Source organism: Burkholderia cenocepacia, from assembly GCF_014211915.1.
GTDB lineage: Bacteria > Pseudomonadota > Gammaproteobacteria > Burkholderiales > Burkholderiaceae > Burkholderia > Burkholderia orbicola.
In genome coordinates this window covers 684,558-799,900 of the sequence record NZ_CP060041.1, presented here as the reverse complement: position 1 = coordinate 799,900, position 115,343 = coordinate 684,558, and the positions used below count along the sequence as shown (strand labels likewise).

Annotated in this window: 95 protein-coding genes and 4 pseudogenes (2 of these 99 cut by a window edge); 41 read left to right on the top strand and 58 right to left on the bottom strand. The window is 66.9% G+C overall.

What is annotated here, in order from left to right; all coding sequences use genetic code 11:
- From SY91_RS32760 to SY91_RS32745, 4 genes are all read left to right on the top strand, one after another.
- A protein-coding gene (locus SY91_RS32760; protein ID WP_043888672.1) for a xanthine dehydrogenase family protein molybdopterin-binding subunit crosses the window boundary here: on the top strand, positions 1–1,531 show its 3' portion. The gene continues 731 nt to the left of window position 1, outside the view; only the last 1,531 of its 2,262 coding nucleotides appear in the window; its start codon lies beyond the left edge, outside the window; it ends in the stop codon at positions 1,529–1,531.
- A gap of 102 nt (positions 1,532–1,633) precedes the next feature.
- On the top strand, positions 1,634–2,551 hold the full coding sequence (locus SY91_RS32755; RefSeq protein WP_006481367.1) for a LysR family transcriptional regulator: 918 nt from the start codon (positions 1,634–1,636) through the stop codon (positions 2,549–2,551).
- 180 nt (positions 2,552–2,731) lie between these two features.
- The gene (locus SY91_RS32750) at positions 2,732–3,949 is read left to right on the top strand and encodes an MFS transporter (protein WP_023478059.1); all 1,218 of its coding nucleotides are present in this window, start codon (positions 2,732–2,734) and stop codon (positions 3,947–3,949) included.
- 78 nt (positions 3,950–4,027) lie between these two features.
- The gene (locus SY91_RS32745; RefSeq protein WP_185921463.1) at positions 4,028–5,140 is read left to right on the top strand and encodes an alkene reductase; all 1,113 of its coding nucleotides are present in this window, start codon (positions 4,028–4,030) and stop codon (positions 5,138–5,140) included.
- Between the two features lie 73 nt (positions 5,141–5,213).
- Here the strand turns inward: SY91_RS32745 and SY91_RS32740 are convergent, their stop codons facing one another.
- The 3 genes from SY91_RS32740 to SY91_RS32730 all read right to left on the bottom strand — a co-directional run bounded on the left by SY91_RS32740 (position 5,214) and on the right by SY91_RS32730 (position 10,946).
- Positions 5,214–5,888 carry a hypothetical protein gene (locus SY91_RS32740; protein ID WP_023478103.1) on the bottom strand — a complete coding sequence of 225 codons (675 nt, stop codon included), beginning with the start codon at positions 5,886–5,888 and terminating at the stop codon, positions 5,214–5,216.
- Positions 5,889–5,981: 93 nt separating this feature from the next.
- The gene (locus tag SY91_RS32735) at positions 5,982–7,880 is read right to left on the bottom strand and encodes an amidohydrolase (RefSeq protein WP_043888698.1); all 1,899 of its coding nucleotides are present in this window, start codon (positions 7,878–7,880) and stop codon (positions 5,982–5,984) included.
- A 144-nt stretch (positions 7,881–8,024) separates the two neighbouring features.
- A complete protein-coding gene (locus tag SY91_RS32730) occupies positions 8,025–10,946 on the bottom strand; it encodes an ATP-binding protein (protein ID WP_105797927.1) in 2,922 nt (973 codons plus the stop codon).
- Between the two features lie 397 nt (positions 10,947–11,343).
- On the opposite strand from SY91_RS32730, the gene SY91_RS32725 reads away from it, so the two are divergent.
- Complete coding sequence (locus SY91_RS32725; RefSeq protein WP_006481372.1) at positions 11,344–12,264, top strand: helix-turn-helix domain-containing protein; 921 nt, start codon at positions 11,344–11,346, stop codon at positions 12,262–12,264.
- A 65-nt stretch (positions 12,265–12,329) separates the two neighbouring features.
- On the opposite strand, the pseudogene SY91_RS32720 reads toward SY91_RS32725, so the two are convergent.
- Both SY91_RS32720 and SY91_RS32715 read right to left on the bottom strand, forming a co-directional pair.
- Positions 12,330–13,318, bottom strand: a pseudogene (locus SY91_RS32720) (alpha/beta hydrolase fold domain-containing protein).
- Between the two features lie 178 nt (positions 13,319–13,496).
- Positions 13,497–16,058 (bottom strand): winged helix-turn-helix domain-containing protein, encoded by a 2,562-nt coding sequence (locus SY91_RS32715; RefSeq protein WP_023477857.1) that lies wholly within the window; start codon positions 16,056–16,058, stop codon positions 13,497–13,499.
- 270 nt (positions 16,059–16,328) lie between these two features.
- On the opposite strand from SY91_RS32715, the gene SY91_RS32710 reads away from it, so the two are divergent.
- Entirely contained in the window at positions 16,329–17,300 is a 972-nt protein-coding gene (locus SY91_RS32710; protein WP_006481375.1) for a LysR family transcriptional regulator, read from the top strand.
- Between the two features lie 301 nt (positions 17,301–17,601).
- On the opposite strand, the gene SY91_RS32705 is transcribed toward SY91_RS32710, so the two are convergent.
- Positions 17,602–18,648, bottom strand: a complete 1,047-nt coding sequence (locus tag SY91_RS32705) for an MBL fold metallo-hydrolase (protein WP_023477856.1) — start codon at positions 18,646–18,648, stop codon at positions 17,602–17,604.
- Positions 18,649–18,865: 217 nt separating this feature from the next.
- Here SY91_RS32705 and SY91_RS32700 point away from each other — a divergent pair, with 217 nt between their 5' ends.
- The gene (locus tag SY91_RS32700; RefSeq protein ID WP_023477855.1) at positions 18,866–19,771 is read left to right on the top strand and encodes a LysR family transcriptional regulator; all 906 of its coding nucleotides are present in this window, start codon (positions 18,866–18,868) and stop codon (positions 19,769–19,771) included.
- 28 nt (positions 19,772–19,799) lie between these two features.
- Here the strand turns inward: SY91_RS32700 and SY91_RS32695 are convergent, their stop codons facing one another.
- The 7 genes from SY91_RS32695 to SY91_RS32670 form a co-directional block, all read right to left on the bottom strand.
- Entirely contained in the window at positions 19,800–21,266 is a 1,467-nt protein-coding gene (locus SY91_RS32695; protein WP_034175615.1) for an alginate export family protein, read from the bottom strand.
- 14 nt (positions 21,267–21,280) lie between these two features.
- Positions 21,281–22,234 (bottom strand): VOC family protein, encoded by a 954-nt coding sequence (locus tag SY91_RS32690; protein ID WP_023477853.1) that lies wholly within the window; start codon positions 22,232–22,234, stop codon positions 21,281–21,283.
- Positions 22,235–22,308: 74 nt separating this feature from the next.
- Positions 22,309–22,971, bottom strand: a complete 663-nt coding sequence (locus SY91_RS35380; protein WP_260632508.1) for a hypothetical protein — start codon at positions 22,969–22,971, stop codon at positions 22,309–22,311.
- 84 nt (positions 22,972–23,055) lie between these two features.
- Positions 23,056–23,880 (bottom strand): amidohydrolase family protein, encoded by an 825-nt coding sequence (locus tag SY91_RS35375; protein WP_260632530.1) that lies wholly within the window; start codon positions 23,878–23,880, stop codon positions 23,056–23,058.
- Positions 23,774–24,265: an amidohydrolase family protein gene (locus tag SY91_RS35370; RefSeq protein WP_260632507.1), complete on the bottom strand. Its 492-nt coding sequence runs from the start codon at positions 24,263–24,265 to the stop codon at positions 23,774–23,776. Before SY91_RS35370 ends, SY91_RS35375 begins: the two co-directional genes overlap by 107 nt.
- Before the next feature lie 19 nt (positions 24,266–24,284).
- Complete coding sequence (locus SY91_RS32675; RefSeq protein ID WP_006484386.1) at positions 24,285–24,452, bottom strand: DUF1427 family protein; 168 nt, start codon at positions 24,450–24,452, stop codon at positions 24,285–24,287.
- Positions 24,453–24,620: 168 nt separating this feature from the next.
- On the bottom strand, positions 24,621–25,307 hold the full coding sequence (locus SY91_RS32670; RefSeq protein ID WP_185921462.1) for a hydrolase: 687 nt from the start codon (positions 25,305–25,307) through the stop codon (positions 24,621–24,623).
- Between the two features lie 306 nt (positions 25,308–25,613).
- On the opposite strand from SY91_RS32670, the gene SY91_RS32665 reads away from it, so the two are divergent.
- Together SY91_RS32665 and SY91_RS32660 are read left to right on the top strand one after the other, a co-directional pair.
- A complete protein-coding gene (locus SY91_RS32665; RefSeq protein WP_011545684.1) occupies positions 25,614–25,892 on the top strand; it encodes a XapX domain-containing protein in 279 nt (92 codons plus the stop codon).
- A 159-nt stretch (positions 25,893–26,051) separates the two neighbouring features.
- Complete coding sequence (locus SY91_RS32660; RefSeq protein ID WP_034175519.1) at positions 26,052–26,960, top strand: LysR family transcriptional regulator; 909 nt, start codon at positions 26,052–26,054, stop codon at positions 26,958–26,960.
- Between the two features lie 155 nt (positions 26,961–27,115).
- Here SY91_RS32660 and SY91_RS32655 read toward each other — a convergent pair whose 3' ends face one another.
- Together SY91_RS32655 and SY91_RS32650 are read right to left on the bottom strand one after the other, a co-directional pair.
- On the bottom strand, positions 27,116–27,853 hold the full coding sequence (locus SY91_RS32655; protein WP_185921461.1) for a YoaK family protein: 738 nt from the start codon (positions 27,851–27,853) through the stop codon (positions 27,116–27,118).
- Positions 27,835–28,071 (bottom strand): DUF1427 family protein, encoded by a 237-nt coding sequence (locus tag SY91_RS32650; protein ID WP_034175520.1) that lies wholly within the window; start codon positions 28,069–28,071, stop codon positions 27,835–27,837. The genes SY91_RS32655 and SY91_RS32650 overlap by 19 nt, the downstream gene beginning before the upstream one ends.
- Before the next feature lie 303 nt (positions 28,072–28,374).
- Between SY91_RS32650 and SY91_RS32645 the strand changes: the two genes are divergently transcribed.
- Positions 28,375–29,250, top strand: coding sequence for an alpha/beta fold hydrolase (locus tag SY91_RS32645; RefSeq protein WP_185921460.1), 876 nt, complete (start codon positions 28,375–28,377; stop codon positions 29,248–29,250).
- A gap of 40 nt (positions 29,251–29,290) precedes the next feature.
- The gene (locus tag SY91_RS32640) at positions 29,291–30,433 is read left to right on the top strand and encodes an FAD binding domain-containing protein (RefSeq protein WP_124478359.1); all 1,143 of its coding nucleotides are present in this window, start codon (positions 29,291–29,293) and stop codon (positions 30,431–30,433) included.
- 193 nt (positions 30,434–30,626) lie between these two features.
- On the opposite strand, the gene SY91_RS32635 is transcribed toward SY91_RS32640, so the two are convergent.
- The 5 genes from SY91_RS32635 to SY91_RS32615 all read right to left on the bottom strand — a co-directional run bounded on the left by SY91_RS32635 (position 30,627) and on the right by SY91_RS32615 (position 34,047).
- Positions 30,627–30,908, bottom strand: coding sequence for a DUF4148 domain-containing protein (locus tag SY91_RS32635; protein WP_034175616.1), 282 nt, complete (start codon positions 30,906–30,908; stop codon positions 30,627–30,629).
- A gap of 173 nt (positions 30,909–31,081) precedes the next feature.
- Positions 31,082–31,831, bottom strand: coding sequence for an amino acid ABC transporter ATP-binding protein (locus tag SY91_RS32630; RefSeq protein ID WP_006493844.1), 750 nt, complete (start codon positions 31,829–31,831; stop codon positions 31,082–31,084).
- Positions 31,818–32,468: an amino acid ABC transporter permease gene (locus tag SY91_RS32625; RefSeq protein WP_006481394.1), complete on the bottom strand. Its 651-nt coding sequence runs from the start codon at positions 32,466–32,468 to the stop codon at positions 31,818–31,820. The genes SY91_RS32630 and SY91_RS32625 overlap by 14 nt, the downstream gene beginning before the upstream one ends.
- A complete protein-coding gene (locus SY91_RS32620; protein WP_011545692.1) occupies positions 32,465–33,151 on the bottom strand; it encodes an amino acid ABC transporter permease in 687 nt (228 codons plus the stop codon). Before SY91_RS32620 ends, SY91_RS32625 begins: the two co-directional genes overlap by 4 nt.
- 89 nt (positions 33,152–33,240) lie before the next feature.
- On the bottom strand, positions 33,241–34,047 hold the full coding sequence (locus SY91_RS32615; RefSeq protein WP_011694984.1) for a transporter substrate-binding domain-containing protein: 807 nt from the start codon (positions 34,045–34,047) through the stop codon (positions 33,241–33,243).
- A gap of 472 nt (positions 34,048–34,519) precedes the next feature.
- On the opposite strand from SY91_RS32615, the gene ansP reads away from it, so the two are divergent.
- Positions 34,520–36,010: an L-asparagine permease gene (ansP, locus tag SY91_RS32610; protein WP_034175523.1), complete on the top strand. Its 1,491-nt coding sequence runs from the start codon at positions 34,520–34,522 to the stop codon at positions 36,008–36,010.
- A gap of 71 nt (positions 36,011–36,081) precedes the next feature.
- Here ansP and SY91_RS32605 read toward each other — a convergent pair whose 3' ends face one another.
- Positions 36,082–36,387, bottom strand: a complete 306-nt coding sequence (locus tag SY91_RS32605; RefSeq protein WP_034175617.1) for a DUF4148 domain-containing protein — start codon at positions 36,385–36,387, stop codon at positions 36,082–36,084.
- Positions 36,388–36,685: 298 nt separating this feature from the next.
- Between SY91_RS32605 and SY91_RS32600 the strand changes: the two genes are divergently transcribed.
- The 4 genes from SY91_RS32600 to asnB all read left to right on the top strand — a co-directional run bounded on the left by SY91_RS32600 (position 36,686) and on the right by asnB (position 45,405).
- The gene (locus SY91_RS32600; protein WP_185921459.1) at positions 36,686–39,934 is read left to right on the top strand and encodes an efflux RND transporter permease subunit; all 3,249 of its coding nucleotides are present in this window, start codon (positions 36,686–36,688) and stop codon (positions 39,932–39,934) included.
- A gap of 55 nt (positions 39,935–39,989) precedes the next feature.
- Positions 39,990–41,516 carry an efflux RND transporter periplasmic adaptor subunit gene (locus SY91_RS32595; protein WP_185921458.1) on the top strand — a complete coding sequence of 509 codons (1,527 nt, stop codon included), beginning with the start codon at positions 39,990–39,992 and terminating at the stop codon, positions 41,514–41,516.
- Between the two features lie 31 nt (positions 41,517–41,547).
- Positions 41,548–43,089 (top strand): efflux transporter outer membrane subunit, encoded by a 1,542-nt coding sequence (locus SY91_RS32590; protein WP_185921457.1) that lies wholly within the window; start codon positions 41,548–41,550, stop codon positions 43,087–43,089.
- A 495-nt stretch (positions 43,090–43,584) separates the two neighbouring features.
- Positions 43,585–45,405, top strand: a complete 1,821-nt coding sequence (asnB, locus tag SY91_RS32585; RefSeq protein ID WP_185921456.1) for an asparagine synthase (glutamine-hydrolyzing) — start codon at positions 43,585–43,587, stop codon at positions 45,403–45,405.
- 228 nt (positions 45,406–45,633) lie between these two features.
- Here asnB and SY91_RS32580 read toward each other — a convergent pair whose 3' ends face one another.
- Together SY91_RS32580 and SY91_RS32575 are read right to left on the bottom strand one after the other, a co-directional pair.
- Positions 45,634–47,094 carry a heavy metal sensor histidine kinase gene (locus SY91_RS32580; RefSeq protein ID WP_185921455.1) on the bottom strand — a complete coding sequence of 487 codons (1,461 nt, stop codon included), beginning with the start codon at positions 47,092–47,094 and terminating at the stop codon, positions 45,634–45,636.
- Positions 47,091–47,768, bottom strand: coding sequence for a heavy metal response regulator transcription factor (locus SY91_RS32575; protein WP_185921454.1), 678 nt, complete (start codon positions 47,766–47,768; stop codon positions 47,091–47,093). The genes SY91_RS32580 and SY91_RS32575 overlap by 4 nt, the downstream gene beginning before the upstream one ends.
- Positions 47,769–48,284: 516 nt before the next feature.
- Between SY91_RS32575 and rbsK the strand changes: the two genes are divergently transcribed.
- The 3 genes from rbsK to SY91_RS32560 are packed head-to-tail and all read left to right on the top strand — an operon-like array spanning position 48,285 to position 51,680.
- Positions 48,285–49,211: a ribokinase gene (gene rbsK, locus SY91_RS32570; RefSeq protein WP_185921453.1), complete on the top strand. Its 927-nt coding sequence runs from the start codon at positions 48,285–48,287 to the stop codon at positions 49,209–49,211.
- A 40-nt stretch (positions 49,212–49,251) separates the two neighbouring features.
- Positions 49,252–50,625: an L-fucose:H+ symporter permease gene (gene fucP, locus SY91_RS32565; RefSeq protein ID WP_006481430.1), complete on the top strand. Its 1,374-nt coding sequence runs from the start codon at positions 49,252–49,254 to the stop codon at positions 50,623–50,625.
- Positions 50,626–50,627: 2 nt separating this feature from the next.
- The gene (locus SY91_RS32560) at positions 50,628–51,680 is read left to right on the top strand and encodes an aldose 1-epimerase family protein (RefSeq protein WP_124478276.1); all 1,053 of its coding nucleotides are present in this window, start codon (positions 50,628–50,630) and stop codon (positions 51,678–51,680) included.
- Positions 51,681–51,726: 46 nt separating this feature from the next.
- Here SY91_RS32560 and deoR read toward each other — a convergent pair whose 3' ends face one another.
- On the bottom strand, positions 51,727–52,497 hold the full coding sequence (deoR, locus tag SY91_RS32555) for a DNA-binding transcriptional repressor DeoR (protein ID WP_185921452.1): 771 nt from the start codon (positions 52,495–52,497) through the stop codon (positions 51,727–51,729).
- A gap of 146 nt (positions 52,498–52,643) precedes the next feature.
- On the opposite strand from deoR, the gene deoC reads away from it, so the two are divergent.
- From deoC to SY91_RS32540, 3 genes are all read left to right on the top strand, one after another.
- Entirely contained in the window at positions 52,644–53,324 is a 681-nt protein-coding gene (gene deoC / locus SY91_RS32550) for a deoxyribose-phosphate aldolase (protein WP_006481432.1), read from the top strand.
- A gap of 240 nt (positions 53,325–53,564) precedes the next feature.
- Positions 53,565–54,476, top strand: a complete 912-nt coding sequence (locus SY91_RS32545; RefSeq protein WP_034175545.1) for a phytanoyl-CoA dioxygenase family protein — start codon at positions 53,565–53,567, stop codon at positions 54,474–54,476.
- 110 nt (positions 54,477–54,586) lie between these two features.
- Positions 54,587–55,453 carry a DUF2071 domain-containing protein gene (locus tag SY91_RS32540; protein WP_185921451.1) on the top strand — a complete coding sequence of 289 codons (867 nt, stop codon included), beginning with the start codon at positions 54,587–54,589 and terminating at the stop codon, positions 55,451–55,453.
- An 8-nt stretch (positions 55,454–55,461) separates the two neighbouring features.
- On the opposite strand, the gene SY91_RS32535 is transcribed toward SY91_RS32540, so the two are convergent.
- Together SY91_RS32535 and SY91_RS32530 are read right to left on the bottom strand one after the other, a co-directional pair.
- On the bottom strand, positions 55,462–56,433 hold the full coding sequence (locus SY91_RS32535; RefSeq protein WP_011545740.1) for an ATP-binding protein: 972 nt from the start codon (positions 56,431–56,433) through the stop codon (positions 55,462–55,464).
- A pseudogene (locus tag SY91_RS32530) lies at positions 56,430–57,337 on the bottom strand (DMT family transporter). Before SY91_RS32530 ends, SY91_RS32535 begins: the two are co-directional and overlap by 4 nt.
- Before the next feature lie 90 nt (positions 57,338–57,427).
- Here SY91_RS32530 and SY91_RS32525 point away from each other — a divergent pair.
- Positions 57,428–58,228 carry an AraC family transcriptional regulator gene (locus tag SY91_RS32525; RefSeq protein WP_027811579.1) on the top strand — a complete coding sequence of 267 codons (801 nt, stop codon included), beginning with the start codon at positions 57,428–57,430 and terminating at the stop codon, positions 58,226–58,228.
- A gap of 20 nt (positions 58,229–58,248) precedes the next feature.
- Here SY91_RS32525 and SY91_RS32520 read toward each other — a convergent pair whose 3' ends face one another.
- On the bottom strand, positions 58,249–58,734 hold the full coding sequence (locus tag SY91_RS32520; RefSeq protein ID WP_185921450.1) for a DUF1772 domain-containing protein: 486 nt from the start codon (positions 58,732–58,734) through the stop codon (positions 58,249–58,251).
- A 2-nt stretch (positions 58,735–58,736) separates the two neighbouring features.
- Positions 58,737–59,561 (bottom strand): NmrA family transcriptional regulator, encoded by an 825-nt coding sequence (locus SY91_RS32515; protein WP_077180558.1) that lies wholly within the window; start codon positions 59,559–59,561, stop codon positions 58,737–58,739.
- A gap of 95 nt (positions 59,562–59,656) precedes the next feature.
- Here SY91_RS32515 and SY91_RS32510 point away from each other — a divergent pair, with 95 nt between their 5' ends.
- Positions 59,657–60,322 carry a TetR/AcrR family transcriptional regulator gene (locus tag SY91_RS32510; RefSeq protein WP_124592384.1) on the top strand — a complete coding sequence of 222 codons (666 nt, stop codon included), beginning with the start codon at positions 59,657–59,659 and terminating at the stop codon, positions 60,320–60,322.
- A 71-nt stretch (positions 60,323–60,393) separates the two neighbouring features.
- Here the strand turns inward: SY91_RS32510 and SY91_RS32505 are convergent, their stop codons facing one another.
- The 6 genes from SY91_RS32505 to SY91_RS32480 all read right to left on the bottom strand — a co-directional run bounded on the left by SY91_RS32505 (position 60,394) and on the right by SY91_RS32480 (position 69,228).
- The gene (locus SY91_RS32505; protein WP_105797942.1) at positions 60,394–61,248 is read right to left on the bottom strand and encodes a 3-hydroxybutyryl-CoA dehydrogenase; all 855 of its coding nucleotides are present in this window, start codon (positions 61,246–61,248) and stop codon (positions 60,394–60,396) included.
- A gap of 38 nt (positions 61,249–61,286) precedes the next feature.
- The gene (gene bktB, locus SY91_RS32500) at positions 61,287–62,480 is read right to left on the bottom strand and encodes a beta-ketothiolase BktB (protein WP_006481441.1); all 1,194 of its coding nucleotides are present in this window, start codon (positions 62,478–62,480) and stop codon (positions 61,287–61,289) included.
- A gap of 48 nt (positions 62,481–62,528) precedes the next feature.
- On the bottom strand, positions 62,529–64,157 hold the full coding sequence (locus SY91_RS32495; RefSeq protein ID WP_409557539.1) for an electron transfer flavoprotein-ubiquinone oxidoreductase: 1,629 nt from the start codon (positions 64,155–64,157) through the stop codon (positions 62,529–62,531).
- Positions 64,158–64,238: 81 nt separating this feature from the next.
- On the bottom strand, positions 64,239–66,029 hold the full coding sequence (locus SY91_RS32490) for an acyl-CoA dehydrogenase (protein WP_023477608.1): 1,791 nt from the start codon (positions 66,027–66,029) through the stop codon (positions 64,239–64,241).
- A 404-nt stretch (positions 66,030–66,433) separates the two neighbouring features.
- A complete protein-coding gene (locus tag SY91_RS32485) occupies positions 66,434–67,594 on the bottom strand; it encodes an AraC family transcriptional regulator (protein ID WP_023477606.1) in 1,161 nt (386 codons plus the stop codon).
- Entirely contained in the window at positions 67,594–69,228 is a 1,635-nt protein-coding gene (locus SY91_RS32480; RefSeq protein WP_023477605.1) for an AMP-binding protein, read from the bottom strand. The genes SY91_RS32485 and SY91_RS32480 overlap by 1 nt, the downstream gene beginning before the upstream one ends.
- Positions 69,229–69,529: 301 nt before the next feature.
- Here SY91_RS32480 and SY91_RS32475 point away from each other — a divergent pair, with 301 nt between their 5' ends.
- On the top strand, positions 69,530–70,321 hold the full coding sequence (locus SY91_RS32475; protein ID WP_023477604.1) for an HAD-IIB family hydrolase: 792 nt from the start codon (positions 69,530–69,532) through the stop codon (positions 70,319–70,321).
- 184 nt (positions 70,322–70,505) lie between these two features.
- Positions 70,506–71,615: an AraC family transcriptional regulator gene (locus SY91_RS32470; protein ID WP_043888515.1), complete on the top strand. Its 1,110-nt coding sequence runs from the start codon at positions 70,506–70,508 to the stop codon at positions 71,613–71,615.
- A 15-nt stretch (positions 71,616–71,630) separates the two neighbouring features.
- Here the strand turns inward: SY91_RS32470 and SY91_RS32465 are convergent, their stop codons facing one another.
- Entirely contained in the window at positions 71,631–73,145 is a 1,515-nt protein-coding gene (locus SY91_RS32465) for a sensor histidine kinase (RefSeq protein WP_023477602.1), read from the bottom strand.
- On the bottom strand, positions 73,145–73,864 hold the full coding sequence (locus SY91_RS32460) for a response regulator transcription factor (RefSeq protein WP_011545754.1): 720 nt from the start codon (positions 73,862–73,864) through the stop codon (positions 73,145–73,147). Before SY91_RS32460 ends, SY91_RS32465 begins: the two co-directional genes overlap by 1 nt.
- A gap of 514 nt (positions 73,865–74,378) precedes the next feature.
- On the opposite strand from SY91_RS32460, the gene SY91_RS32455 reads away from it, so the two are divergent.
- From SY91_RS32455 to SY91_RS32445, 3 genes and pseudogenes are all read left to right on the top strand, one after another.
- Positions 74,379–74,996, top strand: coding sequence for a glutathione S-transferase family protein (locus SY91_RS32455; RefSeq protein ID WP_023477600.1), 618 nt, complete (start codon positions 74,379–74,381; stop codon positions 74,994–74,996).
- 100 nt (positions 74,997–75,096) lie between these two features.
- Entirely contained in the window at positions 75,097–77,166 is a 2,070-nt protein-coding gene (locus tag SY91_RS32450) for a pyridoxamine 5'-phosphate oxidase family protein (RefSeq protein ID WP_006481451.1), read from the top strand.
- Between the two features lie 16 nt (positions 77,167–77,182).
- Positions 77,183–77,371, top strand: a pseudogene (locus SY91_RS32445) (DUF1348 family protein); the annotation flags it as partial.
- A 77-nt stretch (positions 77,372–77,448) separates the two neighbouring features.
- On the opposite strand, the gene SY91_RS32440 reads toward SY91_RS32445, so the two are convergent.
- Positions 77,449–78,354 (bottom strand): LysR family transcriptional regulator, encoded by a 906-nt coding sequence (locus SY91_RS32440; protein ID WP_043888514.1) that lies wholly within the window; start codon positions 78,352–78,354, stop codon positions 77,449–77,451.
- Between the two features lie 287 nt (positions 78,355–78,641).
- Positions 78,642–79,622, bottom strand: a complete 981-nt coding sequence (locus tag SY91_RS32435; protein WP_034175553.1) for a cupin domain-containing protein — start codon at positions 79,620–79,622, stop codon at positions 78,642–78,644.
- A 122-nt stretch (positions 79,623–79,744) separates the two neighbouring features.
- Between SY91_RS32435 and SY91_RS32430 the strand changes: the two genes are divergently transcribed.
- Entirely contained in the window at positions 79,745–80,281 is a 537-nt protein-coding gene (locus tag SY91_RS32430; RefSeq protein WP_023477595.1) for a carboxymuconolactone decarboxylase family protein, read from the top strand.
- Positions 80,282–80,415: 134 nt separating this feature from the next.
- On the opposite strand, the gene SY91_RS32425 is transcribed toward SY91_RS32430, so the two are convergent.
- From SY91_RS32425 to SY91_RS32410, 4 genes are all read right to left on the bottom strand, one after another.
- A complete protein-coding gene (locus SY91_RS32425) occupies positions 80,416–82,497 on the bottom strand; it encodes a bifunctional diguanylate cyclase/phosphodiesterase (RefSeq protein ID WP_006481456.1) in 2,082 nt (693 codons plus the stop codon).
- A gap of 236 nt (positions 82,498–82,733) precedes the next feature.
- Positions 82,734–83,807 carry a porin gene (locus tag SY91_RS32420; RefSeq protein WP_023477594.1) on the bottom strand — a complete coding sequence of 358 codons (1,074 nt, stop codon included), beginning with the start codon at positions 83,805–83,807 and terminating at the stop codon, positions 82,734–82,736.
- A gap of 186 nt (positions 83,808–83,993) precedes the next feature.
- Positions 83,994–85,436 carry an MFS transporter gene (locus SY91_RS32415; RefSeq protein WP_023477593.1) on the bottom strand — a complete coding sequence of 481 codons (1,443 nt, stop codon included), beginning with the start codon at positions 85,434–85,436 and terminating at the stop codon, positions 83,994–83,996.
- A 234-nt stretch (positions 85,437–85,670) separates the two neighbouring features.
- A complete protein-coding gene (locus tag SY91_RS32410; protein WP_043888513.1) occupies positions 85,671–86,594 on the bottom strand; it encodes a dihydrodipicolinate synthase family protein in 924 nt (307 codons plus the stop codon).
- A gap of 182 nt (positions 86,595–86,776) precedes the next feature.
- On the opposite strand from SY91_RS32410, the gene SY91_RS35365 reads away from it, so the two are divergent.
- Together SY91_RS35365 and SY91_RS35360 are read left to right on the top strand one after the other, a co-directional pair.
- Complete coding sequence (locus SY91_RS35365; RefSeq protein ID WP_260632505.1) at positions 86,777–87,301, top strand: LysR family transcriptional regulator; 525 nt, start codon at positions 86,777–86,779, stop codon at positions 87,299–87,301.
- Positions 87,298–87,720 carry a LysR substrate-binding domain-containing protein gene (locus SY91_RS35360; RefSeq protein ID WP_260632504.1) on the top strand — a complete coding sequence of 141 codons (423 nt, stop codon included), beginning with the start codon at positions 87,298–87,300 and terminating at the stop codon, positions 87,718–87,720. Before SY91_RS35365 ends, SY91_RS35360 begins: the two co-directional genes overlap by 4 nt.
- Before the next feature lie 134 nt (positions 87,721–87,854).
- On the opposite strand, the gene SY91_RS32400 is transcribed toward SY91_RS35360, so the two are convergent.
- The 3 genes from SY91_RS32400 to SY91_RS32390 form a co-directional block, all read right to left on the bottom strand.
- Positions 87,855–88,649, bottom strand: a complete 795-nt coding sequence (locus tag SY91_RS32400; protein WP_023477590.1) for a hypothetical protein — start codon at positions 88,647–88,649, stop codon at positions 87,855–87,857.
- Positions 88,650–88,785: 136 nt separating this feature from the next.
- Positions 88,786–89,613, bottom strand: a complete 828-nt coding sequence (locus SY91_RS32395) for a hypothetical protein (protein WP_034175555.1) — start codon at positions 89,611–89,613, stop codon at positions 88,786–88,788.
- A gap of 120 nt (positions 89,614–89,733) precedes the next feature.
- The gene (locus tag SY91_RS32390) at positions 89,734–90,321 is read right to left on the bottom strand and encodes a tetratricopeptide repeat protein (protein ID WP_023477588.1); all 588 of its coding nucleotides are present in this window, start codon (positions 90,319–90,321) and stop codon (positions 89,734–89,736) included.
- A 422-nt stretch (positions 90,322–90,743) separates the two neighbouring features.
- Between SY91_RS32390 and SY91_RS32385 the strand changes: the two genes are divergently transcribed.
- From SY91_RS32385 to SY91_RS32375, 3 genes are all read left to right on the top strand, one after another.
- Positions 90,744–91,346 (top strand): TetR/AcrR family transcriptional regulator, encoded by a 603-nt coding sequence (locus tag SY91_RS32385; RefSeq protein ID WP_043887971.1) that lies wholly within the window; start codon positions 90,744–90,746, stop codon positions 91,344–91,346.
- A gap of 61 nt (positions 91,347–91,407) precedes the next feature.
- The gene (locus SY91_RS32380) at positions 91,408–91,923 is read left to right on the top strand and encodes a hypothetical protein (protein WP_023476954.1); all 516 of its coding nucleotides are present in this window, start codon (positions 91,408–91,410) and stop codon (positions 91,921–91,923) included.
- An 81-nt stretch (positions 91,924–92,004) separates the two neighbouring features.
- Positions 92,005–93,297 carry an NRAMP family divalent metal transporter gene (locus SY91_RS32375; protein WP_023476953.1) on the top strand — a complete coding sequence of 431 codons (1,293 nt, stop codon included), beginning with the start codon at positions 92,005–92,007 and terminating at the stop codon, positions 93,295–93,297.
- Positions 93,298–93,330: 33 nt separating this feature from the next.
- On the opposite strand, the gene SY91_RS35355 is transcribed toward SY91_RS32375, so the two are convergent.
- The 3 genes from SY91_RS35355 to SY91_RS32365 form a co-directional block, all read right to left on the bottom strand.
- A complete protein-coding gene (locus tag SY91_RS35355; RefSeq protein WP_260632503.1) occupies positions 93,331–93,486 on the bottom strand; it encodes a hypothetical protein in 156 nt (51 codons plus the stop codon).
- A complete protein-coding gene (locus SY91_RS32370; protein WP_260632502.1) occupies positions 93,483–94,268 on the bottom strand; it encodes a chemotaxis protein CheB in 786 nt (261 codons plus the stop codon). The genes SY91_RS35355 and SY91_RS32370 overlap by 4 nt, the downstream gene beginning before the upstream one ends.
- Before the next feature lie 232 nt (positions 94,269–94,500).
- Entirely contained in the window at positions 94,501–98,643 is a 4,143-nt protein-coding gene (locus tag SY91_RS32365; protein ID WP_023476951.1) for a CheR family methyltransferase, read from the bottom strand.
- Between the two features lie 531 nt (positions 98,644–99,174).
- Here SY91_RS32365 and SY91_RS32360 point away from each other — a divergent pair.
- Positions 99,175–99,456, top strand: coding sequence for a hypothetical protein (locus tag SY91_RS32360; RefSeq protein ID WP_034175559.1), 282 nt, complete (start codon positions 99,175–99,177; stop codon positions 99,454–99,456).
- A gap of 141 nt (positions 99,457–99,597) precedes the next feature.
- Here SY91_RS32360 and SY91_RS35350 read toward each other — a convergent pair whose 3' ends face one another.
- Positions 99,598–99,765, bottom strand: a complete 168-nt coding sequence (locus tag SY91_RS35350; protein WP_234621976.1) for a hypothetical protein — start codon at positions 99,763–99,765, stop codon at positions 99,598–99,600.
- Positions 99,766–100,023: 258 nt separating this feature from the next.
- Between SY91_RS35350 and SY91_RS32350 the strand changes: the two genes are divergently transcribed.
- A complete protein-coding gene (locus tag SY91_RS32350; protein ID WP_023476949.1) occupies positions 100,024–100,929 on the top strand; it encodes a manganese catalase family protein in 906 nt (301 codons plus the stop codon).
- A gap of 199 nt (positions 100,930–101,128) precedes the next feature.
- Here SY91_RS32350 and SY91_RS32345 read toward each other — a convergent pair whose 3' ends face one another.
- The 3 genes from SY91_RS32345 to groES all read right to left on the bottom strand — a co-directional run bounded on the left by SY91_RS32345 (position 101,129) and on the right by groES (position 103,553).
- Positions 101,129–101,416 carry a hypothetical protein gene (locus SY91_RS32345; protein WP_023476948.1) on the bottom strand — a complete coding sequence of 96 codons (288 nt, stop codon included), beginning with the start codon at positions 101,414–101,416 and terminating at the stop codon, positions 101,129–101,131.
- A gap of 116 nt (positions 101,417–101,532) precedes the next feature.
- Entirely contained in the window at positions 101,533–103,155 is a 1,623-nt protein-coding gene (gene groL / locus SY91_RS32340; RefSeq protein WP_023476947.1) for a chaperonin GroEL, read from the bottom strand.
- Positions 103,156–103,235: 80 nt separating this feature from the next.
- Complete coding sequence (gene groES / locus SY91_RS32335; protein ID WP_006482399.1) at positions 103,236–103,553, bottom strand: co-chaperone GroES; 318 nt, start codon at positions 103,551–103,553, stop codon at positions 103,236–103,238.
- Positions 103,554–103,801: 248 nt separating this feature from the next.
- Between groES and SY91_RS35345 the strand changes: the two genes are divergently transcribed.
- Positions 103,802–104,323, top strand: a complete 522-nt coding sequence (locus tag SY91_RS35345) for a hypothetical protein (RefSeq protein WP_260632501.1) — start codon at positions 103,802–103,804, stop codon at positions 104,321–104,323.
- Positions 104,317–104,595, top strand: coding sequence for a hypothetical protein (locus SY91_RS32325; protein ID WP_023476946.1), 279 nt, complete (start codon positions 104,317–104,319; stop codon positions 104,593–104,595). The genes SY91_RS35345 and SY91_RS32325 overlap by 7 nt, the downstream gene beginning before the upstream one ends.
- 283 nt (positions 104,596–104,878) lie before the next feature.
- Here SY91_RS32325 and SY91_RS32320 read toward each other — a convergent pair.
- Positions 104,879–105,802 (bottom strand): annotated as a pseudogene (locus SY91_RS32320) (phosphatase PAP2 family protein); the annotation flags it as partial.
- A gap of 297 nt (positions 105,803–106,099) precedes the next feature.
- Positions 106,100–107,428, bottom strand: coding sequence for an alpha/beta hydrolase domain-containing protein (locus SY91_RS32315; RefSeq protein ID WP_260632500.1), 1,329 nt, complete (start codon positions 107,426–107,428; stop codon positions 106,100–106,102).
- A gap of 765 nt (positions 107,429–108,193) precedes the next feature.
- Between SY91_RS32315 and SY91_RS32310 the strand changes: the two genes are divergently transcribed.
- Positions 108,194–109,498, top strand: coding sequence for an alginate export family protein (locus SY91_RS32310; protein WP_185921449.1), 1,305 nt, complete (start codon positions 108,194–108,196; stop codon positions 109,496–109,498).
- Positions 109,499–109,750: 252 nt separating this feature from the next.
- Positions 109,751–110,704 (top strand): helix-turn-helix domain-containing protein, encoded by a 954-nt coding sequence (locus tag SY91_RS32305; protein ID WP_023476940.1) that lies wholly within the window; start codon positions 109,751–109,753, stop codon positions 110,702–110,704.
- A 210-nt stretch (positions 110,705–110,914) separates the two neighbouring features.
- Here the strand turns inward: SY91_RS32305 and SY91_RS32300 are convergent, their stop codons facing one another.
- The 4 genes from SY91_RS32300 to SY91_RS32285 all read right to left on the bottom strand — a co-directional run.
- Positions 110,915–112,270, bottom strand: coding sequence for an NAD(P)/FAD-dependent oxidoreductase (locus SY91_RS32300; protein ID WP_023476939.1), 1,356 nt, complete (start codon positions 112,268–112,270; stop codon positions 110,915–110,917).
- Positions 112,271–112,596: 326 nt separating this feature from the next.
- A complete protein-coding gene (locus tag SY91_RS32295) occupies positions 112,597–112,950 on the bottom strand; it encodes a 2Fe-2S iron-sulfur cluster-binding protein (RefSeq protein ID WP_023476938.1) in 354 nt (117 codons plus the stop codon).
- Positions 112,951–113,012: 62 nt separating this feature from the next.
- On the bottom strand, positions 113,013–114,014 hold the full coding sequence (locus SY91_RS32290; protein WP_105797806.1) for a sterol desaturase family protein: 1,002 nt from the start codon (positions 114,012–114,014) through the stop codon (positions 113,013–113,015).
- Between the two features lie 544 nt (positions 114,015–114,558).
- A protein-coding gene (locus SY91_RS32285; protein ID WP_185921447.1) for a hypothetical protein crosses the window boundary here: on the bottom strand, positions 114,559–115,343 show its 3' portion. 514 nt of this gene lie beyond the right edge of the window; the window shows 785 of its 1,299 coding nt (coding positions 515–1,299); the start codon falls outside the window, past its right edge; its stop codon occupies positions 114,559–114,561.

Here is a 115,343-nt window from a genome sequence, read left to right as displayed (position 1 = left end):
GCCGGTGTACGACGCGACGCTGCTGTCGTTCGACGAAGCCGCGATCCTGAAGCTGCCGGGCGTCGTGCGGATCGTGCGCAACGGCAGCATGCTCGCGGTGGTCGCGCAGGGCGAGTGGCAGGCGGTGGTCGCGCAGCGCGCGCTCGCCGCCGGCTGCCGCTGGTCGCCGGGCCGCAAGCTGCCCGAGCGCGGCACCGTGCACGCGGACCTGAAACGGATCTCGACGCAGCGCATCGAGATCGCGAACACGCATGCGGCCACCGCGCCGGCCGTGAAGACGCTGAACGCGACGTTCCTGAAGAACTACCTGCTGCACGGGTCGATCGGGCCGTCGTGTTCGGTCGCGCATCTCGAGAACGGGATGATGACGGTGTGGACCCACTCGCAGGGCGTCTACCCGCTGCGCGACGCGCTCGCGGAGATGCTGTCGATGCCGAAGGCGAGCGTGCGCTGCATTCACACCGAGGGCTCCGGCTGCTACGGCCACAACGCGGCGGACGACGCGGCCGCGCACGCCGCGCTGATCGCCGCCGCGATGCCGGGCAAGCCGATTCGCGTGCAATGGATGCGCGAACAGGAACACACGTGGGATCACTTCACGCCCGCGATGGTGACCGAGGTCAGCGCGTCGCTCGATGCGGGCGGCCGCATCGTCGACTGGAACTATGCGTTGTGGAGCAGTTCGCACAACGAGCGGATCGTCAACGCCGGCCGGCTGCTGCCCGCGCGCATGCTCGAGCCGCCGTTCGTGCCCGCGCCGTCGACGCCGATGCTGCAGCCGGAGGGTGGCGGCGACCGCAACGCGATCCCGCTGTACGCGCTGCCGAACCAGCACATCGTCAACAACTTCTCGCCGACGATGCCGCTGCAGACGTCCGCGATGCGCTCGCTCGGCGCGCACACCAACGTCTGGGCGATCGAGAGCTTCATGGACGAGCTCGCGCACGCGGCCGGCGTCGATCCGGTCGAATTCCGGCTGCGTCACATGGAAGACCATCGCGCACGGCAGGTGATCCAGCTCACCGCGAAGCACTTCGGCTGGCCGCGGCCTCCGCGCGCGCGCAACCGCGGCGTCGGCTTCGCGTTCGGCAAGTACAAGAACCTGATGGCCTACGTCGCGATCGCGGTCGAGGTATCGGTCGTGCCGGAAACCGGCCAGGTGACGCTCGAACACGCGGAAGCCGCCGTCGACGCGGGCCAGATCGTGTCGCCGGACGGCATCCGCAACCAGATCGAGGGCGGCATCGTGCAGGCCGCGAGCTGGACGCTGTACGAGGCGCTGAAGTACGACACCGAGCGCATCCGCAGCTTCGACTGGAGCAGCTACCCGATCCTGCGCTTCTCGGCCGCGCCGCAGAACGTGAAGGTCCATCTGGTCAATCGCCCCGGCGCGCCGTTTCTCGGCGCGGCCGAGGCGTCGATGGGGCCGACCGCCGGCGCGCTGGCCAACGCGATCTTCGACGCGACCGGGCAGCGCATGCGCGAAATGCCGTTCGCCGGCGACGCGCTGAGAAAGCGCATCGACGCCTAGCGGGTCGATCACCCCGCTACGCACCCCCTGTATCCGACATGAGACAAGACGGCGCCGGCACGCACCGGCGCCGCATGCCGACCGGCTGGAGAACTTCCGACGATGGATACCTTGCTTTCGATGCGCGTGTTCACGCGCATCGTCGAAACCGGCAGCTTCACGCGCGCCTCCGACACGACCGGCCTCACCACGCCGCGCGTGTCCGCGCTGCTGAGCGCACTCGAGCAGCATCTCGGCTGCCGGCTGCTGAACCGCACCACGCGGCGCATCTCGCTGACCGAGGACGGTCAGGCCTACTACGAACGTTCCGTCGCGGTGCTGCGCGAGATCGACGACATGGAGGCGTCGGTCTCGCAGGCCCGCAACGTGCCGCGCGGCCGGCTGAAGGTGAACCTGCCGCCCGCGATGGCGAAGCAGGTCGTGGTGCCCGCGCTGCCGGCGTTTCTCGACGCCCATCCGGACATCATGCTCGAACTCGGCGTGACCGACCGGCAGATCGACCTCGTCGGCGAAGGAGTCGACTGCGTGGTGCGCATCGGCGCGCTCGATGATTCGGGCATGATCGCGAAGCGGATCGGCAGCCTGACCACCTGCACGTGCGGCTCGCCTGCCTATTTCGCGCGGTGCGGCGAGCCGCAAACCGTCGACGATCTCGCGCAGCACGTCGCGGTCAGTCACATCTCGGCCGACACCGGGCGGCCGCGCCCGTGGGACTACGTCGTCGACGGCGAGCCGCGCATCGTGCAGATGTGCGGCACGGTGGCCGTCAACGACGCGGACAACTACATCGAGTGCGGCGTCGCCGGCATCGGCCTGATCAAGACGTCGCTGTACCTCGTCGAGCCTTACCTGAAATCGGGACGGCTGCGCGAGGTGCTGACCGATTTCAACGCGCCGGCCCGGCCGATCTCGGTGCTGTATCCGCCCAATCGCCACATTCCGGTCAAGCTGAAGGTGTTCGTCGACTGGCTCGCGGGCCTGTTCGAGCAGATTCCGACGCTGCAGGGCAAACGCGGCTGAACCCGCGCGGCGCGGCACCTTTGCGTGCCGCGCAACGCTCGATTGCGCGGCGCCCCGATTCCGGCCTGAGCGATTGATCACTAGTATCGACGGCAATGCGGTGCACCGTATCGCGGCCAGGCGACCTTCATGCCGGCGCGACGCTCCGGTGCCCGGCCCTTCCCTTTTCCAGGAGTCGACATGTCAACGGATTCAACACCGCTCGCGCCGCCCGCGCACGGCGTCAAGCTCACGCAGGGGCTGATCCTGCTGTTCGCGTTCAGTTGCGGCGCGATCGTCGCGAACCTGTACTACGCGCAGCCGATCACCGAGCTCATCGCGCCGGGCCTGCACATGTCCGGCAACACGGCGAGCCTGATCGTGTCGCTGACGCAGATCGGCTACGCGCTCGGGCTGTTCTTCATCGTGCCGCTCGGCGACCTGCTCGAAAACCGCAAGCTGATGATCGTGACGGCCGTCGTGTCGATCGCGAGCCTCGCGGCGGCGGCGCTCGTGCGCACGCCCGGGCTCTTTCTCGCGATTTCGCTGCTGATCGGGTTCAGCTCGGTGGCCGTGCAGATCCTCGTGCCGCTCGCCGCACATCTCGCGCCCGACCATTCGCGCGGCCGCGTCGTCGGCACCATCGCGAGCGGGCTGCTGCTCGGCATCCTGCTGGCGCGGCCGCTGTCGAGCGTCGTGGCCGACGCGTTCGGCTGGCGCTTCGTGTTCGCGGCGGCGGCCGTGCTGATGACGCTCGTCACGGCCGTGCTCGCGCTGACGATTCCGTCGCGCCAGCCCGATCATCGCGCGACCTATTTCGAACTGATCGGCTCGCTGCTGCACCTCGTCCGCACGATGCCGGTATTGCGCCACCGCGCGTTCTACCAGGGCCTGATGTTCGCGTCGTTCAGCCTGTTCTGGACCGCCGTGCCCGTCGAGCTGACGCGTCACTACGGGTTGTCGCAATCGGCGATCGGCCTGTTCGCGCTGGTCGGCGCGATCGGCGCGACCTCGGCGCCGGTGGCCGGGCGCCTGGCGGATGCCGGCCATACGGTGCGCGCGACGCTGATCGCGCTCGTCGCCGGCGCGCTCGCGTATGCGGTCGGGTTCGTGCACGGCACCGGCCTGTACGGGCTCGTCGTCACCGGCATCGTGCTCGACTTCGCGGTGCAGATGAACATGGTGCTCGGCCAGCGCGAGATCTATGCGCTGCACGCGGCGAGCCGCAACCGGCTGAATGCGCTGTACATGACGAGCATCTTCGTCGGCGGCGCCGTCGGCTCCGCGCTCGCGAGCCCGTTGTACGAGCACGGCGGCTGGCCGCTCGTCGCCGCGGTGGCCGGCGCGTTCCCGATCGTCGCGCTCGCGCACTACCTGCTCGTCGGGCGGCCGCACGCGCAACGCCACGCCGCGGGTTGACCCGCCGTCGCACGCCGAACCGATCCGTTCGCGGGGCGCGCCGCCGCCCCGCCCTCCGTCGAACCACAGGAGTCCATCATGTCTTCCCTGCTCAGTGCTTACGATCTGCGCGGCCTCGCGCTGCCGAACCGCGTCGTGATGGGGCCGATGACGCGCTCGCGCGCGCCGTCGCGCGGGCTGCCCACCGAACTGATGGCCGAGTACTACGCGCAGCGCGCGTCGGCCGGCCTGATCGTGACCGAAGCCACCAACGTCAGCCGGGCGTCCGCCGCATTCGAGCTGACGCCGGGCCTCGTCGACGATGCGCAGGCCGCCGCCTGGAAAATCGTCACCGATGTCGTCCATGCGAACGGCGGGCGCATCTTCGCGCAGCTGTGGCATGGCGGGCGCGTCAGCTCGCTGACGCTGCTCGGCGGCGCCGCGCCGCTGTCGCCGTCCGGCGTGAACGACGACCTCGAACAGTTGCAGGTCTGGGCGCAGCTGCAGAACGGCTACTACACGAAGATTCATGCGACGCCGTCGCGCGCGATGACGACCGATGAAGTCGTCGCGACCGTCGACGAATTCCGGCAGGCCGCGGCACGCGCGATGGTCGCGGGCTTCGACGGCGTCGAGATTCATGCGGCCAACGGCTACCTGCCGCACCAGTTCCTGTCGTCGACGCTGAACCGCCGCGACGATCGCTACGGCGGATCGGTCGCGAACCGCGCGCGCTTTCTGGAAGAAATCGTCGACGCGGTCGGCGGCGTGATGCCGCTGAGCCGCGTCGGCGTGCGCATCTCGCCGTACGCGAAATACAACAACGTGCGCGACGCCGATCCGGACGCGACGCTGGCGTACGTCGGCCGGATGCTCGACGCGGCGGGTGTCGCCTATCTGCACGCGGCCGACACCAACGGCTGGAGCGGCGAACCCGATCTGCCGCGCATCGTCGAGCACGCGCGCCGGTCGTTCCACGGCACGCTGATCGTCAACGGCGGCATTTCACCGGAGGCGGCGAGCGCGCTGATCGACGCGGGCGACGCCGATCTCGTCGCGTTTGCCCGCGCGTATATCGCGAATCCGGATCTGGTCGAGCGCATCGCGGCCCGCGCACCGCTCGCGGAGCCGAAGTCGATCGGCTGGTACGGCGGCGAGCGCGCCGGCTACGTCGACTACGCGCGGCACGACGCGGCTCAATCGCCCGCCTGACCCGCGCACGCCGGGCGCGGCGGCGTGCCGCGGCCGGCCGTGCGTCCGGCTGCCGCACGCCGGGCCGGCGCCGTCACGTATCGTTCCACCGCGCGCCCAGCACGCGCCCGCAGAAATTCGGCCGATGAAAGTCAGGGTCCGCGCGTTCGAGCACGTCCGCGCTCCAGGTGCCGAAGGTCGACTGCGGCCGGTGCTCGACGCCGCGCGCGACCATGTCCAGATACGCTTCGCGAAAACCGCTGCCGCGCGGGTAGGCCGCGAGCAGCGCCGTGCGTTCGTCGGCGGTATAGGCGTCGAAGTCGGTCGCCATCAGGTCCGTCGACACGGCGCACGCGAGTGCGCGCGCAAGCGGCGACGCGCGGGCGGCCACGCCCGGCGTCGTATGCAGCGCGACCGCGTGCCACACGTCGTCGCGCATGCGCCGCGACCGGCGATGCCGCAGCAGCAGCGCGTGCGCGGCATCCGCGCCGTCGAGCTCGTAGCGTTCGGTCGAACGGCAGTACGCCGGGCTCAATCCCATGTTCGCGTACATCGCGGCGACGTACAGTGCGTCGGCGTCGCACGCGTCGCCTGCACGCCGCGCGGCGAGCGACGCGAACACGAACACGCGCGCCGCATGAGCGGCGAGCGCGGCGGGCAACGACGCGCGGGCCGCGTCGGCGGCCTCGACCGTCACCGGCGTGCGCGGAATGCGCACGCCGGCCACTTCGTCGCCGGTGGCCGATGCGCGCGGGTGCGCAACATTCATCCTGTCTCCTTCATGCCCCGTGCACGGGGCGGAAAATCGTTCGATGCACGGCGACACCCGGCGCGCAGCGCGTCGCGCACCGGCACGCGCCGCTCAACACGCGACGCAGCAGCGGCCGAAGGCTTCGCAGCGCTCCGCGGCCACACCTGCCGTCGGATAGCGCGGTCGCGCGAAGCGGCGTCCATCACCGCGCGCACGGCACGCATCGACGCCGGGCACCACGCACGCGTCGCCCGCCGCCGACGCATGCGAACGGTCGCGCACGTCGGCGTCTGCCGCGCCGGCCGCGCCGCCTGCGGCGACCGGCGACCACGCGGGGCTGACGGGCGGCGGCGGCGGCGCAAGCGGCGAGAATTCCTGTTCCGCGTGCACGACCTTGCCGTCGACGACCGTCAGCACCGACGACAGCGTCGGGATGCGCCGCACATCGATCGTGAAGTAATCGTCGCTCAGCACCGCGAAATCGGCATACCGGCCGGGCACCAGCGCGCCCTTGCGATGCTCGTCCGCGGAGAACCACGCGCTGCCGACCGTGTAGCGGCGCAGCGCCTCCATCCGGCCGAGCCGGTTGCGCGCCGGGTACAGCGCGGTGCCGCCCACGCTGCGCCCCGACACCATCCAGTACAGCGCGACGAACGGGTTGTAGCTCGCCGCGCCCGTCGCGCCGGACCCCGCGCCGACCGGCAGCCCGGCCGCGAGCATCGCGCGAAGCGGCGGCGCGCGCGTGGCCGCCGCCGCTCCATGGCGCGCGATGAACGCTTCGCCCTGGAACGCCATGCGCGGCTGCACGGTGATGCCGCCGCCCAGCGCAGCGACCCGCGCGACATTGGCGTCCGAAATCGTCTCGCAGCGGTCGAAGCACCAGCGCAGCCCGTCGAACGGCGTGTCGCGGTCCACCGCTTCGAACACGTCGAGGAAGCGGCCGATCGATTCGTCGTAGGTCGCCTGGAGCCGGAACGGCCAGCGATGATGCACGAGCAGCCGGACGACGGCCGCCAGTTCGACCTCGACGGACGCGGGCAACTCGACGCGCGGTTCGAGGAAATTCCCGAGATCGACCGCCGAGAACAGCAATCGCTCGCCCGCGCCGCTCGCGCGCAGGAACGCGTCGCCGTCGCCGGGCGCGGTCAGCGCGATCCATTTCGCGAAGTCGTCGAGCTCCCGGCCCGCGTGCCGCGCGCCCAGCGCATAGGCGATGCGCGTCGTCAATTCGCCGCGCCGCGCGAGCGTCGCGACCGCCGCATAGTCGTCCGGATACGCGAGGCCGTCGCCGCCGGCGTCGATCGCGCTCGTCACGCCGACGCGGTTCAGCGCGTGCATGAACTGCCGCGTCGAGTTGACCCGGTCGGCCGCATCGAGCGTCGGCGCGCGGGCGAGCACCGCGCCCAGCACCGCCGGGTCCGGACGCGCGAGCAGCAGCCCGGTCGGCCGCCCATGGCGGTCGCGCCGCAGTTCGCCGCCGGGCGGATCGGGCGTGTCTCGCCCGTAGCCGAGCGCGCGCAGCGCGGCCGCATTCAGCCACGCACTGTCGGCCAGATGCTGGACGAATACCGGCGTGTCGGGTGCGATCGCGTTGAGCTCGGCCGTCGTCGGCCCGCGCTTTTCCGCGAACTGCAGCGCGGTCCAGCCGCCCGCCACGCGCGCCCAGTGCGGCGCGGGCGTGCGTCGTACCTGCCGGCCCAGCAGCTCGAGCGCGTCGGCCAGCGACGGCACGCCGTCCCAGCGCACCTCGAGGTTGAAGTTCATGCCGCCGCGAATCGCCTGCAGGTGCGCGTCGATCAGGCCCGGAATCACGGTACGGCCGTGCAGGTCGATACAGGCGGTGTCGTCGTGCGCATGGCGCAGCACGTCGCGATCGTCGCCGGTCGCGACGATGGTCCCGTCCTTCACGGCGAGCGCACGGACGAACGAGCGCTGTTCGTCCTGGGTCGCGATCTTGCCGTTGAACACGACGAGGTCCGCCGAACGCGCGGGTTCCGTCGCTCTAAGCACCGTCGGGCCTCCGGTGCGCGCCTGCGCGCGGCGCGGCGCGGGCCGCCCTGCTGCACGTCGAACGCGGGAAAGCGGCCGCACCGCACGCATCGACATGCATGCTGCGATCGCGCGGCCGCGCGGCCGTACCGGGTTCGCGCATCGTCATGCCGCCTGCTGCGCCGCGTCGGCGGTGTCGCGTCGCGCGCGCGTCAGGCACGGCGCGAGCGGCGCACCCTGACGCACGAAATTCTGCACGCGCAGCAAACGGCGTACGTCGTGGGCGCGCGAATGCGGATCGAAGTGCCGCGCGACGCCGGCGACCAGCGCCGACGCCTGCGCGGTGTGCCCGCGCTCGATCAGGTGATCGGCGAGATCGAGCGAGCTGCGCAGCGCCCACATCGCGGCGCCCTGCGCGTTCGCGGTCTGGATCGCCATCTGCAGATGGCGATGCCCGTCGGCTTCGTACGCCGCGGCGAGATCCGCGCCGACGATGCGCGCCTGTTCCAGCATCGCGACGCCTCTCACGCGCAGCAGTTCGGGGACGAACAGGTGCTCGCCGTGCGCACGGCAGCGTGCGAGCGTCGCATCGAGCCGGGTGCACGCTTCGTCGGCGCGGCCGGTCCGCACGAGGCCCTCCGCGTATGCGACGGTCAACGGCGCGAGCACGCGCCGGAAGCCGCTCGCCTCGACGCGCCGCAATGCGGGCTCGAGCCGGGCGAGGCCCGCGCCGGGATGGCCGGCCTGGATGTCGAACTGGCCGGTCAGGCATTCCGCGTGACTGCGCCAGATGTCGAAACCGTGTGCGTCGGCGGTCGCGCGCAGCGTCGCGAGATAGTCGGAGGTGATGTCGTGATCGCCGTAGCGCAGCGCGATCGGCACGGCGGCCGCGCCGAGCACGACGCACAGCGGGAGGGGCGACGGGTCGCGGCGCGCATGCTCGACCGCTTGCGCGGCGACGCGCATCGCGTGCTCGGGCTCGCCCTGCATCCAGAGCAGGCGGATCAGCATCGTGCGCCCCAGCGTCGCCATGTCGACGCCCAGCGCGGCCTGCGCGCACGGCGGTTCGCCCGCGTCGGCCAGCTCGGCCGTCGCCGCTTCCAGCCGCTCGCGCGCCTGCGCATGCTCGCCGAAGTAATGCAGCGACGTCGCGACCATCGTGTTGGCCAGCAACCGCTGCGACCGGTCGCCGCGCCGCTCGGCCGCCCGCTCGAAGCGCGTCGCGTAGCGCAGCGACTCGTGAATGTCCGACAGCGTCAGCATCGTGTTCCACAGCCCGACCAGCGCGCGCGCGTCGAACGCATCGTCACCGATGTGCGCGGCGAGACCGAGCGTGCGGTCCCACATCGCGGCGGCGGCCAGCGCGTCGCCGTCGGTATGCAGCAGCGCCGACGCGCAGGCCGCCCGCAGCCGCATCTCGCGCGCGGCATCGACCGGGCCCGTGGCGTCCGTGTCCAGCCCGTCGAGTACCTGGCGCGCACGCGCCGTGCACGCGCGCATCCGCGACGGCTCCAGCAGCGCGCGCGCGAGCCGGTCGGGCTCGGGCACGCCCGCGGCTTCGGCGGCGTCCACCGGTTCGTCCACGGCCGGCGCGAGCGCATCGGCAGGCGGCACGTCGGCGAGCAGCGCGGGCGCCGCGGGAGGTGCGCCCGCCCGCTCGCGCTCGTACGCCGCATGGCGCGCGACGATGCGCTCGAACTCGCCCTCGTTGTGCAGTTTTTCCAGCGCGTACGCGCGCGTCGATTCGGTCAGCCGGTAGCGCGCATACGCGCCATCGAACTCGACGGTCACCAGCGATTTCGCCACCAGCTCGCCGAGCACCGCGATCATGTCCGCCGCCGAGGTGCCGGGCTCGGTCGCGACCGCGCGCGCGGCATCGAACGAAAACGGCCCGATGAAGCATCCCATCCGGCGAAACAGCGCGCGCGCGGCCCGGTCGAGCAGCACGTAGCTCCAGTCGAACGTCGCGCGCAGCGTCTGATGACGCGGCAGCGCCGAGCGCAGCCCGCCCGTCAGCAGGTTCAGCCGGTCGTCGAGACGCGACGCGACGACCGCGAGCCCGAGCGTCGCCACGCGCGCCGCCGCCAGTTCGATGGCGAGCGGCAGCCCGTCGAGGCGCCGGCAGATGTCGCCGATCAGCCGCACGCCGGCTTCGTCGACCACGCAATCCGGCGCGGCCGCGCGCACGCGTTCCAGAAACAGCTCGACGGCCGAACAACGGACGATTTCCGCGGCGGACGCGTTACCGTCCGGCACCGCGAGCGGGCTCATGCGCAGCACCGCTTCGGCCGAGATGTGCAGCGGCTCGCGGCTCGTCACGAGCACGCGCAGCGAGCCGGCGCCCGACGTCAGCGTTTCGACGAGGCTCGCCACCAGATCGACGATGTGCTCCGCGTTGTCGAGCACGAGCAGGCAGCGCGACGTCGCGAACGCGTCGCCGATGCGTTCGATGGCGGGCACGCCGGGCGTATCGAGGCCGAGCTCGGCGGCGAGCGCGATCAGCATGTCGTCGCGCGTCGACGCGCGCGCCAGTTCCACGAACAGCACGCGCTCGTGCGCGCGGCTGCGCACGCCGTGCGCGACGCGCACCGCAAGACTCGTCTTGCCGATGCCGCCCGCGCCGACCAGCGTGATGACCGGCGTGCGTTCGAGCATGTCGACGATCTGCGCGATTTCGGCGTCGCGCCCGACCAGCGGCGCGAGCAGCGACGACGCGCAGGCATCCGGCAGCGCCGCGACCGCCGGCGGTACGGCGACGGCCGGCGCTTCGGCCGCGGGCACGAGATCCGGGCCGGGCGACGCGCTCGCGACCAGCAGGTAGCCGCGCCCGGGCACCGTCTTGATCAGATCGCGGCTCGCGCCGAGCGCCTTGCGCAGCGTGGCCACATGCACCTGAAGCCGGTTTTCCTCGACGATCAGGCCCGGCCAGACCGCGTCCATGATGTCGTCTTTCGACACGACCGAACCGCTCGCGCGGTGCAGGACTTCGAGAATGTCGAGCGCGCGCGCGCCGATGCGCAGCGACGCGCCGTGGCGGCGAATGTCGCGTTGCTCGAAGTCCACCGACAAAGTTCCGATCTGAATCATGGCCGCCTCCGGGTTCCTCGGGATGGCTGGCGAATGAACGCGGCAGTTCACCCGGCAGGAAGTCCGCGTCCGGCGCACCCTTGCACCGGACGAAAATGTCGAATTCCGGACCGAGTGTAGACGGGCATGCCGTGAAAATCTTGAACGAAAATGCGCTGCCCGAGCATCTCGCACGGACGCGATCGGCACGATCACTTGCGTGTAAAAGTAGGGCGCTATACTCTGCCGGGCCGCGCGCGCAGGCCTTGCGCCGGGGTACGCACCACCGCGCACACGTATTGAAAGCAATTTGTCAGGATGGCAAGCGGACGTTTATGCAAATTCATTTTGAACATTCGCGTGCGCATCTAAACTGGACTCGTCATTTCACGCTCAGAGTCCCTCGCTGGGGAATTCCATGTCAGACACCGTCATCGCCGCGCCGGTGGCATCGCCTCCGCGGCGGCCGAAAGACACGCTCGGCTGCGTGTCGAGCCTGCTGGCGAAGGATGTCGAGACGACATCCGGCGGCCTGAAGCTCCATCGCAAATGCATGCGCGAAGCGCACGTCGAACACATCGACATGCCCGCGTGCGACCGCGGCTTCCTGATCGGCGTGTCGCTGACCGGCGGCCACCGCCGCACGTTCTATGGGCGCGCCGGCGCAAGCGAGCGCCGCTTCCAGCATCACTCGATCTACATTCGCGACTTCTCGCGCCATTTCCGCGCCGACCTGTACGGCCACTTCGACTTCGTGCTGGTCGAGCTGCCGCATGCGTATCTGGCGCGTATCGGCCCCGAGCACGGCGGCAGCCCGGTCGACGGCCTCACGTGCCGCGTCGATGCGCGCGACCCGGTGCTCGGGCATCTCGCGCACGCGGTGGCCGACAGCCTCGACACACCCGGCCCGCTGAACGCGCTGTTCATCGAACAGGTCGGGCTCGCGATGGGCGCGCATCTCGTGCGCCGCTACGGCAACGCGCGCACGCGCGAACTCGAGCACAAGGGCGTGCTGTCTCCCGCGAAGGTCGCGCTCGCCAAGGAGTTGCTGATGGAAAAGGCGGACCTCGGCGTATCGATCGAGGAAGTGGCCAACGAATGCGACCTGTCGCGCGGGTATTTCATCCGCGCGTTCTCGCGCACCACCGGCCGCACGCCGCACCAGTGGCTGCTCGAACAGCGCGTGATGCGCGCACGCGAGCTGATCGAGACGTCCGACATGACGCTGGCCGACATCGCGGTCGCGTGCGGCTTCGCCGACCAGAGCCATCTGAACCGCCTGTTCGCGCGGATCGTCGGTCATCCGCCCGGCGCGTGGCGGCGTGCACGGTCGCGCTGATCCGCCGCCCGGGTGCGTCAACGCGCTACTGCCCGCTTTCCTGAAGCGATCGATCTGTCCCATATTCAGTGTCCGCGTAACGTCGCGCGGATCGTGCCGCATGCCAATCGCAATGCCGCCTCGGTGGGCGGCGTGTCGGCGAGGCCATCGAGCACCGTGAAATCGTGAATCGTACCGAGGCAGCGAACCGCGCTGACGCGAACCCCGGCGAGCATCAGCTTGCGCGCGTAGGCCTCGCCGTCGTCACGTGCGACATCGTTTTCGGCCGTGACGATCAGCGCGGGCGGCAGGTCTTCGAGATCCGTGTAACTCGCGTTTAGCGGCATTGCGATTGTTTCGCCGAGGTTGTCCGACGGAAAGCGCGTCCGTGCACGCATGCCCGTGGTCTGCGTGGTCAAGCTCGGACCGCCCGCATATCTCGCTGCCGAGGCGCCCGCCGTGCTTGCGGAAAGCGTCGGACACAGCATGATCTGAAGCGCGATACGGGGCCGCGGCGCGCCTTGACGAGCAGCGCGAGGGTGGCGACGAGATGACCGCCCGTGCCTTCGCCCGCGACGACAAGGGCGCCTCCGTCGAGATTCAATGCCCGTGCGTGCTCGTGCAGATGAACGAGCGCGGCGAATGCCTGCTCGTTTTGAGTCTGAAAGCACGCAGCGGGCGCGGACGTGTAATCGACCAGTACGACGGCCGCCTCGGCATCGGTGGCGATCCTGCGCGCGAGCCGGTTGTCGCTTTGGCCACCCGCGAAGCTCGCGCCGTCCGGCAGGAAGAGCACGGCGGGCAGCGGAGTGGGCGCCGCCTGCGGCGGTCGCACGATCCGTATCGTGAAGCCCGGATCCGCAGCGCCCGCTGTCAGCGCGATTTCTTCGGCGTGTATCGCGTCCGTCGCATCGCCGTTTGCCCATTCGCGCAAACGCTCTGCCGGAAACCCTGCCTCGGCGGCATGGTCGACGAACGATTGCGTTTCCGCATCGAGAACCGGATACGAGTCCGCGGATCTGATCAGGCCCGGTGCGGCGTCTTCGGGCAGACGGGCAGACGTGAAATCGTTCATGGCGCAGTTTCCGATGAGTGAGCTTGCTTGTCGATCCGGCACCGTTGGCCGTCGACAGAACACATTTTCATCGGATTCCCGCACGAGCCACAGTTAAGCGTTGCTAAGAGGCGTTAAGCCCATGTCCAGCAATGCGTTCAGGCTACCGACGCGCGCATTGAGCCGGTTTACCGTCGCTTCAAGTCCGCACACCGCGCGTTGCCGCAACCTCCTGCAAATGCACCTGTAACCACGACGGCGTGTCAGCCCGTCCCGCTTCGATCAATGCGTTTGCGCTCGCTGCGTCGCCGGCGCGCGCGAACACTTCGAGTTGCATCGGGGTGGCGCCTGCCGGCGTGACAGGTCTGCCTTCGTGAATGGCCTCGAAGCCCTCGCCCCATTTGTCCCAATATGCGAGTCCGCGCCGGCGCGTGCGCTCGCGAAGCCGCGCGGTCCATTCGCGCGCGAGCGCCACTTCGCCTTCCCATGTCGCGACGGCGATCGAGCCGATCGCGAGCCCATAACAGACGGTCAGATCGTGATCGATCGCGAGCGCCTCCGTCGCGCAGTCGCGCGCGAGCGCCATCGCCGCGTCGGTCTCGCCCTGCAGCCACAGAATGCGCATCAGAATGGAAATCGCAGCGATATGCGCGTCGACCTGCGCGTGATTCGCGTGCGTCGCGCGCACCGGATCCTTGTCGCGCGCCATCACCGCTTCGATCAACGCGCGCGAGATAGCGTGGTCCCCGAGGAAGTGATGTGACAGCGCGCACATCCGCTCGCCGGTTTGCGTCGTCGAAAAATCGCCCGTCCGTGCGGCGGCAGCGCGAAACGCACGCGCATGTTCGAGGCTTTCCGTGTACGCGCCCGCGAGCGTGCGATGCGCCCACACGCCCCACAGCATGCGCAATGCGAGCCGGTCGTCGCCGAGGCGCTGCGCGGCGGCCAGTGCGGCGTCGAACACGTTCGCCATCGCCGCCGTCGGCCCACGCGTGTGCCACAGCGCGTGACCGTACGCGCCGAGCAGCTCGATATGCTGCGCCTTGCCCGCCAGATCCGAGTTTTCCGCCGCGGCAATCGCGCGCTCGGCCATCCGGAGGAACTCGTGAGGGAGCGACAGATGAAACCACAGCGGCGCCGTCGCGATCAGCAGGTCGATCGCGAGCTGCGGTTCGCGATCCTGCGCGGCCGCCCAATCGAACGCGGCTCGCACGTCGTCGATTCGCTGGCTGTGAATCGCAAGCCACTGGCGCGGCGCCTTGCCTTCCCACGCCGCCACGGGGTCGGCAAAGATCGCACAGCAGTACAGCGCATGGCGGCGGCGCGCGTCGTCGAGTTCGTACGCCTCTTCAAGTCGCATATATGCGTAATGGCGCGTCGTGTCGAGCAGTCGATACGGATGGTCCGGATCGTCGATCGCGCAGGCGATCAGCGACTTGGCGATCAGGCCCGTGACGGCGTCGAAGGCGGCGAGTTCATCGACGTCGCCACCGGCCGCGACAGCCGCGGCGGCATCCATGCCGAACGCGGCCCGCATCACCGAGAGGCGGCGCAGCACCTGGCGCTCCTCCGGCCGGAGCAATTCATAGCTCCAGTCGAGCGTCGCGCGCAGCGTCTGTTGGCGCGGAAGCGCCGTGCGGCGGCCCTGCGTGAGCAGCGCGAAACGGTCGTCGAGCCGCGCTGCAATCGAATGCACGTCCATCAGGCCGACGCGCGCCGCCGCAAACTCGATCGCGAGCGGGATGCCGTCGAGCCGTCGGCAAATATCGATCACGGGGCCCAGATTCGCGTCGCTCAACGCGAACCGGTCATTGGCGGCGCGCGCGCGGTCTTGAAACAGCGCGATCGCCGGGAACTGCACGGCATCGTGGAGGCTCACGCCTGCGCCGGTTTCGGGCGACGGCAACGCGGCGAGGCGATGGACGGATTCGCCTTCCGCGCGCAGCGGCTCGCGGCTCGTGACCAGCAGATGCACGCCGGACGCGCCTTGCAGCAGTTGCTCGGCGAGCACGGCAACGGCATCGATCAGATGCTCGCAGTTGTCCAGCACCAGCAGCACCGGCGACGCCCCGAGCGCCTGGATGAGATCGGGTACCGGATCGCCGCTGGAGACGGCAACGCCGAGCGCCGACGCGATCGTACTGGCCGCGCTCGCGGCCGCGGAAACCGGCGCGAAATTGACGAACACGGCGCGCATGCCGGTGCGCTGGGCGAAGCGATGCGCGATGGCGACGGCTACCGTCGTCTTGCCCATGCCTCCCGGGCCGGCGATGGTGAGCAAGCGCCGCTCGGGCAAGTGGTCGGTCAGACCTGCGATGACGTCCTCGCGGCCTATCACGCGAGCGAGCGTGACCGGTAGACCGCGTGAACCGCTTTCGGACCCGTTGGAAGGCTGGGCGGCGTGCGTATGGGGCCGTGGTGCGGCAGGGTCCACTGCTTCGGCACGGGTAACGGGCGCCGCGAAACGATAGCCGCGTCCGGGTTCGTTGACGATGTAACGCGCACCGTCCGGTCCGTCACCGAGCACCTTGCGCAACGCCGACAGATGCACGCGCAGCGCGCCTTCCTCGACGACGTTGTCCACCCAGACGCTGTCGCACAGATTGCGCGTCGAGACCAGCGCGCCCGCCTGCTCGACGAGTACGACGAGAATGTCGAGCGCGCGGCTGCCGATTTTCAGCGGCGTACCGTCCTTGAGCAGGATTCGCTGCGGGAATTGCAGCGTAAAAGGGCCGAACGCGAGGCTGTAAGGAGCGGTCATCGAGAGCGTCATCGCGCGGGTTGAGTGTCGGCCGAGTCGACCAATACGGTGCGCTGGGCGCGCACACTGACGCAATGGCAGCCAATCATTACTCAAAAGCTCAGTACGCGCCCTTAAAAGATCTTAAAAAAACCCGCTTTGTTACAGCCGACGACGATTGGCAGTGCTCCGGGCGCCGACTTAGCAACGCTTAACAAGTCGTAACTGGCCCGATGCGCGTCTGCCCGCCAATATGGCTCCATGCAAGCCAATCAATGATCGGAGGTCGATATGGAGCGTCTGAAAGCACTGGAGGTATTCAAGGCAGTGGCGGACCACGGCAGTTTCACGCGGGCAGCGGACGCCACCAATCTTGGCGTACCGTCGGTGAGCCGCGCGGTGCAGGATCTCGAAACGATGCTCGGCGTGCAGCTCTTCAACCGGACCACGCGCCGCGTCGCGTTGACCACGGCGGGCCATGCGGTACTCGAGCGCGTCACGGGCGTCCTGTCCTCCTATGAAGACCTCGCGCGTACCGGCAGCGACGAAGCCGGCGATTGCGCGGGTAACGTCCGCATCGAGGTGCCGGCAATCTTCGATACCGCCCGCCTCACTTCCGTCCTGGTCCGCTTCATGCGCGCCTGGCCGAAAGTACGGGTCGACGTGCGGCGCGTCGATCACCTGGCCGATACGCTCGGCGATCTTGCCGACCTCGCGATCGTCGTCGGTCGCTCGGCGCCGTCGTCGTGCATCGCGCGATCGCTCGCGGCCGTGCCGCTCGGGCTCTATGCGAGCCCTGCGTGGCTCGAACGGACCAACGATCTCGCTCACCCGCTCGATGTGCCTGCCGAAGCTTGCCTCGCGACGGGCGCACAGCATTCGGTGTGGACGGTCAGCCATCAAGCATCCGGGGAGAGTGTGACGCTTGCCGCGCGCGCGGCGCTGCGCACGAATTGCCCTCATGCGCTTCTCGCGGCGGCCGTCGACGGCGAGGGGCTAGCGATCCTGCCCAACCCGCTCGCACAAGCGGCGCTCGATCGCGGCGAACTCGTGCGTGTGCTCGATGCGTGGCAGGTGGCGCCACTGGAAGCCTGCCTCGTTTACCGGTCCAGACGCAATCTCCCCGCGCGGGTGCGCAAATTGACCGAGTATTTGCTCGACGCCTTCGGCGAACAGCGTGACGAGATTGGCGCAATGGCGGCTGTACCGAACATGGCCCGGATGGCAGCGACGCAGGCGACGCTCACGCCGTGCGCAGCTTGATGAAGATTGTGCTGATACGAATGCAGGGGAAACGACGGAATGATGGTTGATTTTGCTGGATGTCTGCTGGATGTGTCGTCGCGGTATCTCGGACTCGCGATCCAGAACCGGACGGTCGTGGCTTACGTCGACGCTGGACCGGGACACGCAACGCGCGTGAGCGATTCACATCGTGGCGCGTCGTCCTCCAGAATGCCGCAGCATGCGCATGCCGCCACGGAGGTGGCCTCGCCGATGCAGCCGGCCCGTCAGAGAAGCGATGTGACGGCCTTCGTGTGCAATGACGAAGAACGCCGGCTCGTCACCGCACCGGCGTCGCGTCGTAGTTGACCGGCACCCAGTCGTATTGCGCACCCTCGCGGCGCAGGTGGCCAAGCCCCGGAAACGCGATATGCGCGGCACCGACGAGATAGCGTCGAGCGGCGACGCGCTTCAGCGTGTCCCGCCGCGTGCGGCGGGCGGCGCCGGCATCGCTGTCGTACTGGACCGTCGCGTCCACGTCGCGCAACTGGATCGCCGCCACGTGCACGATATCGCCCCACGCGAGCAGGCCCGCGTTCCCGCTCTCGATCAGATAAGCCGTATGTCCCGGCGTATGGCCGGGCATCGGCACCGCGCGAATGCCGGGCGCGAGCGTCGCTTCGCCGCGAAACGTCTTGAAGCGGCCGGCCGCGACGTAAGGCGCGACCGCCGCGGCGGCCGCATCGAAGAACGACGCGAGGAACGCCGGCGCCTGCGCCTTGTTGGCGGGATCGAGCCAGTACGCGGCCTCGACGGCGTTCACGCGCACGACGGCATTCGGAAACGTCATCGCGCCATTCGACGCAATGCCGCCGACGTGGTCCTTGTGCAGGTGCGTGAGCAGCACTTCGTCGATCTGCGCGGGCGCGTAGCCGGCCGCGCGCAGGTCGTCGAGCAGCTTGCCGCAGCAGTCGCCGTACAGCGTGCCGGCGCCCGCATCGACGAGAATCCGCTTCGATCCGGTATCGACGAGGAACGCGTTGATCGACCCTTGCACGGGCGGCTCCAGGAAGGCGCGATCGAGATCGCGCCGGATCTCGTCCTTCGAGATGTCGCGGAACACCGTGTCGACCGGAAACGGATGAGTGCCGTCGGACAGCGCGATCACCGTGAAGTCGCCGATCTTCTGCCGATAGAAGCCGGGCGGCTGCCGGCCCGCGGCAGCGGCTGGCGTGGTGGATTGCGTTTCGGGTTGCGCATTGGCGTAGGCGTCGGGCTGCACGCCGGCCTGCGCAAACGCCGCAGGCGCCAACAGGCCCGCGCACCCGGCCACGATCAGCAAACGGGCCGCTTGCGCGACGCACGCGTGTTGGAACAGGTTCTTCATGCGATCTCCGTGACGAACCGTGCGCGCGCCCGGCCACGAACGGACCGACCCGTGCAACACGCGATGTCGCGCAGCTTATCGGGCGCCGTGGCGAAAATCCTGAGCGTTGCCTGAATTGTCCTGAAGAGGCGGCACGCGCGCGCGGTCCCCGCACCGGCCGGCGCTAGAATGCGATCCGCATGCAACGCGACGTTGCAACCCGCCCAAGGACGACCCCATGGACAAATTCTCCGCGCTGCGCGCATTCGTCGAAGTCGCGGAAGCCGGCGGCTTCTCGAGCGCGGGGCGCCGGCTCGATCTCGCCGCTTCGTCGGTCGTGCGCGCGGTGGACGCGCTCGAGGCGTCGCTCGGCACCGTGCTGCTGAACCGCACGACGCGGCAGGTCACGCTGTCCGACGCGGGCGCCGTCTACTATGCGCGGGCGAAACGCGTACTCGGCGAACTCGCCGATGCCGATGCGCTGGTGGCCGACCGCGGCGACGCGCCGTCCGGCCCGCTGCGCGTGTCGGTCCCGGTCGCCTACGGGCTGCGCCGCCTCGCGCCGCACGTCGCCGCGTTCGTCGCGCGCCATCCGAAGCTCGACCTCGACCTGCAACTCACCGACGAACGCGTCGATCTCGTGTCCGCCCGAATCGACGTCGCGATCCGGCTCGGCGACGCCGCGCCGACCGCGGAAGTCGTCGCGCGGCCGCTCGGCACGTTCCGGCGCTACGTGGTCGCGAGCCGCGCCTACCTCGACGCGCACGGCACGCCCGCGACGCCGGGCGAGCTGGTCGATCACGCGTGCCTGCGCTTTCATTTCGGCGTCGACCAGCAGACGTGGACGTTCGTGGGCGCGCAACGCACGACGCAGGTCGTCGTCACCGGGCGGCTGAAATCGAACCACAGCGAAGTGCTGCGCGAGGCCGCGCTCGACGGCGCCGGCATCGCGCTGCTGCCCGACTGGCTGGTCGATACGGACCTCGAAGCCGGCCGCCTGCAACGGCTGTTCGATCAATACGACGTGACGCCGGGCTCGGCGCGCGCGGTGATCACCGCGCTGTACCTGCCGAACCAGCGCGGCTCGAAGCGCGTGACCGCGTTCATCGATTTCGTCGAATCGCTCGCCCGCGCACAGTCCTGATACGGGCGGCGCGGAGCGATGCCATGCGTCACCAGCCGAACTTCGCTTCCATCCCGACGTAGTCGGCGTTGCGCGCGCCGAGTGCGCGAATCGACGAGCCGAGCTGGAAGTGCACGGCCTCGAGCGCGAGCGCGACGTTCGCGTTCACGAGCCAGTCGACGCGCGCCTGCGCGTACATCCCCGTCCACGCGCCGCCCTTGCCCGCCGTGCCCGGCACCGCCGACATCCCCTGCCCGTAGATCGCGTCGGCCGTCGTCTGCCGCCACTGGAAGCCGACGGCGGTGAGCACCGTCACCGAGCTGGCCGGCTTGAACGTCAGCGACGGCTTCACGTGGATCAGGTTGCTGTACCCGGTGTAGCCGGCGAGCGTGAAGTAATAGCCGTTCGGAAACATCGGGTTGAACGTGCCGACGCGCCGGTCGCCCGGATGCGCGTCGCCCGATGCACCGTCGACCTGGATGCCGATGCGCGGCGTGCCGGCCGTCTTCGCGAACGTGTAGCCGCCCAGCGCGCCGAACGCCCACGCGCCAACCGTGTCCTGCCCGACGTGGCCGGTCTGCAGCATCGCCTCGACGTCCCAGTCGAACCCGTCGGTCTTGCCCGCGTAGCGCATGTCGAACACGTCGCGCCGCTCGGTGCCGGACGCATCCGGATAGCGCGCGTTGTCGCGCGTGTAGCGCGACCAGTACGCGGACAGATCGCCGGGCCCCGTGCCGGTGCGCTCGACGCGCACGCCGTCGAATCGCAGGTGCCGGTTCGACACGTCGTCGAACACGGCCGCATTGCGATACTGCACCGGGCGCGTCACATAACCGATCAGCCGCCATTTGCCGATTTCGTAATCGGTCCACAGTCCGTCGTACGCCTGCCGCACGTTCGGGCCGTCGCGCACCGACACGAAGCGCTGCAAGTCGAACGCCATCTCCTGCCGGCCGATCCGCGTCTTGAACGTGCCCGGCCCCAGTTGATCGACGTACGCGACGAACGCCTGTTCGATATCGAGCTGATCCTTGTCGACCGGGCCGACCGTATCCTTGCCGAACGGCCGCGCATCGACGAACTGCACGAACGCCTGGAAGTGCCCGCGATAGCGCAGGTCCGCATGCACGTTCGCGCGCTGGATCACGTAATTGTCGTCGTGCGCGGCGCCGAGGCCGAACAGCGGCGCGTTGTTCAGTTCGAAGCGCTCGCGCAGGTTCGCGCCGAGCGACAGGTAGGTCGATGGGTCGTCGCCGAGGCGTATGTATTTCAGCGCGTCGAACGGCTTGCGCGGCACGCACGGATTCGCGAGCACCGACCAGTCTTCCTGCCAGCGGTTGAACGACACCGTCGGGCGTTTCGCGGTGCACGACGCCGCGGCGGCAGCCGGCGACGCGACCGCGCCGGCCGCCGTCACACCGGCATCGGCCTCCGCGCCGACGGCCGACCCCGCATGCAACGCGGCGCCGCCCGCCAGCACGACGCACGGCAGCGCGCCGCGCCACGATCGCTTCATCGGCCGGCGCACCGTCATTTCGACCGCGCGTGGATTTCGGCGACGTAGCCGCCCGGGAACTGCACGAGCGCCGCGTCGCGGCCGTCCGACTTGAACGGCGGCACCAGCACCGTCACGCCCGCGGCTTCGGCCTGCTTCAGCGTCGCGGCGAGATCGGCCACTTCGTAGCCGGTCATTTCACGCCCGAACGGGTACGGCAGGTGACCGTCGGTCGCGAGCACGGTCATCTTGCCGAAGCCCGATTCGATGCGAATGCGGCGGTACGTATCGTTCGGCCGGCCGATCTCGATGCCCGGCGCATGGCGCACGTCCGACACGATCTTGCCGTGCGAGAACGCGGCGAAGTTGCGTGCGAGCTTGCTCGCGCTTTCCGGCGACACGTACACGCGATTCTCCGGCACCGTCTGCAGCGCGTCGTAGTTCGGCGCCTGCGTATGCCAGTACAGCTGCATGTTCACGCCGCCCGGCCAGCGAACGATCGCGTCGCGTCCGATCGGATCGGGAAACGTCGACACGACGATGTCCGCGCCATGCTCGCGCGCCGACTTCACCGCGACGTCCATGTCGGTCACGAGATAGCCGGTGCGTTCCTCGCAGAACGGATACGGGATCGGCGTCTTGAAACCGAACACCGAGATCGTGCCGACCGGCGTCAGCACGAGCTGCGACATCGTCTGGCTCGGCGTCGGCGTGACCTGGAACACACCCTGCTTCGACTTCTTGCCGCCGAAGGTCGCGACGAAGCTGTCGGTGAAGCGGTCGAAGTCTTCGGGGGCGACGCACACGTGCGTCGTGTCGTACTGCGGGCCGACCGCAATGGCGGGAGAGCGCGCCGCGGCGGCCGGCGACGCGATGTCGTCGAGGTGGGTTTCGTCGGCGAGCGCCGGCGCGCCGGCCAGCAGCGCGGCGAGCACGGCCGACGACGCGGCGGTCATGCGCAGCAGGTTGCGCAGGTTGAATGAACTCATTGGTTTTCTCCTTGATGGTGACGCGCGTGGCGTGGCGCCGCGCGCGGATTCTGATTCAGCGGGATGCAGGCGACTCATCCGGGCGGCCCGGACGACAGGCAAGAAAGACACGCACCGCGAGCGGCAGCGTGCGGACCCATGCCGGGGAGTCGCAAGCGGCGGGTACGCGATATCAAACCGCCCAGCACGAGCACCCGAACGCGCCCCAGAAACCCTTCGCGTCCGACGTCGGCAACGTGCGGCCCCACGCGCCCGCGTGCGCATGTTGGTGAACGTTGCATTCGTTCGCGCAAGCGCACATCGCGGGCCGCCGCGCGTTGCAGCGGCGCGCCGTCGCGCTGCGTCGCACCCCAGCCGCCATAGCCGCCGAACTCGCGCACCGGCGACCAGTCCGGCATCGCCGGCGGGATCGGCGCGTCGTGCGACGCGAACGGCCCCGCGCCCCATACGATCTTCCCGTCGACCACCGTCAGCAACGCGTTCGCGCAAGCGCACATCGCGGCGGCCGCCGCGCGTTGCAGCGGCGCGCCGTCGCGCTGCGTCGCACCCAGCCGCCATGCGCCGAACTCGCGCACCGGCGACCAGTCCGGCATCGCCGGCGGGATCGGCGCGTCGTGCGACGCGAACGGCCCCGCGCCCCATACGATCTTCCCGTCGACCACCGTCAGCAACGCGGTCGTGCCGCGATCGTCCTCCGCGCACGCGAAAATCGCGATCCGGGACGACCAGGTCCGCAAGTGCCCGCCGCGATGCGTCCTTTCTTGCCTTCCTCGTTCGAGAACCACGTCACATACTCGGCCATCCGCAGCGCGGTTTCGCGATCAAGCAGGTTGCGCTGCGGATACATCCTCAGGCCGCGACCGTCTTGCGGTCACGAGCCATGCAAGCGACACCACGGGTTGTACGACGCGACGCGCGTCGCGTCCGTCCGGCCGACACCTTGAGCCCCTTGGCGAGCATCTTCGCGACGGCGGCGTCGCCTCCGCGGCTTGCGCGCCGTAGCGCTCGACGAAATATTCGCCCTGGTACGCCATCCGGTGCTGCACCGCGATACCGCCGCCCGAGCGCGGCGATCCGGTCCATCGATTGCTCGGTGATCGTTTCGCGTGATCGAAGAACCAGTTCAGCCCTGCGAGCGGGATGTCCTCGTTGACCTTCTCGAACACGTCGAGCGCGCGGCTGATGGTTTCGTCATAGGTCGCGTGCATGCGCCACGGCCAACGGTTTTCCGCGAGCACGCGCACGACGCCTTCGAGGTCGTCCTCCATCTGTTGGGCAGGTCCGGCCGCGCGACGCGGAAGTCTTCGAAGTCGGCCGCGGAAAACGCCAGCATCTCGCCCGCGCCGTTGTTGCGGAAGTAGTCGGTGCCGTCGTGGTACTTGACGCTCTTCGTCCAGTTCACGAAGTCTTCCTTCTCCGGCGTTCGGCTTCTGCGTGAACAGGTTGTACGCGATCCGGATCGTCATCTCGCCCGCGTCGTGCAGCTTGCGGATCACTTCGTAATCGCGGGATAATTCTGCGAGCCGCCGCCCGCGTCGATCACCCAGTACACCGAGGCGGTTCAGTTCGCGCATGAAATGGCGCGTCGAGTTGTACTGATACTCGAACGGCAGCTTCGGGCCTTTCGCGAGCGTCGCGTAGAGGATCGTCGCGTTCGGGTTCGCGAGCAGCAGGCCGGTCGGGTTGCCTGCGCATCTGCGGCGCGGGCGTGATCGCGACCTGCTGCTTGAGCATCTCCATCGCGACCGCGAGCGACGGCACGCCGTCCCACCGCAGTTCCATGTTGTAGTTCAGTCCGCCACGAATCACGTGGCAGTGGTTGTCGATCAGACCCGGCAGCACGCCGCGGCCGCCGAGATCGACCACCTTCGTCGCGCGGCCGGCGAGCGGCATCACGTCCGCTTCGCTGCCGACCGCGACGAAGCGTCCGGCGGCAATCGCGACCGCCGTCGCGACGGGGTTCGCGCGATCGAGCGTCGTGAATCGTCCGTTATGCAGGATCAGATCCGGTTGGGTCACGGTTGCGGTCATATGCATCACCTCTTGTTGATCAGAAGCCAAAGAGTTGTTTCACGGGGGGTAAGGCCTGCACGCCGATCAGCATGCCGAGCAACCCGACCAGCGCAATCAGCGGCGGTGCGGGAGAGCGAACCTTGATGGCGCTGTAAATCACACCGATCAACACACCCGCGCCAAGGGAAACCAGATAAGGTTCCATGCAATAAATCTCCCGGACAATTTCAAATGCAGGGGGCTGTGTTTCTGCCCGCATGCCGCGGGCAACATTCGTGTTTCGTCACGTCCGCCGCCCGCGGCAAGGGAGCCCATGCGACGCGTTCACCTCGAACCCGCCGCACCGGCATCGGCGGTTGCCGGTCGTCCGCGCTTACTTCGCCGGAACGGGCGCAATCGACTCGTGCGGCGTCGCGGTGCGCTGCGGTGCCTTGTGGAGCATCGTGTACGCGTAGTCCACGCCCATCCCGTAGGCGCCCGAATGCTCCTTCGCGATCGCCATCACCGCGTCATACGTCTCGCGGCGTGCCCAGTCGCGTTGCCATTCGAGCAGGACCTGCTGCCACGTGACCGGCACGACGCCGGCCTGGACCATGCGCTGCATCGCGATATCGTGCGCGGCCTGCGTCGTGCCGCCCGATGCGTCGGCGACCATGTAGATCTCGTAGTCGCCTTCGAGCATCGCGCACAGCGCGAACGTCGTATTGCAGACTTCGGTCCACAGGCCCGACACGACCACTTTCTTGCGGCCGTTCGCGGCGAGCGCGTCGCGCACCTTCTGGTCGTCCCACGAGTTCATCGACGTGCGTTCGAGCGTCTTCTGGTTCGGGAACACGTCGAGCAACTCGGGATAGGTGTGGCCCGAGAAGCTCTCGCTTTCGACCGTCGTGATCGTGGTCGGGATGTTGAAGACCTTCGCGGCCTTCGCGAGCCCGACGACGTTGTTCTTCAGCATCTGCCGATCGATCGACTGCACGCCGAACGCCATCTGCGGCTGCTGGTCGATGAAGATCAGCTGGCTGTTGTGCGGAGTAAGTACTTCAAGCTTCGGATTGCTCATGGTGGTGATGTCCTTTGACGCGGAGAAAAATGAGGCTTGCCTGGCCGACGCATGCGCGAGGCATCCAATGCGCCATGTCGGAAGCGTCGGCAGTCGGCCTGCGTCATTCAATACGCGAAATTTCGACCGCACCAGTTAATTGTTCTGATTCTCACCACGCTCTGAATTCAGACTGAAAAGATCTGAATTTCATTGAATCGGCTCACGAAGAACGCGCAGACCTGATAGGCTGGCCCAAGACTTTCGGATCGACGCCAGACCGGTATTTGTCCATATTTTTAACGGCCGTCATTCCATTCCAGACCCATGAAACCGTACATTGCTTCGCTTCTCGCCGGCATCCTCGCCGGCGTCGTCTACGCGCTGATCGGCGTGCAATCGCCGGCGCCGCCCGCCATCGCCCTGGTCGGCCTGCTCGGCATTCTGGCCGGCGAACAGATTCTTCCCGTGGTGCGACGGATGTTCGACGGCATCCGGCTGGGAACCGCATGGCGCGATGCGAAGTGCAGCCAGCACATGTTCGGCGCGCTGCCCGGCGCACACGCCGATGCTTCCGCGAAGCACCGCGAATCGACACCGACGTGACAGGCGGACGTCGAGCGAACGCGGCGGCGGCCCCGGCCGTCGGCGCACATGCGTGCGTGCCTCGGTACGTCGGATGACGAACCGTTGTGAACAGTATTGGATTGAGTGTCGCTCGACGGCGCGATACCGCCTGATGCCCTTGTCGTAGCGAAACTCGTCATGAAACTGTCTTTCGAAGCACTCGAGGCACTGGACGCGATCGACCGCACCGGTACGTTTGCCGACGCGGCGGAGTTGGTGCACCGCGTGCCGTCCGCACTGACCTATCTCGTACAAAAGCTCGAGAGCGATCTCGACGTCGCGTTGTTCGATCGCAGCGGGCGTCGGGCGAAGCTCACGCGCGCGGGCCGCGTCGTCGTCGAGGAAGGCCGTCGTCTGCTTCATGCCGCCGAACAGCTTGAACGGAAAGCGCAGCGCGCGCAGCAAGGTTGGGAAACCGAAGTTCGCGTCTGCATCGCCGAGATACTGCCCTTCGACATGATGTGGCCATACGTCCACGCGTTCTACGCACTTGAAATGGACACGCGGCTGCGATTCTCCACCGAAGTGCTCGGCGGCACCTGGGATGCGCTGATCTCGCGGCGGGCCGATCTGATCGTCGGCGCGGCGGGCGAGCCGCCGGAACTGCCGGACATCGTGGCGCAGCCAATCGGCACGCTCCGGCACGTATTCGCGGTCGCTCCGACCCATCCGCTCGCTGCACTGCCCGAACCGCTGTCGATGGCGTCGATCGTCGAGTATCGCGGCGCGGTGATCTCCGACACGTCCCGCGAGCTTCAGCCGCAGTCGGTCGCGGTTGATGCTGGCCAACCGTATCTCGCGGTGCCGACGCTCGCGGCGAAACTGGCCGCGCAATGCGAAGGACTCGCGGTAGGCACGCTCCCGGACTGCATCGCGGCGCCCGCGATCGCGCAAGGCAGGCTTGTCGCGCGGGAAGTCACCGGCATGCGCGACACGACCCATTGCTATATCGCGTGGCGCACCGACGAAGCCGGGCGCGCGCTCCGCTGGTGGGTCGAACAGCTCGGTCACCCGGACCTCGTCGACCGGTTCACCACGCCCGCGTGACGCTGCGCTTTCTGCGAACGGTCGAGCGGTCTCGCGCTGACCGACCTGCATCGAGCCGTTCTCGAAATCGGCGTTGAAGGAAATGAAGAAACGCAGCGCAGCTTCGCCGCCGCCCCGGTCGCGCACGCAGCCGACGCCGCGTGCAGAATCGACACTCAGCGCGACGCGGACGGTTCGCCAATCCGGCCGGAGCGCCAGGTGAGGAAACCGAGCGCCGCGAGTGGCAACACCAGTGTCCAGAACCCGGCGTACACGTAGGCGCTCGCCCCGGCGCCCGCGCCGAGCGCGAACCCGACCACCGGCGGCAACGTGCGTCGCAGCCGCGCGCGCGCGGCTTCCCGTTCGGCCGGCGCGGCGATCGGCACCAGCCAGTCGAATGCATCGATGACCGCCTGCGTGACGTTTCCGGTCATCACGGTATTCGCGACGACGGTGCGCGCGGTCAACCGGCCGTGCGCGTTCTGCACGCCCATTGCCGCCGCGCCCAGCAGCCCGCAGACGATCGTCGCGGGCGCATCGGCGCTGCCGATCGGCGACGCCGCGACGCCCGCGACCATGAATCCGGCCAGCAGGATCGTCTGCAGTGCGTACAGCGAGCGCGCCCGCACGCCATGCCCGCGCACGCGCATCCGGTGATCGAGCACGCGGGCAGCCACGATTCCAGCGATGAATGCCGGAAACGCGAGCCACTTGATCATGAGGCCCTGGCCGACCCCGGCGAGGCCCGAGCCGATCAGGATGAAGTTGCCGGTGACGTGCGCGGTAAAGAGCCCGAACAGCGCGACGAAGCCGAGCGTGTCGACGTAGCCGGCGATCGATGCGAGGAACACATCCTCGCCCCGCAGGCGATCGGGGGCCGCCGCGCCCGCTGCCGTTACTTGCGCGGGCTGCATGTCGTGGCTTCCGCGGTTGTGTCGATGGTGTGCGCATTGCGAACCTGCGCGGCGAGCGCACGCAACGGCGCCGGCACGAGCGGGATCGCATGCTTGCGGACAACGATGCCGAACAGGCGCGCCAGCGCGGTCAGCGGCGGCGCAGGCGACTGCACGCGCACGAGGGGGTGCAGGAGGCCGACTGCGATGCGGGCTCCCGGCGAGATCAGGTAAGGCATGGTCCGTTCCGGTTGTGCCGCCGGCCGGACCGGCCGAAGGGCTTCGGCCTCGTGCGGCGGCTCGGGAACAAGACTACGGAAGGCGGGCCTGAAAGTCATGGCGGCGAACTGAATCGTTCTGAACGTGCGGTGCGGCGCGGTGACGCATGCGCGCGACGACCGCCGACGAGCCGGCCGCCGCGCCGCCGCCTCACATCGGGATTCAGAACGATTCAGCCACGACGTTCGTCGCGTGGCCTATGCTCGGACAGCATCGGACGCGAGCCGTATCGCGCACCGTCCGCATCGAACCAGGATTCCCACATGACGACCGACACGCTCGCACTCACCCATCACACCATTACGGCGAACGGCATCCGCCAGCACGTCATCGATGCCGGCGCGGGGTCCGTCGTCGTGCTGCTGCACGGCTTCCCCGAAACCAGTTTTGCATGGCGCTTCCAGATTCCGGTGCTCGCGCGGCACTATCGCGTGATCGTGCCCGACCTGCGCGGCTACGGCGAAACCGACAAGCCCGCGGCCGGCTACGACAAGCGCAACATGGCGCGCGATCTCGCCGCGCTGCTCGATGCGCTCGGCATCGAGCGCATCGCGCTCGTCGGCCACGATCGCGGCGCACGCGTCGCGACGCGTTTCGCGAAGGACTTCCCCGAACGCGTCGAGCGGCTCGTCGTGATGGACAACGTGCCGACGCGCATCGTCGCGCAGAACATGACCGCGCAAACGGCGCGCGCGTACTGGTTCTTCCTGTTCCACCAGGTGCCCGACCTGCCGGAGGCGCTGATCGCCGACAAGGAAGCCGAATGGCTCAGCTACTTTTTCGCCGACTGGTGCTACAACCCGCACGCGATCTCGGGCGATGCGTTCGACACGTACGTGCGTGCGTACCGACGCCCGGGGGCCGTGCGCGGCGCGCTGGCCGACTATCGCGCGAACGCGGAAGACGTGCAGCAGGACCTCGTCGATGCGGACGTCAGGATCGCGTGCCCGACCATGGCGATCTGGGGCGAGGATTTCTACGCGGTGGGCAAGATGTTCGACATGAAGGCCGTATGGGAAGGCATGGCGACCCACCTGCGTGCCGAGCCGATCGCGCAGTGCGGGCATCTGCCGCACGAGGAGCAGCCCGAGCGCGTGAACGCGCTGCTGGTCGATTTCCTGCGCGGCTGGGCCGGCTGACGCCACGCCCGCCGCACGCGGCATCATCGGGGGACCTCGGATGGAACACGGAGCGGGCCGCAAGGCCGTCATCGCCGGCGGATCGGTCGGCGGGCTGTTCGCGGCGACCGCGCTGCGCGCGGCCGGCTGGGACGTCCGCGTCTTCGAGCAATCGCCGCACGCACTCGACAGCCGCGGCGGCGGCATCGTGCTGCAACCGCCGATCGAGCGCGCGTTCGCGTTCGGCGGTGTGCCGCTGCCGCGCGAGACCGGCGTCGATTCGATCGACCGGATCTACGTCGATGCGCACGACCGGATCGTGCAGCGCTTCGCGATGCCGCAGACGCAGACGGGCTGGAACGTGATCTACACGGCGCTCAAGCGTGCGCTGCCCGCCAGCGTCATCCACGCGGGCGACGCGTTCGAGCGGTTCGAACCGGACGGCGAGCGGATCGTCGCGCATTTCGCGAGCGGCCGCGCCGAGACGGCCGACCTGCTGATCGGCGCGGACGGCGGCCGCTCGACCGTGCGCGCGCAATTGCTGCCGGACGTGCGGCCGACGTATGCGGGCTATGTCGCGTGGCGCGGGCTCGTCGACGAACGCGCGCTGCCCGAGCAGGTGCTGCTTCTGCTGCGCGAACGCTTCACGTTCCAGCAAGGCGACCGGCACCTGTTCCTGACCTATCTGGTGCCCGGCGCCGACGGCACGATCGAACCGGGCAAACGGCGCGTGAACTGGGTGTGGTACCGGCATCTCGCATCCGACCGGATGCCGTCGCTGTTCGTTGCGCGCGACGGCACGCAGCGCGACGGGTCGCTGCCGCCCGGCGCGATGCGGGACGACCATCGCGCGGAACTCGTCGACGCCGCCGACCGGATGCTCGCGCCGACGCTCGCCGCGCTCGTCGATGCAACCACCGCGCCGTTCGCGCAGGCGATCCTCGATCTCGCGGTCGAGCGGATGGCTGTCGGGCGCGCGGTGCTGCTCGGCGATGCCGCATGCATGGTGCGCCCGCACACGGCGGCGGGCGTCGCGAAAGCGGCGGACGACGCGGTCGGCCTCGCCGAAGCCGTGCGCGACGTCGCACGCGGCGCCGCGTTCGATGTCGCGCTTGCCGGCTGGGACGCCCGTCAGCGCGCCGCGAGCGCAGCGATCGCCGCGCGCGGGATCGCGCTCGGCGCGCGGCTGATGGGCGCGGCGTGAGCGTGCGCCGGCCGGGTATCGACTGCATGGCGGTGCGGATCGAACCCGGGATTCAGCGCGTGCAGCACGCTGGCTCGCCCGCCGTCGTCATCGGGCAGTAGCGGCTGCCCGCGCGCGAAAGCCGGGGCCACGGCCGCCGCGAGCCACGCGGCGATCGCCAGCCCGGCCGCGCATGTCGATACGGCGCCCCGCTTCATTGCGCGCTCGCGGTCGACACGGTGGCCGACGACGTCGCGGCCATTGCCGTGGGCCGGTCGCCATGCGCGATCGCATACAGCTCGCGATTGCGCGCGATCGTCTGCGTGCTCGGCGGATAGTCCCAGTTCGACGTCGGCAGCGTGCCGTCGCGCTCCGCCTGAATCAGGTCGGCGCGCACGTCGGCGCGCGTGACCGTATGATCGGCAGATTGCGCGAATGCGACGATCGGTGCGCTCAGCGCACAGGAAAGCAATGCCGCACGAATCAGCTTGTTCATGATGTTCACCTCTCGAAGATAGCGTGTTAGCGTCCGCAGATCAGGCCGGACATCCGCTCCGCATCGATGCGATGAGGAGTGGTGTCCATTCTGCGATTCGCGCGCTGTCCGGAAGGTGAAGCTTCGATTACGGTCCTGTCATCTATCGCGGCCGGGCCGCACGGCGGTGTCGGTCAGCGCGTCACGGTTTCGGTGTTTCGCACGCTGCCCAGAAACCGCGTCAACTCCACCGTCTGCGGCCGCTCGAAGATCTCGTCGGCCGTCCCGCTCTCCCACACACGCCCCTGGTGCATGAACACGATCCGGTCGCTCACCGCACGCGCGAAGTTCATCTCGTGCGTGACCATGATCAGCGTCATGTCCTCGCGCGCGAGCTGCTCGACCACGCCCAGCACCTCGCCGACCAGCTCCGGGTCGAGCGCGGACGTGATTTCGTCGCACAGCAGCACGCTCGGCTTCATCGCGAGCGCCCGCGCGATCGCGACGCGCTGCTGCTGGCCGCCCGACAGCTGTTCCGGAAACGCGTCGAACTTGTCGCCGAGGCCGACGCGCTCGAGCATCAGTTCCGCGATCGCGCGCGCCTGCTGGCGGTGCGCCTTCTTCACCACCGACTGCGCGAGCATCACGTTCTGCCCGGCGCTCAGGTGCGGAAACAGGTTGTACTGCTGGAACACCATGCCGACTTTCAGCCGCAGCGCGCGCAGGTCCGCGTGCCGCGCATCGACGCGTTCGCCGTCGACCGAAATCGTGCCCGCGTCGATGCTCTCGAGCCCGTTGAGCGTGCGCAGCAGCGTGCTCTTGCCCGAGCCGCTGCGGCCGATGATCGAGACGACCTGCCCGCGCTCGACGGAGAAATCGATGCCCTTGAGCACATGATGGGTGCCGAAGTTCTTTTCGAGACCCCGGGTTTCAACGAGCGGCATGCCATCTCCTTTGCAACGTGCGCGCATAACGGGTAAGCGGATAACAGAGCGCGAAATAGATCAGCGCGACGAGGCCATACACGACGAACGGCCGGAACGTCGCGTTCGAGATCGCGATGCCGACCTTCGTCAGCTCGGTGAAGCCGATGATCGACACCAGCGCCGTATCCTTCACGGCCTGCACGCCGAAACCGACCGTCGGCGCGATCGCGATGCGCGCGGCCTGCGGCAGGATCACGTGACGCAATTGCTCGACGTAGCTCATCGCCAGGCTGGCCGACGCCTCCCACTGCCCTTTCGGCACGGCCTCGACACAGCCGCGCCAGATCTCGGCCAGATACGCGCTGGTGAAGAACGTGAGCCCCGCCGTGGCCGCGACCCACGGCGGCACGTCGAGCCCGACGAGCGGCAGGCCGAAGAACACGATGAACAGCTGCATCAGCAACGGGGTGCCCTGAAACACTTCGATATAGAGCTTCGCGATGCCGCGCAGCACCGTCGAGCCCGACACGCGCATCACGAGCAGCCCGAGGCCGACGAGGCCGCCCGTCACGAACGACACGATCGACAGCACGATCGTCCAGCGCGCGGCCAGCAGCAGGTTCGCGAGAATCTGCCCCAACGTGAAATCGGTCATCGCGCACCTCGCACGCGGCGGGTGAACAGGCGGCGGCCCATCGCGCCGAGCGTGGCGCGCAGCAGCAGCGCCATCGCCAGATACGCGAGCGTGATCACGAAGTACGTCTCGAACGCGCGGAAGTTGCGCGACTGGATGTAGCTGGCCGCATAGGTCAGGTCGGCCACCGAGATCTGCGACACGACGGCCGAGCCGAGCATCGTGATCACGATCTGGCTCGACAGCGCGGGAAACACCTTGGCGAGCGCCTGCGGCAGCACGACGTGGCGCAGCATCTGCGCGCGCGACATCGCCAGCGCGGACGCGGCCTCCAGATGCCCTTTCGGCACGGCGGCCACGCCCGCGCGCACGATCTCGACCGAGTACGCGCCGAGATTGAGCGTCATCGCGAGGATCGCGGCCGTGTATTCGTCGATGTGCACGCCGAGCGCCGGCAAGCCGAAGAAGATGAAGAACAGCTGGACGACGAACGGCGTATTGCGAATCGCCTCGACGTACGCGCCGATCAGCGGGCGCAAGCGCACGGCCGCGCGCGCGTCGGCGCTGTACGCGGCCGCGCCGAGCACGCCGACCGCCACGCCGAGCACGGTCGCGACCGCGGTCAGCGCGAGCGTGATCGCCGCGCCGCTCGCGAACACGCCGACGTACTCGGACAGTTCGCCGAATTGAAGCTGGTAGCTCATGGGAAGGAGATGAATTCGGGTTCGGACAACGACACGCGCCACGCCGGGCACCCCGGCCGCGGCGACGTATCAGGCGACACGGCGATGCGTCACAGTCCGGCCGGCAACGGCTGGCCGAGCCACTTGCGCGACATTTCGCCCAGCGAGCCGTCCTGCTTCGCATGCGCGATCGCATCGTCGATCTTCGCGAGCAGGCGCGGTTCGTTCTTGTTGACGCCGACGAAGCACGGCGAATTCTTGATCACGAACTTCACCTCGGGGCGGCGCGGCGGATTCTTCGCGAGAATCGCCGCCGCGACGATGTTGCCGGCCGCGATCAACTGGACCTGCCCCGACAGGAACGCCTGGATCGTCGCGTTGTTGTCCTCGAAGCGCTTGATCGTCGCGTTCGGCGCGAGCTGCGACAGCGCGATCTCCTCGAGCGCGCCGCGCGTCGCGCCGACCGTCTTGCCGGTGAGGTCGGCCGGCGTGCTCACTTTCACGTCGGACGGCCCGAACACGCCCTGGAAATACGGTGCGTACGCGCTCGAGAAGTCGATGACTTTCTCGCGCTCCGGCGTCTTGCCGAGCGACGAGATCACCATGTCGACCTTGTTGGTCGTCAGGTACGGAATCCGGTTCGCGCTGTTCACGGGCACCAGCTTCAGCTTGACGCCGAGCGACTTGGCGAGGAGTCCTGCCATGTCGATGTCGTAGCCCTGCGGCTGCATGTCCGTGCCGACCGAACCGAACGGCGGATAGTCCTCGGGCACCGCGACGCGCAGCGTGCCGTTTTTCGCGATGGTGTCGAGCGCATCGGCATGGGCCGGCGCGGCGGCGAACAGCGCGATCACGGGGGCGGCGAACAGCGCAGCCAGCCAGGTGCGTCGGGGGAACGGTCGGGTCGTCGGGCTCACGGTGAATCTTCCTTGTCTGGTATGTCGTCGGGCTGCGCGCAACGATTGCGCGGCCGACACCACTCCAGCAAAAACCGGGCCATTGCCGTGAAACGCTTGCTGCACGGGCACGAGACGGAAATGCCGGCGAACCTTTCGGCAAGCCGAATTCCTCATTTCGGTGCATGAACCGGCACCATCGGTAACGGTTGCCCTCGCAGTGCGCGCCGGCGCACCAAATTACCTAACCGGTTCACCCGTCGCCGCGGCCGTTATGCGCGGATTCGAACACGCCCAGTCCAAATTTGCATTCCGTTTGTGGCGGGAATTACGGCTGAATACGTTCGCGACGTACCATGCCTTTCGTCACGTCCGACGAATCGCGATCAGGACGAGCACGCCGGATTCCGCGCGCGAGTCCGCCGGTACCGGTGGTCCCGATCGTCCCGCGATCGGGATGAATTCAATCCCATCCGTGCGCGAGGATACCGTCATGGCATCGATTCCCGAACCGTCGACAACCGGCGAAACCGACAAACGCAGCTGGCTCGAATCGCACGAAGCCGGCTATCACAAGACCCTCGGCAATCGACAGGTGCAGATGATCGCGATCGGCGGGGCCATCGGCACCGGGCTGTTCCTCGGGGCCGGCGCCCGGCTGCAGGCCGCCGGCCCGGCGCTCGCGATCGTCTATCTGATCTGCGGCGCGTTTTCGTTCCTGATTCTGCGCGCGCTCGGCGAGCTGGTGATGCATCGCCCCAGCAGCGGCAGCTTCGTGTCGTACGCGCGCGAATTCCTCGGCGAAAAGGCGTCGTTCGTCGCCGGCTGGATGTACTTCCTGAACTGGGCGATGACCGGCATCGTCGACATCACCGCCGTCGCGCTCTACATGCATTACTGGGCGCCGTTCGCGGCCGTGCCGCAGTGGATCTTCGCGCTCGTCGCGCTCTGCATCGTCGCGACGATGAACCTGATCGGCGTGAAGTGGTTCGCCGAGATGGAGTTCTGGTTCGCGCTGATCAAGGTCGCCGCGATCGTGCTGTTCCTCGTGATCGGCGCGGCGATCCTCGGCACGGGCATGCCGGTGGCCGGCCATGGCACCGGCATGCATCTGATCACCGACAACGGCGGGTTCTTCCCGCACGGGCTGATGCCGGCGCTGGTGCTGGTGCAGGGCGTGGTGTTCGCGTTCGCGGGCGTCGAACTGGTCGGCACGGCCGCCGGCGAATGCAAGGACGCGCGCAAGGTGCTGCCGCGCGCGATCAACAACGTGATCTGGCGCATCGCGATCTTCTACGTCGCATCGGTCGTGCTGCTGGTCTGCCTGCTGCCGTGGAGCGCGTACAAGGCGGGCCAGAGCCCGTTCGTCACGTTCTTCGGCGCGCTCGGCGTGCCGGGCATCGGTTCGGTGATGAACCTGGTGGTGCTCACGGCCGCGCTGTCGAGCCTCAACTCCGGCCTGTATTCGACGGGGCGCGTGTTGCGTTCGCTGTCGATGGGCGGCTCCGCCCCCGCGTTCCTCGCGCGAATGAGCGGGCAATCGGTGCCGTACGCGGGCATTCTGGTGACGGTCGCGATCTACGTGGTCGGCGTGCTGCTCAACTATCTCGTGCCGTCGAGCGTGTTCGAGATCGTGCTGAACATCGCGTCGCTCGGCATCATCAGCACCTGGGGCTTCATCGTCGTGTGCCAGATGAAGTTCCGCGCCGCGGTCAGGCGCGGCGAGGTCGAGGACGTATCGTTCAGGATGCCGGGCGCGCCCGTCACGTCGTGGCTCACGCTGCTGTTCCTGCTCGGCGTGCTGGTGCTGATGGCGTTCGACTATCCGAACGGGACGTGGACGATCGCGTCGATCCCGCTGGTCGCGCTGCTGCTCGTGGCCGGCTGGAAGTGGCTGAGCCGCCGGGCGCGCCGCGCGCTGCTCAAGCCGACGATTCCGTCGATCGCGCTCACGCAGAACGTGCTCGAGAAAGGCGAGAACTGACGCGCGGCGGCATGCGCGCCGTCCGTCGAACGATCCGCCGCCGCGCTGCCGACGGCGGGCGCCGAACGCGCTCAGTGATGCTCGTACAACGGCTGCGTGTCGAGCGACGCGAGCGATGATGTAGCCGTCCTGGCCGCGTCGGTCGGCTGGGCAGCGGCCGATTGCGCTTGCTGCGCGACGACCTTCGCTTCCGCGGCCTGGATGTCCTCGGGATAGTACGGATCGCTGCCGACCGGACGATAACCGGCCTTTTCGACGCGGACGAGATCGGCACGCACCTCGGCGCGGGTAACCGCATGGTCGGTGGTTTGCGCAAATGCGACGATCGGCGCGCTCAGTGCGCAGGACAGCAGGACTGCACGAATCAGGTTGTTCATGATGTTCACCTCTCAAAGATGGCGTGTTCGCGTCCGCAGATCAGGCCGGACATCCGCTCCCCATCGATGCGATGAAGAGTTGGATTCATTCTGCGATTCACGCGCTTTCCTGAAGGTGAGGCTTCGATTACGGTTTTGTTATCTGGGCGCCGGCGCCGGTCGGTCGCCACGCACTCGCGCGCCCGCACAGATAACGGTTTCGTAATCCTCGAGTCAGGATCGGGTCAACGCCGCGCCGGCAGACTGCGTGCTCGTCGCATCGAATGCGCATCCGAGCCCTGCTTCGAGGAGCACCATCATGTGGATCGTCCGGCTGGCGTTACGCAGGCCCTACACGTTCGTCGTACTCGCGCTGCTGATCTTCATCGCGGGGCCGCTCGCGCTGCTGCGCACGCCCATCGACATCTTCCCGAACATCGACATTCCGGTCGTCAGCATCGTCTGGACGTACAACGGCTTCTCCGCGGAGGACATGGCCAAGCGGATCACGTCGAACTACGAACGCGCGCTCACGTCCGACGTCGACGACATCGAGCACATCGAGTCGCAGTCGCTGAACGGCGTGTCGGTCGTGAAAATCTTCTTCCACCCGGGCGCCGACATCAATCGCGCGATCGCGGAAGCGGCGAGCAACGCCGCGTCGATCCTGCGCATCCTGCCGCCCGGCACGCTGCCGCCGAACATCATCACGTACAACGCGTCGACGGTGCCGATCCTGCAGCTCGGGCTGTCGAGCGACACGCTCGCCGAGCAGCAGCTGTACGACCTCGGCAACAGCTTCATCCGCACGCAGCTCGCGACCGTCCAGGGCGCGGCCGTGCCGCTGCCGTTCGGCGGCAAGATCCGCCAGATCGTCGTCGATCTCGATACGCGCGCGCTGCAGGCAAAGGGCCTCGCGCCGATCGACGTCGTCAACGCGATCAACGCGCAGAACCTGATCCTGCCGGGCGGTACCGCGAAGATCGGCACGCACGAATACAACGTGCAGATGAACGGCAGCACGCAGACGGTCGCCGCGCTGAACGACCTGCCGGTGAAGACGATCGGCGGCACCGTCGTGTACGTGCGCGACGTCGCGCACGTTCGCGACGGCTACGCGCCGCAGACCAACATCGTGCGGGTGGACGGCAAGCGCGCGGCGCTGCTGACGGTCGAGAAGACCGGCAGCGCATCGACGCTGACGATCATCGACCAGGTGAAGGCGATGCTGCCGAAGATCGCGGCCGGGCTGCCGAAGGCGCTGCACATCGCGCCGCTCGACGATCAGTCCGTGTTCGTGAAGGCGGCCGTTCAGGGCGTCGTGCGCGAAGCGCTGATCGCCGCGTGCCTGACCGCGCTGATGATCCTGCTGTTCCTCGGCAGCTGGCGCGCGACGCTGATCATCGCGATCACGATCCCGCTCGCGGTGCTCACGTCGCTGCTCGCGCTGTCCGCGCTCGGCCAGACCATCAACATCATGACGCTCGGCGGGCTCGCGCTCGCGGTCGGCATTCTCGTCGACGACGCGACCGTCGCGATCGAGAACATCACGCATCATCTCGAGCTCGGTGCGCCGCTCGAGGAGGCCATCCTGACCGGCTCCGGCGAAATCGCGGTGCCGACCTTCGTGTCGACGCTGTCGATCTGCATCGTGTTCGTGCCGATGTTCCTGCTCACGGGTGTCGCGCGCTATCTGTTCGTGCCGCTCGCCGAAGCCGTGATCTTCGCGATGATCGCGTCGTACTTCTTCTCGCGCACGCTGGTGCCGACGCTCGCGATGGCGCTGATGCGCGCCAAAGGCAGCGGCCGGCCGCCACGCGGCGTATTCGCACCCCTCGTGCATGTGGCGCGCTTCCAGGCCGCGTTCGAGCATCGCTTCGAGGCCGTGCGGCTGCGCTATCGCGCGCTGCTGTCGGCGGCGATCGCGCGGCGCCGCCGCTTCGCGGCCGCGTTCCTGCTCGCCTGCGTCGCATCGACGGGCCTCTACGCGTTCGCGGGGCAGGACTTCTTCCCGTCGGTCGACACCGGCGAGATCCGCCTGCATCTGCGCGCGCCGACCGGCACGCGGATCGAGGAAACCGCGCGGCTCACCGACGAAGTCGAAGCGAAGATCCGCAGCGTGATTCCGGCGAACCAGCTCGCGGGCGTGCTCGACAACATCGGCGTGCCGGTGAGCGGGATCAACCTGACGTACGACTCGTCGGACCCGATCGGCACCGAGGATGCCGACGTGCTCGTCACGCTGAAACCGGATCATGCGTCGACGGCCGCGTACGTCGCGAAGCTGCGCAACGTGCTCGCGCAGTCGTTCCCCGGCGTGACGTTCGCGTTCCTGCCGGCCGACATCGTCAGCCAGATCCTCAACTTCGGGCTGCCCGCGCCGATCGACATCCAGATCGTCGGCAACAAGCTCGACCAGAACCGTGCGGTCGCGAATGCGCTGCTCGCGAAGCTGCGCGGCGTGCGCGGGCTCGTCGACGCGCGCATCCAGCAGCCCGGCGACGAACCGGCGATCAACGTGAACGTCGATCGCACGAAGGCGATCCAGGCCGGCCTCGAACAGCGCGACGTCGCGCAGAACCTGCTGATCGCGCTGTCCGGCAGCTCGCAGACGACGCCGAACTTCTGGCTCGATCCGCGCAACGGCGTCAGCTACCCGGTGCTCGTGCAGACGCCGCAATACACGGTGAACTCGCTGCAGTCGCTCGCGAACGTGCCGCTGCCCGCCGGCACCGCCCGCTCGCCGCAGACGCCGGCCGGCGGGCCGGCCGCGGGCGCGCCCGCGCAGAACCTGCTCGGCGCGCTCGGCTCGTTCTCGCGCGCGACGCAGCAGGCCGTGGTGTCACACTACAACGTGCAGCCGGTGCTCGACATCTTCGCGTCGGTGCAGGGGCGCGACCTCGGCGGCGTCACGGGCGACGTGATGAAGCTCGTCGACGCCGCGCGCGCGCAACTGCCGCCCGGCGCGTCGATCGTGCTGCGCGGCCAGGTGCAGGCGATGCACGAGTCGTTCGCGGGCCTGCTCGGCGGCCTCGCGCTCGCGATCTCGCTGGTCTACCTGCTGATGGTCGTGAACTTCCAGTCGTGGCTCGATCCGCTCGTGATCGTCGGCGGCTTGCCCGCATCGCTCGCCGGCATCGCATGGATGCTGTTCGTCACGCGCACCACGCTGTCGGTGCCCGCACTGACCGGCACGATCCTGTGCATCGGCATCGCGACCGCGAACAGCATTCTCGTCGTGAACGCGGCGCGCGAGCTGCTCGCGGGCGGCGAGCCGCCGTGGCAGGCGGCGCTCGACGCCGGCTTCGCCCGCTTCCGGCCCGTCGTGATGACCGCGCTCGCGATGCTGATCGGCATGCTGCCGATGGCGCTCGGCCTCGGCGACGGCGGCGAGCAGAACGCGCCGCTCGGCCGCGCGGTGATCGGCGGCCTCGCGTTCGGCACGGTGTCGACGCTGCTGTTCGTGCCGGTGCTGTTCGGCTTCGTCCACGCGTGGCTCGCGCGGCGTCGCGACGCCGAAGCCGCCCGGCGCGCCCAGCCCGTTCCCGATACGCCGGCGCTGCGTTGAGCGCGAACGCCCCGCCCCCTTCTCATCCTTCGATTCGCCCGCCCCCGGACCCATCATGAACGACTCGATCGAACCCGTCGCCCCGCCGCCCGCCGCCGAAGCGGCCACCGTGGCCGCAGCCGTGCCGCCCGCCGCGCGCGGCGCCGCCTCCGATACGCCGCCGCCCCGCCGCGGCCGCACGCTGGCCGTGCCGCTCGCGGCCGTCGCGCTCGCCGCCGCGCTGCTCGCGCTCGGCATCGTGCCGCGGATCGATGCTCGCGCCGCGCAGCGTGCGCAGGTCGCCGCGCAGCAGGCGCTGCCGGTGTCGGTCATCGTGCCCGGCGCGGCGCCGGCCGACCAGACGCTGACGCTGCCCGGCTCGGTCGCGCCGTATGCGGACGCGTCGATCTATGCGCGCACGAGCGGTTATATCGCGCACTGGAGTGTCGATCTCGGTACGCACGTAAAGGCCGGGCAGACGCTCGCGCAGATCTCGGCGCCCGATCTCGATGCGCAGTTACGCCAGGCGCGCGCCGACGAAGCGAGTGCGCAGGCGAACTATGACTATGCGAAATCCACTGCGCAGCGTTGGCAGGACATGCTGAAAACACAATCGGTGTCGCAGCAGGACACCGACACGAAGGTCGCGGACATGAACGCGAAGCGCGCGATGCTCGCATCCGCCCAGGCGAACGTCGCGCATCTTGCCGAACTCGTGTCGTACGAGTCCGTCACCGCGCCGTTCGACGGCGTGATCACCGCGCGCAACGTCGACGTCGGCACGCTGGTCACGGCGGGCGGCACGCCGGGCAGCCCGGGCCTGTCCGGGGAACTGTTCCATCTCGAACAGACGGACACGCTGCGCGTGTTCGTCGACGTGCCGCAGGACAGCGCGACCGGCGTGTCGACCGGCACCTCCGTCTACCTGACGACGCCGCAGTATCCGGGGCGGCGTTTTGCCGCGCATGTCGCGCGCAGCGCGGGAGCGATCGATCCCGTCACGCGCACGCTGCGCGTCGAGATCGACGTCGACAATCGCGACGGCGCATTGATGCCCGGTGCGTATGCGCAGGCGCATCTCGTCTTGCCGAGTGCGGCGCCGGCGCTTGAGCTGCCGGTCAGCGCGCTGCTGTTCCGCCCGAACGGCGTGACGGTCGCCACCGTCGGTGCGAACGGGCAAACCGCGCTGAAGACCGTGCAGATCGGGCGGGATTTCGGCACGCGTGTCGAGATCGTCGCGGGGCTCGCGGCGACCGATCGCGTGATCGACAACCCGGGCGATGCGATCACGGCCGGGGAAGCCGTGAAGATCGTGGCGACTTCGCACGATGCGGCGCCGGTTGCGGCTTCGTCTGCTTCGTCTGCTTCGTCTGCTTCGTCTGCTTCGTCTGCTTCGTCCGCTTCGTCCGCTTCGTCCGCTTCGTCCGCTTCGTCCGCGCCGGCCGCGCCGGCCGCGCCGGCCGCGCAGGCCGCGCAGGCCGCGCAGGCCGCGCAGGCCGCGCAACCAGCGTCCGCGACCGGCGTGCGCAACGTGCCGCCGCTGCGCGCGGCCGGCGTCGCACCTGCCGCGTCGACACCCGCTCCGGCGCCCGCCCGCGGCTGACCCATCGACGACGACTCACGAGATACTTGCCATGCGCCTTCCTCATCCACTCCCGTTCGCTCGCCGCATCGTCGCGCTCGGCGCCGTCGCCGCACTGACCGCCTGCTCGACGCTGCCGCCCTATTCGCCGCCCGCCGTCGCGATGCCCGCGCACTACGCGGGCGCACCGGCAGTACCGGCCGCGCAAGCCGGCTGGCACGTCGCGATGCCGGCCGACGCCGCCGCGCGCGGCGCGTGGTGGACCGTGTTCGGCGACGCCGATCTGAACGCGCTCGAAGCGCGCGTCGACGTGTCGAGCCAGACGGTGAAGAAAGCCGTCGCCGACCTGCAACAGGCCCGCGCGATGGTCGACTATCAGCGCGCCGGGTTCCTGCCGACGATCACGGCCGGCGCCTCGCAGAGCCGGGCGCGCGTGTCGCAGAACCGGCTCGGTTCGTCGCTCGCCGGCAAAACGACGCCCGACTACCAGGCCGGCGTGGCCGCGAACTGGGAACCGGACGTGTTCGGCCGTGTGCGCGACGCGGTGACCGGCGCGCAGGCGAATGCTGCCGCGAGCGCGGCCGACCTGCAGGCCGTGAGGCTGTCGGTCACTGCCGAACTCGCGACCGACTATTTCGCGCTGCGCTCGCTCGACACGCAGAAGCAACTGCTCGACGACTCGGTACGCGCGTACGCCGACGCGCTGACGCTGCTCGAGCAGCAGCTCGCGGCCGGTGCGATCGACGCGTCGGCGGTCGCGCAAGCCGAGACCCAGCTCGAATCGACGCGCACGCAGGACACCGACATCGATGCGTCGCGTGCGCAGTTGCAGCACGCGATCGCGACGCTCGTCGGCGAGAGTGCATCGACGTTCGCACTGCCGCCGCGCGTGCAGGCGTTCCACGTGCCGGCCATTCCGGCCGGCGTGCCGTCGCAATTGCTGGAGCGGCGGCCCGACATCGCGGCGGCCGAGCGTCGCGTCGCGGCCGCGAACGCGCAGATCGGCGAGGCGCGCGCCGCGTTCTTCCCTGATCTCGTGCTGTCGGCGAGCGCCGGCCTCGAGAGTTCGTTCTTCGCGCCGTGGCTCGCGGCGCCGAGCCTGTTCTGGTCGCTCGGCCCGCAACTCGCCGGCACGCTGTTCGACGGCGGCCGCCGCAGCGCGTCGCTACGGGGCGCGCATGCGCAATACGACGGCGCGGTCGCCGATTACCGGCAAACCGTGCTCGTCGCGTTCCAGCAGGTGGAGGATCAGTTGTCCGCGATCGATGCGCTCGCGTCCGAAGCCGGCAGCCAGCAACGCGCGACCGACGCGGCCGACCTGTCGCTGCGACTGACGACGAATCGCTTCAACGCCGGCGCCGTCAGTTATCTGGACGTCGTAACCGCGCAGACGATCGCGCTGACGAACCGGCGCACGGCCGATCAGATCGACGCGCGCCGGGTCGAGGCGGAAGTCGGGTTGCTAAAGGCGTTGGGTGGCGGGTGGCAGGCGAGCGCGAGCGCAGTATCAGGCGCGGAATCGAACACCGACGCGGAAGAACACGCGGCGGCCGTGCGGCCCGAACCCGCCGTCACGCTGCGGTCGGCCGGTTGAACCTGCAAGGAGCGCGTGCCGCGCGCCATGCCCGCAAAAATCTTTTCGCGCCGCACTTACGATGCTGTCTTTCCGCCTCGGCGTAGGCCTCAAACGATGGTGTTGAAGCGCGGCCTGGGCGTGCGCCAAGGCTCAATGTGGCCAGCCTCCAACACCCTGTAAAAAAGCACTAGCGTCGCCCCCACCGGGCTTCGGATGATGGTTATATTGTTGTGCACGCACCCAATTTGTTGATCATCTGTTACGTGCACGCCATGCTCTTGTCACGAGTCGCTTGCCTCATTACGCCGCTCATGAGCCAAATCTGAAATTGCGAGCTCTTGAAAGCGCATTAGCACAATCTTCGCGCATACTTCCCCCATTTTTTACATGAGCGCAACGCGTGCAGACACCAAAAGAACGTCGCTCTCAGCCTTTGCTGACGGCACTACCACGAGTGTTCCCATTAGCCGTATCTGGGGTGACTGTTAGCAGCGCCTTCGAACGGCAACAGCTATGGACCACGCTGTTGCTCGCCCCCATTCAACTGGGCGCGACCGTCTGATGTGCGGCTTGGCTGGGCTGATTCGCTATGACGGCCAGGCGCCCGCACAGGTCGAGCGGGTGCTCGCCATGCGCGAGCGACAGCGGCATCGTGGGCCGGACGGCCGGGGCTTATGGCATGACCAACTCGCCGTGCTTGCTCACGACCGTTTGGCGCTACTCGACGCCGAGCATGGCGCGCAGCCGATGCGCAGTGCCGACCATCGTTACGTGCTGGTCTACAACGGAGAGGTCTACAACTATGCGGAGCTTCGCCGCGAACTAAGCGCGCGCTGGTCGTTCCACACGAACACCGACACCGAGGTGGTGCTCGCCGCGTATGCGGTTTGGGGCGAAGCGTGTCTTCGGCGCTTCAACGGCATGTTCGCGTTCCTGGTGTGGGACACCCGTCGTCAGCGAGCCTTTGCCGCGCGCGACCGGCTGGGCGTCAAGCCGTTCGTTTACCTGCAACAGGGGGCGGAATTCCTGTTTGCCTCGGAGGCCAAAGGACTGCTGCCTGCGATGCACGCGCCGCGTGCGAATAGCGACGCCGTGCTGGAATACCTGGTGGCGCCGTTCTTCAGCGGCGTGGCCCAACCCATGTTCGAAGGCATGGCGTACCTGCCGCCCGGGCATCTGATGCGCCTGGATCGCGATGGTTTGCAGCTATCGCGCTGGGCGCCGGAGATTGCCGAAAATCCGGTTGCCAGGGCAGACGATATCGCTCCCGGGCTGCGCGAGCGGCTGGCCGCGGCCGTCCAGCGCAGCTCGATCGCCGATACACCGGTCGGCCTGTTTCTCAGCGGTGGCCTCGACTCCACGCTGATAGGCGGCCTGGCGCGAGCAGCAGGTACGACACCGCCGTGCTTCACCATTCGCTTTGAAGATCACGATCGCTACGACTACGCGCGTTCGCTGATCGTGGCTTCCGATGATCAGCCTTTCGCCGAACAGGCCGCAAATGAATTGGGCCTGCCACGCGAAGACGTCGCACCGACGCGCTCCGCGCTGGCCCAGGATCTGCTGCAATTGGCCACCCAAAACGATGCACTGCCCGCATGGGAACAGGAGCTGGCGCAACATTACCTGGCGCGAGCCGCCAGCACGCGCCTCAAGGCGGTATTGGTGGGCGATGCCGCCGATGAAACGCACTACGGTTATCACTTTCTGCTCGACCCGCACGCCACCCGTGACCCGACCCATATCCTGCAACGCTTGACCGGCGATCCCTATCTACGGCCCGACCTGCTGGAGCGACCGTTGCAACACTACGGCGAGGTCTATCGCCAACTGGCGATCGCGGCCGGACACGATTGGCATACGCCCGCGTCATGTTTGCGCGCCACGCAATGGCTGGTGCGCCATCGTTGGTTGCAGCGGCTGTTGCATAACGGCGATATCCATGGCATGGCACATGGACTGGAAGCGCGCGTCCCCTTCAGCGATACCGAAGTTTTGGACCTGGCTGCCACCATTCCGGCCGAGCTGGCGCTACGTGACGGCGTGGAAAAGGCCATGTTGCGTGAAGCGTCGCGCGGTGCGTTGCCGGAAGCCGTGCGCCTGCGCAGGAAGTCGGCCTTACCCAAGGATCAAGGCAACGGCGAGTCATTGCGCCAGCACACCCGCGAAATACTGGCTACGGACGCCGACCGCATCGCCGGCTTGCTCGACGTGCCCCGGCTGCAGCGCCGCTGCGCCGATCCATTGCCGCTGAATGAGCAAGAGCGCGCCGTCATGTTTCGGGCGTGCTCGTTGGCTCACTGGTCGCGGGTTCACGGCGTGAGCATGCCATGAGGCGAGCGTTGTTTTGCGTGGCGCCCGAGACGGGGCATCTCGATCTTTGTGTCGAACCAGACCAGCGCTTGCGAACCGCTAGGCTTCAAGTGGCGTTCTACGCGCCCGCCATCCCAGCCTGGTCGGATTGTTGAAGACGCTGGGCGGCGGATGGCAGGCGAGCGCAAGCGCGGAGTCGAACACTGACGCGTCGGAACCCGTGGCTGCCGCACGGCCCCGACCGCGCCGTCACGCAGCCGGCGGCCGGTTGAACGTGAGCACGAACCGTGTGCCGTGCGCGTCGCTTTCGACCTGCGCGGTGCCGCCGTGCAGTTCCATCACCGAGCGCACGATCGCGAGGCCGAGCCCGGCCGTGCCGCCCGGTGCACCGCCGCTGCGCGCGGGATCGCCGCGCACGAAGCGGTCGAAGATCCGCGGCAGCAGCGCGGGATCGATCGGCTCCCCCGGATTCTCGACGACGATGCGTACCGCATCCGGCGTTTCGTCGACGGCGAGCGTGATGACACCACCAGCCGGCGTGTAACGCAGCGCATTCGCGAGCAAGTTGCCGACGGCGCGGCGAAACAGCTCGACATCGGCGGTCAGTTGCCCGTGCCCGTCGACGCGCAACGTCGAGCCCGCTTCGTCGGCGAGCCCTTCGAAATACTCCGCGATGCGCTCGAGTTCTTCGCGCACGTCGAACGCGCGCTGCCGCGTGACGAAGCTCGGATGCTCGGCTCGCGCGAGAAACAGCACGTTCTCGATCATCCGCGCGAGACGGTCGTATTCCTCGAGATTCGATTCGAGCAGCGTCTGGTACTCGTCGACCGAACGCGGCCGCGCGAGCGCGACTTCGGTGGCGCCGCGCATGTTGTTCAGCGGCGTGCGCAAGTCGTGCGCGAGATCGGCGCTGAATTGCGACAGATGCGCGAACGCCTGCTGCAGGCGGCCGAGCATCGCGTTCTGCGCATCGACGAGCGCGCGCAGCTCGGGCGGCGCGCGCGACGCATCGAGCCGCGTGTCGAGCTTGTCGACCGTGATCCGGCCGGTGTCGTCGACGATCTCGCGCAGCGGCGCGAGCGCCTTGCGAATCAGCCCGTAGCCGAGCAGCAGCGCGAACAGCGCGCCGAGGGCGCCGGCGAGTTTGAGCCGGTCGCGATAGCCTTCGAGCAGATCGGCGCGGTCGCGCATGTTGCGCGCGATCGCGATGCGGATCGGCGTGCGGTCGCCGAGCGCGGCCTCGATCAAGACGCCGCGCATCGGCGTGCCGCCGCCAGTGGTCCACGTGACGAGCCGGTCGGCCGTGATCCGGTCGTTCGCGGGAACCGGCGCCGCGTGCGGCGCGAACAGCTGCGCGTCCGCCAGCGGAACGGATGCGGCCGCAGGCGGGTCGTCGAGCGCGGCGAGCCGGACGTTGTGGCGCGCGAGCACGTCGCCCTGCGCATCCACGACGACCATCGACAGCGCCTCGTTGCCCAGCACCTGGCTCGTGAGCCGCTCCGCGTGCGCGCGAACCGCATCGAGCGACTCGAGCTCGCCCGCGAGCCGGCGCGTGTGACGCGCGGCCAGCACGATGTCGAGATCGTCCTGTGTGTTGACCTGCCGCTCGAGGCCCGCATACACGTACGCGCCGACGAGCGCGAACGCGGCGAGCGTGGTGGCGGCGAACGCCAGCGCGAGCGTCGCCGCAAGCGAGCGCGGGCGCGTCATGCGTCGTCCTTCGGTTCGAGTACGTAGCCGACGCCGCGCACGGTATGGATCAGCTTGACCGGGAACGCGTCGTCGATCTTCGCGCGCAGACGCCGGATCGCGACCTCGACGACGTTCGTGTCGCTGTCGAAATTCATGTCCCACACATACGACGCGATCTGCGTGCGGCTCAGCACCTCGCCCTGCCGGCGCGCAAGCAGCTGCAGCAGCGAGAATTCGCGCGGCGTCAGGTCGATTCGCGTCGCGCCACGCTTCACGCGGCGGCGCACCACGTCGATTTCCAGATCGCCGACCGTCAGATGTTCGGTCTCGCGCGGCGGCCCGCGACGGGCGAGCGTGCGGATGCGGGCGAGCAGTTCGACGAACGCGAACGGCTTCACGAGGTAGTCGTCGGCGCCGAGTTCGAGGCCGTGCACGCGGTCCTGCACGTCGTCGCGTGCGGTCAGGAACAGCACCGGCGTCGTGTGTGTTTCGCGCAGCCGCTTGAGCACGGCCCAGCCGTCGAGCACGGGCAGCATCACGTCGAGCACGATCACGTCGTAACGCTCTTCCTGCGCGAGCGTCAGCCCTTCGCCGCCGTCCTTCGCGAGATCAACGCTGAATCCCGATTCCTCGAGCCCCTTCTTCAGGTACGCGCCCGTCTTCGGTTCGTCTTCGACTATCAGGATGCGCATGGCCGGCTCCGTCGCATTCGTGGGGACATCCGGCGATGTTACCGGGAAACGGCGACGCGGCATCGCTGCGTGCAAGCGCGAACGGCATGGATGACAAAACCGTAATCAGCCGGTCAGCCTGGCGTGCGGTTGCGGAGCCGGGCGGCGGATTCCCGTCCCGTCCGACCTGTGCGGGCAGTCCTGACGAGCCGCCGGCTGCGCAATCGCCATGCGGCCTTTCATGCGTCGGAAATTGCCATCGGCCAACACGACGAAGGAGTGAGGGCGGCCACAGCACTCCCGCGGAGCAACCCGAAGCCCGCTCGAGTGCATGACTGGCATCTTTGGCCGAGATTCGCCAGCACAACCTGGCCATGAGGCCGCACACCCTGTCTTCGCGCGAGGGTCGCCGGTCGAAAGTGACCCCTCTAACATAATAGGATTGCATTTTCACATTCAATGTGATTTTATTATCACATGTCGCGACCCGCCGCCCCTCACGCATACGGCCGCCCCTATACCAAGGAAGAGACACAGATGGAGACAATCGCCGTCATCGGCAGCAACATGGTCGACCTCGTGACCTATGTCGCGCGCATGCCCGCCCGGGGCGAGACGCTGGAGGCCCCGAACTTCGAGCTCGGCTGCGGCGGCAAGGGCGCGAATCAGGCCGTCGCGGCCGCGCGCCTCGGCGCGCGCGTCGTGATGGTCACGAAGGTCGGCGACGACGTGTTCGCCGACAACACGATCCGCAACTTCGAACGCGAAGGCATCGACACCACGCACGTGCGCAAGGTCGCCGGCGTGCCGAGCGGCGTCGCGCCGATCTTCGTCGAGCCCGATTCGAGCAACAGCATCCTGATCGTCAAGGGCGCGAACCGCCACCTGCAGCCGGCCGACATCGACGCGGCCGCGCCGATGCTCGCCGAATGCGCGCTGATCGTGCTGCAGCTCGAGATCGAGCTCGACACCGTCTATCACGCGATCGACTTCGGCGCGCGGCACGGCATTCCGGTGCTGCTGAATCCCGCGCCGGCGGTCGCCGACCTCGATTTCGAACGCATCCGTTCCGTCGAATTCTTCGTGCCGAACGAAACCGAGCTCGCGATCGTGTCGGGTATGCCGGTCGATTCGCGCGAGAGCGCGACCCGCGCCGCCGAAGCGCTGGTCGCACGCGGGCTCAAGCACGTGCTCGTCACGCTCGGCAGCAACGGTTCGCTGCTGGTGTCGCGCGACGGCGTGCATCACGTGCCGGGCGTCCCGGTCGACGCGCGCGACACGACGGGCGCCGGCGACGCGTACATCGGCTGCTTCGCGCGCTGCTATGCCGCGTCGCGCGACGCGGTCGATGCGATGCGCTACGCGTCCGCGTACGCCGCGCATTCGGTCACGGGCCTCGGCACGCAGAAATCGTACGCCGACGCCGCGACGTTCGAACGCTTCCTCCGCGACGCCGGCTTCTGACCGGCGCCTTCATCGACGAGACATTGGGAAGGAGACACCCATGAGCCGAACCCGGATCGAACACGCCCCCGACGGCTATTACCTGAATCGCACGCCCCTCTTCGCGTTCACGCTGCTGTGCTGCCTGTTCGCGCTGTGGGGCACCGCGGCGAACCTGAACGACGTGCTGATCGCGCAGTTCAAGAAATCGTTCTTCCTGTCCGATTTCGAATCGGCATTCGTGCAGTCCGCGTTCTATCTCGGCTACTTCTTCCTCGCGATTCCGGCCGCGACCGTCGTGAAGAAGTTCAGCTACAAGACGACGATCCTCGTCGGCCTGCTGCTCTACACGACCGGCTGCCTGCTGTTCTTCCCGGCCGCGTCGATGGCGAAGTACGGGATGTTCCTCGTCGCGCTGTTCGTGATCGCCGCGGGCCTGTCGTTCCTCGAAACGGCGTCGAACTCGTATTCGACGCTGATGGGCCCGCGCGACACCAGCACGCGGCGGCTGAACATCTCGCAGACGTTCTATCCGTTCGGCGCGATGGCCGGCGTCTACATGGGCAGTTTCCTGATCTTCAAGGAAGGCGACGCGTCGCATGCACAGCTCGCGGCGATGTCGGCCGCCGACGCGCACACGCACCAGCTCGCGATGATCCAGGCCACGCTCGAGCCGTACAAGTGGCTGATCGTCGTGCTCGTCGCCGTGTTCATCGTGTTCGCGCTTACGCCCTATCCGGCGTGCAAGGGCAATGCGGCGAGTACGGTCACGCACCGGATCGACGCGCGCGGCACGCTCGCGCGCCTGTTCGGCAACCGGCGCTTCGTCGCGGGCGTGGTCGCGCAATTCCTGTATGTGGGCGCCCAGGTCGGCGTGTGGAGTTTCACGATCAGGCTCGCGATGCAGATCGGCGGCCTCACCGAACGCGGCGCGTCGCGCTACCTGCTCGCGACCTTCTTCGCGTTCTTCGTCGGCAAGCTGATCGCGACGCTCGTGATGAAGCGCGTCGGCCCGGCCAAGGTGCTGATCGTCTACGGCATCCTGTGCATCGCACTGCTCGCGTACACGATCAGCGTGCACAACATCACCGCCGTGTATGCGGCCGTGTGCGTGAGCATCTTCCTCGGCCCGTGCTGGCCGACGATCTACGGGCTGACGATCGACGGCCTCGGCAAGGACACCGAATACGGCGGCTCGATTCTCGTGATGAGCATCGTCGGCGGCGCGGTCGTGCCGCTGATCCAGGGGCTGATCTCCGATCACACCGGCGGCAACATGCAGCTCGCGTTCGTCGTGCCGCTGCTGTGCTTCGTCGTGATCGTGTACTACGGCTTCTACTGCCTGCGTCACCTGCCGGCGGCGACGCCCGACGCGGCGGCCGACGGCCATGCGTCCACGCGCTACGCCGCGACGCGCAACACGTCGGGAGCCTGACCATGCGCGGCGAGATCGAACTGCGGCGCGACGACTTCCGTGAAGCGCCGCGCACGCTGTACCGCACCGACGGCCTCACCGTCACCGCGTTCGCCTATCCGTCCGGCGTCGAGGCGCTGAAGCTCGAGAACCGCCGCGGCCATCTCGTCGTGCTGCCGTATCTCGGCCAGATGATCTGGGCCGCCGAATTCGACGGCCGCGACCTGACGATGAAGCACATGTTCCGGCAGCCGAAGCGCGCGACGTCGATCATCGATACGTACGGCTGCTTCATGTTCCACAGCGGGCTGCTGCGCAACGGCTGCCCGGGGCCGGACGACACGCACGCGCTGCACGGCGAGATGCCGTGCGCGCCGATGGACCGCGCGAGCCTCGTCGTCGGCACGGATGCGCGCGGCGCGACGGTCGAAGTGACCGGCGAATACGAATACGTGCAGGGCTTCGGCAGCCACTACGTCGCGCGTCCGTCGGTGCGACTGGCCGAGCACGATGCGCGGATGACGATCGCGATGGAGGTGACGAACCTCGGCGGCACGCCGATGGACCTGATGTACATGGCCCACCTGAACTACGCGTACGTGCCGGGCGGCCGCTTCGTGCAGTCGCTGCCGCCCGGCGGCATGCGGCTGCGCGACAGCGTGCCCGCGCACGTGAAGCCGACCGCCGCGTGGCGCGACTACACGGCCACGCTCGCGCGCGAACCGGCGCGGCTCGCGACGCTCGATGCGCCCGCGCTGTACGACCCGGAGATCGTGTTCTTCATGAATGACGTGGAAACGGATGCCGACGGCATCGCGCATTTCCGGCTCGCGCATCCGGACGGCGGCGCGTTCCACACCGCGTACCGCCCCGCGCAATTCCCGCATGCGACGCGCTGGGTCCTGCACAACGCGGATCAGCAGGTCGCCGCGTTCGCGCTGCCGTCGACCTGCGAGCCGGAGGGTTACGAAGCCGAACGCCGCAAGGGCCACGTCGCGGCACTGGCGCCGCGCGCATCGCGCCGCTTCGACGTGGTCACCGGCTACCTGAGCGCGGCGGAAGCCCGCGATGCGTGATGTGATGAAAAGCGCGACGCAGCGCGCGCCGCACGCCCGCGCCGCATCAGGTCACGAGCGCGATCCCGTGCTCGCGGATCGCCGTTTCGTAGCGGCGGCTCAGTTGCCCGTCGGAGATCACGTAGTTGAAATCGGTCAGTTCGGCGAAATAGGCCGCGCGCACTTCGTCGAATTTCGTGTGGTCGACCAGCAGAAAGCGGTTCTGCGCGCGCGCCATCACCTTCCTCTTCGCATCGACTTCGTGGAAATTGAAGCACGTGACGCCGCAGCGTTCGCTCACGCCGGCCGCCGAGATGAACGCCTTCGACACGCGCACGGAATCGAGGATGCCCGTTTCGGCGACCGATTCGAACACCATGTTCTGGCGGTGATACACGCCGCCGCACAGGATCACGTTGCAATGCGGCTTTTGCTGCAGCTTCGCGAACACGTTCAGCGAATTGCAGACCGCCGTGAATTCGAGGTCGTCCGGAATGAAATCGACGATGAACGGCGTGGTCGACCCGCAGTCGACGAAGATCGTGTCGCCGGTCGTCACGAACTGCGCGGCCAGCTTGCCGATGCGGCGCTTTTCCTCGGTCTGCCGGTTGTTCTCGGCGCTGATCAGGTATTCGCCGATGTCGCTGCGCTGCGCGGCGAAATGGCGCGTCACGTAGCCGCCGATCAGGCTGAGGCCGTGCGGATTGTCCGCGAGATCGCGGCGGATCGTCATTTCGGATACGCCGAACAACTCGGCGACTTCCCTCAGATGAATCGCGTTCTGCCCTTGCAGCACGTTCATCAATGTCTTGATCCGTTCGCCCTTCTTTGTTTCCATGCCTGTATCCTGCGTGCCCGCCGCGTGAGTCGCTCGTCGTGCCGGGCGCGCGGGCCCGGCCGGAATGTCGTATTTGTAACAAACCGATGTGAAAACATCAACTTTCCGTGTGCCCTTTCCGCACACGATCCGTGGAGTCCTGACACATGCCGCTTTCCAACGCCCAACTCGCCCAAACCATCGATCACACGCTGCTTGCGCCCGACGCGAGCGACGCGCAGATCCGCGAACTCTGCCGCCAGGCGGCCGAGCATCGCTTTTACTCGGTCTGCGTGAATTCGGCGAACGTGCCGCTCGCCGCGCGCGAGCTGGCCGAAACCGGCGTGCTCGTCTGCGCCGTGGTCGGCTTTCCGCTCGGCGCGGGGCTGTCCGCCGCGAAGGCATTCGAAGCCACCGCCGCGATCGCGGCGGGCGCGGGCGAGATCGACATGGTGATCAACCTCGGCGCGCTGAAAAGCGGCCGCGCCGACGACGTGAAGGCCGACATCGACGCCGTGCATCGCGCTTGCGGCTCGGTGCCGCTCAAGGTGATCCTCGAAACGGGGTTGCTGACCGACGACGAGAAGGTGCGCGTGTGCGAGATGTGCCGCGATCTCGGCGTCGCGTTCGTGAAGACGTCGACCGGCTTCGGCCATGGCGGCGCGACGCTCGCCGATGTTGCGCTGATGCGCCGTACGGTCGGGCCGACGCTCGGCGTGAAGGCGTCGGGCGGCGTGCGCGACCGCGCGGCCGCGCTCGCGATGCTCGAAGCCGGCGCGACGCGGCTCGGCACGAGCTCGGGGGTGGCGATCGTGACCGATCAGGGCGGCGGCGCGGCGGGGTACTGACGCGCGAACGGCCGGCCTCCGCACGCATGCCTCGCGCGTCAAGACCGGCCGTCGACATGGCTCGCACGCGCCGCACCGTGCGGCGTCGCCCGGCGGATGCGAAAAAATCGTCCGGGTTGCCGCGGTCCGCAGCCAACGTAAGGTATCGAACAGAAGCGCCGCGCGCGAAAATACGAAAATCGAAAAACCAGCGGCCATCCGCAGCGCTTCGCGATCCGTGAACTCATCGTCAAGGCTCCAATGCAAGCCAATCTTCGATCCCGGTTCCATCACGACGGCTTTGCGGTTATCGACCGGCTGATCGACCCATCGGAGATCGAAGATTTGCGCGAAATCGGCCATCGTCTGCTCGGCAGCCGCACGGGCTACGCCGAGGGCCTGATGTTCGATTTCTATCCCGAGACGAACGGGCGCGATGCCGGACCTCAACTGCTCCAGCTCCACTGGGCCTCCTATTTCGAGCGTCGGCTATCGGCACTCCGTATCCGTCGCACCGCGTTCGAGATCGCCCAGGCACTGCTCGGCCCGGAGGTTCGTTTTGCCGGCGACAGCTTTTTCCTGAAGCAGCCGCGTACGGGCACCGTGACGCCCTGGCACCAGGACGACGCGTTTACCGACGCGCGTATCGAGCATCGCGAAGTCAACTTCTGGATTCCGCTGCAAGCCGTCTCGGTCGACAACGGATGCATGCAGTTCATCCCCGGATCTCATCTGTACGACGTCCTTCCGCATGGTCCGCTCGGGGGTGACGTGACCGCACATGGGCTCGAGTGTGTGGGCGGATTCGATCCGGCGCGCGCCGTGGCGTGTCCGTTGATGCCGGGAGACTGCACCGTGCATGCGGGGCGCACGCTGCATGCCGCGGGGGCCAACCTCTCGGATCAGCCGCGGTACGCGTATGCGCTCAATTTCCGGTTGCCACGACGGCGCTCGAGCGTGGCGACGAACTTCCCCTGGCACAACACCTGGCGGCCCTCGCGCATCGAGCGCGCCCGGGCGTCCCGGAGCCTGCGGGGGTACTGGCCGTACCTTCGACGCGAACTGTACACGTTCGATTTCCGCAATCCGTTCGAGTGGCGACTCGCAGGCGGCAGGATCGCGCGTTGGCTGAACGTGCCGCGGCGGCAGCTGCGCGAACCCGGGCCGGAATGAATCGTGGCGGGATTCCGCCGCACGAGCGGCACCATGCGGCGGCGCCCGGCAAATGCACGCGGTTCGGCCAAAGACCTCGCCTCTTCCGCGCACGCGGCAACCCCGGCACAATGCCGGCCATGCGCTACGACAACGCCTTCGTCTACCCGTCCACCGGCCTCGCCGGCCGGCTCGCCAACCGGATCGTCGCGAGCGGCCCGCTGCTGCGCGCACGCCGCGCGGTGCTGTCGCGGCTGCCGTTCCTGCAGCTCGCGAGCGACGTCGAACAGGTCGTGTATTGCACGTGGATCGTCGATGTCGCGGCCGTCGCGCACCTCGTGCCGCGTGGCGTCACGCTTGCGAGCCGCGGCGGCCGCACGCCGTTCACGACGCTCACCTACCGGCACCGGCACTTCGGCCCGCGTCTCGCCGGCCCGCTGCGGCGCCTGTTTCCGTCGCCGCTGCAGAGCAACTGGCGCCTCTACGTCGACACGCTGCCGCACGGCGCGCCGGCCGGGCGCACCGTGCTGTTCGTGAAGAACGTGTTCGACCATCCGCTTTATGCACTCGGCAGCCGGCTGTTCAGCGACGCGCTGCCGTCGCATCTCGCGCGGCCCTTCACGCACGCGGTGCGCGATGGCCGCTACGACACGCGGCTGGCGGGCAGTGGCGGCAGCGCGCCCGACTTCCGCTGCACGGCCGAGGCGTCGCACGACCGGACGCTGCCCGACGCCTTCGCGCCGTTCTTCGACGACTGGCGCGCGGCCGTCGCCGCGCTGTCGCTGCAGCACGCGGCCATCGCCCATGTGGAAGACTGCGATCGCCTTGCCCATGCGTCGATCGACCTGCCGATCGACGTCGACGCGGTACGGCCGCTGAAGACGGTCGAGCCCATCGGCGGCGGCGACTTCCTCGCCCGCATCGGCGCGACCGGCGAGCCGCTGTGCTTCGTCGTGCCGGACGTCACATTCCGCGTGCTGTCCGAGCGGCTGCTGTAGCGCGCGGCTCAGGCAGCCGGGCGCACGGGCGCGCCCTCGCCGCTTTCGTCCGCGAGCCGTCCCGCGTAATCGCGCGCGAATTGCACCGCGATACGGCCCGAGCGCGCGCCGCGTTCGAGCGCCCACTGCAGCGCGGGCTCGCGCGCCGCACGAATCTGCGCGTCATCGAAACCGGCCGCGCCGAGGCGGCTCTCGACGACGGCAAGGTACTCGTCCTGCGTGAAGCCGTAGAACGTGACCCAGATCCCGAAGCGCTCGGACAGCGAAATCCGCTCCTCGACCGCGTCGCCCGGATGCAGCTCGCCGTTCTCCGCGCGCGTCACGTTCGCGTTGTCGCTCGCCTGCTCGGGCATCAGGTGGCGCCGATTCGACGTCGCGTACACCAGCACGTTCGACAGGTCGCTCGCGACCGAGCCGTCGAGCACCGTCTTGAGCCCCTTGTAGCCGGTCTCGCCGGCCTCGAACGACAGGTCGTCGCAAAACACGAGGTAGCGCTCGGGCCGCGCGCGCACCAGCTCGACGATCGCCGGCAGATCGTTCAGCCCTTCCTTGCTGACCTCGATCAGCCGCAAACCGTGCGCCGCGAACGCATGCAGGCACGCCTTCACGATCGACGACTTGCCGGTGCCGCGCGCGCCGGTCAGCAACACGTGATTGGCCGCGAACCCGTGCACGAACTGGCGCGTGTTCCGCTCGACGATCGCCGCCTGGCGCCCGACGTTGCGCAGCGCGTCGAACGCGACGAGCGCGGGCGCGGCGATCGGTTCGAGCGGCGCCGTTTGATGGCCCGCGCCGAAACCGCGCCAGCGAAACGCGATGGCCGCATCGAAATCGACGGCCGCCGGCGGGCGGGTGCCCGCGAGCGCCTCGAGCGCGGTCGCGATCCGTTCGAGCTGACGCGCGAGCGCCGGCGCGGCGACGGACGCCCGTCCGTCCGGCAGCGCGGCCACCAGGTCCTGCATGTCGGGATGGGCGCTCATTGACGGACTCCTTGCGCCCCGCCGGCCTGAAACGGAAACCGCTGCGCGATCGCGACGCCGAGCAGCGCGACGCTGCCGCCGATCAGGTGATACAACCGCAGCGATTCGCCGAGCAGCACGATCGCGCCGGCGGCCGTCATCACGGGCAGCAGGTTCATGAACATCGCGCAACGGCTCGGGCCGAGCAGCCGCACGCCCTGCATCCACAGATACGGGAGCACCACCGACGCCAGCACGCCGGCGTAGAGGATCAGCGGCACGCTCGCGCGCGTCGGCCACGCGGCCTGCGCGGGCAAGCGCAACAGCATCGGCACCATGAATACGAGCGCGGCCAGCGCCTGCACGTAGGTCGACTGCCAGGCCGGCAGCGCGCCGATGCGCCAGCGCTTGAGCAGCACGCCGTAAAGCGCGTACGCGGCCGATGCGGCCAGCATCAGCAGGTCGCCCGGATGCACGCCGCGCGCGGCGATCGCCGTCGGATGCCCTTCGGCGATCAGGTAGACGACGCCCGCGAGCGACAGCACCCCGCCGCCGATCATGCCGGCGCCGGGCGGATCGCCGAGCAACAGCGAGCTCAGCAGCATCGTCATCAGCGGTACGAGCGCGGTGATGATCGCCATGTTGGTCGCGCTGGTCGTCTTCGCGGCCTCGTAGGACAGGCTCTGGAACAGCGCCATCGCGAGAAAGCCGAGTGTCGCGAGCTTCGGCAGGTGCGCGACGAGCCCCGCGCGATTGCGCCACGCGGGCGCAGCGTGAAGACGCTCATCAGCGCCACCGCAAGCAGCAACCGGTAGAACGTGATGGCCGACGGGTCGATCGTCGAGGCGGACAGCTTCGACACGACGACGTTGCCGGCCCACAGCGCGATCGCGCAGAAGGGGAGCAGAAAAGGAGACTTGTTCATCGCGTTTGACGGATTAATATCGTGACAAGGAGGCTGGCGTGAATCGGAACGCCATCGTGCCCGCCCGCCCACTGCCTGTCTCACGCCAAAATGTCACGACTTGTCGCCAATCGGACACGCGAGTCCACCCCGCCGTTTGCGCACCTGCGCTACGAATCGACGCCGATGCCCGTGTCGGCGATGGCGGCCACGTACGTGCACGGCACGTCGATCGCGCCGCACCGCCATCGCCGCGCGCAATTGCTCTACGCGATCGAGGGCGTGATGCACGTGGAATCGGAAGGCGCGTCGTGGGTCGTGCCGCCGACGCGCGGCGTGTGGCTCGAAGCCGGCCTCGATCATACGGTGCAGATGAGCGGCGACGTGCAGATGCGTACCGTGTTCGTCGAACCGGGCGCGGTCGAGCACCTGCCCGCGCGCAGTTGCGTCGTCGAAGTGCATCCGCTGCTGCGCGAGCTGATTCTCGCCGCGGTCGACGTGCCGCTCGATTACGCGCCGGGCTCGCGCCACGATCACCTGATGCGCCTGCTGCTTGCCGAAGTGACCGTCGCGCCGCTGTTGCCGCTGTACCTGCCGTGGCCGCACGACGCGCGCCTGCGGACGATCTGCGACACGCTGGTCGCCACGCCCGACGACCTGCGCACGATCGCCGAGTGGGCCGACCTGCTCGGCCTGTCGGTCCGCACGCTGCATCGCGCGTTCCGCCGCGAGACGGGGCTCAGCTTCCGCCGCTGGCGCGAGCAGGCGCGGCTGCTGCTCGCGCTCAAGCGTCTGGCGCACGGCGAGAAAGTGCTGACCGTCGCGATGGATCACGGCTACAGTAGCCAGAGCGCGTTCTCCGCGATGTTCAAGCGGCACTTCGGGATGTCGCCGTCGGCGTTTTACGCGTAACGGCCGCGCTGCCGATACCGCTAGCGCGCCGCGATTGCCGCGATGAAGCATGCGCATGCGGCGGCCGACGCCACCGTGCGCACGTGATTCCACCTCGTCCAGTCGTGCAGGTAGCGCGTCCACAGCGCCGCGCCTTGCGCCGTGGCCGAATCGGCCGCGGCGAGCGCATCGTTGAGCGGCACGTTGACGGCCATCGTCACCGCGAACATGCCGAACACGTAGAACACGCCGCCGACGAGCGCCGCCATCGCGCCCGGCGAGTCGCGATCGAACAGCGCGATCACGACGAGCGCGAGCGCCATCAGCGTCGTGCCGAGGAACAGCGGCATGAACGGCGAACGCACGATGTCGACGTTGATCGCATTCATCGCGGCCGCGCCGGCCTGCGGCGCGAGCCGTCCGAGCGACGTCATCACGAACGTCGAGAACGCGAAGTACACGCCGGCCATCAACCCGCAGCCAATGGCCGAACCCCACAGCAACGCTGAAGTCACGAACGCGATCATGGTCAGGCGCTCCATACGCCGGTCGCGGCGACCGCGCGCGCATAGTCGGCGAAATCGCGCGCCGGGCGCCCGAGCGTGGCCTCGACCCCGTGCGTCACCGCGCTGTTGCGCCCGTCGAGCACCCCGTCGAACAGGTCGTCGAGCAGCGCGACGACCGGCTCCGGCACACCGACCTCGCTCAGCCCCGCGACGAATGCATCGTGCGGAATCTCACGGTAGGCGATCGGCCGCCCGGCGGCCCGCGCGATTTCGCCGACCGCTTCCGCGAACGTCAGCGCGCGCGGGCCGGTGACCTCGATCACGCGGTCCGCGAACCGCGCATCGGTGAGCGCGGCCACGGCCACGTCCGCGATGTCGTCCGCATCGACGAACGGCTCGCGCACCGCGCCGGCGGGCAGCGCGACTTCGCCGGCCAGCACGCCGTCGAGCAGATAGCCCTCGGAGAAGTTCTGATTGAACCAGCTTGCGCGCACGACACCCCAGCCCACGCCCGACGCCTGCAATGCAGCCTCGGCCGCCTGCGCACGCGGCTCGCCGCGCCCGGACAGCAGCACCACGCGCTCGACGCCGCTCCCCCGCGCGAGCCGCGCGAATCCGGCGATCGCCTCCACCGCGCCTTCGACGGCCAGATCGGGCTGGTAGGTCACATAGGCGGCCGACACGCCGTCGAGCGCGGCGGGCCAGGTCTCGGGCGCCGTCCAGTCGAAGCGAACGGCCGACGTGCGCGACACCGGCCGCGTCGCGAGGCCGCGCGCGCGCAGCCGGGCATCGACGCGGGCGCCCGTCTTGCCCGAACCGCCGACGATGAGGATGGGAAGGGCCGACATGTGCGTCTCCTTTTTTGAAAAACACGAGAATGTCTCGCGTTTTAAAAACACGATAGACTCTCGCATTAGCAACGTCAAGTTTTTCGGGAGACGGCATGGGCCGACAAAAATCGGGGCAGAACGACGAGCCCGACGCGGCGGCAGTGGACGCGCCGGCGCGCGCGCGGCTGGTACCGACGCAGCAGCGCAGCCGCGAGCGGTTCGAGCGCATCCTCGCGTGCGCGTCGGACGTGATGATCGAGAAAGGCTGCGATGCGTTCCGGATGAGCGACATCGTCGAACGCACGGGCATCTCGTTCGGTTCGCTGTACCAGTACTTTCCGGACAAGGCGGCCGTGATCGGCACGCTCGCGGAGCGCTACAACGCAGTCGGGCACGACTGCGTGCGGCGCGACCTCGCGGGGATGAAAACCATCGACGATCTGCACGCCACGCTCGCGCGCATCACCGACAGCTACTACCGGATGTTCGTCGACGAGCCGCTGATGCGCGACATCTGGCGCGCGACCCAGGCCGATCGCGCGCTGCAGGCGCTGGACCGCGCGGATGGAGAATTCCTGGCCGGCCTGTTCGCGGATGCGTTGGCGGAAGTCGCGCCCGACACGACCCGCGCGCAGCGCAGCGCATTCGCCGAGCTGATGATGATCCAGATCGCGGCGGCCGTGCGCCACGCGATCACGCTGCCGCCGAAGGCGGCGCGGCAGTTGCTCACGATGTTCAAGCGCATGCTGCCGCGCGATCTGGCGGTGCTCGACGCGTGATCGCGCCATGCGTGCCGCACAATGCAAGCGGCCGCCCGAAGGCGGCCGCGCGAAGTGGGATGAAGCGCCGCTTACTTGCTGTAGTCGTACACCCCGCGCCCGGTCTTGCGCCCGAGCCGCCCGGCCGACACCATCTCGCGCAGCAGCGGGCACGCACGATACTTCGGATCGCCGAAGTCCTTCACGAACACGTCCATCACCGCGAGGCACACGTCGAGGCCCACGAGATCGGCCAGCGCGAGCGGTCCGATCGGGTGGTTCGCGCCGAGCTTCATCCCCGCGTCGATCTCCTCGGCCGACGCGATGCCTTCGGCCAGCACGAAGAACGCTTCGTTGATCATCGGCACCAGGATCCGGTTCACGACGAAGCCCGGCGAATTGCGCACGCCGATCGGCGACTTGTCGAAACGCTCGGTCAGCGCGCGCACGGCCGACGCGGTCGCGTCGCTCGTCTGCAGCCCGCGGATGATCTCGACGAGCGGCATCAGCGGCACCGGGTTGAAGAAGTGCATGCCGAGAAAACGCGACGGATCGGCGAGCGGCGCCGCGAGCGCGGTGATCGAGATCGACGACGTGTTGGTCGCGATGATCGCGTCCGGACGCGCGACCGCCTCGATCTGCTTCAGGATGCGGCCCTTCAGCTCGACGTTCTCGGTCGCGGCTTCGATCACGATGTCGACGGCGGCGAGCTTCGCGTAGTCGGTCGACGTCGTGATGCGCGCGAGCGCCGCATCGCGGGCGTCGGCGTCGAGCTTGTCCTTCGACACGAGCCGCTCGAGGCTGCCCTTGAGCGTCGCGAGGCCCTTGTCGAGCGCGGCGTCGCTGACGTCGATCATCACGACGTTCAGTCCTGCAACGGCGGCGGTTTGCGCAATGCCGTTACCCATGGTTCCGGCGCCCACGACGCCGACGGTTTCGATGGCCATGACGATTCCTGTGTATTCGGAGGCTGAGCGGTCGATTATCAGATGTTCTCGAAGATCGCCGCAATCCCCTGGCCGCCGCCGATGCACATCGTCACGAGCGCGTAACGCCCGCCGATGCGCTTCAGCTCGTACAGCGCCTTCACCGTGATCAGCGCGCCGGTCGCGCCGATCGGGTGACCGAGCGAGATGCCCGAGCCGTTCGGGTTGACCTTGGCCGGATCGAGGCCGAGCTCCTGCGTGACCGCGCACGCCTGGGCCGCGAATGCCTCGTTGGCTTCGATCACGTCGAGATCGCTGATCTTCAGGCCCGCGCGTTCGAGCGCCTTCTGCGTGGCCGGCACCGGGCCGATACCCATGTACGCCGGATCGACGCCCGCGTGCGCATACGCGACGAGGCGGGCGAGCGGCTTCACGCCTTGCGCGCGCGCGGCGTCCGCGCTCATCATCAGCACGGCGGCCGCGGCATCGTTGATGCCCGACGCGTTGCCGGCCGTCACGGTGCCGTTCTCCTTCGCGAACACCGGCTTGAGCTTCGTGAAATCGTCCGCACTCGCGTCGTGGCGCACGTGCTCGTCGGTATCGAACGCGACCTCGCCCTTCTTCGTGCGGATCGAGATCGGCAGGATCTGGTCCTTGAAGCGCCCTTCCGCGATCGCACGCGCCGCGCGACGATGCGATTCGAGCGCCAGCGCATCCTGCGCGTCACGCGAGATGTCGTATTTCTTCGCGACGTTCTCGGCCGTCACGCCCATGTGGATCGTCTGGAACGGGTCGTGCAGCGCGCCGAGCATCATGTCGACGAGCTTGCCGTCGCCCATGCGCTGGCCAAAGCGCGCGGCCGGCACGGTGTACGGCGCGCGGCTCATGCTCTCCGAGCCGCCGCCGATCGCGACGTCGGCATCGCCGAGCATGATCGTCTGCGCGGCCGATACGATCGCCTGCAGGCCCGAGCCGCACAGGCGGTTCACGGTCAGCGCCGGCGTGTGCTGCGCGACGCCGCCGTTGATCGCCGCGACGCGTGCGAGATACATGTCCTTCGGCTCGGTGTTCACGACGTGGCCGAACACGACGTGCCCGACCGCGTCGCCCGGCACGTTCGCGCGCGACAGCACTTCGGCGACCACCTTCGCGCCGAGGTCGGTCGGCGAGAAATCCTTCAGGCTGCCGCCGAAATCACCGATTGCGGTACGGACACCGCTCACCACCACGACTTCCTTCGCTGCATTGCTCATCGTCTCACTCCGGTTCGTTCGCGCCCGCGGGCGCGGGGATGCGTTGCGTTACATGTTCGGGTAATTCGGCCCGCCGCCGCCTTCGGGCGTGACCCACACGATGTTCTGCGTCGGGTCCTTGATGTCGCAGGTCTTGCAGTGCACGCAGTTCTGCGCGTTGATCACGAGCCGATCGCCGCCGTCGTCGTTCTTCACGAACTCGTACACCGCCGCCGGGCAGAAGCGCGCCTCCGGCCCCGCGTACGTGCGCAGGTTCACGTTCACCGGCACGCTCGCGTCCTTCAGCGTCAGGTGCGCCGGCTGGTTCTCCTCGTGGTTCGTGTTCGAGATGAACACCGACGACAGCCGGTCGAACGTCAGCTTGCCGTCCGGCTTCGGATACGCGATCGGCTCGCACTGCGACGCCGGCTTCAGCATCTCGTGGTCCGCGTGCTGGTGATGCAGCGTCCACGGCACGTTGCCGCCCATCACCTTCTGCTCGAGCCCCACCATCAGCGTGCCCAGGTACAGGCCCTTGGCCATCCACTGCTTGAAGTTGCGCGCGCGGTACAGCTCCGTGTACAGCCACGATTGCTTGAACGCATCCGGGTACGCATTGAGCTCGTCCGACTGGCGGCCGGCCTGCACCGCGTCGAATGCGGCATCGGCCGCCAGCATGCCGGTCTTGATCGCCGCGTGGCTGCCCTTGATCCGCGACGCGTTCAGGAAGCCCGCGTCGTCGCCGATCAGCGCGCCGCCCGGGAACACCGTCTTCGGCAGCGACAGCAGGCCGCCCGCCGTGATCGCGCGTGCGCCGTACGACACGCGCTTGCCGCCTTCGAGGAACGCGCGGATCGACGGATGCGTCTTGTAGCGCTGGAATTCCTCGAACGGCGACAGGTACGGGTTCGTGTAACCCAGGCCCACCACGAAGCCGACCACCACCTGGTTGTTGTCCATGTGATACAGGAACGAGCCGCCGTACGTGTCGGACTTCAGCGGCCAGCCGGCCGTGTGGATCACGAGGCCCGGCTTGTGCTTGGCCGGGTCGATTTCCCACAGTTCCTTGATGCCGATCCCGTACGCCTGCGGATCGGCGTTCGCGTCGAGCTTGAACTTCGAGATCAGCTGGCGGCCGAGGTGGCCGCGGCAGCCTTCGGCGAACAGCGTGTACTTCGCATGCAGCTCCATGCCGAGCTGGAAGTTCTCGGTCGGCTCGCCGTCCTTGCCCACGCCCATGTTGCCGGTGGCGACGCCTTTGACCGAGCCGTCGTCGTTGTAAAGAATCTCCGCGGCGGGGAAGCCGGGGAAGATCTCCACACCGAGCGCCTCGGCCTGTGCCCCAAGCCAGCGCGTGACGTTGCCCAGCGAGATCACGTAATTGCCGTGGTTTTTGAAGTTGTCCGGCAGCGCCCAGTTCGGCGTGGTCACCGCGCTCTTCTCGGACAGGAACAGGAAGCGGTCTTCCGTCACCTCGACGTCGAGCGGCGCGCCGCGTTCCTTCCAGTCGGGAAACAGCTCGGTGATCGCGCGCGGGTCCATCACCGCGCCCGACAGGATGTGCGCGCCGATCTCGGAACCCTTCTCGAGCACGCACACGCCGATCTCGGTGCCTTTCTCGGCGGCCAGCTGCTTGAGCCGGATCGCGGCAGACAGCCCGGCCGGGCCGCCGCCGACGATCACGACGTCGTATTCCATCGATTCGCGCGGGCCGTATTGCGCGAGCAAGTCCTGTGTGGTCAAAATCCTGTCTCCTGCTGCGTCCCGACCGTCAGTGGGTCAGAACTGGTCTTCCGTCAACGCGAGCACGCTCTCGTTGCCCTTCGCGCCGACGATCGACGCCTCGAGTGCGCCCGCCTGCACCAGCACGTGCTCCGCATAGCATTGCGCGATCGCGATCTTCGCGTCGAAGAACGCAACGTCGCTCGCACGGTTCGCGTGAGCGGCCAGCAGCGCGCGCGCCATTTGCCATCCGCACAGCACGACGCCCGCGAGCTTCAGGTACGGCACGCTGCCCGCGAACACCGCATTCGGGTCCTGCTTCGCGTTCGCCAGCACGTAGTCCACCACCGACGACAGCGAGCGTGCGCCCTTCTCCAGCTGCGCCTTCATCGAGGCGGCCGCCGCGCCGTCCAGCTTGCCGAGCGCCGCGACGGTCTCGCCGATCTCGGCGATCAGCGCCTTGGCAACCGCGCCACCGTCGCGCAGCGTCTTGCGGCCGACGAGGTCGTTCGCCTGGATCGCGGTCGTGCCTTCGTAGATCGCGAGAATCCGTGCATCGCGGTAGTACTGCGCGGCGCCGGTTTCCTCGATGAAGCCCATCCCGCCGTGCACCTGCACGCCCAGGCTCGCCACGTCGTTCACCATCTCCGTGCTCCAGCCCTTCACGACCGGCACCAGATATTCGTAGATGGCCTGATGACGCGCGCGCGTCGCCTCGTCCGGATGGCGGTGGGCAATGTCGCTGTGCGCGGCGGCCACATAGGCCAGCGCCCGCGCGCCTTCGGTCAGCGCACGCATCGTGCCCAGCATCCGGCGCACGTCCGGGTGATGGATGATCGTCACCGACTGCCTGGCCGAGCCATCCACCGGGCGACTCTGCACGCGTTCCTTCGCGAATTCGGCCGCCTTCTGGTACGCGCGGTCGGCCACGCCGATCCCCTGCATCCCGACCCCGAAGCGCGCCGCATTCATCATGATGAACATGTATTCGAGGCCGCGGTTTTCCTCGCCCACGAGATAGCCGATCGCGCCGCCGTGGTCGCCGTATTGCAGCACCGCCGTCGGGCTCGCCTTGATCCCGAGCTTGTGCTCGATCGACACGCAGTGCACGTCGTTGCGCGCACCGAGCGAGCCGTCGTCGTTGACCATGAACTTCGGCACGATGAACAGCGAGATGCCCTTCACGCCTTCCGGCGCGTTCGGCGTGCGCGCCAGCACCAGGTGGACGATGTTGTCCGCCATGTCGTGCTCGCCCCACGTGATGAAGATTTTGGTGCCGAACACCTTGTAGGTGCCGTCGCCCTGCGGCTCCGCGCGCGAGCGCACCAGCGCGAGGTCGGAGCCGGCCTGCGGCTCGGTCAGGTTCATCGTGCCGGTCCATTCGCCGGAGATCAGCTTCGGCACGTAGCGCTGCTTCTGCTCGTCGGTACCGGCCGTCAGCAGCGCCTCGATCGCGCCGTCGGTGAGCAGCGGACACAGCGCGAACGACAGGTTCGACGCGTTCAGCATCTCGATGCACGGCGTCGCGATCAGCTTCGGCAACCCCTGGCCATCGTATTCGGCCGGATGCTGCAGCCCCTGCCAGCCGCCTTCGACGAACTGGCGGAACGCTTCGCCGAAGCCCGGCGTCGCGGTCACGACGCCATCCTTCCAGCTGCTCGGGTTGCGGTCGCCTTCGACGTTCAGCGGCGCCAGCACCTCGCCGCAGAATTTCGCGGACTCGTCGAGCACGGCCTGCGCCGTGTCGTAACCGGCATCCTCGAAACCCGGCAACTGCGCAACGGCGTCGATGCCCGCGAGTTCCTTCAGCACGAACAGCATGTCCTTGACGGGGGCGTTATAGCTCATGGTCGATGTTCCAATCAGGCGGTGAATAGGGCGCCGGGGGTACGGTACGGCAAAACCGGCCAGAACCGGCGACGTGATGGGCCATCCTAACGCCGGGATGCCGGATTTTCATTGTCATATCCGGCCCACATGGTGACAAAATCGGCCACGTCACGCACCAGCGGCGCCCCCCGCATGCGGCGGAGAAGCCCGTCTGGCGGGCATCAGCGCCCGATTTGCCCGCATCGGAAATCGCGATAAAGCGCGCCAAAAAAGCGATCAAGCGCGCGCCCGCCTACCCGGCTCGAGCAGCAAAGGGGCGCCGGTTATGGGAGTGTCCGCCGAAAAACCGGCCATGAAAACCGCAAGGGAGCCGCTTATGGGATTCGATCCGGAAAGCTGCGACTTACCGCCCCGCGCCCGCGTCACGCCCGACGCCGGTACGTCCCCGGCGTACTCCCCGTCCAGTGCCGGAACGCGCGATGAAACGCGCTCGGATCGTCGAAGCCGATATCGGCGCCGATCGCCGCGATCGTGTCCGGCGTGTCGGTCAGCCGCTGGATCGCGATATCGCGCCGCAGCTCGTCCTTCAGCACCTGGAACGTCGTCCCTTCGGCGGCCAGGTGACGGCTCAGCGTGCGCACCGAACAATGCAGGTGCTCGGCCGCCTGGTCGATCACGGGCAGATCCGGCAGCGCGGCCGACAGGTACTGCCGCACGCGGTGGCACACGAGCTGTTCGCTGAACGATTCGAAGATCCAGTCGCCGGGCGCACGCGCGAGGAACTTGCTCAGGTTGCGCTTGCTCTGCCGGATCGGCGCGTCGAGATAATCGGCGCTGAAGCGCATCAGCGTGCGCGCGCAGTCGAACTGCACGGCGCCGGTGAAGAAGTACAGGTGATCGACCGCATGGCGCGGCCGCGGGCACGCGAACTCGATCTGCAGCAGCGGGATCTTCTGGCCGATCAGCCAGGAGCACACGCCGTGCACGAGCTTGAGCATCAGCTCCTGGCCGAGCGCGCCGATCGGCCCAATGGCGTCGTTCGGGCGCAGCAGCACCTGCGCGACGAGATCGTCGCGCTTCGATTCGACGAAGAAGTCGTCGAGCAGGATATGGAAGAATTGCCCGAAACGATGCAGCGCCGTTTCGAGGTTGCGCGCATCGAGCAGGCTCAGGCACAGGTACTTCAGCGTGCCGCCGCGCAGCGGCCGCGAGAAGATGCCGGGCATCTCGTCGTCGAGATCGATCGCGAGCGTACGGTACAGCGTCGAGAACTGCTCCTCCGTCACGCGCGCATGCGGCTCGCCGAGCAGCTCGATCGGAATGCCGGCGCCGCGCAGGTAGCGCTCGACCACGTCGCGCTGCACGCCCGCGCTCGCGAGAAAGCCGTTGACGAGCGAGATCGGCACCGTCGCGCTCGGCGAAGGCAGCGCACGCCCGGGCCGGGCGGAAAGTGAATCTGAGCCGGTCATCGCGTCCCCGTCGATCGAACCGAGCGCATTGTACTTGAGCGGCCCGCGCGCCACCTTCGGGGTCGTCGGCACACCGAGCCGCGCAGCCGAGGCCGCGCGGCGCGTCGTCTTCATCAGTCGGTGCGGCTGAGTTCCCGGCGCAGGATCTTGCCGACCGTCGACTTCGGCAGCCGGTCGACGAAGCGCACGAGCTTCGGCACCTTGTACGCGGCCAGGCTCGCGCGGCAATGCGCGACGAGTTGCGCTTCCGTCACGTCGGCGTCCGGCGCGAGCACCACGAACAGCTTGACGGCCTCGCCCGTGCGCGGGTCCGGCACGCCGATGCACGCGCATTCCGCGACGCCCGGCAGCGCGGTTGCGACCGCTTCCACTTCGTTCGGGTACACGTTGAAGCCGGACACGATGATCATGTCCTTCTTGCGGTCGACGATCCGCAGGAAGCCGGCCGCGTCGAACACGCCGACGTCGCCGGTGCGGAAATAGCCGTCCGCCGTGAACGCGGCCGCATTCGCGTCCGGTTTCTGCCAGTAGCCGCTCATCACCTGCGGCCCCTTCACGCAGATCTCGCCCGCTTCGCCGATCGCCACCTCGCGATCCTGGTCGTCGAGCAGCTTCACGTCGGTCGACGGCAGCGGCAGGCCCGTGGTGCCCGTGAACCGGTCGATCGACTGCGGGTTGAACGACACGACCGGCGACGTTTCCGACAGCCCGTAGCCTTCGCGGATGAAGTTGTCGGTCACCGCCTTCCAGCGCGACGAGATCACGTCGATCACCGCCGCGCCGCCGCCGGCCGACAGCTTCAGCCGCGACCAGTCGACCTCCTTCAGCCGCGGATGGCCGGCAAGCCCCGCGTACAGCGTGTTCACGCCGACGAACACCGTCGGCCGCGCGGCCTTCAGCACGTCGATGAACCCGTCCATGTCGCGCGGGTTCGCGACGAGCCAGTTCTGCGCGCCGATCGCGAAGTAGGACAGGAAGTTCACCGTCAGCGCGAAGATGTGATACAGCGGAATCGCCGTGACGACGACTTCCTCGCCCGGCCGGCGTGCATCCGGCACGATCGCCGCGAACTGCGCGATGTTCGCGACGAGGTTGCGATGCGACAGCGCCGCGCCCTTCGACAAGCCGGTCGTGCCGCCCGTGTATTGCAGCAGCAACAGGTCCGCGCCGCTCAGCGCCACCGGCTCGCACGCGAGCGATTCGCCGGCGGCGATGGCCTGCGCGAGCGTGGTCGAGCCGGGCGGCAGTGCGTCGCACGTGCCGGCCGGCGCATCGACGACGCCGAGATCCTCGCGCCCCACGCTCAGCACGGTGCGCACGCGCGTGCCGCCGACCACGTCCGCGAACGTGCCCATCGACCCGCCGCAGACGACCGCCACCTCGACCCCCGCGTCGTTGAGCTGATGCTCGAGCTCGCGCGCGGTGTAGTGCGGATTCACGTTGACCTGAATCGCGCCGATCTTCGCGACGGCGACGAACACGACCGGGAACGCGAGCACGTTGGGCAGCATCACGGCCACGCGATCGCCCTTGCGCACGCCGACCACCTGCTGCAGATACGCGGCCAGCGCGGTCGACAGGCGCTCGACGTCGGCATAGGTGAGCGTGCGGCCGAACGCATGGAACGCCGGACGATCGGCGAAGCGGCGCATCGCGTCGTCCAGCAGCGCGCTGACGGAAGGATGGCGATCGGCGTCGATCTCGGCGGGGATCGAGCCATACGACCCGATCCAGTGTCTCTTCGTCATGTCTCACTCCTCTTTGGACGGCACGCCAGCCTGCGTACCGTTTGCACGGCGGCCTGCACGCCCGAAGGACGCGGGCCGCCGCCTGACCGGCGACTATCGCCCGCGCGACGCGCTTTGCAAATGATCCGGGCGGCCGAAAACATGATCGAAACGGACACGCGCGCACGCCGGCGTGTCCGGGCAACCCCGCCGGACGCCGCCACGCGCATATTCCCGGGCGCGAATTGCAAAGCAGCAAGCGGCATGGCGCGGCGTGCCGCCGTTCCTCATAATCGACGACCGTCCCTCATTCGCCCAGACCATGCAGCCGCTCGCCCTGGCCCCCGCCGACACCTTCTCGTCCGTTCGATTCCTGCTGACCGACATGGACGAAACGCTGACCCATCGCGGTCGTCTGGCCGCGCAGACCTATGCGGCGCTCGAGCGGCTGCAGACGCGCGGCATCCGCGTGATTCCGGTCACCGCCGCGCCGGCCGGCTGGTGCGACCAGATGGCGCGAATGTGGCCGGTCGACGGCGTGATCGCGGAGAACGGCGGGCTCTTCATCCGGCGCGGCGCGGACGGACACGGCGCCGAACGCCGTTACTGGCACGCGGACGATGCGCTCGACGGCGCGCGCGACGCGCTGCGGCGCATCGCGCAGCATGTCGGGAAGGCCGTCCCCGCCGCCCGCCACGCGGACGACCAGGACTTCCGCCTGACGTCGCTCGCGTACGCCCGCAGCGGCAGCGACCACGACCAGCGGATTCTCGACGCGCTGATCGAGGCCGGCGCGGACGCGACCATCAACAACCTGTGGGTGATCGGCTGGGTCGGCGGGTACGACAAGCTGTCGATGTCGCTGCGCGTGCTGGCGGATACGTTCGGCGTCGATGCCGGTGCGGCGCCCGGTTGCGTCGCCTATTCGGGCGACTCCACGAACGACGCGCCGATGTTCGGCCATTTCGCGCATACGGCCGGCATGAGCACCGTGGTCGAATATCTGCCGCAGTTGCCCGCGCTGCCGCGCTGGATCACGCAAGGCCCGGGCGGCAGCGGCTTCGTCGAATTCGCCGACGCGATCCTGCGCGCGCATCCCGGCGATCGGGGCTGACTGCCCCGCGGAGCAGTACGTGGAGCCGCCTCGCGAACCCGTTCGCGCGGCAGGCAGGCGTCTTCCAGCCCGGGTGATGCCGCGTGGCGCCGGCGTGTATCAGGGTGAACCCGGTGGCGGATGGGACCGTTCCCGCGCAGAATTGCGTGCCGTCAACGATATCGATTCGGACGCAGAACCCGCCATGCCGCGCAGTGCGCTCTTGAAACCGACCGACGCCCGTCCCGGCCGTCCCGCCCGGCTGCCGGACGCCGCTTCCGCCCACGCATTGCGCGAGCAGCGCTTCACGCCGGCCAAGCTGGCCGTGCTGGTCGACGTGGCCGCGCAAGCCGGCCTCGACCCGGCGACGGTGCTCGCCGGCACCGGCCTCGCGCCGGCCGACGTCGCGGACCCGTTTGCGCTCACGTCGCCGCTGCAGTTCCTGACGGCCGCGCGCAATGCGGTCGGCCGGTACGACGGCACCGATCTCGGCGTGCGCGTCGGCCGCCGGCTGCACGCGTCGAGCTACGGCATGTACGGCTACGCGATGCTGTGCTCGGAATCGCTCGCGCATGCGTTCGATTCCGCCGTCAAGTATCACCGGCTCGCGAACGGCATGCTGCCGATCCGCTGGGTCGAACAGGGCGATACCGCATCGTGGCTGTTCCCGGACCGGCACGAAGTCGCGCTGCCCGATCTCGACGAGCCGCTGTACCGTTTCCTGATCGACATGCAGTTCGCGCTGCACGTGACGATCATCAAGGACGTGATGGGCGGATGGTGCGTGCCGGCGCGCGCGCAGTTCGCGCAGCCGCGGCCGCCGCACGGCGCGCTGCTGGCCGACGCGCTCGAATGCCCGATCGCGTTCGACCAGCCGCATCACGTGCTCAGCTATCCGGCGGCGTGGCTCGCGCGCGCGCCGCAGCTCGCGAACCCGATCACCGCCGCGCAGGTGTCGTCGCACTGCGCGCAGTTGCTCGACGAATTGCGCAGCCAGTCGGGCATCACGCGGCGCGTCTACGAGGAACTCACCCGCACGCCGGGACAATTCCCGGACATCGACGCGATCGCCGAGATCCTGTGCATGACGTCGCGCACGCTGCGCCGCAAGCTCGAAGCCGAAGGCACGTCGTACAGCGAACTGCTGACGAGCGTGCGCAAGGCGCTCGCGATCGACTACCTCAGCACGACCACGCTCAGCACCGAGGACATCGCGCTGACCCTCGGCTTCAGCGATGCCGTGGGATTTCGCCACGCGTTCAAGCGCTGGACCGGCACGACGCCGAGCGACGTGCGGCGCAAGCGCGGCGGATGACGCCGCCGCTCGCGCTCAGCGTGCGTCGCCCGCCGCCGGTGACGCGACCGCCAGCGCAAACTCGAACACCGCGCCGCGCCCGGGCCGGTCGACGAGCCGGATGCCGCTGCCGTTGAGCGCGAGCATCCGGTGCACGATCAACAGGCCGAGCCCGCCGCTCGTCACCGTGCCGCCGCCCGTCGGCCGCTGCGGCCGCTGGAACAGCCCTTCTCGCCGCGCCGCCGGAATCCCCTCCCCGGTATCCGACACGGTCACGATCACGCGGTCGCCCTGCGGCTCCAGCGCGATCTCGATCTCGCCATGCGAAGGCGTGTGCCGCAGCGCGTTGTCGAGCAGGTTGGTCAGCACGCGCTCGATCATCCCGAGATCGGCCGACACCACCGGCACGCGCGGCGGAATCCGCGCATGCAGCGCGACGCCGCGCGATTGCGCGGCCAGCTCGAATTTCTGGAACACGTCCTGCACGAGATCGACGAGCGAGAACGGCTCGCGCTCGGCCTGCGCGCCGCCCGATTCGAGCCGCGCGAGCTCGAACAGCGCCTGCGCGAGCCGTCCGACCTTCGCGCTCTGCGCGAGCGCGATCGACAGGTAGCGCCGCCGTTCGGGCTCGGGCAGCGTGTCGGCTTTCAGCGACAGCGTCTCCAGATAACCGTGCAGCGACGTGAGCGGCGTACGCAGGTCATGGGAAATGTTCGTGATCAGTTCGCGCCGCTGCTGGTCCTGGCGCGTCAGCGCGCGCCACTGATCGCCGATCCGGTCGGCCATCTGCGCGAACGCGGATTCGAGCACCGCGATGTCGTCGCCGCGCTGGCCCGGCGGCAAGCGCAGCACCGGCGGCGGCGGCGTGTCGGGCGTACCCGGCGCGCCAGGCGCATCGTTCGCGTCGAAGGCGCGCATCGCGGCCGTCAGCTGGCGCAGCGGGCGCGTGATGAAACTGAATGCGACGAGGCCCGCGAGCAGGCCGAGCAGCGCGACGATCGCCATCGACCACAGCGTCGTGCGCAGCACGTTGCCGGCGTCGACGCGCGCGGCGAGCCGGTCATGCGCCTCGCCGAGCAGCACCACGTAGATGTAGCCCGACGGCGGCTGCCCCGCGCGCTGCAGCGGCGCGGCGCTGAACACCTTGCGCGCGTCCGGGCTGCGCGGATCGTCGCCGAGGATCGGCAGCGGCTGGCCCGCGATGAAACGCTGCACGGGCGCGAGATCGACGCGGTCGCGCTTCACGTGGCCCGGCGGCGCATCGTCGCCCTTGATGCGCCCCGCGTTGTCGAGCAGGTACACCTCGACGCTCGGGTTCACGCCCATCAACTGGCCGAACAGCGTGCGCACTGCGTCGGGGCGCAGCCCGTTCGCGTCCATCAGCGGCGCGCTGTTGGCGATGTTCGTGGCCAGGTCGCGCGACAGCGCCTGCACGACCTCCTTCTCGCGCATGTCGTTCGCACGGATCTGCAGCCATGCCGACGCGCCCGAGCACGCGATCAGCAGGATCGAGAACACGAGCGACAGCCGCCGGGTGAGCGTGAGTTTCATCACGCGTCCCGCTGGCCCGGCGCGGCGAGCTTGTAGCCGCGCCCCCACACGGTGAGGATGCGCACCGGCTCGGCCGGATCGGCCTCGATCTTCGCGCGCAACCGGTTGATGTGGGTGTTGACCGTATGTTCGTAGCCTTCGTGCTGATAGCCCCACACCGCATTGAGCAGGTCCATCCGCGAGAACACCTTGCCCGGGTGCCGCGCGAAGAAATACAGCAGGTCGAATTCGCGCGGCGTGAGGTCGAGGCGCGCGCCGTCGACGCTCGCCTCGCGTGCGATCGGGTCGATCGCCAGCCCCGCGACGTCGAGCGTGCCCGCGTCGATCCGCGAATCGCGTGCGAGCGCATCGACGCGCCGCAGCAGCGCCTTCACGCGCGCGACGAGTTCGAGCACCGAGAACGGTTTCGCGAGGTAGTCGTCGGCGCCGAGTTCGAGGCCGAGGATGCGATGCACCTCGCTCGACCGCGCGCTCGTGATGATGATCGGCGTATAGCGCGTCATCGCCCGGGCCCGTCGGCAGATCTCGAGGCCGTCGACGCCCGGCAGCATCAGGTCGAGGATCAGCGCGTCCCAGTTGCCCTGTTCGAGCAGGCGCAACCCTTCGGCGCCGTCCGCGCTGTGCACGACCTCGTAGCGCTCGTCGCGCAGGTGCAGGCTCAGCACGTCGGCGATGTCGGCGTCGTCCTCGACGATCAGGATGCGTTTCGGTTGGTCCATGGCGGTGGATGGCGGCGCGTCGGAGCGGGGTTCGATAATGGCGGTCGACGGGCGATCGGCCCGGGTCGAATCGCGGCGGAAGGCCGCGCTGCCGTCATTGTGCAAAATTTTGCGGCGGAGAGTGATCACATTTCGTTTAATTTTGGATCGTGCTCCTGATGTAAGCCAATGTCCGCAAGGCTTCCCGCTCCGCCCCCCTCACGCTCGATTCCGCGCGTCCCCGCACGAATACTCGATCGACGCCGAAAGGCGGCCGCCAGATGCCGCGTGCCACCTTGCCCCGGTGCGGACACACCGGTCATGTGCCGTGCAGCCGTCGACGCGTTCCTCGAGGCGGCCGCAAGCGCGCCGGCCGGCAACGCGCCGGCGGTGCAACCTCAGCTTTCGTCCGACTATTCTCGAAACGAGAACGATCCATTCTCCGCGGCGGGGATTCTGTCGCAACCGTCGAGTTTCTACACTTGCCGCAAGCGATGAGACCTGCTCATCGCACCCCGCCCAAAAGGAAACCGTCATGAAGCTCTACGTTCACCCGCTTTCCGGTCATTCGCACCGCGCACGCCTGCTCATCTCGCTGCTCGGCATCGAACACGAACTGATTGAAGTCGACCTGGCCGCCGGCGCGCACAAGTCGCCTGAATTTCTGGCGCTGAACCGCTTCGGTCAGGTGCCGGTGCTGGTCGACGGGGAAACCGTGATTGCCGATTCGAATGCCATTCTCGTGTATCTCGCCCGCACGTCGGGCAACAGCGACTTCCTCCCGCAATCGCCGGTGCAGGAAGCCGCCGTGCAGCGCTGGTTGTCCGTCGCGGCCGGCGAGATCGCATTCGGCCCGGCCGCCGCTCGGCTCATCACGGTCTTCGGTGCGAAGTTCGACGCCGACGAAGTGATCGCCCGCGCGCATCGCATCCTCGCGCTCATCGACGCCGAACTCGCGGGGCGCGACTTCATCGTCGGGTCGAAGCCCACCATCGCCGACGTCGCGTTGTATGGCTACGTTGCCCGCGCACCCGAAGGCAATGTGGACCTGTCGGGCTATTCGAACGTCGCGACGTGGCTGCGCCGCATCGAGGCGTTGCCGGGTTTCGTCGAGTTCGTGAAGACGCCGGTCGGGCTCGCGGCGGCTGCGTGAGCGAGGCCGGCCCGTTGCCCGCGCGGTGCCGGCGGGCGACACCGGCGCGTCAAGGGGCGCCGTGCGCGTCATTGTGCAGATTCTGTCCGGGAGACACATCGTGAGCACGATATCGAATGAAGCAAGCTCGCCGTGGCATCGGGGCGAACTCGAGCTGCAGGAAAAGACGGGCGTCATGCAGAAGATGGACAGCGTGGGACGACGCTTCGTCAGGAACCACATGCCCGACCAACATCGGGCGTTCTTCGCGCAGTTGCCCTTTGTCGTCGTCGGTGCGGTGGCCGACGACGGCGATGTATGGGCGACGTTCGCATTCGGCCGCCCCGGCTTCATGCAGTCGCCGAACGACAAGCGCCTGCGCATCGACACCGTATTCGATCCGCACGATCCGGCTGCCAGCGGCACGCACGACGGCGCGGCGATCGGCCTGCTCGGCATCGAACTGCATACGCGGCGTCGCAATCGCCTGAACGGCGTGATCCGTCGCGGCGAGACGCACGCATTCGATCTCGACGTCGTGCAGAGCTTCGGCAACTGCCCGCAATACATCCAGTTGCGCGATTTCGCCTTCGTACGCGAACCCGATACGTTCTCCGCGATCGCACCGGAGCAAAGCGATCGGCTCGACGATCGCGCCCGCGCGATCATCGCGGCTGCCGACACGCTGTTCGTCGCGTCCTACGTCGGCGACGGCGCCGAGCGTCAGGTCGACGTTTCGCATCGCGGCGGCAAGGCGGGGTTCGTGCGCATCGGCGACGACGGCGTGCTGACGATCCCGGATTTCGCCGGCAACCTGTTCTTCGCGACACTCGGCAATTTTCGGGTCAATCCGCGCGCGGGCATCGTGTTCGCCGACTTCGAAACCGGCGACGTATTGCAGATGACCGGTGAAGCCGAAGTCGACCTCGATTCGCCCGAGATCGCCGCCTTTCAGGGCGCGGAGCGACTGTGGCGCTTCAAGCCGCGCCGCGTGGTTTTTCGCGCCGGCGCACTGCCGTTGCGCTGGACGTTCCGCGCGGAAGGCTGGTCGCCCAACTCGCTGATGACGGGGAGCTGGGACGAGGCCGCGAGCCGCCTGAGCGCCGCCGAACTGGCGCGGGCGTGGCGTCCGTTCAGGGTCGCAAAAATCACCGACGAGAGCACGCTGATCCGCTCGTTCCAGCTCGACCCCGCGGACGGTGCCGGCTTGGTACCGCACCTGGCGGGCCAGCACGTGCCGATTCGCGTGAACCCGTCGGAAGACGGCGATCCGCTCATTCGGACCTATACGTTGTCGAGCGCGCCGTCGGACGGTGTGTATCGCATCAGTGTAAAGCGCGAAGGCCGCGTGTCGTCGCATCTGCATGACGTGGTGCAGGTCGGTGACAACATCGACGTCCGAGCGCCCGCGGGGCAATTCACGATCGATGCGCTCGAGCGCCGTCCTGCCGTGTTGCTGGCGGCAGGGGTCGGGGTGACGCCGATGCTGGCGATGTTGCGTCACATCGTCTACGAAGGCGCGCGCAAGCGCGGCACGCGCAAGACCTGGTTCTTTCACGCCGCACGCTCCGTGAAGGAGCGCGCGTTCAGCGACGAGATCGGCCAGCTCGCATCGGCGGCGAACGGCGCCGTGAACGTGGTGCGCGTCCTGTCGGACGCGACCGGCGCGCGGGAAGGCGACGAGTTCGACGTCGCGGGCCGCATCGATGCGAACCTGCTGCGCGCCACGCTGCCGTTCGACGACTACGACTTCTATCTGTGCGGACCGTCGGGCTTCATGCAGGCGGTCTATGACGAGCTCCGCGACCTGAACGTGGCGGACCACCGGATCCACGCGGAGCCGTTCGGCCCTTCCGGGCTCAAGCGTCGAGCCGATTCGGGCGCAAGTGCCCCACTGCGCGCGCCGGCGGATACGCCGACACCCGTCGCGTTCGTCAAGTCGGGCAAGGAAGCGCGCTGGCAGCCGGGCAGCGGCTCGCTGCTGGAGCTGGCCGAGGCGCGCGGCCTGACGCCCGAATACGGGTGCCGCGGAGGCAGTTGCGGTACCTGCCGCACCCGGATCGTCGAAGGCGCGGTGACGTATCCGGTCGCGCCGGAATTCAAGGTATCGGACGACGAAGCGCTGATCTGCTGCGCGGTGCCCGCGCATCGCGAATCGGGCGGAGGCGACCGTCTGCTGCTCGACGTGTAATTCTGAACCCTCGTCGCACGACGACACGCAGAACTGGTATCGCTCATACGGCAACGAGAACTGGGAATTCGGTGACGATGGCCTCATGCATCACCGCCATGCGTGCATCAACGATCTGCCGATCGCCGAGGCCGACCGGAAGTTCTTCTGGCCGCTCGGGCGCAGGCCCGACGATCATCCCGGCCTGAGCGATCTCGGCCTGTAGGGTCCGTTACATACGGAACGTGCATGCGTTGCCACCAGAACGGCCGCGCGCGCGCCGTGCCGACTCGCCGGTGTCAGCTAGGCAGACCACAGCGGCGCTTTGGCTCTCAGCCTTTCGACGCAGAGATCGATGAAGGCGCGCGCTTTCCGGTTCGCGTGCCGGCCCTCCCGATGCACGACATGAACCGGAAGCGGAGCAAGTTCGTGCTCGGCCAGCAGCACGCACAGCGTGCCTTGCGCGAGCTCGTCGACCACCTGATATGACAGCAGGCGCACGATTCCGAGGCCGGCCGTCGCCGCGGCGATCGCGGAATCGTTCGTCGTGGTCAGCAGGCGTGGCTGGATAGGGACGGTGAGCGTCCTGTCCCGCGCACGGAAGCGCCATTCCGGCGCCGGCGTGATGCCCGTCGCCTGAATCGTGACATGAGCCGCGAGATCGTCCGGATGCCGCGGCGTGCCGTGCGCACGTAGATAAGCGGGAGAAGCGCACAGCACGCGGCGTACCTTGCCGACCGGGATCGCCTGCAGCGACGAGTTCGGAAGTTCGCCGATACGCACTGCAACGTCGGCACCTTCATCGACGAGATTCACGACGCGGTCCAGAAACCAGCAGTTGAGATTGACGAAAGGATGATGCTCCAGATACTCGAGCGCGATCGGTGTCACATAGCTCTTGCCGAACAGCACGGGCGCCGTGACGGTGAGCTGGCCGCGTGGCGTATTGCCGGTGCCGGTGGCGGAAAGCTCCGCCGCGTCGATGTCCGCCAGAATTCGCCGGCAGTCTTCGTAAAACGACGCGCCCGCATCGGTGATGCGGACCACGCGCGTCGTCCGCGTCAGAAGCCGCACGCCCAGATATTCCTCGAGTTCCGTCATCACGCGGCTGATCACCGACGGCGATACGTTCAGCTTGCGCGCCGCCGATGCGAACCCTTCCGTCTCGACCACCGTGACGAAGGTGGTCATGGCCTGGAGCCTGTCCATGTATGAAAGATATCCGGGTGAAGTGAACCTGTCCGCACGCGCATCGCGCGCATCCATGTCGCCGCATGGCGGCGGCCAGCATAGCAAAATTTCGAATCCGTTCCGCGTGCGAGGTCGGTGCGCGACGATCGTTTCCGTGCATGCACCATGCATCGTCGACGGCTGCGCGGTCGTGGGCCGGCCGCGATGAATTCGACAGCATCGCGAATCCGATCCGCAGGCAGGCGATCGTGCGAACGTCGATCCCGGACGGAACCGGCAGGCGAACGCCGCGCAAGCATCGTGCGTCAGGATGAATGCGCGTCCGGCCCCGCGGTTCTCGACGATCGCATGCGCCACTTCGCCGGCGTCATGCCTACCTGCCGTTTGAACACCCGTTGGAACGCGGCCTCGGATCGATATCCGACCGATTCGCCGATCTCCGCGACGGACATCGTCGTTTGCGCCAGCTTGCGCCCGGCAAGTGCCATGCGGATTTCCGTCAGGACATCGGTTGCCGAGCGGCTGATCGCCTCGTCGAAATGGCGGGCGAACGTCGCGCGCGACATGTGGCACCGCTCGGCCAGCTGTGCGAGTGTCCAAGGCTTTTCTGGCTCGTCGAACATGGCCGCGAGAGCCGGCTGCAGCCGATGACGTTGTGCCAGCGCAAGCAGCCCGCGCGGCGCGTGGTCCGCCTCGGACGCACTGCGCAGGGTCAACGCGAACAGCGCGCCGGACAGATGATCCACGACCGCGGCACTGCCGGCGCGTTGCTCCAGCGCTTCCTCCCTCATCAATTCGATGACCCGCGCCAGCCGCGTGGCTGCAAACGCGGCGTCGCGCGTCGGTCCATCGCCCGCGGTCACGCTGCTCACGAGCAGACGTCGAGGCAGATGGTCGCGCAGCAACTGCTGCGGGACAGCCGGCAGCACGAAGCGCCCGCACAGCACATCGGTGCTCGCGTCGGCGCTGCCGTTCGTCGCAACGGTCAGGCCGTTGCTGTGCCGCTCGCGCGCCGCGCGCGGCGCGTCGCCGCTGCCGTCGTGCAGCCGATGGGCACTGCCGGAGGGAAACACCACGATGTCGCCGGCCTTCATCCGGAGCGTCGGCTCGTCTTCTCCGTGCGTCTCGCACTCGACGACAGCCTCGCCGCGCAACAGTATGTGATAAGGGAGTTCCCACTCGCTCGACTCGGGATGGTCGATGCGCCACGGCGCACCGAAGTGGCACCGCACGTCAAGTCGCCCGGTGACCGGCATCATCGACAGCAATCGGTCGAGCATTTCCATATGAGACGTTTGAGCATGGAGTTGCGGCAGTATGGCATTAAAGAAACCGCCGCGCATCCCTACACTGACTCCCATGCCATACGACATGGCTAACCGTTCAACCATGAAGCAAGGAGTCGATCATGTCCCGTCTCACCACCATTCACCCTGAAGAGGCAACCGGCGCGACCGCTGAAGTGTTCGCGAAAATCAAGAAGGCTGTCGGCAAGGTGCCCAACGCCTACGCAACCATCGGCACGCAAAGCCCCGAAGCGCTCGGCGCGGCGCTGGCATTCGATGCGGCGGTCGCGGCAAGCACACTCGGCAAGGCCGATATCGAGGTGATCAAGCTGACGGTCAGCGAATACGCGGGATGTGATTACTGCGTGGCCGCTCACACGCTGATGGGCAAGCTGGCAGGCCTGACGAGTGATCAGATGAAGCAGGTGCGCGCAGGCGCGACAACCGGCGACGCCGCGCGGGACGCGCTGGTCGCGTATGTCCGTACGCTCGTCGGCACGCACGGCACGGTTCCCGTTGCGGTCGTCGATGCGGTGCGCGCAGCGGGCTATACGGAACGCCAGCTCATCGAGATCAGTCTCGCCATCGCATCGATCACGTTCACGAACCTCGTCAATCGCGTGAACGATACGACGCTCGATTTTCCGGCTGTGGCGTAACGGCGCGTCCGTGCGGGCCTCGGCGACCGATTCCGAATCGTTCATTCGTCGGCCTTCATCGAAACGGAACTTGCCGACGCGCCCGGCACACGGGTGCCTGCATGCGCTACCGCCACGCCGGGAGCGGAAAACGCTCAAATGGTGTTGATCCCGTTGCCGTGCGCGGTCATTTCGACGAAGTGATCCGCCGGCATCGGGCGCCCGAGCAGGAAGCCCTGCAGCGAGTTGCAGCCGAGTTGGGTCAGGAACTGCTGCTGGGCCGTCGTTTCAACGCCCTCCGCGACGATCTTCAGGTCCAGTGCCCGGCCGAGGGCGACGATCGCCGAAATGATCGCGGCGTCTTCGGTATCGTGTTCGAGATCGCGAATGAAGCCGCGGTCGATCTTGAGCTCGCTGGCCGGCAAGCGTTTGAGATACAGCAAGCTTGAATAACCCGTTCCGAAGTCGTCGATGGAAATGCGCACGCCCATGTCGTGAAGCTGCTGCAGGATTCTCAAGCTGGCGTCCGCATCGCGCATCGCGGTCGATTCCGTGATCTCCAGCGTCAGGCAGTGCGGCTCCAGCGCGTGCCGCTGCAAGGTGGCCTCCACGACCCGGATCAGGCTCGCGTGACCGAATTGCAGCGGCGACAGGTTGACGGCCATCGTCCAGTCGGTTCGACCTGCATCGCACCACACGCGCATCTGCCGACAGGCCTCGTCCAGCACCCACTCGCCGATCGGCACGATCAAGCCGGTCTTTTCCGCAATCGGGATGAACTGATCGGGTGAAATGAGACCGCGCGTCGGGTGCATCCATCGCAACAGCGCCTCGACGCCGATGATCGGTCCGTGCGGGACGTCGAACTTCGGCTGGTAGTGCAGGACCAGTTCACGCCGCTCCAGCGCCAAACGGAGCTCCTGCACGATTTTCAGGTGCTCGCGGACATTCGCGTTCATCGATGCCTCGAAGAAACAGTACGCGTTCCGGCCGAGTGCCTTGGCGTGATACATCGCTGCATCGGCATTGGTCATCAGGTCGCGGAAATCGCTACCGTTGCCGGGATAGAGCGCAATGCCGATACTGGCCGACACGCGCAATTCGTGTTCGGACACGCGGAACGGTTTCCGGATCACCGCCAATATCTTGTCCGCCACGTCGGCCGCGTCCGCGGGCTCGTCCACCGCCACGGCCAGCACGAATTCGTCGCCCCCCAGGCGGGCAATCGTGTCCTGCGAACGCAGGTTCGCGCCGATGCGCCGCGCCACGTCGACCAGCAACAGATCGCCGACGTGATGACCATAGGCATCGTTGACCGCCTTGAATCCATCGAGGTCCATGAACATCAGCGCGAAGCTTCCGTGCTCGCGGTCGGCACCCTGAATCGCCTGATCGATCCGGTCTTCGAGCAGCACGCGATTGGGGAGCTTGGTGAGGTTGTCGTGCAGCGCCAGATACGTCAATTCCTGGTTGGCTGCGGCCAGTGACGTGGCCAGTACCGCCGTGCGGGCCTCCAGACGCAGGTCGAGGATGGAGACGATCAACGCAATGGCGAGTATGGCCAACGTGGCGACGATGATGACCAGTGCCAGCCAGCCGGCGTCCATGCGCGAGCCGGCTGCCCCGCAGATGCTGCCCAGCGGGAAGCGGGCGGCGGCCATCCCGGTATAGTGCATGCCGGCGATGGCGGCGCCCATCAGGACGGCCGATCCCAGGTTGAGCAGGCGCACGCGCGACGAGTTGGCACGCCGGATGAATACGATCCACAGCACGGCGCCCGATGCGACCACGGCAATCGCGACCGACAGGCAAACGAGCAACGGGTCGTAGCCGATGCCGGGCGACATGCGCATCGACGCCATGCCCGTGTAATGCATGCCCGCTACGCCGGCCCCCATCAACATGGCCCCGCCGCACAGCCGGCGCCACTTCAGCGTGTCCCGGCAGACGAGCCACAGTGCGCCCGTGGAGCAGACGATCGCGATCAGCAACGACAGCAAGGTAATGGCCGGATCGTATCCGAGTGGAATCGGCAACGCGAAAGCGAGCATGCCGACGAAATGCATCGACCAGATGCCCGTGCCCATCACGCAAGCCCCGCCGACCAGCCACCACCGTGCGGCATGCCCCTGAGCGCTCTTGATGCGCCCAGCCATGTCCAGCACGGTGTAGGACGCCAATATGGCAATCAGCAGCGAAAGAAGAACGAGCAACGCGTTATAACTGGTCGGCAGCATTGTTGTTTACAGATCGCTTTCGATTCGGCGACGACGAGACCACGCGTTGCATGGGATCTTCGTGAATTCGTGTGAAGGTTAAGCACAAAAGGAAAGCGGTGCCGAAGGAACGGAATGGTTGTGCGACCAACCAGACGATTCCAGCGACCACCGCTTGCATGGCGGATCATAAACGCGACCTCCCGTTCAGGGAAGGATTTGGCGCTGCGAGGCGTTGGAGGGGATGCGGGCGGGAATCAGAACGTGTGGCGAATGCCCACCGCAAACGTGTTGCCGGTGGGGTGAGCGCTCAGCTTGTCGTAAGCGTAAACCGCGTAGAGGTCCGTCCGTTTCGACAGCAGGTGGTTGTAGCCGACGGACGCGGTATTCCGCAGGCTGCCGGCCGCCGGGGTAGCGCCGGACCGCTTCGTGCGCGCCCACTCCGCGAGCAGGAAATCGGCCGGTGACAACGGGATCGACAAGCCGGCTTCGTAGGTGTGGCTGCCGGTCGGCGTACTCGCGTCGCTCGTCATCGCCCACGCGCCGTAGAGCGTGACGAGCTTGAAGTCGTATGCCGCGCCGGCCAGATAGGCGTACTGCGCGCCGACCGGCCCTGCCGCGGTATACCGCACGCGCTGGCCGGACAACACGGCCGTGAGGCCATGCCCTTGATAGTTCAGGTGAACGCCGAGATTACCGACGCCCGGCGAACCCGCCACGCCGCCAAGACCGTAGATGACGGTGGCGGCGAACCCCTTGAAGTCCGGCGTCGTGTACTTGACGGTGTTGTTCCACACCGTATCGCCGATGATCGTCCCGCCATAGTTGGTCACGAACGTCTGCAGGACGAGCGGAGAGAAGACGGTCGAGGATCCGAACGGATTGACGAGGGATTCAGCCGTATAGGCCGGGTTTCTTTGTCGCCCGAAGGTCACCTGCCCGAAGTCGCCTTGAAAGCCCACGTACGCGTTGCGCGACCAGAACGGGTCCGCCGTACTGCGCCCGAGCGCGCCGTTCGCGGGTTGAAAGAAGCTTTCGAGAACGAAAATGGCGCCGACGCCGCCGCCAAGGTCTTCCTTGCCGCGGATTCCCCAGAACGACGTGGTCAGCCCGCCGCTCCCCATCTGTACCGCGGACTGCGGCGTGTCGCTGCGTTTGATACTGCCGACGTAGGTGCCGATGAGGCCATAAAGCTGGACCTGGGAGCCGCTATCCGCGTATGCCCCGACGGAATTCAATACCAGACCGGCGCTGAATATCGCCGTCACGCCGAGCGTACCGACAACGCGCCGAGCGGCAACGCGCACCACGACCTGTCGTGTCTTTTTCATTTCGATTGTCTCCATTCATATTTTTGTGAGCGGCTTTTTCCGTGACCATCCATCTGTAGTGCTGATTGAATAGCGGGAATGGCGGCCATTGTTTCGAGCACGTCGCCGAAGTCGCTGGCGTGACGAGCGAGGAAACGCCTTCCCGCGAGGCTTCTCAGGGGAAGGCGCCGTCAGGCATGCGAGTGGCTACGGGGAAATTTCCTCGAGCGAACGATTGGTCGTCTCCACCATTCGCGCGGCGACGAAGAAACCCACCGCACTGACCGCGGCAAACATGACGAATACCGCGGCGATGCCTTTCCCGGTCAATACGACGCCGACGATCGCCGGCGCGGCAGCAGACGCCGCGCGCAGCCAGGAGGTCGCGAGACCGGTGCCGATGGCGCGCATCCGGGTGGGGTAGATCTCAGGGGTGTACAGGTACAGAAGGACCGTGGTCGTTGCCATCACCGCGTACGCCGACGATCCGAGCAACATCACGGACCACGCGCTGCCGGCGCCATGAATGCCGAGTACGGCAAGCAGGGCCGCGCTGATGATGAAGCAGGCCATTGCCCACCGGCGGCGCCCGACCCGATCGATCAGCAGCGCACAGGCAAGCACCCCGCACGTACTCAGGACGTTCGAGATGGATGCCATCTGAAGCGACGTCTGCAGCGGCAGATGGTAGACCGTCCTGTAGAGGCTCGGCAGCCAGTTGTTGATGCCATTGGCCACGAAATAAGCGCTTGCCCAAAGCAGCCACACGACGACGGTGCGGCCTCGGTAGAACGGCGAGAAGAGTTCCTTCCAGGTTCCCTTCCGCTTCGACTGTCGTCCGACCAGAAGGCTCGCCACGCGCGCGTCCACCTCGGCCCTTTGGACTTGTATGTCGAGGTTGCGCTTCGTCGTGCTGGCTTCCAGCCGCTCGATGATCCGTTCGGCCTTATCGAGACGCCCGCGTGCAACGAGCCAGCGCGGCGACTCCGGAAGACGTGCGATCAGGATCGCGACGACCATGCCCGGAATCCCGCCGATCAGGAACATAGTTTCCCAGCCGAAGCGCGGGACGACGAACGCACCGAGCTGCGCGGCCGCGAGCAGGCCCAACGGGAAAATGAGTTCGTACAGGATGAAGAAACGCCCGCGGCCGTGCGCCTGAGACAGCTCGTTGATGTACGTGGCGGCCACGGGCACTTCTCCGCCCACGCCGATGCCTTGCAGGAAGCGCATCAGAAACAGCATGTGAAAGCTGCCGGTGAACGCGCATACGACGCTCATCGCCGACATGACGCCCACCGCGACGGTGGCGCTCGGCACTCGCCCCAGGCGCTCGGCCAGCCAGCCGAACACCAACGCGCCGACGACCTGGCCCAGATAGCCGGCAGCGATCAGCACGCCGATCTGACCGGGAGAAAGATGCCACAGCCCCACCAGGACGGGCAGCACGAAAGCCAGCGAAAGTGCGTCGAATGCATCGAAGAGGGTCGCGCTGCCCATGACGATCCGTGCCCGAGTGTGCCACTTGCAGAACGGCACGTTCTCGATGCGGAACAACAGGTTCGCCGCCCGCAGTTGCTCGCTCATGGGACGCGTTTCGCTCGCGGATCGACCAAGGTCGACGCCGCAGGCGGTCGAAGGGGTGTTCATGCTGTCTCCTGAAAAGCTGCATTTTATGGACCTTCGGCTTGCTTCTTGTTTTGCAGCGCCGGTCGCGTTTTTTATGGCTTGCCGCGACATCGGCGCGTTTTTTTATCGTTTGCCGAGCCTGTCGGCGGCGGCGCGCGCCACGAGGTTTGCGCGCCGCCCCGACTGCTCGATGCCAACGGCACAGCGGGCGGCGCTGCGCCGTCGGCATCCGGCTATGGACGTACCGCGCGGGAGTCAGTCGACGAGGCCGGCCGAACGAAGCGCGTCCGCGATTTCAACGTCCGCGCCTTGCGCGAGCGGCAGCAACGGCGAGCGCACGGTAGCGTGTTCGAGGATGCCGCGGGCCACCAGGCCATGCTTGAGCGCGACGGTGCCTTCCATGTGCGACCCGCGGTGATACACGTTGCGCGTCACCGGCAGCAGGCGATCGTGAATCGCGCGGGCGGCCGGGTAGTCTTTCGCCTTGCCTGCCCTGATCAGTTCGATGAGCGGTTCGGGAGCCAGGCCGCCGTAGCCGACGAGCGCGCCGTCGACGTCGAACATCGTGTGAAGCAGATACTCGTCGTGGCACGTCAGGATTTGCAGTTCCGGACGCTCGCGTCGGATGATCGGAATCTCGACGTCCCAGCGACGCATGTTGCGTACGCCGTTTTTCATCGCGAAGACGCCCGGTTGCGCGGCGATTTCCAGCTGTGTTTCGAGGTTGTAGGTCGCCTTGGTGGCGTCCGGGTACTGGAACAGGATGAGCGGCAGGCCGCTGCCCTCGTGGATCGCGCGGTAGCGATCCTGCGGCGCGCCTTTCTGATAGCCGAAGCGCAGCCAGCCGTGCGACGGATACACCAGACCGGCCGACGCGCCGGCCTCCACCGCGCGCTTCGCCTCTTCCACCGCCACGTCCGTGCCTTCGAGCGTGATACCGGCGATGACCGGAATCTTGCCGTCGACGGACTTCACGAAGCTTTCGATGACTTGAGCCTGTTCTTTCTGCGAGAGGAACGTGCCTTCGCCTGCGTGCCCGAGCACCGTCAGACCTTTGACGCCTTCGATGCCGCCCAGCCACGCGCCCAGCCGTTGAATGGCGGCATGGTCCACCGCGCCCTCGCGGGTGAAAGGGGTAACGGGTGCCGGGACCAAACCGCGCAGATCGATCGCTTTCATGACGTCTCCAAATGTGAGCTTTTCCGCTCCTCTTTCCAAGAGGAGAGCCCGCTGCCCGTTGCGCATCGCGCCGGAACAACGGTGCATGCGTTGCAGTGTAGGGACGCGCGACCCATGCGAGAACAGCCAGAGTACACATTTCAGCTATACTGATTTGACATATCTTGGGGGGAGGCTTCGCGGTGGACTATGCGGCCTGGAAGCTATTCATCGACGCGGCGGAACTCGGGAGCCTGAGCAAGACGGCCATTGCTTACGGAACCAGCCAGCCCCACATCAGCCGGCAGATCGTCGAGCTCGAGCAGTATTGCGGCGGCCGTCTGTTTCAACGGACAGGCCGCGGCGTGGTATTGACCGAGCTGGGCGCGCGTATCGCGCCGCGCGTGAGGACCTGGCTGGCCAGCACGGAGCAGTTGTCCAACGACATCCGCAGCACGGCGGGCGAGCCGATCGGCGTGGTCAGGCTCGGAATCCTGCCCTCCACCGCTCATCCCCTCGTCAGCACCCTTTACCACCAGCTTCGAGAGCGTTACCCGCTGGTGCAGTTACAGGTGCGCGAGGGTCAAGGGGCGCTGCTGGAAACCTGGCTCGAGAACGGCAGCGTCGATCTCGCCATCCTGTTTCGGAACAGTCCGACGCCGAGAAACGGCGACGAATATCTGGTCGAGGCCGCGACTTACCTCGTGGGGCGGAAGGCGATCCTTTGACCAGTCAGCCGACGATCGCGTTTTCCAGGCTCGATGGCATTCCGCTGGTCTCTTTCTGCCGCCCCAACAGCTGGCGCGAGCGGCTCGAACAAATCGCGGGCGAACATCAGGTGTCGCTCAATTTCGCGGCGGAAGCGGATTCACTGAGCCTGCAGGGGCACATCGTCGCCGACGGCGGCATCCATGCGTTGCTAGGCCCTTACGCGATCGCCAATCTGGAACGGGAATGCCGGTTGCAGGCGTCGATGGTGGTCGATCCGTCCGTGCCGCGCTTCATTGCGCTCGCCATGTCGCCTCACGGCGAACTGACGCTGGCGTGCCGCACGGTCATGCAGCTCACGAAGGAAATCGCACGGTCGCGCAATCTCTCGTCGGATCTTCGGTTGGGCGTGTCTGCCGCGTTCCTGCGTTCCATCTGAAGGGCCGGGGTACGGTGTGTTCGCAGTCCTGATCGAGCGGGATATCGATGTCCGCCACTGTGTCGTGTTGTCGGGCGAGCGGCGCGACGGGATGGCGCAACTGCTCCATCCGCCGCGCGCATCTTCGTCGATATCTAGTACGACTTGCCGCCCACCGTCGCCGCTTCCAGTTCGCGCGTGACGATCTGCGTGCCGCCGACGTTGGCGACGGACTTGACCACGCCGACGCCCGGCGCGAGCCAGTCGTCAGCGCTCGTCTTGGTCGTCACCGCCTGGTTGGCGGTAGTCTCCGTGGTCTGATAATGGCAGGCGTTCGCAAACACCTTGCCGTTCCTGAGGCTGACCGTTTCGCGCGCGACGTACGTCCGCTGGATCGAGACAGCCGTTTGCGCGCCGCCTGACGGAACGACGGGCGTATCCACGTAGTTCACCGTCTCGCTTCCCGCGAGCCCGATCGTCTCGACGTAGGGCGGCGAGTTCACGTCCCGCAACGCGAGCGTGCCGCCGCTGTAGACTTCGCCGCCGTAGTACGTGCGTACGCCATTGCCGACGAGGTAGTAGTGATTGGTCTGGATCGGCGAGCCTGCCGTGGTTTCGGCCTGCTGCGTGAGCGCCACGCCGTCGAACGTGGCCGACGCGTAAGTCCGCGTGTACACGCCGTTGTCGACCGACGGGCTCTGCGAGTTCACTTGCGTATACATGTGCAGTTGCACGGTATCGCCCTGCTGGTAAACCGGATCGCACTCGACGTTCGACGCGGTCGGCGAGCCCGGATTGCCGCCGGATGTGCCCGTGGTCGGCGTTCCGCCGCTGCCGCCGTTGTTGCTCGTGCCCGATCCGCCTGATAAAGCAGGCGAGGAATTGTCGTCACCGCCGCCGCAAGCGGTCAGCGCGAGGCAGGTCAATGCGATCAGTGCAACGGCTTTCATCGGGATCCCCCTCTGGACGAACCGAACGAACGCAGCCAGTGCGCGCGCATCGTGCCGCGCGCACCGACCCTCACGAATCACGAATCAGACATCGGGAATCAGCCATCGGCCGGCGCCCCCCGCCGGCCCGGCAACGTCAGTTGACCTGCAGCTGGCCACCGCGGCCCAGCCCGCCCTTGACGTCCTGCGCCTTGTAGCTGCGCAGCGCGACGACCATCTTGTTGTACGCATCGATGAACGCGACGACCGTCGCCTTGCCTTCCGGCGTCGACGAGAAGCCCGCCAGCGCGCCGCCCACGCCGCCGCCGAAGCCGCCCAGCGCCGCGCCGTAGTTGGTCGCCGTCGAGCTGCCTTCCGACGCCGCGATCTGCACCGCCGAGCGCACGTCGAACAGCGTCAGCGTCACCACCGACGCCTTCGTCTGCAGATGGCCCGCCACCGCCGCCACCGCGCTGTTGCCGATCAGCCCGCCGATCATGCTGCCGATCCCGCCGATCGGCGAATCGTTGATCACGATCTGCGGCTCCATGTAGTAGTCGGCCGCGACGCGCTGGCCCTTCTGCTGCTTCGAGCCCGCGCGGTATTCGCCCGAGTTGCGCTGCAGCTGCGTGATGCGCGACAGGCGTGCGTCGCTCTTCTGGTTGCCGATCGACGTGATCACGAAGCAGTTCGACTGCTGCACCGCCAGCCGCAGCAGCGGATCGATGCTCGTCACCTTGGTGGCGCTGCCGAACTGGCCCCACCAGTCGGCATTGCGGCCGTCGTCGACCGCGATCGTGCCGAGCGGCGACGTGCAGCGCTGCAGTTGCGAATCGGCGCCGGCGCTCGCGCCGCCAGCCGCGGCGCCCGTCACGCCGGCGTTCTGCCCGCCGGGCGTCACCACGCCGCCGCAACCCGCGACGGACGCGCCAAGCGCTGCCACCAGCGCACCTTGAGTGAGACGTTGGAGAAGGTTGGTCTTCATTGTCGTTGTCGATCGATTAGAGTCGTTGTTCGGCTTATGTGTCCGTGCGAACTTCGATAAGCCCCCGGCGCGGCGCGCGATGGTGGTCTCCCCGCGGCTGCCCCGTTGCCCGATGCCCGGTCAGTAGTACCAGTACGTCTGCTGCCAGACGCCGTAGTACGGATAGCCCGAGTACCAGTAGCCGTAATAGGTGTCACGCCATTGCGTGCGCCATTTCCAGTCTTCTTCGTCCTCTTTCTTCGCCTTGCGCGCGAGATCGAGCAGCTTTTTCGATTCCTTGTCGCCGCGAGCGGCCGCGATCGACAGCCACTTCTCCGCTTCGCGCGCATCCGAGCCCATTTCCTCGAGGCCGAACAGGTAGAAACTGCCGAGCGCCTTCTGCGCGTTCAGGTCGCCGCGTTCGGCCGCCTCGCGCATCCACTTGAGCGCCTGGTAGCTGTCCTGGCGCACGCCGTCGCCGCGGAAATAGCGCAGGCCGAGGTCGTAGGCGGCCTTCGGCTGGGTCTTCGCGGTTTGCTTGAGCGCGGCGATGCGCGGATCGTCCCGGTCTTCCGCATCGTCCCTTTTTTGATAGGAGACCTGATCTTTAGGGCGATCGGAACAACCGGTGTCGTCGCAGATCCGTACCGTGCCGGCAGTCACCGACGGATCCTGCGCGCACGCGGCCAACAGCAACAGCAGCCCCGGTGCGAGTAAACGGCGATACATGGGTATTTTCCTCACGTTTCATTGGCGCCGTATTGCTTCGCGCACTCGCCCGCGAGCATGCCCCCGGCTGATGCGAGGCGCTGCGCGGCGAAGATCGTCCGCGGGCCCGCATGCCAAGGCTCTCTCAGGTTCTCTTGTCGGCTTGAAACATTGTGCAGGGTCTGCTGCCGCAGACGACGGAAAGGGGGACACTAGCCACCGTTCCGTCTCTTCAATCCACGCAATATCGATCATTGCTCATTGAGTTCAAATGATACATATCGGTCTATCCAATAGTCAAGGTGACCTGAGAACCGGTTCGCCGAGCGCGGTTTACCGACACGGAAGTGCCATCAAACAGGCCCGGGAGGTCAATCTCAACGAGTCGCCTGGTGCTAGAATAATCGGTCTACGCTGCTGAAATATCGAGGAGGAAACCGTTCGTGCGAGCCAACAAACGCCAGCTGGTGGTAGACAAAGCGACCGAACTGTTCTCGAGGCACGGATTCCACCCGGTGGGCGTGGACTGGATCATCGACGATTCCGGTGTCGCCCGAATGACGCTGTACCGGCATTTTGCGAGCAAGGACGAGCTCATCCGCGAAGTGCTGGTCCAGCGGTACGACCTGATCGTCGGTAGCATCGACGCGCAGTTGCAGCACGTCGTCGATCCGGTCGAGCGCGTCAAGACCATCTTCGACTGGTATGAAGCGTGGTTCCGCACACCGGAATTTGCCGGCTGCCTGTTCGAGCGTGCGCTGGCCGAATTCGGCACCGCTTACGCGCCGATCTCGGATGTCGCGATCCGCTATCGCCGCAAAATGGTCGAATGGATCGCAGAACTGATCGAGGCCCTCGTGCCGCCCGAAACCGCGAACCGGCTGGCGACCGTCTTCATGATGCTGCTGGACGGCGCCACGGTCGACGCGCGGGCGTTCAACGACTCCGCGGCGGCCGGCCGCGCGTGGCAGGCCGCGCATGCCCTTCTCGAACAGGCGATGCACGCGACGGCCTCGCCCGCCGACGGTGCGGCCAACCCGACGTAACGCACGTCGCGCGCCGTCGTATTGCAGGCAAACCGAGGTCGAAGGGCGCCGGGAGGACGACATGCAGGAGCGGATGCGCTTGATCGGTTTCGTGCTGGGTGCGGCAATCGCATGTGCCGGCTGCAAGCCGGTGAATGTCAGCCGATATGAAATCCAGCACCGCGACCGAAACGGCCTCACGATCGTTGCGTACACCACGGAAGACCTCGCGTCGCTCGACAAGACGCCGTGGGCCGACCACGTCTACCTCCGCTACGCGGTCACGCCGGTCACCATTCTCGAGCGATTCGATGTGGGCGCAACCGATCTCGACGACTATCCGTTCTCTGCCCGCCGGCTCGACATCCACGCCCGCTGCCCGGTCCCCACGTCGGACTTCTGCTCCTCCTGGTTCATTCCGTTCCATGATCGCGCGGGGCTGCATGGCCTCGACTATGTGTCGGGACTCGATGCCAGCGAACCGGCGCGCCTGAAGTTGCGCATCGGCGGCGCAAGCATGGCCGGAACCCGGCTGGTGTCGAAGGAACACGCGATCAACGTCGACGCGGGCGACGTGGCGAAACCGGGCGGGCCGTAATACCCGCGAGGCCCCGGGGCGAGACACCCGTCGAGCGGGCACGGCGATTGCGCATGCTGCACTCCCGGGAGGCCCGCCATCATGAACGACAACGATTTTCTCCAGCCCGAGCCGACGGAACCGGCGCCGAACGGGATCACGTGGGTCCGGCGTCTCGGCCCCGGCCTGATCACCGGCGCCGCCGACGACGATCCTTCCGGCATCGGCACCTACTCGCAGGCGGGCGCGCAATTCGGCTTCGAACTGCTGTGGTCGCTGTTGCTCACGTACCCGCTGATGACGGCCATCCAGTTGGTCAGCGCGCGAATCGGCCGCGTGACGGGCAAGGGTCTCGCGTCCAACATGCGCAAGCACTACCCGCCATGGCTGCTGTACGGGACGGTCGTGCTGCTGATCACGGCCAACGTGATCAACATTGCGGCCGACCTGTCGGCCATGGGCGCGGCCGTCAATTTGTTGCTGCCCGGCCCGCAGCAGCTTTACATCGCGTGCCTCGGCGGCGTGTCGGTCGTGCTGCAGGTTTTCGTCCCGTACGACCGCTATTCGCGATTGCTCAAATGGACGGCGCTGACGCTGCTCGCCTACGTCGCGGTCGCCCTCATCGTGCCGGTCAGCTGGGCCGAGGTCGGTCGCGCGATCGTGCAGCCCCACGCGCAGTTGAGCGCCGCGTATCTGACCACGCTCGTCGCCGTGCTCGGCACGACCATCAGCCCGTATCTGTTTTTCTGGCAGGCGTCCCAGGAAGTCGAAGAATTGCGCGCCGTGCCGGACGCGCGGCCGCTGCGGCGCATGCCGCGCCAGGCGCCCGCCCAGTTGCGCCGGATCAGCTTCGACACGTGGTTCGGCATGGGCGTCTCGAACGTAATCGCCTTCTTCATCGTGCTGACGGCGGCCGCCACGCTCAACGCGCATCACATCGACGTCAAGACGTCGGCGGATGCGGCGCGGGCGCTCGAGCCGCTTGCCGGTCACTTCGCGTACGTGCTGTTTGCGCTCGGCATCGTCGGCACCGGCCTGCTGGCGCTGCCGGTGCTCGCGGGCTCGGCCGCCTACGCGGCAGCGGGTACGTTCCGCTGGCGCAACAGTCTCGCGCTGCAGTGGGGCGTCGCGCCGGAATTCTATGCGGTGATCGTATTGGCGATCGTCGGCGGAATCGCGTTCACGTTCATGCATTTCGACCCGATCCGCGCGCTTTACTGGAGCGCCGTCATCAACGGCGTGAGCGCCGTTCCGATCATGGTCGTGATGATGCTGATGGCGAGAAGCAAGCGGGTCATGGGCGAGTTCGCCGTCAGCGGCGCGCTTGCGTGGGGTGGATGGATCGCGACGCTCGCGATGGCGATCGCGGCAATGGGCGTGTTCGTGCCCGGATAGAACCGGCGGCGCGAATGCCGCGGCTCGCCGCGCTTACTCGAGTTCGCCCGTGTTCATCGCGGTGCCGACTGCATTGCGCAGCACGTCCGCGAGCCGCTGGTTCTCGTCGATGCGGGCCTGTTCGATCGCGACGTCCTCGGCGTTGCCGGTCCGGCGCGCCCATTCCTGACGCTCGCGCGCAAAGATCATGCGCTCGTGAACCGCGCGGATCGCCGTCCATATCGCATCTTCCGCTTTCTGGGCTTCCGCGTCGTCGAGAGAAAGCGCGGAAAACGCATGCCCGGTATGGCATCGGTATCGCAACGGACGATCGTCGCGCATGCGCCAGAGCACGCCGTTGCAACTGGGGCACGTGAGTGCGGAACGCGTGCCGATTTCGTCGAGAATCCCGGGATCGACGAGGCCCCCTCGGCAATCCGGCTCTCACGGTCCAGGTCGCGCAAGTCTGCCATCTTTCGCTGCTCCTTCGCACGTGCGCCGTAGACCGCTGCATGAATGGCCTGCGGCAGTTCTCCGGCCCTTGCGACCGCATCGGCGCCCGCCGCGGCCAACGCACTGCGCGGCATCGACGGCGCCTCGCATTCGTCGGGGTCCTGAACGATACCGTACCCGCCCCGGGCACGAATCGCCGCGAGGCCGGCCGCGCCGTCGTCGAGATCGCCGCTGAGCACCACGCCGATCGCACCGGCCCCATATTCGCGTGCGGCAGACCGGAACAGCGGATCGGCGGCCGGCCGGGTGAAGTTCTCGGCGGCCGTATCGAGCAGCCAGAGACCGCCGCCGCGCACGATCATGTGCCTGTCGGACGGGGCCACGTAAATCCGGCCGGCCTGCGGCGGTTCCCCATGTAGCGCCTCGCTTGCATCCAGCCTGCCCCATCGCGACAACAGCTCTGGCAGAATCGTCCGATGTCGACCAATGTGCTGCACGATGCAAATCGGCACCGGAAAATCCGCGGCGATGCCCGCCACCAACGTCCGGAGGACCGGGAGACCACCTCGGGACGACGCAATTACCACGATCTCTCGACGATCCATAGCCCCCCTTTGCGGAGAGAGCCGCAAATCGGGTTCCCGAACCGGAATTCCGTCACGCGCGGTGGCAGACCACGCAATGCGGGTCGGACGCGGTTGATGCAAGCCGCCGACGGGAAGCCGCGGCGCGAACGACCCGCGACGCACGCGCGGGTCGTCACCGGGCCGGCTAACGCGTATCGCCGAGCGTCGCGAGCAACATCCCGAAATCCAGCGGCTTGGACAGATGGGTGTCGAAGCCGGCCTCCGCCGCGGCCCGAACATCGTCCTGGCGATTACGGCCCGTCAGCGCAACGGTCCGCAGCGTGGCCCAGCGGGGATCGGCCTTGATCTGGCGAATCAACTCGTAGCCATCCATGTCGGGCAGCCCGATGTCGGACACGATGGCGTCGACGGGGGTCTGCGGCAGCCGCTCCAGCGCCTCGGCCCCGCTCTTCGCGGCCGTGACCGTTGCCCCCGCCAGCTCCAGCAGCGTCGTGAGCGACAGCGCGGTCTCCTGATCGTCCTCGACCAGCAGCACGCGAAGGCCGGCGATACTCCCCTCCGCCGCGCCGTTGCTGGAGGACACGGCACGCCCGTCCGATGCGGCCGGCAGCCATACCGTCATCGTGGTGCCGGCTCCCGGGCCATCGGACGCCGCGGCGATCCGGCCGCCATGCATTTCGACGAGTTGCCGAACCAGCGCCAGCCCGATGCCCAGACCGCCGCGGGTCCTGTCGCGCGGCGCTTGCCGGAACATGTCGAAGACATGCGGAAGCGTATCGCCGTCGATCCCCTGCCCGTCGTCGACGACGTCCACCCGCAGCATCCGCCCTTCATGCGCGAGACGCACGACGATCTCGCCATGCGATTGCGTGTACTTGAGCGCGTTGGACATCAGATTCCAGAAAATCTGCTCGCACCGCACCGGATCGGCGAGCGCGATGGCCGGCTCCGTCGGCAACTCCGTTTTGAGGACCAGGCCGCGTGCGTGGACGTCGCGCTCGCAGGTGTCCGCGATGCTGCGCAACATCGCCGTCAGGTCGACCCGGTTCAGCTCGAGCGCCAGCTTGCCGGTCTGGATGCGCGACAGATCGAGCAGGTCGTCGATGATCTGCGCCTGCGCACGCACGGCCTGCCGAATCGAGTCCGCGGCTTCGCGCACGGCGGGAATGTCGCGCGTTTCCGGCAGGCGCGGCAGCATTTCCGACTTGACGCCGATCAGGTTGAGCGGATGCCTGAGCTCGTGCGACAGCACGGCGATGAACTCGTCCTTCAGCTGGTTCGAACTGAGCGCCTGCTCGCGGGCCGCCTGCTCCCGCGCGAGCGCTTCGCGGTTCGCGTCGTCGCTCTGCTTGCGCAACGTCATGTCGCGCACGATCTTCGCGAATCCGTTGAACGACGTATCGGAAATCGGCGTGACGACGCCGCTGCAGAAAATCCGCCGCCCGTCCTTGGTCCGGTGCCAGCGTTCGTCGTCCGCGCGCCCTTCCCGAGTCGCGACTTCGCGCTCGCGCATCGGCACGAGCGCCTGTCGATCGTTGGGTTCGTAGATCAGCTCCACGTCCTGGCCGATCATCTCTTCTTCCGTATAGCCGAAGATGCGCTCCGCACCGGCGTTCCAGCTCACGATCGCGCCGTGGCCGTCCTGGATGATGATCGCGTAGTCCTTGGTGGACTGCGCGACCAGCCGCAGGCGCTGCTCGCCCGCCCGCGCCGCCTCTTCCGCGTGATGCCGGTCGGTGATGTCGATCAGCGTGATCACCGCGCCGTCGATGTGGTCGTCCGCCGTGCGGTAGGGCAGCAACCGCATCAGATACCACCGGCCGGCCTCGCTCTCGATCTCGCGCTCGATCAGCCGCAGCGACTGAAACGACTGCCGGACATCGTCGGCCAGCGTCGGATACCGCAGCGCGTGGGTGATATGAAACAGCGACCGGCCCAGGTCCGTATCGATCAGATTGAAAATCGCCGTGGCGTTGGGCGTAAACCGCTTGACCCGGATTTCCTTGTCGACGAACACGGTCGCGATCTCGCTCGACGCGATGATGTTGTGGAGGTCGTCGTTCGCCTTTGCGGTGTCTTCGATCCTTGCCTGCATTTCGGCGTTGGCCGTGGTCAATTCCTCGTTGACCGATTGCAGTTCCTCCTTGCTGCTTTCCAGTTCCTCGCTCGTGGAACGCAGCTCTTCGTTGATCGCCTGCAACTCCTCGTTCGACGCCTTCAACTCCTCGACGGACGTTTCGTACTGCTCGATGATCGTCGCGAGCTGCTCGCGACTGTGCTGCAGTTCCTGTTCGAGCTGCGCCAGAACCGGGTCCTGCCCGCTCGTCTCGGCCTGATCCTCCTCGGTCATCCGGCCGGCCACCTCGTCGAACACGATGAGGAGGAATTCCGCGTTCGCGACCTTGTCGTGAAACGGCCTGACGGTCATGTTGATCCACGACACGCGGGTGTCGTGTGCCCACTTGACCCGGCGCGCTTCCACGCTCGTGCCCGTTTGCAGCGCACGGAAGATCGCGGTGCGCAGATCGAGGCGCAGATCCGGCAGCACCAGCGTCATGATGTTGCTGGACAGCTCGCCGCCGACATGCCTGAGGAACCGGCCGGCGTTGTCCGACAGATGCACGACGTTCGATTCCTTGTCGATGATGACGCTCGGCGGCGAATACGTTTCGAGCGCGCGCTGATGGAGTTCCGAATACGAGAAATTGCGCTGTGCCGGGCTGGCCGGCACGCGCAACGGCGGCTGCGGCGCGGCGCGCTCGTCGGAGGCGCCGGCTTCGATCTGGAACAGCGGCGGAAAGCCCGTGACCGGCTTCGCGCGATGCGTGACGACACGGGCGCGATAGATCCGGCGCTTCTTGTCCACGACGGAAAACAGGTCGTCCGCCGCGTCGGCCGATTCCGCGGTGCCGAGAAACAGGTAGCCGTTCGGGCGCAACGCGAAATGGAACAGCTCCAGGATTTGCCGCTGCACCGCCCGCTCGAGATAGATCAGCACGTTGCGGCACGAGATCAGGTCGAGATGCGAGAACGGCGGATCGCGCAGCAGGCTGTGCGCGGCGAACAGGATGCGCTCGCGCACCGCCTTCGCGATCACGTAGTGCGCGCCTTCCCGCGTGAAATATCGCTGCAGCAGCCCGGCGGGCACGTCGCTCGCGATCGACAGCGGATAGGAGCCGGTTCGCGCGCGGACGATCGCCGCTTCATCGATATCGGTCGCGAATACCTGGATGGCCTGGCTCGACATCGCGGCCTCGCGCGCCCGCGCCAGCAACAGCGAGATCGAGTACGCCTCTTCGCCGGTCGCGCATCCGGCCACCCACACACGGACCTGCTCCTCGCCGGATTCGGCCGCGAACAACGAACCGATCACTTCCCGTTCGAGGAAATCGAACGCCTCGCGATCGCGGAAGAACTGGGTCACCCCGATCAGCATGTCCGCCAGCAGCGCGTTCGCCTCGTCCGGCGCGGCCCGCAGGAAATCCCGGTACGCGAGGAGATCGCGCTGGCCGTTGACCTGCATGCGCCGCTCGATCCGCCGCAGCACCGTGGCCCGCTTGTACAGCCTGAAATCGTGGCCGGTGCGTACCCGCAGGTGCATCAGAATGTCGGAGAGCGCCCGTTCGGGATCGTTGGCCGTCGGCCGATCGACGCTGTGCAGCGATTGCGCGAATTCGAAGCTTTGCTGTTCGATGCGGCGCGCATTCGACCAGAGATCGAGCAACCGTTGCGGCATGTCGGCCGCCGGCAGCACGATATCGACACGCGCCATGGCAATCGCGTGCTGCGGCATCTCCGCATGCTCGGCGTCGTCCGGTGTCTGCGCGAGCGTGATGCCGCCCGCCTCCTTGATGCGGCTCAAGCCTGCCGCGCCGTCGGAGCCGGTACCGGACATCACGATGCCGATCGCGCGCCAGTCGTGCGCGTCCGCCAGCGTCCGAAAGAAGTGGTCGATCGTGAACGGAGCGTCGTCGGACTGCTCCCGACTGCGGCAGCGCAGGCAACCGTCCGACATCTCGAGCTGCATGCCCGGTGCGATCACGTAGATGTGGTTTTTTTCGATCGGGACCGTGGACGTCACCTGATGCACCGGCATGCCCGTCGTGCGCTGCAGGACGGCGTCCATATGACTGACCTGCTCCGGCGCGAGATGGACGACGACGACGAACGCCATGTCCATGTTCGTCGGTGCGCTCTCGAAAAAGGTCTGCAACGCCATCGTACCGCCCGCCGACGCACCGATGCCCACTACCGGAAACGACAGATCGCTCTTCAACGTCGCGGGCGATGCAGGCCGCTCCTTGTGCATAAGCGCTTGCCGTGCCATTGACTTCTCCTGATGGTGTTGTGGGACCTCGTGTACCGGACGCCGGGCGATACCGGGTCGTATCGCCCTCGTCCGGTCGTCGTCCCACGATCCCGCTCGTGATACTTCCCCCTGTGCTTCCGTGCGCATTGTACGGCACCGGCAAGCGCGCGACCGCGCCTGACTGAAGGCTTGCAATCCTCGTGCGGTGAAGGGCCCGGAGCATGTGCGCGCGGGGGCGTCGAGATGCCGCGCAAAGACCACCGCGGCCGCACGTCGGGGTGTCACCGGAACGTCATTCGTGCCGACATACCATCCACCTCGGCTCGCGAGACGCGACGGGTTTCCCCGACTGCCAGCGGGAACGAATCGTGCTCCCGCTTCGGGCCGTCGAAACCAATTTATTTTCTTTGACGAATACCGTATTACCAGCGAATATTCGCGTCGATCAAGCGATTAGTACCGCTCAAAAACAGAACGAAACGATGCTCGCTCATGCAATCGGGGACGTTACGCTGCTTCGCCAACAGATACCGAATCGAAGGGGAAGAAATGACGCCGTTTTCCCAGGATGTGAGCATCAAGCAAACCGCCGCCGTCTCCAAGGCAGCCACGCCGTCGCCCGTTTTCTGGAAAGCGGGGCCGCTCGTCGAAACCGCTCCGCCCGAGCCGAAATCCGCAACGCCGGACCTGCGCGATTTCTTCGCCGCCGCCGCGTTGCAAGGATTGCTGTCGCGCGACGCCGGGCGCAACGTGTCGACGATCGCCGACTACGAATCGAAGCGCGCGGTCAGCGCCTATCGGCTCGCCGACGAAATGCTGAAAGCGCGATGAACCGGCACGCCGGCCGGCGCCGGTCGGGCCGCGCCGGCAACATGACCTTCATGCCGACGACGGCGGCAGTCGCGCCGAGCGCTCCCGGCGCGCCATGCGTGCGCTCGTGAAGGCGCCCATGACGTCACGCCGGCCGCAGCATCAAGCCAGCGCCAGCATCGATACCGGCAACGCGACGGACAGCACGACCTGGTCGATCACGCGCGCCCGTATCGAATCGCCGCCCATCCCGACGGCGACGAACGCAGGCGTCGTCGTGACGAGCCCGTGCGCCCGGGCCAGACTCCGGCACCCCACGAAGCCCCGCATGATCATCTGCCCGGCCATCGTGCCGACAAATGCAACCGCTTGAAAATCCGGCAACGCGGGTTGCAGGTCACGCGATGCGCGCTCGTATTGCATCCGACGCCGCCCCGCCCGTGTGCCGCGTCCTTGCATCGGCGGCAGTCCGCTCCGTACGCGAGAAGCGCCTCGTTGCGAAGCGGTCGCGCCTTCGTCATCCGCACGGGATCGATTCGTGCTGTTTCGACACGGCGAATGTCGCGCAACCCTTTCCACGGAGATGCCATGTTCATCCACAACACACGGCTTCAGTACACGGTGCGCGTGGGCGCGCCGAATCCCGGCCTCGCCAACCTGCTGCTCGAGCAGTTCGGCGGCCCGCAGGGCGAACTCGCCGCCGCGATGCGCTATTTCACGCAGGCGATCACCGAGGAAGACCCCGGCCGCAAGGACATGCTGCTCGACATCGCGACCGAGGAACTCAGCCACCTGGAGGTGATCGGCTCGATGGCCGCGATGCTCAACCGCGGCGCCAAGGGCGAACTCGCCGAAGCGGTCGACGAACAGGCCGAGCTGTACCGCAAGCTGCACGGTGCGGGTAACGACAGCCACGTGACACAGGTGTTGTACGGCGCGGGCGCGCCATTGACCAATTCGGGCGGCGTGCCGTGGTCGGCCGCGTACATCGACACGATCGGCGAACCGACCGCCGACCTGCGCTCGAACATCGCGGCCGAAGCGCGCGCGAAGATCATCTACGAGCGGCTCATCAACGTGTCCGACGATCCGGATATCCGCGACGCGCTCGGCTTTCTGATGACGCGCGAGGTGTCGCACCAGATGTCGTTCGAGAAGGCGCTGTATGCGATCACCGCGAACTTCCCGCCCGGCAAGCTGCCGCCGAAGACGCCGTACGATCACGTGTACTTCCGGATGCAGCCGGACGCGGCGCCGCTGGTCGGCCCCTGGAACCACGGCGGCGAACTCGAAGTCCGCCCCGCCGAACCGGCGGTCGATGGCGGCACCGGGATTCCGGAAGGCATGCTCGACGCGCAGCAGGCGGATGCCATCGAAGCGATGGCGCAGCGACTCGCATCCGATCCGAACAGCGACCCGGTGACGGGCGCCGAACTCGGCGCGGGTCCGCCGGCCCCGCAGGGGCGCAAGCCAGGCAAGCCGGACGGTGCCTGAACGGAAGCGCGACGACGGGCGCCTGGGCGTGATCGCGGGCGTCTTTTCGATTTGATACGGATAACGAAATGGAAACAGGCGCCGTTGGGCGGGAGGGTTCTCGTCTATTGGCGTGCGACCAGGATGCCGACGCGCCGGCGAAGCGGCAGGCATCGCACGCGTGATGCATCGCCGACCGTGAACGCGCGTTCGCCGCGCATCAGGCGCCCGTTTCGCCCGGCCCGGCCTGATCGGTCTGGTCGGCCATCAGGTACTGAATGACCAGCGTCGGATCGGCGATGTCGAGAATCAGGCGGCGCATCACACGCTTGCGCATATGGTCGTCATCCAGCGTCCACGGCCCCGCCGCGTCGCCGAGGTAGCGGCCGATCGCGCCGCGATGGTCGCCGTCGGGCGACAGGCCGAGCCGCGCGGCGAGCAGGCCGGCGATGACGTCGTCGAGTTCGACGTGCAGCGGCCTGGAATCGATCGAAAGTTCGAGCTTCATGGTCGGTCTCGCAAACATGAAAAAGCGGCGCGGCGCGTCCCCACTGTCGCGCGCGCCGACCAAAGCCGCTCCGGCCAGCGGCTGTTCGACGATCGCAGGCAGGCCTGCGACGCCGGTCAGTAGCCGAGTTCGGGCGCGGGAGCCGACTCGGCGCTCTCCTCTTTCGGCGCCTGGGCGACAGTCGCATCGGTCGTCAACACCAGGCTCGCGATCGACGCGGCGTTCTGCAGCGCGGTACGCGTGACCTTGGTCGGGTCGACCACGCCTGCGTCCACCAGATCGCCGTACTCGCCGGTCGCCGCGTTGTAGCCGAAGTTCCCTTTGCCTTCGAGCACCTTCGAGATCACGACCGACGGTTCGTCGCCGGCGTTGGCCGCGATGACGCGCAGCGGCGCTTCGAGCGCACGCAGCACGATCCGGATGCCGGCGTCCTGGTCCGCATTCGCGCCCCGGATGTCGGACAGCGCCGCGCGCGCACGCAGCAGCGCGACGCCGCCGCCCGGCACGATGCCCTCCTCGACCGCAGCGCGCGTCGCATGCAGCGCATCGTCGACGCGGTCCTTCTTCTCCTTCATTTCCACTTCGGTGACCGCGCCGACCTTGATCACCGCCACGCCGCCCGCGAGCTTCGCGACACGCTCCTGCAGCTTCTCGCGATCGTAGTCGCTCGTCGCTTCGTCGATCTGCACGCGAATCGACTTCACGCGCGCCTCGATGCGCGCCGCATCGCCCGCGCCGTCGATGATGATCGTGTCGTCCTTGCGCACCTCGACGCGCTTCGCACTGCCAAGATCCTCCAGCGTGGCCTTGTCGAGCTGCTTGCCGGTTTCCTCCGAGATGACCGTCGCGCCGGTCAGGATCGCGAGATCCTCCAGCATGGCCTTGCGCCGGTCGCCGAAGCCCGGCGCCTTGACGGCGGCGACCTTCAGGATGCCGCGCATCGAATTCACGACGAGCGTCGCGAGCGCTTCGGCCTCGACGTCCTCGGCGACGATCAGCAGCGGCTTGCCGGCCTTGGACGCCGCTTCGAGAATCGGCAGCAGGTCGCGGACACTGGAGATCTTCTTGTCGTGCAGCAGAATCAGCGCGTCGTCGAGATAGGCCGCCTGCTTCGCCGGATCGTTGATGAAATACGGGCTCACGTAACCGCGATCGAACTGCATGCCCTCGACCACGTCGAGTTCGTTCTCCATCGACTTGCCGTCCTCGACGGTGATCACGCCGTCCTTGCCGACCTTCTCCATCGCGTCGGCAATGATCTTGCCGATCGCCTCGTCCGAGTTCGCGGAAATCGCGCCGACCTGCGCGATTTCCTTGTGGGTCGAAATCGGTCGGGACAGCTTGCGCAACTCGTCGAGCACCGCGCCGACGGCCTTGTCGATGCCGCGCTTCAGATCCATCGGGTTCATGCCGGCCGCGACGTGCTTCATGCCTTCCTGCACGATCGCCTGTGCGAGCACAGTGGCGGTGGTGGTCCCGTCGCCGGCCACGTCGGCCGTCTTCGACGCGACCTGCTTGACGATCTGCGCGCCCATGTTCTCGAAGCGGTCCTTCAGCTCGATTTCCTTCGCGACCGACACGCCGTCCTTCGTGATCACCGGCGCGCCGAAGCCGCGCTCGATCACGACGTTGCGGCCTTTCGGGCCGAGCGTCACCTTCACCGCGTCGGCCAGCACGTTCACGCCCTTGACGATCTGCTGGCGCGCGCCATCGCGGAATTTCACGTCTTTTGCAGTCATTTTCTTGCTCCGGATACAGTCGTTGAACGGGATGCCGCGCGCATCGGGCACACACCCGTGCGACGCGGTCGAATCGGCATTCAGGCCGCTTTCCTGGCGGCCGGCGATTCGGGTTCGAGCACGCCCATGACGTCCTCTTCGCGCATCACGAGCAGTTCCTCGCCGTTCACCTTCACGGTCTGGCCTGCATATTTGCCGAAGAGAACCTGGTCGCCGACCTGGAGCTGCAGCGGGCGCTGCGAGCCGTCCTGAAGCAGCCGGCCGCTGCCGACTGCAATCACTTCACCCTGTTCGGGCCGTTCGGCGGCCGAATCGGGAATCACGATGCCGGAGGCCGTCGTCCGCTGCTGTTCGATTCGCTTGACGATAACCCGGTCGTAGAGGGGACGAATCTGCATTTTCATCTCCTGAGCGATGAGATCACCTGAAAAAGGGAATCCGTCGGCGCATGCACGCGCAAGGGCTGCGCTGCGCCGGCGTGCCATCGATTGGCGAAAAGCGAAATAGTGGCGGGCAGGCGCGCTTCAAGAGGGTGACGAACGCTCAATATGTAACAAAATGTTTCATCGCGAAACCGGCGTTCGCACGACCGGCGGTTGTGTCGAGAGGCTCTCCGTGACGAGCGGCAACACGGCCTCGACGGTCAATGCTGCGGGCCACGCAAATCGTCGCGCGACGGCGCTTGAAATCCGCGCTTCCCATCCTATTTTGGGTATCGCTCAAGCAGCCGCGGCTTACGCGCTGCGTGTTTCGATTTGTTTGTCAGCGAGGCCTCTCGCGGATCGACGAACTGGAGCGCGTGGTCCGGTTCGTCCTCCATGCGAGGTCCAACCGGGAGCGAATCATGAACCATCCTTTCTTCATCTTCGATCGGCTGCCGGAGGTCGGCCGCCGACCACGACGCGCCGCCCGCGTCGTCACGGGTCTGCCGGCCCGCCTGCGGAAAGCGCGCAACGGCACGAGTCGCTTCGCGCCAATCGGCGCTCGCGTACGTGCCGAGCGCAAGCCATTCGCGTTGCGCGGCGCGCCCCAACCCGCTGCGATCGGCCGACCGAAGCTGCCGCGCCGTCGAGTCGCCGGGTTTGGACGCATGCTGCACCCTATTTCGTTGTTCCGCGTCACGCCTGCGGGCGGCGGCTCCATGCGCGACGGGAGGCGGCCATGCTGAGCCCGCACGAATTCGCGACGCTGATGCTGGTGTGCCAGGCGCCGGATCAGCTCGACATGAACCGCGCCGAACTCGATGCGTTGCTCGAACGGCAACTCGTCATGCTCGAACATGGCGCGCCCGGCCGCCGGCGCGCGTATCTGACGAAGAAAGGCCGATCGATTCTCCACGCGCTCGGGGCCGACATCGCTTCCCGCGGGCGTCACGAGGCCGCGGCAGCGCGCGACCATCCATACGACGCGCCCGTCGCGCTGTCGGACGACGCCGGATGACCCGGCGTTCGAATCAGTGGCGCGGCTACCGACGTGCGTGCGCGATCATGCTCGATGCACGCGGTATCCGCGCAAGCGCGCCGCCAATACTGAAGCTCGCGTTTCGTCGATGACCCTGGCGGCAGCCGTCGAACCCGCAGCCGACAGCCGCGGCCAACGACGAAGACGCAATGCACGCCCCGGCGGGCAACCGTCCGTCCGGATCACTGCATCGATGCGCCGCCCGCCCCTACTTGTCGATACGAACCGATACGCCCGATGCGCCGTAAAGCGCGGTGGCGTTGTACCCGTCCGCGGCGGCGAACAGGTTGAGCCGGCCCCAACCCTCGGCGTCGTCGAGCAGCGGATAACCGGACGCCAGCGCCGTCGTCTTCAGCACGACGCGTCGCTGGTCGGCGCTCAGATACGGCAGACGCGTCTTGAGCAGCACTTCGGCCCCCTTCGGCACGACTGCGCCGTTGGTGGTGGTGCCGATCGGCGCGAAGCCGAACGTGAGTCGGCGCGCGTAATTGGCCCGATTGGCGGCCGGGTCGGCAAAGCGGTCGCTCGACGCCGTACCGGCATGCGCGGCGGCCGGGAACGTGGCCCGCGTGGTGTGGGTCAGCGAATACAGCGTTGCATGTGCCTGCTGGAAGGCCGTCTGCTTGAGCGTCGCGTTGGCCGGATCGACGAGGTTCGCCGCCACCACCGCCTGGGCAAGTATCCGGCCGCCGATCACGTCGAGCGGCGAGTGCATGCCGGCGAGGATGCGGTTCTCGCCGAGTTCGAGCCCGCGGCTGATCATTTCCTGGAAACGTTCGGGAATCACGTACGCCATCGCGAGCGCGTCGCGCATGCCTTCCGCGGAATGCCCGCTCGGAAAACCGCCGGCCGCAGGTGCGCTCGTCCCGGCATCGACGACGTCGGTCAGCGGCTGCCACAGCGCACGGAAGCCGTTCAAGACGCGCACGCCGGCGTTCGTGCTCATCGTGGCGTAACGCGCATCGCCGCGCTGGTTGGTCGCCGCGTTGTCGACGAACGCCGGCACCGATGCCTGAACCGGGGCGCTGTCCACGAAACCGGGGTCCGCGGGCGCTGCCGGCAGTTGCGCGACAACCGACGGCGGCCGGTTGCTGCCGACGTCGTCTCCGCCGCAAGCCGCGACAACGAAGGATGCCGAAACGGCGATGGCAAAGATATGCAAGGCAATCCGGCGATGCGCTGACATGACTGGGCGGTTCCCGTGGCGTGTCGAGAAATCGCGTACGATATGGTTAGTTTGCGAAAGATATGAGAAAGAGCCGAGAAAGTTCGGGAGAAGGCGATGTCGCGCCGCCCTCCCCTCGTCGAGACGCGATGCGGTCCTGTCCTGCATCGGCACTTCACACGACGCCGACGCATTCGTCGGCACGGAAAACCTGCCCGCCCGTCCCACATCACGGAAGTTGCCGATCACGTCATACCTGGCCGACGCAATGGCAAAAGAAAAGGAGGGAATTCCCCTCCTTGTTCAACATCGTCTTGATTAGAAATCCGCTGGTTTCGCAATCGGCTGAAGCGCTGCTGCGTCGTCCGGCAAGAGGTAGCCCTCCTTGACCGCCTTTTCTTTCGCCTTCTCGAAGGCGCTCTGGTAGTTTTGATAAGTTCCGTACATCTTGACCAGCTTGCTCTTCGAATAGGGAATCTTCGTGTCGTAGATCAGACCGCAACCCGTTTCCTGATCGGTCATGTAGGTGGCGGACGGCACCTGGATCCACGGCGGGCGGACTCCGCCTTCCATATTGCCGGTCACCGGATCGCGCACGACGGCCTTTCCATTGCGGATAACCCTTGGCGCCTTCGGCATGATCTTGCCGTCTCGTACCCACTTGTCCATACCGTCCAGGACGGCGGAGACAACGTCCTCGACCGGCTCGTCGTAGAGCGTCCGACAGCGCGGATCGTTACCCTTGCCAACGTCGGCGGCCAACAGTTCCTTCTCATCCGTGCCGAGATCGGCCTTCCGCAGATGCGGCATCCCGGTTACTTCGTAATAGCGAAGTTGAGGGCTGTCGGTGTCCGGCGGCACCGGAATGCCGGCGAGCACGTCGTGCATCAGCTCGGATTCGCTGAAGATTGTCACGAACGGCGCGCCATCCGGCATCTTTCGCGGCACGCGAATCGACTCGCCCCCGACCTCGCCATAGGCCATGCGCCCTGCCATGTACGCATCGATCAAAGGACGACCGTCCGGCATCCGCCATTGCTGGTGGCGTCCCTGATCGAGGTAGTCCATCCACACCTGCGCCGTCACCGCCCAACTATCGACATAGACGCGCTGAACCTTCATCGGCGCAAGCGGACTTTCCGGCGTATTGGATTTCAACAACAGCGCCAACTGCGCGCCGATACCTTGCGATTGCGGAATAAAAGGATCAGGTACGTTGCCGAGCTTGAAGTGTTCCGGATCGTAATACACACCCAGCGGCGCATAACGCGCGTAATCGAATCGGCGCATGAAATCAAAGTTGACGATCTTTCCATACAATGCGATCTGGTCCGCTTCCTCCTTGGGTGTATCCGAGATGAACTTGGGGTCGACCGCAGGCTTGTTGCTGTTGAGCGTATATCCGACGTAGGCGTATCCGCGACTCAGCAGATATTTCCGGGTAAGGATCCAGCCGGCGCCGCGCTCTCCGAACCAGCTGAACGGCTCGATTATCACGGTCCCGTTGAAGCGGGACGGATCCGTCGGCGCGCGAACCAGAATCCGTGTCAGGTACGGCGCCTGGAACATCGTCTTTCCGGTCGAGGTAATGACCGGCGCGACACCGGATAGGTAGTATTCCTTCTCGACGTACCCATATCTGGCCAAATCGATGTATTCGGTTCCAGGGCGGGAAGCCGATGACAGAGGCAGCTTGCCGGAGGGGGGACTTCGACGACGTTGGGCATTCGCGGGACCTCCGCGTTAACCGGTGCGGACGCGCCTGACGCGATCATGATTCCCGTCAGGACAACGTATCGAGCTTTCTCTATCAGACGGTGCATGTGAATGTTCCACTATTGATGAGTCTTGTCACTACGCGAAGCGCGCGATGTACGACATCGCTTCACGAACGTCATTCGGGCGTCCAACGCCACGTCGCGACGAAAGCGCCGGCCCTTCCATTTCCAGCATCTCGTATTCGCTGACGAACAGTGGTCCGGCATGGCTTATTCCTTCGGACAACTGACGCCACCCTCGATTTCGGCAAGACCGGTCACCTTCTCTGCGCCATGTCGATCGAGGGAACGCACGCTGCTCGATGAAGAATTAAACAGTGCCTCCAGGCAGCCGAATATCCAGAAACGGCAACTCCGTACGGAACCGGGGGAATACCCCTGCGGAAGGAAACCACTGACGGCGACGGCCCGATCGCGTCGCCACGTTTCGCATCGCCTCCTCTGCACCCATCCCGCGTACTTTGTGCTGATTTGGGCTACCACCTCGTGGCATCACAACTGAACACTCGAACCCGCAATTCGCAGTGCTCGTCACGACTTCAATGACGCGCCATCTCGTGTCGGCGGCGCGCTGTACGCACGGCACCACGAGTGGAGAAAAATTCCAAACGGTCGCACATTTCAGGACAATCCCATGCATTCCGTTATCCGAATGTTGTTTCCAGCGCTGCTTGTCGGCACATTTTCGTCGCCCGCAAGCGCATACGAGTTCTACCATGACGGGGTCACGAACCTTGACGCGAATTTGAGCGTGGGCTACGGGTTTTTCAGCGTCCAGCGCAGTTATATCGACCGTCCGGGCCCTACCCGGTGGCAGGAGGGTTATCTCAAGTATGGCTTGAGCGGCAGCACTGCACTCCCCGGCGCAGGTTCGATCTACGGTGCCGTGAGTCTTCTCGGCTCGGCCACGTGGGGCAACGGCGATCCCGGCGGCTTTACGACCGGTCGCGAACGCCGCAACGCGCTCGAGGACGCCTACCTCGGCTGGAAATCCGGCGACTTGATTCCGGCATTGGGAAAGGACGGCATCGACATTTCCGCGGGTAGCCAGTACGTCAACGTGGGCTCCGGTTTCCTGATCAAGGGAGACAAGGTCAGCGCTGGCCGGGCCGTAGACGACGGCCGCTATGATCGTGGTGGCGCTTACTATCTGGCATCGCGCGTGGCTTTCTCGCGAACCGCGGTGCTACGACTGGGCGGCGACACCGGATGGCACGGAAGCGCCATCTGGCTCAAATCGAACAATCATCTGCAAGCCGATACCGAGTTGGCCGTCGGCACCCTGGACTATACGGCGCAGCCGGGAACGCTCGGGCTGACCTTTATCCATGGCATCAGCATCGACAAGCGATATGTCAGCACACCGAGCCGTCTCGATCGCCCGGGGATGAACACGTACAGCATTCGAGGCGACGGTGACGCGGGCATCCCCAATACGCACTTCGCGTTCGAATATGCGTACCAAACCAAGCGTTCCGGGAACGACAACGGGTGGTATGCCGAAGCCGGATATACGTTCCAGAATGTCCGGTGGCAGCCGTCGCTGAGCTATCGCTACACGCGTTATTCGAAGGATTTCGACTCGCTGTTCCAGGGGGGATTTGGCGATCGCTACCAGGGTGAAATCGCATCCAACTACTCGTTTTCATACAACTTCAATACGCGCATCCAGGACGTCGGGCTCACGGTCCACCCGTCCGAAAAATTGACCGCGACCCTGATGTATTTCAACTTCCGGACGTTGTCCAATCGCTCCACCCTCGATCTCGACGCGTCCGAGCTGACGCTCTATCTGGATTGGGCCATCACCAAGAACCTCCAATTTTCCCCGAACTTCGGTGTCTACAAGCCACGCAAATACGCCGCAAACGGCGGAAACCAGACCGGTAGCGCGGCCGCGAACTTCTACGCCAACCTCATGATCGTCGCGAATTTCTAGCGTGATCGCCGACCGGCCTGCCGCACATTGCAGCGCCGGCATCGGACTCCATAGCAATCGCATTCGCGAACGCCCCTCGGCGCATCGCACTTGACGGAACCGCCGGAGCGGCGAAGGCGTCCCGCTTCCTGGCATGGCATCCGCGGGTTTCCCCCGCTGGGACGACGCGCGATTTGTTTGCAGAATTTCACCTGGCCAAAAACAATCAATCGCCCTACGCACTTCCGTCGCCCCCCGCCGAGACTTCTTGTCATGAAGAGCATCGACCGATTTGATGACGTGAATGCCCACGCAGCGTCGATCAAGCACTGGAGTCAAACCTACAGCCAGATATCGGCGGGTTCGCTCGAAAGCTCGCTGATGCAACTTGCGAGTGCGCGCTGCCACCTTTTTCGGGAACGGATAAACCAGCGCGTCGTTCAACACGGCGCAGCTCCGTCGGGAAAGATTTGCTTCGCCATACCGATTTCCGCGTCCGGATCGGTCGTCATGCAAGGCCGCAAGGCAGACTGCAACAGCGTTCTCTTTCTGCGCGGCGGCGACGAGTTCATGTTTCATATGCCAACGGGTATGGACATGCTCTCGATCAACTTCGATCGCGACATGTTCGAATCGGCGCTATCGACCCTCACGAACGCCCACGAGATCACGACGCTCCTCAAGCAACCCGTCATCCGGTTGCCCAAACAGCGCCTGAACGCGTGCCGCCGTCGCCTGCTCGCGATATTCTCGGAGGCGTTCTTCGACGACGAAGGCGGCACCATCCAGCATGACGAAGGCGCATTCGAGCAATTCGTCCTTCACGAAATGATTCGACTGATCAGCAGTCCGGATTGCAATCTACGTCAACGCAACGGCAGCTCCACCCAAAGCTTCATCGTCGAGAAATGTCATCACCTGGCCATGTCGGAGAGAATCGACGTTCCCAGCGTGATGGAGCTGTGCCAGCAACTGCAGGTCAGCCGGCGCACGGTGCAAAACAGCTTTCGATCCGTGACCGGAACGACACCTGTGAATTACCTTCGGTCCGTGCGGCTCAACGGCGTGCGTCGAAGCCTGATGTCGACGCCTTCGTCCAAACTCCTGATCGGAGATGCCGCCGCCCGATGGGGATTCTTCCACTTGAGCCATTTCGCCGAGGACTACCTCGAACTCTTCGGCGAGTTGCCTTCGCATACCAAAAGACCGGTTCGGAAAGACGGATAGAAGATCGGCGAGCCGGCATGATCCGATCGCCGAGTCCGGTGGCGATGCGGGGCGCCTGGCGTCCATTCCGACGGCCGCGGCCACCGCCCTGCTCCTCATCTTCCGCGACCGAAGTCGCTGCCGGAGCGCGTGCGCGGATTCACGTGATGGCCGATGGACGAGCGGCGACCCGCGTACGCACAACACCCGACGTACACCGAAGATGACGGGTCAATTCACCTGTCCCACGTCAATCAGGGATTTGAGATCCGCCGTCGGGTCGGCCAGCATCGCGGCAGGGATACGCGACCGCTGCGCGATCAGCTTGCGCGCCAGCACATGTTCCGACGGCCGGTTGACGGAATGCGCGGCCGCCACCGCATCGTCCCGCAGGTAGAACACCGTGAAGCGATCGCTGGCGGGTGCTCCGCGCAATACCACCTGGTCGTCGGATGCGGGCAGCCCGGCCATCTGGAATCTCAGGTCGTGCTGCTCGCTCCAGAACCACGGCACGGCCGAAAGCGGTTGAGGCCGACCGACCAGCACCGAGGCCGCCGCACGCGCCCCGTCGCTGGCGGCCTGAATGGATTCAAACCGCATTCTGGCCGGACTACCGGGAAAAGTCGGCTGCGCCATATTCGCCACGTCGCCGACGGCCAGTACATTCCGCACCGAGGTGCGGCCCAACGCATCGACAAGGATGCCGTCGTTGCAGGCGATGCCGGCGGCATCGGCAAGCTCCGCGTTCGGCAACACGCCGATACCTGCTACGACCAGGTCGCAATCCACCATGCGGCCATCGTCGAATTGGACGGCCTCGACGCTACCTTGGCGGCCGATCAGCGCCCGTACGCTGCGGCCCAGTTCCAGCGAAACCCCTCGCTGACGGTGCGCCTGCGCCACATAGTCCGACATGAACGCCGGGAACGCGCGTGCGAGGAGGCGCGTCTGGCTTTCGACCACGGTAACCCGGGTTCCGGCGGAGATCAGTGCGGCCGCGACCTCCAGGCCGATGAACCCGCCGCCGACGACGCACGCGTTCGAGCAACGGCCGAGCCTGCGCTGCACCGCCAGCGCGTCCTCCAGCGTGCGCAGTTGATGCACGCCCTGAAGCTCTGCGCCGGGAACCGGGAGCGGGCGGCAGCGCGCTCCCGTAGCGAGTGCAAGCCAGTCGTATTCGAGACTCTCGCCGTCCGCCAGCCGCACGCGGCGCGCGGCCAGATCCAGCGCTGCAGCGCGTTGCCCCACGCGCAGATCGATGCATTGTTCGGTGTAGAAATCCGGGCTGCGCAGCGCGAGCTGGCCCATGCCGGTCTTGCCGGTGAGCAGGCCCTTGGAAAGAGGCGGGCGCTGGTAGGGTGCGTGCGGCTCGTCTCCGATCAGGACGATAGGTCCGTCGAATCCCTGTTCGCGCGCGGCCGCGGCGAGATGGGTTCCGGCATACGAGGCTCCGACGATAACGAGCCGGGCCTTTTTTGAGGATGTCAAAATTGTCTCCCGAGGAAACACCCCGGCGGTCCATGGGTTCGAACCGGATCGGCGCACGGCGCGCAACTGCGCGCCGAAACCGGCCTTCACCGACGACATTCGCCGGGCAAGCCGTCGCTTCGACAACCGCGCAGCCGGAACCGATGTTCGACGAGGTGGATCATTTGCCGGGCAGTGCGGATTGCACATGCGTTGAAGAGGATGACGAGCCTGTCTCGCCGGCAGACGATCGGAGGCGTCCATCCGAGAACGTCTCCGATCGCCAAACCGGTCGCGGCGCCCGTCGATGTACAACGCGTACGAAGGGGGCACGAAGAAACACGAAGATCCGTATTTGAGCTCCGGTTCGTCGCCGTCGTACTCCGTCGTACTCCGTCGGACTACGTCTGCCGAGCCGTCAGGAACAGGGTCGGGATAGCCGCCTCCTAACCTTGCTTCTCCGGCATTCTCAGGACCAGGCCGTGCAGTTCTCGTGTCAACTTGATCTGACAAGCCAGCCTGCTGTTCTCCTGCGTTGCACCCAACGGCTCGAGCAAGGCAAGCTCGATCGCCGGATCGGCTTTGCCGGTCACGCCGAGCCAGGGTTCGTCGACATAGACATGGCAAGTCGCACACGAGGCCTGGCCGCCGCAAAAGCCGTCGATACCGGGCACTCCATTTTCTAGTGCCGTCTCCATTGCATTGGCGCCGTCCAGCGCAACCACGACGTGTTCGTCGCCATTCGATTCGATATAGGTAACTTTTGGCATATTCAAGAAAGATGGTTTTTCAACGAGCACGCGTGACTCTGTTCGATATCGAGTCCTGCGTGCGACTTGGATATCCGCCCGCCGGCGAAAGCTCACTCGTGGGTTGGCGCCACGGTATCCTGGCGAGCGCCGATTTGACGCAAACCCTGCCAGAACGAAACGAACGGCTCGAGATAGAAACCTCTCAGGGTTTTGTGGGGATTCTTTTCGCCGAACTCCACTTCATTCAGCCCCCAGCGCCATGTTTCGTTCTTTTTCGGCAAATAAAGGGTCCCGAACATCCAGTCCCATAACGTCAAGATAACCCCGTAGTTTTTATCTCGATGCGGCACCTCGATGCTGTGATGGAGGTTATGCATGACGGGCGCGAGGACGATACGATTCACCCAGTTGCCGTACGAAACGTGCACGTGTACGTGAGACATCGTGTCGACGACAAAAAAGGAAACGTACACCTGGATTCCGATTACCGTCACGGTTCCCGGATTGACAGCGGTTCCCGTGGCGTAAAGCAGCACGCCCAGCGCCACGCCGGCAAAGAACGACGGAATCGTGTTCAGAAAAAAGAATTCAATCGGGTGTTGACGAAAGAGCGTCCATGGCGTCAGCGTTTCGGCTGTATGGTGCGGCTTGTGCAGCGGCCACAGGACGGGAACCTCGTGGCACCAGCGGTGCACCCAGTAGCCGGAAAAATCCAAAGCCAGAAAATATACGGTGAACTGAACCGCGACCATCTTCCAGTCCGTGTGCATCAGGGGGTTTTGCGCGCCAAAATGCGCCGACAGAAAACCCGCCAGATTGTCCGCTACCGAGATCGCATTAATCGCGACGAACACGGACAGTGGAAAACCGATCGCCAGGACAATAATGCCGTTCCATCGATCCACACGAGCCGAGTCATGATCGTACTGATCCTTTGGAAATACGGACCTCACCACTGCCCGTAGCGTCACCGGGCCGCGTTCTTTTCTTGCCAGGAAACCGACCCACGCAACCACCACGAAATAAAGCGGAAGACCCCATGCCCACTGCTGCAGCATTTCGATGGTAGGGTCATAAAAGTCGGCAATCGAGCTCCATGTCTCATTTATCATCTTCGTCTCCGAGATTGCATATTGTTACGAGCCAGGACAGGGCCGCGAGTCGCATACGCCGCTCTTGTCAGGTACCGTCTATGCCCGGCGCTCGATGAACGTTGCCGCCGGGATAGTGAGTTCATGGTGGTCTGCAGGCTCGCTGCGGGCCAGTAACGAACGGTGGATGAACGGTTAACGAACGGTTTTTCCGACGCTTTCGCGTGACCGGACATCGTCGATTCCCGGGGTAAACCCGGCTTCCCCGGCTTCATCGCATGGCGGACGCATGCGGATCGCGGGAACATCGATTCCAACATGCGTTGCTTGCGCCTTGCTACTCCGCTCGCGCCTGCACACTCCAATTCGGTCCAGTCGAAAAACGACGTCTCGAGACGAGAGGAACGGAGAAAGAAATAGAAGACAACGCGGTATCAAGCACTCAATCTCGATGCGGTATCGAGAGCACGTCCTGATCGCTGTCGAAATAGACGCGTCCTGCAAGCTCGCCATGAGCTCAATCCGGGGCCGGCGCCCCGTGGATTGTCGTACGCGGCGCTGTTTTTTATTTTGCTTTGGCGGGCTCGCCGGCTCCGGTTTTTTTGGAAGCAAGCTCGCTTTCTCTTACAGGCCACATCTGACCGACCTTGAGATGGCGAACAATGACCAGCTTGTTACCGACATTCGACGGCCCGAATGTACGGACTTCGTACAGTGCTTCGAATGCGTTATCAGCACCAAGACTTGTTTTCAGCTTATCCAGTTCGGATTTACTCGACGCAACATGTATCGCCTCCATAAGCGCCGGGTCCCGGGTTCCTGCAATAACGACGATATGATTTCCCGATGAGCCCGGAAAGCTGGCTATATAGGCATAGTCACGACGCATGATCCCCTCGGTCGAAGGGTTATCCCAATCGGATTGAAACTGATTTCCGCTCGCCCGATCGACAAGCATATCGCCATCGTCCGACAAAGAGAAACCCGAAATATCGCAAAGCGGTTCTTTCAGGTCCGCCAGACTCCTCAACAAGCCAACATAGACAAGATCGTGAGTCCGCAACATATCGTTGGTAAAGCGCGACATCGCGATGGATTGCAGCGACGGTAGCTCACCGGCTCGCGCGGTCGCAATGATGGGAGTAATGGCAGCCATAGCCGGCGCCACACCTTCGGGAAGGGTGTAGGTGTTCAGGTCGATATATTTCTGATTCGCGCCCGGCGTCCGCGATTTGTACTGACCCAACTCATCAGCAGAATGAATTCGGGGGTCGAATATCAGCCGGGAAACCTCGTTGTTGGAATCCAGTTCGCCGAAAACATAATCACCACCGTACACGACAAGAGTCG

Coding starts and splice junctions, on each gene's coding strand:
- SY91_RS32755 (WP_006481367.1), top strand. CDS start 1,634: ATGGATACCTTGCTTTCGATGCGCGTGTTCACGCGCATCGTCGAAACC.
- SY91_RS32750 (WP_023478059.1), top strand. CDS start 2,732: ATGTCAACGGATTCAACACCGCTCGCGCCGCCCGCGCACGGCGTCAAG.
- SY91_RS32745 (WP_185921463.1), top strand. CDS start 4,028: ATGTCTTCCCTGCTCAGTGCTTACGATCTGCGCGGCCTCGCGCTGCCG.
- SY91_RS32740 (WP_023478103.1), bottom strand. CDS start 5,888: ATGAATGTTGCGCACCCGCGCGCATCGGCCACCGGCGACGAAGTGGCC.
- SY91_RS32730 (WP_105797927.1), bottom strand. CDS start 10,946: ATGATTCAGATCGGAACTTTGTCGGTGGACTTCGAGCAACGCGACATT.
- SY91_RS32725 (WP_006481372.1), top strand. CDS start 11,344: ATGTCAGACACCGTCATCGCCGCGCCGGTGGCATCGCCTCCGCGGCGG.
- SY91_RS32715 (WP_023477857.1), bottom strand. CDS start 16,058: ATGACCGCTCCTTACAGCCTCGCGTTCGGCCCTTTTACGCTGCAATTC.
- SY91_RS32710 (WP_006481375.1), top strand. CDS start 16,329: ATGGAGCGTCTGAAAGCACTGGAGGTATTCAAGGCAGTGGCGGACCAC.
- SY91_RS32705 (WP_023477856.1), bottom strand. CDS start 18,648: ATGAAGAACCTGTTCCAACACGCGTGCGTCGCGCAAGCGGCCCGTTTG.
- SY91_RS32700 (WP_023477855.1), top strand. CDS start 18,866: ATGGACAAATTCTCCGCGCTGCGCGCATTCGTCGAAGTCGCGGAAGCC.
- SY91_RS32695 (WP_034175615.1), bottom strand. CDS start 21,266: ATGAAGCGATCGTGGCGCGGCGCGCTGCCGTGCGTCGTGCTGGCGGGC.
- SY91_RS32690 (WP_023477853.1), bottom strand. CDS start 22,234: ATGAGTTCATTCAACCTGCGCAACCTGCTGCGCATGACCGCCGCGTCG.
- SY91_RS35370 (WP_260632507.1), bottom strand. CDS start 24,265: ATGACCGCAACCGTGACCCAACCGGATCTGATCCTGCATAACGGACGA.
- SY91_RS32675 (WP_006484386.1), bottom strand. CDS start 24,452: ATGGAACCTTATCTGGTTTCCCTTGGCGCGGGTGTGTTGATCGGTGTG.
- SY91_RS32670 (WP_185921462.1), bottom strand. CDS start 25,307: ATGAGCAATCCGAAGCTTGAAGTACTTACTCCGCACAACAGCCAGCTG.
- SY91_RS32665 (WP_011545684.1), top strand. CDS start 25,614: ATGAAACCGTACATTGCTTCGCTTCTCGCCGGCATCCTCGCCGGCGTC.
- SY91_RS32660 (WP_034175519.1), top strand. CDS start 26,052: ATGAAACTGTCTTTCGAAGCACTCGAGGCACTGGACGCGATCGACCGC.
- SY91_RS32655 (WP_185921461.1), bottom strand. CDS start 27,853: ATGCAGCCCGCGCAAGTAACGGCAGCGGGCGCGGCGGCCCCCGATCGC.
- SY91_RS32650 (WP_034175520.1), bottom strand. CDS start 28,071: ATGCCTTACCTGATCTCGCCGGGAGCCCGCATCGCAGTCGGCCTCCTG.
- SY91_RS32645 (WP_185921460.1), top strand. CDS start 28,375: ATGACGACCGACACGCTCGCACTCACCCATCACACCATTACGGCGAAC.
- SY91_RS32640 (WP_124478359.1), top strand. CDS start 29,291: ATGGAACACGGAGCGGGCCGCAAGGCCGTCATCGCCGGCGGATCGGTC.
- SY91_RS32635 (WP_034175616.1), bottom strand. CDS start 30,908: ATGAACAAGCTGATTCGTGCGGCATTGCTTTCCTGTGCGCTGAGCGCA.
- SY91_RS32630 (WP_006493844.1), bottom strand. CDS start 31,831: ATGCCGCTCGTTGAAACCCGGGGTCTCGAAAAGAACTTCGGCACCCAT.
- SY91_RS32625 (WP_006481394.1), bottom strand. CDS start 32,468: ATGACCGATTTCACGTTGGGGCAGATTCTCGCGAACCTGCTGCTGGCC.
- SY91_RS32620 (WP_011545692.1), bottom strand. CDS start 33,151: ATGAGCTACCAGCTTCAATTCGGCGAACTGTCCGAGTACGTCGGCGTG.
- ansP (WP_034175523.1), top strand. CDS start 34,520: ATGGCATCGATTCCCGAACCGTCGACAACCGGCGAAACCGACAAACGC.
- SY91_RS32605 (WP_034175617.1), bottom strand. CDS start 36,387: ATGAACAACCTGATTCGTGCAGTCCTGCTGTCCTGCGCACTGAGCGCG.
- SY91_RS32600 (WP_185921459.1), top strand. CDS start 36,686: ATGTGGATCGTCCGGCTGGCGTTACGCAGGCCCTACACGTTCGTCGTA.
- SY91_RS32595 (WP_185921458.1), top strand. CDS start 39,990: ATGAACGACTCGATCGAACCCGTCGCCCCGCCGCCCGCCGCCGAAGCG.
- SY91_RS32590 (WP_185921457.1), top strand. CDS start 41,548: ATGCGCCTTCCTCATCCACTCCCGTTCGCTCGCCGCATCGTCGCGCTC.
- asnB (WP_185921456.1), top strand. CDS start 43,585: ATGGACCACGCTGTTGCTCGCCCCCATTCAACTGGGCGCGACCGTCTG.
- SY91_RS32580 (WP_185921455.1), bottom strand. CDS start 47,094: ATGACGCGCCCGCGCTCGCTTGCGGCGACGCTCGCGCTGGCGTTCGCC.
- SY91_RS32575 (WP_185921454.1), bottom strand. CDS start 47,768: ATGCGCATCCTGATAGTCGAAGACGAACCGAAGACGGGCGCGTACCTG.
- rbsK (WP_185921453.1), top strand. CDS start 48,285: ATGGAGACAATCGCCGTCATCGGCAGCAACATGGTCGACCTCGTGACC.
- fucP (WP_006481430.1), top strand. CDS start 49,252: ATGAGCCGAACCCGGATCGAACACGCCCCCGACGGCTATTACCTGAAT.
- SY91_RS32560 (WP_124478276.1), top strand. CDS start 50,628: ATGCGCGGCGAGATCGAACTGCGGCGCGACGACTTCCGTGAAGCGCCG.
- deoR (WP_185921452.1), bottom strand. CDS start 52,497: ATGGAAACAAAGAAGGGCGAACGGATCAAGACATTGATGAACGTGCTG.
- deoC (WP_006481432.1), top strand. CDS start 52,644: ATGCCGCTTTCCAACGCCCAACTCGCCCAAACCATCGATCACACGCTG.
- SY91_RS32545 (WP_034175545.1), top strand. CDS start 53,565: ATGCAAGCCAATCTTCGATCCCGGTTCCATCACGACGGCTTTGCGGTT.
- SY91_RS32540 (WP_185921451.1), top strand. CDS start 54,587: ATGCCGGCCATGCGCTACGACAACGCCTTCGTCTACCCGTCCACCGGC.
- SY91_RS32535 (WP_011545740.1), bottom strand. CDS start 56,433: ATGAGCGCCCATCCCGACATGCAGGACCTGGTGGCCGCGCTGCCGGAC.
- SY91_RS32525 (WP_027811579.1), top strand. CDS start 57,428: ATGTCACGACTTGTCGCCAATCGGACACGCGAGTCCACCCCGCCGTTT.
- SY91_RS32520 (WP_185921450.1), bottom strand. CDS start 58,734: ATGATCGCGTTCGTGACTTCAGCGTTGCTGTGGGGTTCGGCCATTGGC.
- SY91_RS32515 (WP_077180558.1), bottom strand. CDS start 59,561: ATGTCGGCCCTTCCCATCCTCATCGTCGGCGGTTCGGGCAAGACGGGC.
- SY91_RS32510 (WP_124592384.1), top strand. CDS start 59,657: ATGGGCCGACAAAAATCGGGGCAGAACGACGAGCCCGACGCGGCGGCA.
- SY91_RS32505 (WP_105797942.1), bottom strand. CDS start 61,248: ATGGCCATCGAAACCGTCGGCGTCGTGGGCGCCGGAACCATGGGTAAC.
- bktB (WP_006481441.1), bottom strand. CDS start 62,480: ATGAGCAATGCAGCGAAGGAAGTCGTGGTGGTGAGCGGTGTCCGTACC.
- SY91_RS32495 (WP_409557539.1), bottom strand. CDS start 64,157: ATGGAATACGACGTCGTGATCGTCGGCGGCGGCCCGGCCGGGCTGTCT.
- SY91_RS32490 (WP_023477608.1), bottom strand. CDS start 66,029: ATGAGCTATAACGCCCCCGTCAAGGACATGCTGTTCGTGCTGAAGGAA.
- SY91_RS32485 (WP_023477606.1), bottom strand. CDS start 67,594: ATGAAGACGACGCGCCGCGCGGCCTCGGCTGCGCGGCTCGGTGTGCCG.
- SY91_RS32480 (WP_023477605.1), bottom strand. CDS start 69,228: ATGACGAAGAGACACTGGATCGGGTCGTATGGCTCGATCCCCGCCGAG.
- SY91_RS32475 (WP_023477604.1), top strand. CDS start 69,530: ATGCAGCCGCTCGCCCTGGCCCCCGCCGACACCTTCTCGTCCGTTCGA.
- SY91_RS32470 (WP_043888515.1), top strand. CDS start 70,506: ATGCCGCGCAGTGCGCTCTTGAAACCGACCGACGCCCGTCCCGGCCGT.
- SY91_RS32465 (WP_023477602.1), bottom strand. CDS start 73,145: ATGAAACTCACGCTCACCCGGCGGCTGTCGCTCGTGTTCTCGATCCTG.
- SY91_RS32460 (WP_011545754.1), bottom strand. CDS start 73,864: ATGGACCAACCGAAACGCATCCTGATCGTCGAGGACGACGCCGACATC.
- SY91_RS32455 (WP_023477600.1), top strand. CDS start 74,379: ATGAAGCTCTACGTTCACCCGCTTTCCGGTCATTCGCACCGCGCACGC.
- SY91_RS32440 (WP_043888514.1), bottom strand. CDS start 78,354: ATGGACAGGCTCCAGGCCATGACCACCTTCGTCACGGTGGTCGAGACG.
- SY91_RS32435 (WP_034175553.1), bottom strand. CDS start 79,622: ATGGAAATGCTCGACCGATTGCTGTCGATGATGCCGGTCACCGGGCGA.
- SY91_RS32430 (WP_023477595.1), top strand. CDS start 79,745: ATGTCCCGTCTCACCACCATTCACCCTGAAGAGGCAACCGGCGCGACC.
- SY91_RS32425 (WP_006481456.1), bottom strand. CDS start 82,497: ATGCTGCCGACCAGTTATAACGCGTTGCTCGTTCTTCTTTCGCTGCTG.
- SY91_RS32420 (WP_023477594.1), bottom strand. CDS start 83,807: ATGAAAAAGACACGACAGGTCGTGGTGCGCGTTGCCGCTCGGCGCGTT.
- SY91_RS32415 (WP_023477593.1), bottom strand. CDS start 85,436: ATGAACACCCCTTCGACCGCCTGCGGCGTCGACCTTGGTCGATCCGCG.
- SY91_RS32410 (WP_043888513.1), bottom strand. CDS start 86,594: ATGAAAGCGATCGATCTGCGCGGTTTGGTCCCGGCACCCGTTACCCCT.
- SY91_RS32400 (WP_023477590.1), bottom strand. CDS start 88,649: ATGAAAGCCGTTGCACTGATCGCATTGACCTGCCTCGCGCTGACCGCT.
- SY91_RS32395 (WP_034175555.1), bottom strand. CDS start 89,613: ATGAAGACCAACCTTCTCCAACGTCTCACTCAAGGTGCGCTGGTGGCA.
- SY91_RS32390 (WP_023477588.1), bottom strand. CDS start 90,321: ATGTATCGCCGTTTACTCGCACCGGGGCTGCTGTTGCTGTTGGCCGCG.
- SY91_RS32380 (WP_023476954.1), top strand. CDS start 91,408: ATGCAGGAGCGGATGCGCTTGATCGGTTTCGTGCTGGGTGCGGCAATC.
- SY91_RS32375 (WP_023476953.1), top strand. CDS start 92,005: ATGAACGACAACGATTTTCTCCAGCCCGAGCCGACGGAACCGGCGCCG.
- SY91_RS35355 (WP_260632503.1), bottom strand. CDS start 93,486: ATGATCTTTGCGCGCGAGCGTCAGGAATGGGCGCGCCGGACCGGCAAC.
- SY91_RS32365 (WP_023476951.1), bottom strand. CDS start 98,643: ATGGCACGGCAAGCGCTTATGCACAAGGAGCGGCCTGCATCGCCCGCG.
- SY91_RS32360 (WP_034175559.1), top strand. CDS start 99,175: ATGACGCCGTTTTCCCAGGATGTGAGCATCAAGCAAACCGCCGCCGTC.
- SY91_RS35350 (WP_234621976.1), bottom strand. CDS start 99,765: ATGCGGGGCTTCGTGGGGTGCCGGAGTCTGGCCCGGGCGCACGGGCTC.
- SY91_RS32350 (WP_023476949.1), top strand. CDS start 100,024: ATGTTCATCCACAACACACGGCTTCAGTACACGGTGCGCGTGGGCGCG.
- SY91_RS32345 (WP_023476948.1), bottom strand. CDS start 101,416: ATGAAGCTCGAACTTTCGATCGATTCCAGGCCGCTGCACGTCGAACTC.
- groL (WP_023476947.1), bottom strand. CDS start 103,155: ATGACTGCAAAAGACGTGAAATTCCGCGATGGCGCGCGCCAGCAGATC.
- groES (WP_006482399.1), bottom strand. CDS start 103,553: ATGCAGATTCGTCCCCTCTACGACCGGGTTATCGTCAAGCGAATCGAA.
- SY91_RS35345 (WP_260632501.1), top strand. CDS start 103,802: ATGCTGCGGGCCACGCAAATCGTCGCGCGACGGCGCTTGAAATCCGCG.
- SY91_RS32325 (WP_023476946.1), top strand. CDS start 104,317: ATGCTGAGCCCGCACGAATTCGCGACGCTGATGCTGGTGTGCCAGGCG.
- SY91_RS32310 (WP_185921449.1), top strand. CDS start 108,194: ATGCATTCCGTTATCCGAATGTTGTTTCCAGCGCTGCTTGTCGGCACA.
- SY91_RS32305 (WP_023476940.1), top strand. CDS start 109,751: ATGAAGAGCATCGACCGATTTGATGACGTGAATGCCCACGCAGCGTCG.
- SY91_RS32300 (WP_023476939.1), bottom strand. CDS start 112,270: ATGTCGTCGGTGAAGGCCGGTTTCGGCGCGCAGTTGCGCGCCGTGCGC.
- SY91_RS32290 (WP_105797806.1), bottom strand. CDS start 114,014: ATGATAAATGAGACATGGAGCTCGATTGCCGACTTTTATGACCCTACC.